General features: G+C 57.3%; 105 protein-coding genes, 4 pseudogenes and 2 other annotated features (2 of these 111 cut by a window edge). Of the genes and pseudogenes, 51 read left to right on the plus strand and 58 right to left on the minus strand.

The annotated features are described in order from the left end of the window. The 4 genes in view from J3A65_RS21860 to metC are tightly spaced (at most 38 nt apart) and all read right to left on the minus strand, a layout consistent with a single transcriptional unit that may run on beyond the window. On the minus strand, positions 1–638 hold the 5' portion of the coding sequence (locus J3A65_RS21860) for an amino acid ABC transporter permease (protein ID WP_209903776.1). Its footprint begins 460 nt before the window's first position; only the first 638 of its 1,098 coding nucleotides appear in the window; the start codon lies at positions 636–638; the stop codon falls past the left edge of the window. Further along, positions 635–1,786, minus strand: a complete 1,152-nt coding sequence (locus J3A65_RS21865; RefSeq protein WP_209903778.1) for an ABC transporter permease subunit — start codon at positions 1,784–1,786, stop codon at positions 635–637. The genes J3A65_RS21860 and J3A65_RS21865 overlap by 4 nt, the downstream gene beginning before the upstream one ends. A gap of 15 nt (positions 1,787–1,801) precedes the next feature. Beyond that, positions 1,802–2,818: an amino acid ABC transporter substrate-binding protein gene (locus tag J3A65_RS21870; protein ID WP_209903780.1), complete on the minus strand. Its 1,017-nt coding sequence runs from the start codon at positions 2,816–2,818 to the stop codon at positions 1,802–1,804. Between the two features lie 38 nt (positions 2,819–2,856). Then, on the minus strand, positions 2,857–4,038 hold the full coding sequence (metC, locus tag J3A65_RS21875) for a cystathionine beta-lyase (RefSeq protein WP_209903782.1): 1,182 nt from the start codon (positions 4,036–4,038) through the stop codon (positions 2,857–2,859). A 103-nt stretch (positions 4,039–4,141) separates the two neighbouring features. On the opposite strand from metC, the gene J3A65_RS21880 reads away from it, so the two are divergent. From J3A65_RS21880 to J3A65_RS23525, 5 genes are all read left to right on the plus strand, one after another. After that, positions 4,142–5,026 (plus strand): LysR substrate-binding domain-containing protein, encoded by an 885-nt coding sequence (locus J3A65_RS21880; protein ID WP_209903784.1) that lies wholly within the window; start codon positions 4,142–4,144, stop codon positions 5,024–5,026. Between the two features lie 289 nt (positions 5,027–5,315). Continuing rightward, positions 5,316–6,119 (plus strand): zinc ABC transporter ATP-binding protein AztA, encoded by an 804-nt coding sequence (gene aztA / locus J3A65_RS21885; RefSeq protein WP_209903786.1) that lies wholly within the window; start codon positions 5,316–5,318, stop codon positions 6,117–6,119. A 5-nt stretch (positions 6,120–6,124) separates the two neighbouring features. Continuing rightward, entirely contained in the window at positions 6,125–6,994 is an 870-nt protein-coding gene (gene aztB / locus J3A65_RS21890) for a zinc ABC transporter permease AztB (protein WP_209903789.1), read from the plus strand. A 24-nt stretch (positions 6,995–7,018) separates the two neighbouring features. Beyond that, positions 7,019–7,957, plus strand: a complete 939-nt coding sequence (gene aztC / locus J3A65_RS21895) for a zinc ABC transporter substrate-binding protein AztC (protein ID WP_209903791.1) — start codon at positions 7,019–7,021, stop codon at positions 7,955–7,957. Between the two features lie 1,258 nt (positions 7,958–9,215). After that, positions 9,216–9,845 (plus strand): metal-binding protein ZinT, encoded by a 630-nt coding sequence (locus J3A65_RS23525; protein ID WP_348635257.1) that lies wholly within the window; start codon positions 9,216–9,218, stop codon positions 9,843–9,845. 350 nt (positions 9,846–10,195) lie between these two features. Here J3A65_RS23525 and J3A65_RS21905 read toward each other — a convergent pair whose 3' ends face one another. Then, positions 10,196–10,621 carry a VOC family protein gene (locus J3A65_RS21905; RefSeq protein WP_209903795.1) on the minus strand — a complete coding sequence of 142 codons (426 nt, stop codon included), beginning with the start codon at positions 10,619–10,621 and terminating at the stop codon, positions 10,196–10,198. Between the two features lie 414 nt (positions 10,622–11,035). Here J3A65_RS21905 and J3A65_RS21910 point away from each other — a divergent pair, with 414 nt between their 5' ends. Continuing rightward, positions 11,036–11,989 (plus strand): TadE/TadG family type IV pilus assembly protein, encoded by a 954-nt coding sequence (locus J3A65_RS21910; protein WP_209903797.1) that lies wholly within the window; start codon positions 11,036–11,038, stop codon positions 11,987–11,989. A gap of 281 nt (positions 11,990–12,270) precedes the next feature. Here J3A65_RS21910 and J3A65_RS21915 read toward each other — a convergent pair whose 3' ends face one another. Further along, positions 12,271–12,663, minus strand: coding sequence for a hypothetical protein (locus J3A65_RS21915; RefSeq protein WP_348635251.1), 393 nt, complete (start codon positions 12,661–12,663; stop codon positions 12,271–12,273). Positions 12,664–12,811: 148 nt separating this feature from the next. Between J3A65_RS21915 and J3A65_RS21920 the strand changes: the two genes are divergently transcribed. Next, the gene (locus tag J3A65_RS21920) at positions 12,812–13,291 is read left to right on the plus strand and encodes a MucR family transcriptional regulator (protein ID WP_209903799.1); all 480 of its coding nucleotides are present in this window, start codon (positions 12,812–12,814) and stop codon (positions 13,289–13,291) included. Between the two features lie 68 nt (positions 13,292–13,359). Here the strand turns inward: J3A65_RS21920 and J3A65_RS21925 are convergent, their stop codons facing one another. The 3 genes from J3A65_RS21925 to J3A65_RS21935 form a co-directional block, all read right to left on the minus strand. Beyond that, entirely contained in the window at positions 13,360–14,514 is a 1,155-nt protein-coding gene (locus tag J3A65_RS21925) for an acyltransferase family protein (protein WP_209903801.1), read from the minus strand. Positions 14,515–14,595: 81 nt separating this feature from the next. After that, positions 14,596–15,423: a DUF4886 domain-containing protein gene (locus tag J3A65_RS21930; RefSeq protein ID WP_209903803.1), complete on the minus strand. Its 828-nt coding sequence runs from the start codon at positions 15,421–15,423 to the stop codon at positions 14,596–14,598. Positions 15,424–16,022: 599 nt separating this feature from the next. Continuing rightward, on the minus strand, positions 16,023–16,538 hold the full coding sequence (locus J3A65_RS21935) for an EAL domain-containing protein (protein ID WP_348635252.1): 516 nt from the start codon (positions 16,536–16,538) through the stop codon (positions 16,023–16,025). Positions 16,539–16,657: 119 nt separating this feature from the next. Further along, positions 16,658–16,775, plus strand: a sequence feature (AL1L pseudoknot). Here J3A65_RS21935 and J3A65_RS21940 point away from each other — a divergent pair. Together J3A65_RS21940 and J3A65_RS21945 are read left to right on the plus strand one after the other, a co-directional pair. Continuing rightward, positions 16,677–16,922 (plus strand): annotated as a pseudogene (locus J3A65_RS21940) (IS3 family transposase); the annotation flags it as partial. Its footprint overlaps the feature before it by 99 nt. A 768-nt stretch (positions 16,923–17,690) precedes the next feature. Then, positions 17,691–18,140, plus strand: a complete 450-nt coding sequence (locus tag J3A65_RS21945; protein ID WP_245341735.1) for a hypothetical protein — start codon at positions 17,691–17,693, stop codon at positions 18,138–18,140. 253 nt (positions 18,141–18,393) lie between these two features. On the opposite strand, the gene J3A65_RS21950 is transcribed toward J3A65_RS21945, so the two are convergent. Continuing rightward, a complete protein-coding gene (locus J3A65_RS21950; protein ID WP_348635253.1) occupies positions 18,394–19,023 on the minus strand; it encodes a GGDEF domain-containing protein in 630 nt (209 codons plus the stop codon). 944 nt (positions 19,024–19,967) lie between these two features. Then, entirely contained in the window at positions 19,968–20,696 is a 729-nt protein-coding gene (locus J3A65_RS21955; protein WP_209903805.1) for an SDR family oxidoreductase, read from the minus strand. Between the two features lie 425 nt (positions 20,697–21,121). On the opposite strand from J3A65_RS21955, the gene J3A65_RS21960 reads away from it, so the two are divergent. The 3 genes from J3A65_RS21960 (at position 21,122) to J3A65_RS21970 (ending at position 23,510) form a co-directional block, all read left to right on the plus strand. Further along, positions 21,122–21,514, plus strand: coding sequence for a helix-turn-helix domain-containing protein (locus J3A65_RS21960; protein ID WP_209903808.1), 393 nt, complete (start codon positions 21,122–21,124; stop codon positions 21,512–21,514). Between the two features lie 345 nt (positions 21,515–21,859). Then, positions 21,860–22,639: an alpha/beta hydrolase gene (locus tag J3A65_RS21965; RefSeq protein WP_209903810.1), complete on the plus strand. Its 780-nt coding sequence runs from the start codon at positions 21,860–21,862 to the stop codon at positions 22,637–22,639. A gap of 187 nt (positions 22,640–22,826) precedes the next feature. After that, the gene (locus J3A65_RS21970) at positions 22,827–23,510 is read left to right on the plus strand and encodes an EthD family reductase (protein ID WP_209903812.1); all 684 of its coding nucleotides are present in this window, start codon (positions 22,827–22,829) and stop codon (positions 23,508–23,510) included. A gap of 557 nt (positions 23,511–24,067) precedes the next feature. Here J3A65_RS21970 and J3A65_RS21975 read toward each other — a convergent pair. Continuing rightward, entirely contained in the window at positions 24,068–24,640 is a 573-nt protein-coding gene (locus tag J3A65_RS21975) for a TetR/AcrR family transcriptional regulator (protein WP_209903815.1), read from the minus strand. A 139-nt stretch (positions 24,641–24,779) separates the two neighbouring features. Between J3A65_RS21975 and J3A65_RS21980 the strand changes: the two genes are divergently transcribed. Both J3A65_RS21980 and J3A65_RS21985 read left to right on the plus strand, forming a co-directional pair. Next, positions 24,780–25,130: a DoxX family protein gene (locus tag J3A65_RS21980; RefSeq protein WP_209903818.1), complete on the plus strand. Its 351-nt coding sequence runs from the start codon at positions 24,780–24,782 to the stop codon at positions 25,128–25,130. A gap of 115 nt (positions 25,131–25,245) precedes the next feature. Next, a complete protein-coding gene (locus J3A65_RS21985; RefSeq protein WP_209903820.1) occupies positions 25,246–25,830 on the plus strand; it encodes a flavodoxin family protein in 585 nt (194 codons plus the stop codon). Positions 25,831–26,381: 551 nt separating this feature from the next. Here the strand turns inward: J3A65_RS21985 and J3A65_RS21990 are convergent. Genes J3A65_RS21990 through J3A65_RS22000 form a run of 3 tightly spaced genes read right to left on the minus strand, consistent with a single transcriptional unit; the run spans position 26,382 to position 30,661 of the window. Next, positions 26,382–27,215: a Crp/Fnr family transcriptional regulator gene (locus J3A65_RS21990; RefSeq protein ID WP_245341736.1), complete on the minus strand. Its 834-nt coding sequence runs from the start codon at positions 27,213–27,215 to the stop codon at positions 26,382–26,384. Then, on the minus strand, positions 27,208–29,778 hold the full coding sequence (locus J3A65_RS21995) for an HWE histidine kinase domain-containing protein (RefSeq protein WP_209903822.1): 2,571 nt from the start codon (positions 29,776–29,778) through the stop codon (positions 27,208–27,210). The genes J3A65_RS21990 and J3A65_RS21995 overlap by 8 nt, the downstream gene beginning before the upstream one ends. 22 nt (positions 29,779–29,800) lie before the next feature. After that, a complete protein-coding gene (locus J3A65_RS22000; protein ID WP_245341737.1) occupies positions 29,801–30,661 on the minus strand; it encodes an AraC family transcriptional regulator in 861 nt (286 codons plus the stop codon). Between the two features lie 1,513 nt (positions 30,662–32,174). Between J3A65_RS22000 and paoA the strand changes: the two genes are divergently transcribed. The 4 genes from paoA to J3A65_RS22025 all read left to right on the plus strand — a co-directional run bounded on the left by paoA (position 32,175) and on the right by J3A65_RS22025 (position 36,496). After that, positions 32,175–32,810 (plus strand): aldehyde dehydrogenase iron-sulfur subunit PaoA, encoded by a 636-nt coding sequence (gene paoA / locus J3A65_RS22010; RefSeq protein WP_209903824.1) that lies wholly within the window; start codon positions 32,175–32,177, stop codon positions 32,808–32,810. Next, positions 32,807–33,757: a xanthine dehydrogenase family protein subunit M gene (locus J3A65_RS22015; protein WP_209903826.1), complete on the plus strand. Its 951-nt coding sequence runs from the start codon at positions 32,807–32,809 to the stop codon at positions 33,755–33,757. Before paoA ends, J3A65_RS22015 begins: the two co-directional genes overlap by 4 nt. Positions 33,758–33,760: 3 nt before the next feature. Then, positions 33,761–35,965, plus strand: coding sequence for an aldehyde oxidoreductase molybdenum-binding subunit PaoC (gene paoC, locus J3A65_RS22020; RefSeq protein WP_209903828.1), 2,205 nt, complete (start codon positions 33,761–33,763; stop codon positions 35,963–35,965). Positions 35,966–36,100: 135 nt separating this feature from the next. After that, a complete protein-coding gene (locus J3A65_RS22025) occupies positions 36,101–36,496 on the plus strand; it encodes a cupin domain-containing protein (protein WP_192078814.1) in 396 nt (131 codons plus the stop codon). Between the two features lie 100 nt (positions 36,497–36,596). Here J3A65_RS22025 and J3A65_RS22030 read toward each other — a convergent pair whose 3' ends face one another. Then, positions 36,597–37,037 carry a cupin domain-containing protein gene (locus J3A65_RS22030; protein ID WP_209904164.1) on the minus strand — a complete coding sequence of 147 codons (441 nt, stop codon included), beginning with the start codon at positions 37,035–37,037 and terminating at the stop codon, positions 36,597–36,599. Between the two features lie 228 nt (positions 37,038–37,265). On the opposite strand from J3A65_RS22030, the gene J3A65_RS22035 reads away from it, so the two are divergent. Beyond that, positions 37,266–38,159 (plus strand): LysR family transcriptional regulator, encoded by an 894-nt coding sequence (locus tag J3A65_RS22035; RefSeq protein WP_209903831.1) that lies wholly within the window; start codon positions 37,266–37,268, stop codon positions 38,157–38,159. Between the two features lie 28 nt (positions 38,160–38,187). On the opposite strand, the gene J3A65_RS22040 is transcribed toward J3A65_RS22035, so the two are convergent. From J3A65_RS22040 to J3A65_RS22065, 6 genes are all read right to left on the minus strand, one after another. Further along, the gene (locus J3A65_RS22040) at positions 38,188–38,973 is read right to left on the minus strand and encodes a carboxymuconolactone decarboxylase family protein (protein ID WP_209903833.1); all 786 of its coding nucleotides are present in this window, start codon (positions 38,971–38,973) and stop codon (positions 38,188–38,190) included. Between the two features lie 363 nt (positions 38,974–39,336). After that, entirely contained in the window at positions 39,337–39,690 is a 354-nt protein-coding gene (locus J3A65_RS22045; protein ID WP_209903835.1) for a cyclophilin-like fold protein, read from the minus strand. 62 nt (positions 39,691–39,752) lie between these two features. Then, complete coding sequence (locus tag J3A65_RS22050; RefSeq protein ID WP_209903837.1) at positions 39,753–40,451, minus strand: hypothetical protein; 699 nt, start codon at positions 40,449–40,451, stop codon at positions 39,753–39,755. Positions 40,452–40,469: 18 nt separating this feature from the next. Next, complete coding sequence (locus tag J3A65_RS22055; RefSeq protein WP_209903839.1) at positions 40,470–40,943, minus strand: hypothetical protein; 474 nt, start codon at positions 40,941–40,943, stop codon at positions 40,470–40,472. Positions 40,944–41,070: 127 nt separating this feature from the next. After that, a complete protein-coding gene (locus J3A65_RS22060; protein WP_209903841.1) occupies positions 41,071–42,177 on the minus strand; it encodes an alpha/beta hydrolase in 1,107 nt (368 codons plus the stop codon). 61 nt (positions 42,178–42,238) lie between these two features. Continuing rightward, on the minus strand, positions 42,239–43,471 hold the full coding sequence (locus J3A65_RS22065) for an MFS transporter (RefSeq protein ID WP_245341738.1): 1,233 nt from the start codon (positions 43,469–43,471) through the stop codon (positions 42,239–42,241). 100 nt (positions 43,472–43,571) lie between these two features. On the opposite strand from J3A65_RS22065, the gene J3A65_RS22070 reads away from it, so the two are divergent. From J3A65_RS22070 to J3A65_RS22105, 8 genes are all read left to right on the plus strand, one after another. Beyond that, positions 43,572–44,459, plus strand: coding sequence for a LysR family transcriptional regulator (locus J3A65_RS22070; RefSeq protein WP_209903843.1), 888 nt, complete (start codon positions 43,572–43,574; stop codon positions 44,457–44,459). A 295-nt stretch (positions 44,460–44,754) separates the two neighbouring features. Further along, positions 44,755–45,261, plus strand: a complete 507-nt coding sequence (locus J3A65_RS22075) for a DUF427 domain-containing protein (protein ID WP_209903846.1) — start codon at positions 44,755–44,757, stop codon at positions 45,259–45,261. 686 nt (positions 45,262–45,947) lie between these two features. Continuing rightward, positions 45,948–47,861, plus strand: coding sequence for a TonB-dependent siderophore receptor (locus J3A65_RS22080; RefSeq protein WP_209903848.1), 1,914 nt, complete (start codon positions 45,948–45,950; stop codon positions 47,859–47,861). A gap of 154 nt (positions 47,862–48,015) precedes the next feature. Beyond that, entirely contained in the window at positions 48,016–48,882 is an 867-nt protein-coding gene (locus J3A65_RS22085) for an alpha/beta hydrolase-fold protein (RefSeq protein ID WP_209903850.1), read from the plus strand. Positions 48,883–48,899: 17 nt separating this feature from the next. After that, positions 48,900–49,712, plus strand: a complete 813-nt coding sequence (locus J3A65_RS22090) for an ATP-binding cassette domain-containing protein (RefSeq protein WP_209903852.1) — start codon at positions 48,900–48,902, stop codon at positions 49,710–49,712. Positions 49,713–49,725: 13 nt separating this feature from the next. Continuing rightward, a complete protein-coding gene (locus tag J3A65_RS22095) occupies positions 49,726–50,616 on the plus strand; it encodes an ABC transporter substrate-binding protein (RefSeq protein ID WP_209903855.1) in 891 nt (296 codons plus the stop codon). Further along, a complete protein-coding gene (gene fhuB, locus J3A65_RS22100) occupies positions 50,613–52,583 on the plus strand; it encodes a Fe(3+)-hydroxamate ABC transporter permease FhuB (protein WP_209903857.1) in 1,971 nt (656 codons plus the stop codon). Before J3A65_RS22095 ends, fhuB begins: the two co-directional genes overlap by 4 nt. Before the next feature lie 256 nt (positions 52,584–52,839). Next, positions 52,840–54,933: a methyl-accepting chemotaxis protein gene (locus J3A65_RS22105; RefSeq protein WP_209903859.1), complete on the plus strand. Its 2,094-nt coding sequence runs from the start codon at positions 52,840–52,842 to the stop codon at positions 54,931–54,933. A gap of 211 nt (positions 54,934–55,144) precedes the next feature. Here J3A65_RS22105 and J3A65_RS22110 read toward each other — a convergent pair whose 3' ends face one another. Next, entirely contained in the window at positions 55,145–56,188 is a 1,044-nt protein-coding gene (locus J3A65_RS22110; protein WP_209903861.1) for a class I SAM-dependent methyltransferase, read from the minus strand. A 261-nt stretch (positions 56,189–56,449) separates the two neighbouring features. On the opposite strand from J3A65_RS22110, the gene J3A65_RS22115 reads away from it, so the two are divergent. Beyond that, positions 56,450–58,432 carry a bifunctional diguanylate cyclase/phosphodiesterase gene (locus J3A65_RS22115; protein ID WP_209903863.1) on the plus strand — a complete coding sequence of 661 codons (1,983 nt, stop codon included), beginning with the start codon at positions 56,450–56,452 and terminating at the stop codon, positions 58,430–58,432. 262 nt (positions 58,433–58,694) lie between these two features. Here the strand turns inward: J3A65_RS22115 and J3A65_RS22120 are convergent, their stop codons facing one another. Further along, entirely contained in the window at positions 58,695–59,300 is a 606-nt protein-coding gene (locus tag J3A65_RS22120; RefSeq protein ID WP_209903865.1) for an NAD(P)H-binding protein, read from the minus strand. 91 nt (positions 59,301–59,391) lie between these two features. Between J3A65_RS22120 and J3A65_RS22125 the strand changes: the two genes are divergently transcribed. Further along, positions 59,392–59,799, plus strand: a complete 408-nt coding sequence (locus tag J3A65_RS22125) for a helix-turn-helix domain-containing protein (RefSeq protein ID WP_209903867.1) — start codon at positions 59,392–59,394, stop codon at positions 59,797–59,799. An 84-nt stretch (positions 59,800–59,883) separates the two neighbouring features. Here the strand turns inward: J3A65_RS22125 and J3A65_RS22130 are convergent, their stop codons facing one another. Beyond that, entirely contained in the window at positions 59,884–60,921 is a 1,038-nt protein-coding gene (locus tag J3A65_RS22130) for an aldo/keto reductase (protein WP_209903869.1), read from the minus strand. Positions 60,922–61,090: 169 nt separating this feature from the next. On the opposite strand from J3A65_RS22130, the gene J3A65_RS22135 reads away from it, so the two are divergent. Together J3A65_RS22135 and J3A65_RS23570 are read left to right on the plus strand one after the other, a co-directional pair. Beyond that, complete coding sequence (locus tag J3A65_RS22135) at positions 61,091–61,999, plus strand: LysR family transcriptional regulator (protein ID WP_174197984.1); 909 nt, start codon at positions 61,091–61,093, stop codon at positions 61,997–61,999. Positions 62,000–62,062: 63 nt separating this feature from the next. Continuing rightward, positions 62,063–62,524, plus strand: a pseudogene (locus J3A65_RS23570) (aminopeptidase P family protein); the annotation flags it as partial. Positions 62,525–62,535: 11 nt separating this feature from the next. Here the strand turns inward: J3A65_RS23570 and J3A65_RS22145 are convergent. Beyond that, positions 62,536–63,261 carry an SDR family oxidoreductase gene (locus J3A65_RS22145; protein WP_209903873.1) on the minus strand — a complete coding sequence of 242 codons (726 nt, stop codon included), beginning with the start codon at positions 63,259–63,261 and terminating at the stop codon, positions 62,536–62,538. 98 nt (positions 63,262–63,359) lie between these two features. Between J3A65_RS22145 and J3A65_RS22150 the strand changes: the two genes are divergently transcribed. Then, a complete protein-coding gene (locus J3A65_RS22150; RefSeq protein WP_209904169.1) occupies positions 63,360–64,274 on the plus strand; it encodes a LysR family transcriptional regulator in 915 nt (304 codons plus the stop codon). Positions 64,275–66,049: 1,775 nt separating this feature from the next. Here the strand turns inward: J3A65_RS22150 and J3A65_RS22155 are convergent. The 3 genes from J3A65_RS22155 to J3A65_RS22165 form a co-directional block, all read right to left on the minus strand. Beyond that, a complete protein-coding gene (locus tag J3A65_RS22155; protein ID WP_113111966.1) occupies positions 66,050–66,271 on the minus strand; it encodes a 4-oxalocrotonate tautomerase family protein in 222 nt (73 codons plus the stop codon). A gap of 326 nt (positions 66,272–66,597) precedes the next feature. Then, positions 66,598–67,203, minus strand: coding sequence for a hypothetical protein (locus J3A65_RS22160; RefSeq protein ID WP_113111950.1), 606 nt, complete (start codon positions 67,201–67,203; stop codon positions 66,598–66,600). Further along, on the minus strand, positions 67,200–67,553 hold the full coding sequence (locus tag J3A65_RS22165) for an AraC family ligand binding domain-containing protein (RefSeq protein ID WP_113111949.1): 354 nt from the start codon (positions 67,551–67,553) through the stop codon (positions 67,200–67,202). Before J3A65_RS22165 ends, J3A65_RS22160 begins: the two co-directional genes overlap by 4 nt. 74 nt (positions 67,554–67,627) lie before the next feature. On the opposite strand from J3A65_RS22165, the gene J3A65_RS22170 reads away from it, so the two are divergent. Next, complete coding sequence (locus J3A65_RS22170; RefSeq protein WP_245341742.1) at positions 67,628–68,071, plus strand: hypothetical protein; 444 nt, start codon at positions 67,628–67,630, stop codon at positions 68,069–68,071. Positions 68,072–68,559: 488 nt separating this feature from the next. Here J3A65_RS22170 and J3A65_RS22175 read toward each other — a convergent pair whose 3' ends face one another. The 3 genes from J3A65_RS22175 to J3A65_RS22185 form a co-directional block, all read right to left on the minus strand. Next, positions 68,560–68,844, minus strand: a complete 285-nt coding sequence (locus J3A65_RS22175) for a hypothetical protein (RefSeq protein ID WP_113111948.1) — start codon at positions 68,842–68,844, stop codon at positions 68,560–68,562. A gap of 186 nt (positions 68,845–69,030) precedes the next feature. Continuing rightward, complete coding sequence (locus tag J3A65_RS22180; RefSeq protein ID WP_209903875.1) at positions 69,031–70,842, minus strand: EAL domain-containing protein; 1,812 nt, start codon at positions 70,840–70,842, stop codon at positions 69,031–69,033. A 753-nt stretch (positions 70,843–71,595) separates the two neighbouring features. Beyond that, a complete protein-coding gene (locus tag J3A65_RS22185; protein WP_209904171.1) occupies positions 71,596–73,548 on the minus strand; it encodes an EAL domain-containing protein in 1,953 nt (650 codons plus the stop codon). A gap of 508 nt (positions 73,549–74,056) precedes the next feature. Here J3A65_RS22185 and J3A65_RS22190 point away from each other — a divergent pair. The 3 genes from J3A65_RS22190 to J3A65_RS22200 all read left to right on the plus strand — a co-directional run bounded on the left by J3A65_RS22190 (position 74,057) and on the right by J3A65_RS22200 (position 75,222). Further along, the gene (locus J3A65_RS22190; RefSeq protein WP_209903877.1) at positions 74,057–74,425 is read left to right on the plus strand and encodes a response regulator; all 369 of its coding nucleotides are present in this window, start codon (positions 74,057–74,059) and stop codon (positions 74,423–74,425) included. A 153-nt stretch (positions 74,426–74,578) separates the two neighbouring features. Continuing rightward, positions 74,579–74,935, plus strand: coding sequence for a metalloregulator ArsR/SmtB family transcription factor (locus tag J3A65_RS22195; RefSeq protein WP_175487311.1), 357 nt, complete (start codon positions 74,579–74,581; stop codon positions 74,933–74,935). A 23-nt stretch (positions 74,936–74,958) separates the two neighbouring features. Beyond that, a complete protein-coding gene (locus J3A65_RS22200; RefSeq protein WP_092665514.1) occupies positions 74,959–75,222 on the plus strand; it encodes a DUF982 domain-containing protein in 264 nt (87 codons plus the stop codon). 385 nt (positions 75,223–75,607) lie between these two features. On the opposite strand, the gene J3A65_RS22205 is transcribed toward J3A65_RS22200, so the two are convergent. After that, positions 75,608–76,555: a YiiG family protein gene (locus J3A65_RS22205; RefSeq protein ID WP_209903879.1), complete on the minus strand. Its 948-nt coding sequence runs from the start codon at positions 76,553–76,555 to the stop codon at positions 75,608–75,610. A gap of 188 nt (positions 76,556–76,743) precedes the next feature. Between J3A65_RS22205 and J3A65_RS22210 the strand changes: the two genes are divergently transcribed. Next, positions 76,744–77,448 carry an SOS response-associated peptidase gene (locus tag J3A65_RS22210; RefSeq protein WP_209903881.1) on the plus strand — a complete coding sequence of 235 codons (705 nt, stop codon included), beginning with the start codon at positions 76,744–76,746 and terminating at the stop codon, positions 77,446–77,448. 722 nt (positions 77,449–78,170) lie between these two features. Here J3A65_RS22210 and J3A65_RS22215 read toward each other — a convergent pair. Beyond that, positions 78,171–78,530: a hypothetical protein gene (locus J3A65_RS22215; protein ID WP_162728419.1), complete on the minus strand. Its 360-nt coding sequence runs from the start codon at positions 78,528–78,530 to the stop codon at positions 78,171–78,173. A 47-nt stretch (positions 78,531–78,577) separates the two neighbouring features. On the opposite strand from J3A65_RS22215, the gene J3A65_RS22220 reads away from it, so the two are divergent. From J3A65_RS22220 to J3A65_RS22230, 3 genes are read left to right on the plus strand one after another with little or no spacing between them, the layout of a single operon-like run. Continuing rightward, positions 78,578–79,483: a Ku protein gene (locus J3A65_RS22220; protein WP_209903883.1), complete on the plus strand. Its 906-nt coding sequence runs from the start codon at positions 78,578–78,580 to the stop codon at positions 79,481–79,483. Between the two features lie 10 nt (positions 79,484–79,493). After that, the gene (locus J3A65_RS22225; protein WP_209903885.1) at positions 79,494–80,306 is read left to right on the plus strand and encodes a Ku protein; all 813 of its coding nucleotides are present in this window, start codon (positions 79,494–79,496) and stop codon (positions 80,304–80,306) included. A gap of 1 nt (position 80,307) precedes the next feature. Then, positions 80,308–80,625 carry a hypothetical protein gene (locus J3A65_RS22230; protein WP_113112096.1) on the plus strand — a complete coding sequence of 106 codons (318 nt, stop codon included), beginning with the start codon at positions 80,308–80,310 and terminating at the stop codon, positions 80,623–80,625. Between the two features lie 195 nt (positions 80,626–80,820). Here J3A65_RS22230 and J3A65_RS22235 read toward each other — a convergent pair whose 3' ends face one another. Both J3A65_RS22235 and J3A65_RS22240 read right to left on the minus strand, forming a co-directional pair. Continuing rightward, positions 80,821–81,027: a hypothetical protein gene (locus tag J3A65_RS22235; RefSeq protein ID WP_092665011.1), complete on the minus strand. Its 207-nt coding sequence runs from the start codon at positions 81,025–81,027 to the stop codon at positions 80,821–80,823. Between the two features lie 18 nt (positions 81,028–81,045). After that, positions 81,046–81,267, minus strand: a complete 222-nt coding sequence (locus J3A65_RS22240) for a hypothetical protein (RefSeq protein ID WP_209903888.1) — start codon at positions 81,265–81,267, stop codon at positions 81,046–81,048. A gap of 1,071 nt (positions 81,268–82,338) precedes the next feature. Between J3A65_RS22240 and J3A65_RS22245 the strand changes: the two genes are divergently transcribed. Together J3A65_RS22245 and J3A65_RS22250 are read left to right on the plus strand one after the other, a co-directional pair. Beyond that, the gene (locus J3A65_RS22245; RefSeq protein ID WP_012653071.1) at positions 82,339–82,578 is read left to right on the plus strand and encodes a type II toxin-antitoxin system VapB family antitoxin; all 240 of its coding nucleotides are present in this window, start codon (positions 82,339–82,341) and stop codon (positions 82,576–82,578) included. Further along, a complete protein-coding gene (locus J3A65_RS22250) occupies positions 82,578–83,012 on the plus strand; it encodes a type II toxin-antitoxin system VapC family toxin (protein WP_113112094.1) in 435 nt (144 codons plus the stop codon). The genes J3A65_RS22245 and J3A65_RS22250 overlap by 1 nt, the downstream gene beginning before the upstream one ends. Positions 83,013–83,357: 345 nt before the next feature. Here J3A65_RS22250 and J3A65_RS22255 read toward each other — a convergent pair whose 3' ends face one another. Both J3A65_RS22255 and J3A65_RS23415 read right to left on the minus strand, forming a co-directional pair. Beyond that, complete coding sequence (locus J3A65_RS22255; protein WP_162728440.1) at positions 83,358–83,525, minus strand: hypothetical protein; 168 nt, start codon at positions 83,523–83,525, stop codon at positions 83,358–83,360. A gap of 83 nt (positions 83,526–83,608) precedes the next feature. After that, positions 83,609–83,719: pseudogene (locus tag J3A65_RS23415) on the minus strand (ethanolamine utilization protein); the annotation flags it as partial. A 236-nt stretch (positions 83,720–83,955) separates the two neighbouring features. Here J3A65_RS23415 and rpsU point away from each other — a divergent pair. Continuing rightward, the gene (gene rpsU / locus J3A65_RS22260) at positions 83,956–84,195 is read left to right on the plus strand and encodes a 30S ribosomal protein S21 (protein WP_113112093.1); all 240 of its coding nucleotides are present in this window, start codon (positions 83,956–83,958) and stop codon (positions 84,193–84,195) included. 93 nt (positions 84,196–84,288) lie between these two features. Here rpsU and J3A65_RS22265 read toward each other — a convergent pair whose 3' ends face one another. Continuing rightward, positions 84,289–84,522 (minus strand): hypothetical protein, encoded by a 234-nt coding sequence (locus tag J3A65_RS22265; protein WP_092664994.1) that lies wholly within the window; start codon positions 84,520–84,522, stop codon positions 84,289–84,291. Between the two features lie 474 nt (positions 84,523–84,996). Here J3A65_RS22265 and J3A65_RS22270 point away from each other — a divergent pair, with 474 nt between their 5' ends. Then, entirely contained in the window at positions 84,997–85,491 is a 495-nt protein-coding gene (locus J3A65_RS22270) for a ferritin-like domain-containing protein (RefSeq protein ID WP_092664991.1), read from the plus strand. 275 nt (positions 85,492–85,766) lie between these two features. Here the strand turns inward: J3A65_RS22270 and J3A65_RS22275 are convergent, their stop codons facing one another. Beyond that, a complete protein-coding gene (locus J3A65_RS22275; protein WP_092664988.1) occupies positions 85,767–86,207 on the minus strand; it encodes a response regulator in 441 nt (146 codons plus the stop codon). Positions 86,208–86,555: 348 nt separating this feature from the next. On the opposite strand from J3A65_RS22275, the gene J3A65_RS22280 reads away from it, so the two are divergent. Further along, positions 86,556–86,906 (plus strand): metalloregulator ArsR/SmtB family transcription factor, encoded by a 351-nt coding sequence (locus J3A65_RS22280; RefSeq protein ID WP_162728439.1) that lies wholly within the window; start codon positions 86,556–86,558, stop codon positions 86,904–86,906. 341 nt (positions 86,907–87,247) lie between these two features. Here the strand turns inward: J3A65_RS22280 and J3A65_RS22285 are convergent, their stop codons facing one another. Further along, positions 87,248–87,421, minus strand: coding sequence for a DUF3606 domain-containing protein (locus J3A65_RS22285; protein WP_092664982.1), 174 nt, complete (start codon positions 87,419–87,421; stop codon positions 87,248–87,250). Positions 87,422–87,658: 237 nt separating this feature from the next. On the opposite strand from J3A65_RS22285, the gene ligD reads away from it, so the two are divergent. Next, positions 87,659–88,591, plus strand: a complete 933-nt coding sequence (gene ligD, locus J3A65_RS22290) for a non-homologous end-joining DNA ligase (protein ID WP_348635245.1) — start codon at positions 87,659–87,661, stop codon at positions 88,589–88,591. 167 nt (positions 88,592–88,758) lie between these two features. Here the strand turns inward: ligD and J3A65_RS22295 are convergent, their stop codons facing one another. The 14 genes from J3A65_RS22295 to J3A65_RS22360 all read right to left on the minus strand — a co-directional run bounded on the left by J3A65_RS22295 (position 88,759) and on the right by J3A65_RS22360 (position 103,981). Beyond that, positions 88,759–88,935 (minus strand): hypothetical protein, encoded by a 177-nt coding sequence (locus J3A65_RS22295; protein WP_162728438.1) that lies wholly within the window; start codon positions 88,933–88,935, stop codon positions 88,759–88,761. Between the two features lie 621 nt (positions 88,936–89,556). Next, entirely contained in the window at positions 89,557–89,790 is a 234-nt protein-coding gene (locus tag J3A65_RS22300) for a hypothetical protein (RefSeq protein ID WP_113112088.1), read from the minus strand. Between the two features lie 228 nt (positions 89,791–90,018). Next, positions 90,019–91,247 (minus strand): IS3 family transposase gene (locus J3A65_RS22305; protein ID WP_209901184.1). Its coding sequence is split into 2 segments (ribosomal slippage): positions 90,019–90,953 and positions 90,953–91,247, totalling 1,230 coding nucleotides; the frame shifts between segments, so codons are not numbered across the junction. Further along, positions 90,850–90,966: a sequence feature (AL1L pseudoknot), on the minus strand. Its footprint overlaps the gene before it by 117 nt. Before the next feature lie 1,385 nt (positions 91,248–92,632). Next, the gene (locus tag J3A65_RS22310; protein WP_092664966.1) at positions 92,633–92,899 is read right to left on the minus strand and encodes a WGR domain-containing protein; all 267 of its coding nucleotides are present in this window, start codon (positions 92,897–92,899) and stop codon (positions 92,633–92,635) included. 274 nt (positions 92,900–93,173) lie between these two features. Next, positions 93,174–94,382 (minus strand): GGDEF domain-containing protein, encoded by a 1,209-nt coding sequence (locus tag J3A65_RS22315; protein WP_092664963.1) that lies wholly within the window; start codon positions 94,380–94,382, stop codon positions 93,174–93,176. A 289-nt stretch (positions 94,383–94,671) separates the two neighbouring features. Then, positions 94,672–95,025: a hypothetical protein gene (locus J3A65_RS22320; protein WP_209903893.1), complete on the minus strand. Its 354-nt coding sequence runs from the start codon at positions 95,023–95,025 to the stop codon at positions 94,672–94,674. Between the two features lie 659 nt (positions 95,026–95,684). After that, a complete protein-coding gene (locus J3A65_RS22325; RefSeq protein WP_209903895.1) occupies positions 95,685–96,419 on the minus strand; it encodes a hypothetical protein in 735 nt (244 codons plus the stop codon). 1 nt (position 96,420) lies between these two features. Continuing rightward, positions 96,421–98,475, minus strand: coding sequence for an ATP-binding protein (locus J3A65_RS22330; RefSeq protein ID WP_209903897.1), 2,055 nt, complete (start codon positions 98,473–98,475; stop codon positions 96,421–96,423). Beyond that, complete coding sequence (locus J3A65_RS22335; protein WP_209903899.1) at positions 98,475–98,846, minus strand: hypothetical protein; 372 nt, start codon at positions 98,844–98,846, stop codon at positions 98,475–98,477. Before J3A65_RS22335 ends, J3A65_RS22330 begins: the two co-directional genes overlap by 1 nt. A gap of 88 nt (positions 98,847–98,934) precedes the next feature. Further along, entirely contained in the window at positions 98,935–99,897 is a 963-nt protein-coding gene (locus tag J3A65_RS22340; protein WP_209903901.1) for a hypothetical protein, read from the minus strand. Positions 99,898–100,565: 668 nt separating this feature from the next. Further along, entirely contained in the window at positions 100,566–101,624 is a 1,059-nt protein-coding gene (locus J3A65_RS22345; RefSeq protein WP_209903921.1) for a hypothetical protein, read from the minus strand. A gap of 193 nt (positions 101,625–101,817) precedes the next feature. Continuing rightward, a complete protein-coding gene (locus tag J3A65_RS22350) occupies positions 101,818–102,915 on the minus strand; it encodes a hypothetical protein (protein WP_209903924.1) in 1,098 nt (365 codons plus the stop codon). A gap of 175 nt (positions 102,916–103,090) precedes the next feature. Then, positions 103,091–103,417: a hypothetical protein gene (locus tag J3A65_RS22355; RefSeq protein WP_209903926.1), complete on the minus strand. Its 327-nt coding sequence runs from the start codon at positions 103,415–103,417 to the stop codon at positions 103,091–103,093. 159 nt (positions 103,418–103,576) lie between these two features. After that, the gene (locus J3A65_RS22360) at positions 103,577–103,981 is read right to left on the minus strand and encodes a hypothetical protein (RefSeq protein ID WP_209903929.1); all 405 of its coding nucleotides are present in this window, start codon (positions 103,979–103,981) and stop codon (positions 103,577–103,579) included. A gap of 317 nt (positions 103,982–104,298) precedes the next feature. Between J3A65_RS22360 and J3A65_RS22365 the strand changes: the two genes are divergently transcribed. The 4 genes from J3A65_RS22365 (at position 104,299) to repC (ending at position 109,989) form a co-directional block, all read left to right on the plus strand. Beyond that, positions 104,299–105,354: a hypothetical protein gene (locus J3A65_RS22365; RefSeq protein WP_209903931.1), complete on the plus strand. Its 1,056-nt coding sequence runs from the start codon at positions 104,299–104,301 to the stop codon at positions 105,352–105,354. Positions 105,355–106,395: 1,041 nt separating this feature from the next. Beyond that, complete coding sequence (gene repA / locus J3A65_RS22370; protein ID WP_209904173.1) at positions 106,396–107,604, plus strand: plasmid partitioning protein RepA; 1,209 nt, start codon at positions 106,396–106,398, stop codon at positions 107,602–107,604. Next, positions 107,601–108,617 carry a plasmid partitioning protein RepB gene (repB, locus tag J3A65_RS22375; RefSeq protein WP_209903933.1) on the plus strand — a complete coding sequence of 339 codons (1,017 nt, stop codon included), beginning with the start codon at positions 107,601–107,603 and terminating at the stop codon, positions 108,615–108,617. Before repA ends, repB begins: the two co-directional genes overlap by 4 nt. Positions 108,618–108,774: 157 nt before the next feature. Continuing rightward, positions 108,775–109,989, plus strand: a complete 1,215-nt coding sequence (gene repC / locus J3A65_RS22380; protein ID WP_209903935.1) for a plasmid replication protein RepC — start codon at positions 108,775–108,777, stop codon at positions 109,987–109,989. A 1,488-nt stretch (positions 109,990–111,477) separates the two neighbouring features. Here repC and J3A65_RS22385 read toward each other — a convergent pair. From J3A65_RS22385 to J3A65_RS22395, 3 genes and pseudogenes are all read right to left on the minus strand, one after another. Then, on the minus strand, positions 111,478–112,725 hold the full coding sequence (locus tag J3A65_RS22385; protein ID WP_209903937.1) for a HipA domain-containing protein: 1,248 nt from the start codon (positions 112,723–112,725) through the stop codon (positions 111,478–111,480). Further along, positions 112,718–113,053 (minus strand): helix-turn-helix transcriptional regulator, encoded by a 336-nt coding sequence (locus J3A65_RS22390; protein ID WP_209903940.1) that lies wholly within the window; start codon positions 113,051–113,053, stop codon positions 112,718–112,720. Before J3A65_RS22390 ends, J3A65_RS22385 begins: the two co-directional genes overlap by 8 nt. Positions 113,054–113,273: 220 nt before the next feature. Continuing rightward, positions 113,274–114,084 (minus strand): annotated as a pseudogene (locus tag J3A65_RS22395) (tyrosine-type recombinase/integrase). 349 nt (positions 114,085–114,433) lie between these two features. Between J3A65_RS22395 and J3A65_RS22400 the strand changes: the two are divergent. Beyond that, a protein-coding gene (locus J3A65_RS22400) for a flagellar hook-basal body complex protein (protein ID WP_245341743.1) crosses the window boundary here: on the plus strand, positions 114,434–115,343 show its 5' end (the start). It continues 1,160 nt past the right edge of the window; the window shows 910 of its 2,070 coding nt (coding positions 1–910); the start codon lies at positions 114,434–114,436; its stop codon lies off the right edge, out of view.

The raw sequence follows: 115,343 nt of genomic DNA on the forward strand, positions 1-115,343 counted from the left end.
GCTACAAACAGCAGCCCTACCAGCGGCAAGCCGCGGACCAGCTCGATCGTCATCAGGGACAGCATGCGGGGGATCGGTAGCGATGATCGTCTTCCGAGCGCCAGGAAGACTGCGAAGGGAAAGCCGAGGCCGAGCGACAGCAAGGCAAGCAGCAGTGTCACCGGCAGCCCGCCCCAGCTCGATGTCGGTACCGGCGTCATGCCGAGGAAGCCGCCCCACATCAGACTGAGCATGACGGCCACGGACGCGACCCAGACAGCGATCAGTCTCTGGCCCCAGAGCCGGGGAGAGAGCGAGGCAAGGATCATCGCAAGGATCAATCCCATGACCAGAAGCGGTCGCCATTGTTCGTCCGGCGGATAGACACCAAACATGATGAAGCGGAATTTCGCCGCGATGAAGGCCCAGCAGGCACCGGCTTCGCGGCAGGCGGAGGGATCGTCGGTGGCCCACACCGCGTCCAGCACCGCCCAGTTCAGTGCCGGGATCATCAGGATCAGTAGCAAGCCGGTGGAGACGGTCAGCACCGATGCCACCAGATCGCCGAAGAAAAGCTGCAGGAGGGGCCTTCGCGGTGGCCTTGGCGGAGCGGATGGCTCGATATGGACAGCTGTTGAGGCGACATCAACTACGGTCATCGTGCCTCCACCAACGCGACATGCGCATTGTACCAGTTCATGAACAGCGACACGGCAATGCTGATGGTCAGGAAGATACCGAGCAGCAAGCCGATGCTCTCGATCGCCTGGCCGGTCTGGTTGATCACCGTGCCGACCACGAGGCCGAGCTCCGGGTAACCGACAGCCAGCGCAAGCGTGGTGTTTTTGACAGTCGACAAATACTGCGATGTCATCGGGGGAATGATGATGCGCAGTGCCTGCGGGATGATGATCTTGGTGAGCGTATGCCGTTCCGACAGCCCGATCGCGCGTCCGGCCTCCCACTGCCCGATCGACACGGCGTCGATGCCGCCGCGGATGATCTCTCCGATAAAAGCGGAGGTATAGATCACCAGGCCGAGCATGAGGGCGGCAAATTCCGGCGACAGACGCAGCCCGCCCGTGAAGTTGAACCCCCGCATTTCGGGAAGGCTGATCACGGCACTTGGCTGGAGAAGCAGCGCCGCGCCGAGGGCAACGACGGCCGTAAGCCCAAAAAGCGCCAGAACAGGATGGCGGTCATGCCACCGGCCTGTTCCCATCATGAGGTGACGCAAGCGCCAAGCGCCCAAGGTCACGAGGATGACGAGGCCGATCATCAGCCAGGCCATGGCGTCCAGTTCCAGTGCGGGAATGTAGAAGCCCCTCAGCGACAGGAAGACGCCGGGCAGCGGATTATAGGCCTCGCGCGGCGCCGGCAGCGCTGTGGTTGCAAGCGCGTACCAGAACAGCAGGTGGACGATCAGCGGCATGTTGCGCATGGTCGTCACGAAGACGCCGGCGACGCCTGACGTCAGCGGATGCTTCGACCGCCGCGCCAGTCCGACAAGCAAGCCAAGCGCCGTCGACAGAAAGATTGCAAGGACCGATATCGCCAGCGTGTTGCCGACGCCCGTGACGTAAGCCCAGAAGAAACTGTCGGAGGGGTCGTAGGGCAGGACGCTTTCCGAGATCGGGAAATTGGCGCGACGCCAGAGGAAGTCGAAGCCGACCCTGATCCCGCGGGCATCGAGGTTGGTGACGGTGTTGTTTACAAGCCAGAGGAGGAGGGCGGCAAAGCCGCCCAGCAGAAGGATCTGCCCGCCCCAGCTTCTGAACCGTCTGTTATCGAGAACAGCGGAAATCATGATCGACACCAATCGCTATTGAAAGGCCATCGGGAACATCAGCCCGCCATCGGAAAACAGCCTGTTGGGACCGCGTTCGATCTTGAGAGGACTGCCGGCACCAAGGTTGCGGTCGAACATTTCGCCGTAGTTGCCAAGCTGCTTGACGATATTGTAGGCGAACTTATCATCGAGTCCGAGCGCCTTGCCGTTACCGGGCTCGACTCCGAGGAAGCGCTTTACCCGCGGGTCGTCCGAGCCCATCATTTCGTCGATGTTGGCCTGGGTGATGCCGTAGAGCTCCGCATTGAGGAGTGCCTGGATCGACCAGTTGACGATATCCGTCCAGTTGTCGTCGCCGTGGCGCACGGCCGGTGTCAGGGCATCCATGTACTTGGTCGCCGGGAAGATGACGTAGTCGTCGGGCTTGTCGGATTGCGTGGCGCGAACGGAAGCAAGCGCGGCCGCATCTGTGATGAGAGCATCGCAGCGGCCGGAGAAGAAAGCCTGGCGGGTGGCGGCAACGTTGTCGAACACGACCGGGTTGAGCTGCAGATTCAGCTTGGTGGACACATCGTTGACGACGACCTCGGTGGTCGAGCCCGTCTGTACGCAGACTGATGCCCCCGTCATCTCTTCCACTTTGGTCACGCCGGATGCCTTTGCGACCATGAAGCCTGTGAACTCGTAGTAGGTCGGCGTGGTGAAGTTGATGCCGTTCGCATCTCGCTGCAGTGTCCATGTCAGGGTGCGGGGCAGGATGTCGATTTCGCCGGTCTGGAGCGCCGGAATGCGCTGCTGACCGCTCAAGGGGACGAACTCCACCTTGTCCTTGTCGCCGAAGATGGCGACTGCCACAGCGCGGCAGGTTTCGACGTCGAGGCCGCTCCAGTGGCCTTTGTCATCAGGGGATCCAAACCCAATGGTGCCTTGACTTGCGCCGCAGACGATGCGGCCCCTCTCCTTCACCTTGTCGAGCGTTGGTCCTGCGTGTGCCGTCGTAGCCATCAGTGTGCCGACGACTGCCAAAATGCCGATTGTCCAGTTTCTCATGTTGTCGTTCCCTTTGTTATTTTTGGTTCGTGATTTGCTCAGACAGCCTTCTTCACGGCGGGCGCTGTCGCGATCGCTTCGACGATCGGCTCGAGGTCTGCCCAGAGATCGTCTTCATCTTCCAGGCCAACGTTGATCCTCAAGATCGTGCCGGCATGGGCATGAGCGTCATTCGCGCGGGTGATGGTCATCGGTGCAAGAAGGCTGTGGGTGCCGCCCCAGGAGGCGCCGATCGAGAAGGTCTGCGCCGCCGTCAAGAGGTCGGGGAGGGCAGCCTCTGCGTGCGGGGGAATGACAAGGCTGAACACGCCGCTCGCGCCGGCAAAGTCCCGCTGGAAGAATTCATGCCCGGCGGCCCCGGGAAGGGCTGGATGAAGCACCAGTTCCGGCTCTACGCGCTCTGCAATCTTCCTGGCGAAGTCCAGGGCAACCCGCCCGGAATGTGCAAGGCGGACGCCCATGGTTTCCATGCCGCGAAGCGCCAGCGCGCAATCATCAGGCGAAACCCCCATCCCGATCATCCGCATGGTGTCCTTCAGCCTCTTGTGGAGCGCGATGTCCTTGACCGCGATCGAGCCCATGAGAAGGTCGGAATGGCCGCCGACATATTTCGTCAGCGCCATCGACGAGAAGTCCATGTCATGGGCGAGCGGCTTGAAGTAGAGCGGAGTCGCCCAGGTGTTGTCGCAGCCGGTCAGAACGCCGCGGGATTTTGCGGCCGCGACGATGGCGGGAATATCCTGGATCTCCATCGTCGTAGACCCGGGCGATTCCGTCCAGATCAGCTTGACGGTGTCGTCGATAAGGGTTGCGATGCCGGAGCCGATCATGGGGTCATAGATGCGGTAGGAGATGCCGCGCGGCTTCAGGTAGTTCTCGCAGAAGCCCGCCACCGGCGGATAGGCGCTGTCGGGAATGAGAACCGTGTCGCCGGGCATCAGTGCAGAGAGGAAAACCACAGTGATGGCGGCTTGTCCCGAGGGAACGAGAACTGTCCGAAGCCCCTGCTCCAGAGCCGTGATCGATGCCTCGAGAGTGCGGGAGGTCGGTGTCCCGTGGAGGCCGTAGGTGTAGCCGTCGGGGCCTCGCTTGGAGCGGTTGGCATAGGCTTCTGCGCTGTCGAAGACGATTGTCGATGCCCGGTAGGTTGGTGTTGCAAGGCTCGCAAAACCTTGGTGGGAAACTTCGGGCCGCTTTACGCAGAGCGTCTTGTCACGCATGAACTGTCCTCATTGGATATTTTCCAACAGTCTAAGCAGGAGCGAGGTAGACAAACAATTGACCAGAGGATCTAAGTCTATGCGTAAACCGTATAGGTGAGGGATGAACTTCCGTCAGATTGAGGCCTTTCGCGCCGTCATCATCAGTGGCACCGTCTCGCGCGCAGCCGAACTCATGGGCGTGACGCAACCGAATGTCAGCCGCCTGATTGGCGAACTGGAAGACTCTGTTGGATTTGCGTTGTTTGACCGAGTTAAGGGGCGGTTGATTCCGACTCCGGAAGGACAGGCATTCTACCGCGATGTCGATGCCAGCTTCAAAGGGCTTGATCTGCTGCGCTCATCCGCGGCTCGGATCCGGGATTTCGGTTCGGGGCAGATCCGCGTGGCAAGTCTGGCCGCTGCTGGATCAACGATCGTGCCGCGTGCAGTGAAACTGTTTCGGGAAAGCTACCCCGCAGCGATCGTGACGCTCAGCATCATGTCATCTGCTGCTGTACGCAACCATATTGTCGATGGTGATTTCGATCTCGGTCTCGCGGCCGATGAAGTCGACTTGTCAGGCGTCGAACATCAGGTCTTCGGGAGCTTCCCGGCGCTATGCGCCATCCCGCCGGGCCATCCTTTGGTAAAACGAGACGTTGTCCGGCCGGAGGACTTTCATGAAGTGGATTACATAGCGTTGTCGGCAGAGGATCGAGCTCGGCTCCAATTCGAGCGTCTCTGCGCCGAAGCAGGATCCAGACCTAATCTTGTAATTGAGACCCCTTTTGCCATCACGGCCTGCGCACTTGCGCTTGAGGGAGTAGGCCTGGCAATCGTCAACCCACTTTCTATCGATGGTTTTGCTCAGCGCGGCCTGATTTTTCGACCCTTCGAGCCCTCGGTCTACTTCAAGAGCTACTTATTGTTTCGGCCGGATATTCAAAAGGCGAGCCTTGTGCGAGCCTTTGTCACGGCACTGATGGCAGTTCGTAACGCAAGATAGAAACTACTACTGGTTCTCGCCGCCGCGAATAAAGGGTGTTTCGCGGACTGACTGCGGATAAGTGCCCTCTTTCCCACGCGGGTCCCGGCGGAAGACAAAATACACTTCATCGAAGCGGTTCGTGAAACATCGCCATCGCGACCCCTGGCCGTTTGCCCTGTTTTCTAAAAATCGTCGAACTTCGTTTTGTCCCAGGGTTGCGTCCTCTCTCCCAAGTCTATAAATGTAATAACATTACGTAACGGAGGGCGCGTTGCTCGCCATGCGCCGCGGGAGATAGACAGTAGTCGTGACTGAAGCATGCCTTACCTTTGACAATCTGACCTTGGGCTACAATCGCCATCCTGCTGTGCATCACATGACCGGTGTCGTACGCAAAGGAAGCCTCGTGGCCGTTGTTGGCGGGAACGGATCGGGTAAATCGACCCTGATGAAGGGTATCGTTGGTCTATTGCGACCTATGAGTGGTACGTGCTCGATAGCACCGGGCACCCGCTTCGCTTATCTGCCACAGCTTTCCGAGCTGGATCGCTCTTTTCCAGCTCGTGTGCTTGACCTTGTGTCGCTCGGGCTTTGGCCCAAAAGGGGCTTGCTGGGTCGTCATAGCGCAGAAGACCGGCAAGCCGTAACGCAAGCGTTGCTGTCCGTCGGCCTGGAAGGGTTCGACAAGCGTTCCATCGACACACTTTCGGGAGGCCAGATGCAGCGAGCGTTGTTCGCGCGTGTCCTTGTGCAAGATGCTGATCTCATTCTGCTTGACGAACCATTCAACGCTGTCGACTCCAGGACGCTTGCCGACCTGATAGCGCTCATCAAGCACTGGCAGGATCAAAGGCGGACTGTCATGGTCGTCGTGCATGACCTTGATCTGGTGCGCGAGCATTTTCCCGAGGCGCTTCTTCTGGAGCGGCGGCCGATTGCGTGGGGTGAGGCGCGTCAGATACTGTCTGCGGAAAATCTTCTTCGCGCACGTCAGTTCGGCGAGGCATGGGACGAGAACGCCCGATGGTGTGGTCAACAAGCTCACCACCTGCATGAGACAATGATTGGTCATGACGGCATCGCGGCGTCACCGGCACGTGGCGGGATGTAATCCATATGCTCTATGAGACGTTTATCATACCGTTCGTCGAGTTTGGATTCATGCAAAGGGCGCTGTTTGGCGCATTCATGTTGTCGCTCAGCGCTTGCCCGGTCGGCGTCTTCCTCATGTTGCGCCGCATGAGCCTGACCGGCGACGCAATGGCGCATGCGATCTTGCCTGGTGCAGCTGCCGGCTTTCTGTTTTACGGCCTTGAGATCGTTCCTATGACCATCGGTGGTTTGATTGCTGGCGTGGTCGTAGCACTGGGGGCCGGCGCCGTCGCCCGGTTCACGATCCAGAAAGAAGACGCCTCTATGGCCGCCTTTTATCTGATTTCACTCTCGCTTGGCGTGCTCATGGTTTCTTTGCGGGGCTCAAGTGTCGATCTTATGCACGTCCTGTTCGGATCGGTGTTGGCGCTGAACGATGATGCCTTGATCCTAATCGCCATGGTGTCGGTGATAACGCTTTGTGCTCTTGGAGTTTTTGGACGGGCGCTGGTGGCTGAATGTATGGACCCCTTGTTTTTCCGCTCCGTGTCGCGCCTGGGCTCGCCGGTCCATTTCCTCTTCCTTGGTCTCGTCGTCACGAATCTTGTCGCTGGCTTCCAGGCGCTTGGCACCTTGCTCGCGGTCGGATTGATGATCCTGCCTGCGGCTGGCGCACGCTTCTGGACGCAAAGCGTTGCAACGATGTGCTTGTTGTCGGTTGCGATCGGGGTGTGTTCCTCAGCCGTCGGCCTCCTTTTGTCTTACCATGCATCCTTGCCATCAGGACCAGCGGTCATGTTATCGGCAGGTTCTGTCTACTTTTTCTCGGTCATCGCTAGCCCTCGTGGCCTGCTTTTGTCGCACCTGCGGCGCAGCGCTCACCGCAGCGCCTGAACCGCCCCGGCACTGGAAAATATAATGAAGAACCTGAGTAAGCTCATCGCCAGGATGACAGTTGTGATATTCGCCTCATTGGCTGTTCCCGCTCTTGCCCATGCGGAAAAGCTGTCGGTTGTCGCCAGTTTCTCGATCATCGGCGATTTCGCCAAAGCGATCGGCGGCGAGCGTATTGCTTTGCGAACACTGGTTGGTGCCAACAGCGATGCTCACGTTTACGAACCAAAGCCAGCTGATGCATTGGCGTTGGCCAAGGCGGACGTCATTCTGGTAAACGGGTTGCTGTTCGAGGGCTTTATGGACCGTTTGATCCAGGCAAGCGAAGCGACAGCAAAAGTGACCGTTTTGACCGAGGGCGCGGACATCTTGAATGATCCGGCGGGTGGCCATTACCACTATGTCGACGGAAAGGCGGTCTTTCATGCAACGCCGAACGATCCCCATGCGTGGCAGTCGGTTGGCAATGCCAAGATCTACATCCAGAACATTGCCAAGGCGTTCTGTGCCGCAGATGCACAGGGCTGCTCGGCATATGACGCAAATGCGACCGCGTACGCAGAACAGTTGGCGGGTCTTGCCAAGGAGATCGAGGCAGCTGTGAGCGCGATCCCGCAAGAGCGGCGTGTGGCGGTTGTCGCGCACAATGCCTTTCGCTACTTCGAGCGAGATTACGGCGTGACCTTCTTAGCGCCCCAGGGCGTTTCAACCGAATCTGAGGCATCCGCCGCAGACGTCGCCTCGCTTATTCGCGAGATCCGCGAGAAGCGTGCTGCTGCCGTATTTGCAGAAAACATTTCGGACGCACGCCTTGTTGAGCAGATCGCCTCAGAAGCCGGACTAACGCTCGGCGGCACCTTGTATTCGGACGCCCTGTCGCCAGCCGGTGGACCTGCGTCGACCTACATCGACATGATGCGTCACAACGTCCAAACCCTCACATCTGCGATCAACCGCGGCTGAGTCACCGTCCAACTGCCGGAAAAGCCGCCTTTTGAATGTTATGTAATATCATAAATAGGAGAGATGAATGAGACATTTAATCCGAGGCGTATCTGCGTTGGCGCTATCAACGGCCTTGCTGGGATCGGCGGCGCTCGCTCAGGATGATGAGGACAGTGTAACACTTTACCGCGTGTTCGTCGGCGACCATAAGGATCCGAAGGTCACGGCGTTTGACCTGAGCAAGCCCGAGAAGCGCTGGACGTTCGACACAGTCGGCCAAAATAAGCTTTACAGCGTCAATGAAGGCGCCAGCGTTGTCGCGGTTCAGTCTGACAATGATGCCGTCAATTTTATCAATAGCGGCATTTCCCTTCACTCGCATGGTGACCATTCCGACATCACGATTACCGATCCGTCGGCCGTGGAAAAAGCCTTGACCGGCCCGCGCCCATTTCACGTCATCGACCATGACGGCAAGATCGTCATCAACTTCGACAAGGGTGGCTACAACGAGATCGTCGACGCTCATGAGCTGACCGATGGCCAGATTGGATCGATACGCCTGAAGCAGGCCCGAGCTCATCATGGGTTTGCGGCGCCTGTCGGAAACGGCTGGGTAACGACGGTCGCTTCCGATGCTCCGGTCGAAGGCGATTCTGCTCCGACGCGCGTCGGTTTGCGTGCGGTGAAGGAAGACGGCACGCCCACAGGTGATGTCGCATCCTGCACAGGTATTCACGGCGAAGCCTTTTCCGGCGCTTACCTCGCAGCGGGATGCAAGGAAGGCATTCTGACGGTGATGGCGAGCGCCGATGGCCCAGTGACCAAGATGCTGAACTATCCTGCCGACATGCCGAGCGGCGAGACGACCGGCACGTTGCTGGGTGCCAAGAGCATGCAGGTGTTTCTCGGTAACTATGGCGCCAAGGGACTTGTCGTTGTTGACCCCGCGGACGAGCCGAACTTTCGCTACATCGAGCTTCCTTTCCGCCGTATCGACTTTGCGCTTGATCCTGCCAATGCCCGCTTTGGTTACGCATTGACGGAAGATGGCACTCTCCATCAGATCGACGTCCTTGATGGGAAGCTTGCTAAAAGCGCTAAGGTGACAGATCCCTACTCGATGGATGGGCATTGGAACGATCCGCGTCCGCGTATCGCCATGGCGGGCGATGACATTGTCATGACCGATCCCAATGCCGGATTGGTGCGTCGCATCTCCAAGACTGAACTTAAGGAAGTCGGCACGATCAAAGTTGAAGGCAAACCTTATAACATTGCGGTTGCCGGTGGCAGCGGCAAGGTCCACGAGCACGCTGACGGTGATGCTCATGACCATAGCGGGCACGAGCACGCTCACAGCCACGGCGATCCCAAGATCTACGCCGGTTATTTTGAGGGCAGTCAGGTCAAGGATCGCCCGCTGGGTGATTACGCTGGCGATTGGCAGTCGGTCTATCCTTACCTTAAGGACGGCACCCTTGATCCAGTATGGAAGCATAAGGCTGAAAAGGGCACTTCAAGTGTAGAAGAGATCCGCGCCGAGTACGAAGTCGGTTACAAGACGGATGTAGACCGCATTACCATCGACGGTGACGTTGTCACATTCTTCAAGGGCGACCAGGGGTCCAAGGGCACCTATGCCTATGACAGCAAGGAAATCCTGACCTATAAGAAGGGCAATCGCGGCGTCCGGTTTATCTACAAGAAGACAAAAGGCGATGTTAGCGCTCCTCAGTTCATCCAGTTCAGCGATCACGGAATTGCTCCGAACAAGGCTGACCACTACCACCTGTATTGGGGCAACGACCGCGCCGCGCTACTGAAGGAAGTCACCAACTGGCCGACTTATTACCCGTCTTCATTGAAGGCAGACGAGATCGTCAGTGAAATGAAAGCTCACTAATCGATCGAGCCTTTCCAGACATCCGGTCATGACTGATCGGATGTCTGGATTATGCAGCGCATGGGTATCCGAGGGCGGGCCGGGGAGAGGCAGACAGGCCACATCGTCCGGGCCCGAGCTCACGAGCATTAAATCCTGCTGCTCGACAAGCCCACCAACCATCTCGATATCTACCATCAGATTGCTATCCTCCGCGTGTTGACGGTTCTAGCCCGAATGTAGCTTATGGCTCTGCCGCGGAACCTTAGTGCCGCATTGCCAAAGCTGATGATGCGGTCCCGTTAATTAAGATTACGAACATCCGGTTGATCGGTACCGCTGTCTCAGACAGTGGAATAATATTCGAAGTTCTAGTCAGCGGGAGCAAGCAGGTGAGGGTTCCAAACGACATCCCATAGATGTCCGTCCAAATCACGGAAATAGCCAGCGTAGCCGCCGTAAAAAGTTGTCGCCGGGGCTTTTACGATCTCGGCTCCCGCTCGCCCTGCGGCGTCTATAACCGCATCGACCTCTTCTTTGGTCGAGACATTGTGCCCGATGGTGAAAGACGTCGAGCTAGGAGGATCTAGCGGCAAGCCTGTGTCATGAGCGACGTCTACCTGCGACCAAAGCGCGAGCTTCAAGCCACCAGCAAGATCGAAAAAAGCTACTGCGCCATGTTCGAACTCACGTCCAATGATGCCTTCCGTTGGCAGGCCAAGGCCGTCGCGGTAGAAGGAAACAGATTTCTCAAGGTCCTTAACGCCAAGCGTCAACACTGTTACTCTAGCTTCCATGCCCAAACTCCCACATTGTCGCGCGCACCATGCACGCGCATTGTAGTCTTGGGCCGCAAGAGAACAGCGGAAGGACCCATATTGATGGGGGCTGGGCCAACCTTCCCGAGCCTAACCTGTTTTAGACGGCAGGATGCTAACTTGCGGCCATTCCGTCGTCAAGACGACTGCCGTTGCGCGGAGCCGGAGAAGACCTCTCCCTAGCAGTTATGGATCAGGTGAGACGTCGGGGAGGGCGATCTTCGCTAAGTTGCGGATCGGCCGAGACTACGAGGGCGGTCTATTAGTTAGTAAACGCTAATAAAGCAATTCCGCAATAAGCAACGCCAAGTGTTGACGTCTAATATACCGTGTTCCTTACGTTCGTTTTTACCTCCCACTTCTAAAAACAACGAACACGCTGGGGGGACGACTTTGACTATACGAAATATCTTACAGGATCGCGGTGGCAACTTTGGTATGATTACGGCTCTTGTGGCGACGCCGCTGATCATAGCTGCCGGTGGAGCGATCGACTACACCTTGGCAACCCGCGAGAAAGTTAGCGCACAGGGTGTTGCCGATAGCGCGGCGCTCGCTGGCGCACGCGTCTTTAACGGAACGAATGCAGGTGCCGCCAAGGTTGCAGCTGAACGTTTTCTAGCGGGTTACGCAAAGAGCTTGCCGGCCGGTATGACATATAACGTTTCCATGACCGGGCAGACAGTGCTGGTGACCGTTAGCGGTAGTTCGCAAAATGCTTTCTTGGGGATGGTCGGCCTGAAGACCATTCCTATTGGTGTCGCTGCCTCGGCCATAGCGCCGATGAAACCAAAGTCAGTCACTTTCACACCCACGCAAGCCCAGGGCTTTTGGTACAAGAAAGTATCGATCCTTGTTACACGGGCTGGCAGCTCCGCAGAGCAAGCCATCGGAACTGTTATCTATCAACCAAAGACACAGCAAAATTCCGGTCAAGGGGATATGACGATATCTCCCGGAGAGGAGTTCGAGCTAGGAAAGTACTCCAAGCTCGTGCTGCAGATGGAAGTTAAGCAAGACGGATGTCCGCTTGAGTACAAGGCGAAAGTGCACCCGAACAAGGACGTTTTCTGCGAAAAGTTAGGCAAGGGTCAAGCTGGATACACCGCCTCACTGAAGTACGACACCGTATTGCGCACTGACGATCCCAATACTAGCCACTACCTGTTCGTGGACAAAGTGCAGATGCCCAAGAATGCGGCTAGCCCACTGGATAAGATCCTGGAATGCGATCAGAAGGTCAACCACGCGTGGGAGGACGGCGGCGGGTTTGAGCGTCAAGACTTCTTCTACACTGCCGCATCCGTTTGCGCGCCGGATGGTGAATTCGTTCGGTTGACCAAATGACATCAAGCTGACGAAGGAACAACTGGATTCGATTGAGCGGAGTACTTAAGGCTTCCGCCAGCGCTGATTCGTAAGTTGCGGAATCGTCCGTGGCCTGCCACCTGCATGAGCTCGGCGCTGGGGAAGCGAAAAGGTGCCCCTGACCGCGTGGTTATTGGCGCACAATCGTTTGCTGTCAGATCAGCTTGTTGGACAGACGCTGCTTTAGGAAGGCCAGCACCAGCACCTCCTCGGGTCGTAATCCCGCTACATGATCGCGCAGCTCACGCTCTCTCTCATGTTCAATCTGCAGTATCAGCGTCTCTGACATGTAGCTCTCGATGACTTCGGGGCACGTAGCAACGCCGACAAACCGCGGGGGTGTTACCAAGCGTAGCCGCCACCTTCTCGAGTGCGGTACGGACATTCTTCTTAGCGGCCGCCTCACTGTCAAACTTTTCAAACTCGATCAGCGCCAGCGCCGCAAGAACAGTACCCGTCCAGGTGCGAAAATCTTTCGCTGTGATGTCGCTTCCGCTGATTTCGCGCAGGTAAGTGTTGACGTCGCCTGAACTGACCTCACGCTGTTCTCCCTCATCATCCACGTAATGAAACAGGTGTTGGCCAGGAAGGTCTCGGATTTTTTTAACAATCTTGGCAACACGACGGTCGGCGAGCGTCAGGTTCCACTGCACTCGCCAAGCGCTTAAAAAACAGACATTGCTGAAGCCTGCTTACAATAACATTGCCGGTTTCCTCTGGTTTGGACCTCGTAAAAACCTTTCAAAGCAGCGGCGCACCCGCTATTGAAAAATCGAATTGCATGGTTGTTTGAATAAAATAATGCTCGAAAATACCTTTGATGAGAACCCCGTCGCATCTGAACCCGATCCAGTTGTTGCACTCACGGCCTGTATCGTAGCAGCCTATGTCGTAAAGCACACGGTACCGACTGCACAGGTCCGAGATCTGATCGGGCAGACCTTCCGCGCCCTTAAGGGCCTTGAGCAACAAACTGACGCCCCCGCCGTATCAGAAACTAAAGAACCAGCCGTCTCGATCCGACAATCTATCAAAGAGGATTATCTGATAAGCCTTGAGGACGGACAGAAATTCAAATCGCTGAAACGGCACCTGATGGTCCAATACGGTATGACCCCGGAAGAATACCGGTCAAAGCGGGGCTTGCCCAGCGACTATCCGATGGTTGCTCCAGACTATTCGGCCAAGCGCTCGAAGTTGGCAAAAGAAACAGGGCTGGGAACCGGGCGCAGGCGCGTAGCTGCCACGAAGACGTTACCTAAAAGGCAGGCCGACACGTGAAGACGCAGCTATAGGCTGCGTCGCGCTCATAATTTCGATCAACTATACCGCTGAAATCCCAGCAGGACCTAGACTGCCTCTGATGGGGGCTTTCGAAGTCCACTCCTTCCTCGAGCGATACCGCGAACTATCCGCGTAAGATAGGAAGCAGCCAATGACTTCACCTCTGCAACAAGCACGCAGATAAATGCTGTGATGAGGATGATTGGGATAAATGAATAAATGTCGAGTAGGCCTGCCTGTGCGAAGTGATAGGCAGCGAGGACGATCACCGTCTGATGCACGATATAATAGGTCATGATCGACCCGTTCAAATGCTTGATGATCCTGTTCGGGCAGCTGGCAAGTCGGCCTGCAAAGGCGAGGAGCGTGAGGATAGCGCTCCACTGGAAGGTTGACCGGATAATTCGAGCTACACCGATGAGAGCTTCTGACATCTCCTCACGAGGTATCAACACGAAGAGAGCCGCCAGCGCGGAAAGCGACATTGCAGCGGTGCAAAGGCTGATCCATCGTTGATCGTCAACCTCACGCCAAAAGCTGCGCTCGTTGATAAGCAGTGAGCCTACCATGAACATAGAGCAATACACCGCATGAGAATAGAAATCAGTGGTGATGACAAGCGTCTCGTGGAAGGTCGGATAGAGGCTCACTCTCAGGACTGAAAGAAATGCGATAGGAGCTAGGAACAGTCCCTTTCCTCGAAGGTGCGCGGCCAGCGTCGCCGACAGGCCGGGCCAGCGCCGCATAATCACGGGATGGGCGATAGACCAGACGAAAATATAGAACCAGAGATAGGCTAGGAACCACATATGCTCCAGCCGGAGGTTTGATATGAAGTAGGATGTCCAAAATTCCCAGTAGGAGAGATCAGGCTTGGGATTGTACGGCGACACATAGATTTGTGGCGGGACAACCAGGAGAACGCCTAGCACAAAGGGTAAAAGCAGCTGTGTCGTGCGGACGCGACGGATCTCGGCAACAGATCTCTTTTTGAGAAGAGATGCCGTCACAAGACCGGAGATGAAAAATAACAGGCTCATTCGCCACGGATGAGACCCTAGCGCAATCAGATCGATCAGAGTGCTGGTATCCGAGGAGTGTATCCACCAGCTCTTCGCTCCGTAAACGAGGCTCGAATGGTAGATGATGAGCGTCCCGAAGCAAAAGACGCGCAGGGCATCAAGGTCGTGACGTCTTTCGTCCGTGTGAACAGTTGTCATATATTCGCTCCCCCAGCACAATATACAACTTATGGAACGTTAAATATTCGTTGACGCAACCTATCCAACTGCAAGGACCGGTCAGTCCTCCGTACCCTTTGCCAGATACCTGGACACCGTCTTTCTCAAAGCTTCGGCCTCCTCAGAAGAAATTCCCTCAGGCCTGAACGTCACGTTTGCTATCTCGTCTCCGGAAAAATAGCCGTAGAACATCAGTGCGGCGAGGTAGCTGCCGTAGATCGAAGGATGGTTGCAGTCGTGGTAGAGATTGACATGCTCCGGCTGGCTTTGCAGCTCTTCCCAGAGCCTGCCAACGTTGACTAGGTCCACTCCTGTCAGCTTTGCGAGACGTGCATGTTGCTGCTGGATATTGAAATGCATTTCAACAAAGCCCAAGGGCGAAAGATCGCTGGCTGATGTTGGCATGCCGGCATTATCGTTGCACTGGTCAGTGTAGCGCCATGTCACGAACATCACGGGCAGAGATCCCTTCGCCTGGACCTCCCTGATCAGGTTCTGTGCGTCAACCCAGGCTGAGGCGGATCGTTTCGAACTGTATTGATCGCTGCTCAGCACCTGAAGAACCACATGATCCCAGTGCTGCGACAGTAGCCGCTGGGTTTGCTCGCTTTTTATGTGGAAGCCAAGGCTGACGCCGGGTTCGGCATCCATCTCAATGTGCAGTTTCTTTGAATAGCCTGCGGAATCAGCAATTTTCCGGACCATGTGAGGCATATCATTATAGAATGTACGGCTGTTACCGATAAACAGCACAGTCTGCTTGGGCCTCGTGTCGAAATGGTCAAAGACTGATTGGACGCCTTGGCTCAGGTACCCATTAAACGGCGGTAGGAAGATCAGGCAACCAGCCAGGACTGCCAGCAGTGCGCTATTTCTCAAGAGCTGCAATATGTTGCGATCCCATTCATGCGGCCGATAATCTACGATTAGCGGTAAAGGCGTAAAGGATGAGTTGCGCGAACGTGATAAAGCCGGGCGTATCTCAATGCCTCTCAGACGTAAGAGGACGTCCCTCGCCGTTGGGAGCGGCGGGCAGCATTGCGAACTGTCGTCTCTTGACAATAAGAACCGTCAAAGAGGACGCCGGACAACAACGACGCTAGCACTACGCTCCTTCGAACCCACCGAAGCTGGTCGAGATGCCTCCATCCGTCATCACGACCTCGTCGGACCGATGAGCGTTACAAACTCCGGTAAGAGGGCCGGGCGGTTTGGCTGCTGCGAGCAGGACCGCAGCCGTCAGCAAAACGAACAGAAGAAAAAGGCACATGCTCTCTGTGTTTCGGCGATGACATGATTGTACGCATGCACGTGTCGTAGCAAATGCTCGAGCGACGTCTCGAGCATCTTCGTTGAAATCGCGCGGCACCTTGCGTATTCTCGAAAACCACCAGACGCTGCTGCGTGATGGTCATGACATCAAGGCCGTGACCGTCGAGGTATTAATGCACCCGGAAACCAGTGCGCTTTTCGTTGTCGCCCGACCGTTAGGCCGCAGCAGCAAGCATCGCCTTCGCGGAAGCCGGTATGGCGAGGTGTTCGAAGCTTGGCTTGGCCAGCAGGTAGCGCTGGATGAGGGACACGCCCAGGTCCCGAAGTGCCGACATTTCGCCGACGGTTTCGACGCCTTCGCAGAGCGGCACGATGTTGAGTTCTTCGAGCATCCGCAACGTGTGCTTGACGATGGTGCGCCGGACCGGATCGGTGTCGATCCCTCTGATCATGTCCATATCCAGCTTGACAATATCGGGCTGGAAATGACTGAGGAGGCCGAGGCCGGAGTGGCCTGAACCGAAGTCGTCGATCGCAGTTTTAAAGCCCATATCCCGGTATGTCCGTAGGATGTGAAGGACGTGCTTGGTATCCAACTCCTCGTTCTCAGTGAACTCGAAGATGATGCGATCAAGCGGAAAACCCGTCTTCATGGCCGTGGCAAGCGTCAGGCGGATACACGCCCGCGGTTCGTAGACGGCGTTCGGCATGAAGTTGATCGACAGTTTCACGTCGTCAGTGGGTCATCGCTCGCGACACCATGCATCAAAACCAGTGGTTGGCAGCGTTGGAAGAGTTAGGCGGCGCAGCCGAGGTTTGACGGACGATCCGGAAATGAAAGACATGTTGTCGTTCCTCCTGTCGGGTGAGGAACTCGACCGCCCCTTCAATTGATGATCTCGTTTATTGCCGAACACCGTGGTGTGTTCGGGGTAGAAGCGTTCTGCAGACTGCCGCCGATCGCCCCTTCAACCTACTACGAGAATGTCACCAAACGCCTGGACGTGGATCGCCTGTCGAACCTCGCCCGCAGCGATCGGATCGAGATACGTCGTGTCTTCGAACAGAACTTTCGCGTCTATGGCGTTCGTAAGGTCTGGCGGCATTTAAACCGTGCAGAGACGGGTTCATGTCGAGTTTCTATGGAATGCCGCGTTTTGAATCAGCGGCTGTGGATTTTTACCAAGCGTTAAGGCTAGCAGCGCTCGTTCTTGGAACGAGGCGCCGTACAGTGCTTTGATCGATGGACAGGAGAATCAGATGCGGAACCTGTCCACGCTTTTCGCGATCGCCGCAGCCTTCGCTGCAGTGCTTTATGTCGCTGCGGTCTTCATGAGTTACTGGTGAGGAAAAAGCCGATTGGCTTTGCCGGCGCTTCGGCTATCCTACGCTCGCCATCGGATTTCATTCGGGCTGGCGGCCGGAGGTCTAGCGTAGCGGACTGCACTCTCGGGTGCGCGCTAGACCTCTGTGCCGGGGCTAGATCTAGCCTATGGCATAGTAAGCCGGCGCCCGGTACGGTTCTCTCACCGTGGCGTTCCCCTCAATGCATCCACGGTAGAGGCTCGGCGTCGGTAGTCGCTTCCCTTCCACAGGCTCCGGGCCTCACTTTTCATCATTGAATATCGATAATTGCTCACGTTGCACCCAAATGCTTACTAAGCATAACTGCCTTCCGAGGGACGGGGGTAGTTCCGGAGAGCCGGTCGCGCCGCCGCAACATCGGCTCTCCTACAGCATTCATTCGCATCTGTTCGCATCCTACCGGCAAAGGTCCGGGACGATACTCATTAGTGTCAGCCTTAAGCTATTGGTCTCCTACCTCTCCACCCCATGCCGAGCTGACGCCAAATGCTTGGTACACGAGCGGGCCGGTCGACGCCGTGCAGCTTTGCCGCCAGATGCTCGACGGCATCGACACCCTCATCCGTCGCTGGATGTTCGACCCGAAGAAGAACCATCCACTGATGGATCTGCCCAACCAGATCATTGTCACCCAGATGACTGCAAGCGAGCATCCGTCCTCGATGGCCGGCCGCGCCGAGATCATCATCGACGCGCAGTATCTGCCGAGTGAGAAGGACGAGTTTGCCCTCGGTGGCCTTGTGAAGCGCGAGATCGAAGAACACGTCCGCAACGTCTGCCAGGCCGATCCTTATCTGCGCCAGCATCCCGCCCGCGTCGAATGGATCCTCGATGCAGATTGTACTGAGATCCCTGCCGACAGCCCGTTCGTGTCGATCTTCCAGCAGGCGGTGGAGACGGCCAACCTATTGCTCGCACTGCTCGTCCTCAAAAGGAAAGAGCAATCAAGAACTCCCAAGCGTGCTTGATGTAGTTCGCTGTTGCTATCTTTTACAGTTTCAAGCGGAACCTGAAATGCGCGTTGGCCGGGGTTGCCAGGGGCGGCGCATCGGAGATTTTTAGCCATGACAGTCGCGCAGATGGTCGGCGCTCTACCGTTGTCGCGAGCCGCGGGCAATTCCGCCATCCTTCGCCACGATCAACTGCTCGTGCAAATCGCCTGACAGTGCTGATGCGATGGTGCTCTCGTTCGAAAGCGCGACACCGAACTAGAACGCGCCTTCACCGCGACCCGCGACTCAAAGTGCGAGGGAGCGGCTCGGACCTCAGCGGAAATTCGTTTGGGCAGGCGGTCTCAACGCGATTCCGTCCAAGGGCTTTTGCTCGGTACAGAGCACCATCGGCGCTCGCGAGCATTTCCGCGAGGTCATGGCAGTCCGGTGCCGCAAGACCAATACTGACGGTCGCCTGGGTCTTCAGGCCCTCTGCTCGCGCGGCTGTGATGGCGAACCGGCGTGCGATCACCGAGCCACGACTGAGAGCTTGATGATGGTTGCACCGTGGCAGGAGTGCGGCGAATTCCTCACCACCCAGCCGGACAAGAAGCGCGTCGGGTCCCGCTTCTTCGCGGGCGGTCTCTGCGAACAACTTGAGAATCTGATCTCCGACTGGATGGCCGTGACGGTCGTTGATCGCCTTGAAGTGGTCGAGGTCGAAGGCAAGCAGGGAGACGGGGTGGCCTTGCCGCTCCCTGATGATCCGAGCTGCCTGCTCAAAAAAGGCGTGGCGGTTCGCAAGCCCGGTCAACTGATCGGTTTGCGACAGGCGGAGCAGGTGCTGCTTCTCCTCCTCTCGAACGATCATCAGAAAGGACATCGGCATCGCTACAGAATACAAGACGGCCTCGTACATCGTCGCCTTTCCGATGGTGGAGAGAATATCTGGCCCGTACTGCTGGAGGAGGATAGGGGCGATGAACGCGCGGCCGAGGTCCCGTGTGGCAAGACCCAACTCTGTTGCACACCGCAGTAAAGTCTGTGTCGTGTTTCTGTGAACAGTGGCAGCCTAGTCAGTCTGGCGAGAACGAGCCAACGACGAAGTGGTAGCGCTCATCATACTTCCACGAACACTTGCCAACCGACCAACCTCACAATAGCTTACGTTATGCGCGGTAGAATTCCCTCTGATGTTTTTCTCCGGCCTGAAGACCTGGCTCTGCTCGAAAGAGTATTTGCGCAGGCAGTGCCGATACACGACACGCATCCCGACGAGCTCGCGATGCTGCTTTTCCGCTTGTTCCAAGAAGGAATGCGAGACGAGAAGAAACTGCTGGCAGCTGCCGAAGCGTGGTTCCTGTAAGCCAACCAAGCGCCCTTCGACCCGATCGAGAGCGAGGAGGTCGCAGATGCGTCTCTGTTACCTTCGCAAGCGGAAAGATCGAACAGTACAATCCGGTCGTCATTGCGGAGGGCGTAGGTTCATCGTCCCGCGAACTTGTATTCCCTCGACAGGCTGACACAGCGTTCCTCCACCAATAAGCTGATGAATTGTCTAAGGAATCCTAGTGATTTGACCTCTAATGACCGGGTCGTAGGTTCTGGTCCCATCAAGGCGAAGATACTGATACGCCAGCACTTCATCTACATTCTGATCCGATCGCCAACCTATTTCAAATTACACGACACGACATTTTGCCTGAGCATAAGAGGTATCTGCGGAAGGCATCTTTCGCTGGCCTCTCATCCGTCGAGTTTACGATGCCTGCTGGTTGCCTGCGGCGGATACGCTGGGTCCGACCGTCGGCCACGCGCAGACGCAAAGCTGCGAAGCGCGCGGCCAGCCGCCTTTTGTGCGCGTCAGACCTGAGCCATGCCACCATCGACGGCCAGTTCCGCGCCGGTCGTAAAACTACTCTCGTCGCTGGCAAGGAAAAGGACTGCAGCGGCAACCTCGTCTGGCCGGCCCATGCGCCCCAGCGGGATCATGCCGGAAAGCGCATCCCGGATCTCTTGCGAGGCTCCGGCCATCATCGCCGTATCGGTCGGCCCGGGGCTGACGACGTTGACACGGATGCCTTTGGGAGCAAGTTCGTTGGCCCAGGTGCGGGTGAAGGAGCGGACAGCGGCCTTTGTGGCACCGTAGACGCCATATCCCTTGGTGCCGATCTCGCCCGCGATGGAGCCGATCAACACGATCGTCCCGCCGGGCTGCATGAGCTGAATACCACCTTGTGCCGCGAAAACGAGCGAGCGGACGTTAAGCCCGAATGCACGATCGAAATGGTCTTCGGATATGTCTTCCAAGGGTGCGTATTCGGAAAGACCTGCGTTGACGACAAGGATGTCGATGCGCCCCTGTTCCGACTTTACCTGCTCGAAGACACGAGTCAGGTCGGCGGTGTTGCTCGCATCCGCCTGGATGCTGCGCATGCTGCCTGTGCCTGCTTCTTCTGACACGCCATCCGTGCCCTTGCGGCTGGTCGCATAAACCTGTGCGCCCTCGTCGGCAAACCGCTGCGAAACGGCTCCACCGATGCCGCCTTGTCCCCCGATAACGAGGGCAATTTTGTTGTCTAGTCTGGTCATGTTGGCTCCATTAAAAGTGACAGGCGATAGATATATATTTCATATCTAGGGTCAATTACGCACTTTATATAGAGTAGATATCGATGAGTATACCTGTGTAAGCCGAGGTTGAAGACTTGCCAGGAACGCTGGTGGACCGATCGAATTTCAACAGTGTCCGCCTATGTAGCTGCGCTCGAAAACAGTTATACCGACCGCGCGATTTCCGATGCTTTTGCCGGCCTTTTCAGGATCTCCACTTCTGCGACTGGTGATGAAGACATGTGCACCCTCGGCACAAAGTCACTCCGCAACAGGCAGGCCAATACCTTGGCGACCAGCCACCTCGTTACTCGTTCGAGCCATCGTAAAGCCTTCCCCGAGCGGTCTCACAGTGATATACGCAGGATACCTGATATCATTTAACCACACGGATTAGCCCAAGCATGGACCAGTATAGCGACCTTGAAGCCCTTTCTCAGCGTGCCTGTGGCGACATGGCGCAGGTGCGCCCGGTACTCGACAAGATCGCTGACAAATGGACGATCATGATATTAACGGTGATCTGTCCCAAACCGTCGCGCTTCAACGAAATAAAGCGGCGTCTCGACGGGATCACCCACAAGGCTCTGTCAGACGCATTGAAGAGGCTTGAGCGGAACGGTCTTGTGACCAGAACCGTACTCCCAACGCAACCGATTGGCGTAGAATATGCCATCACTCCACTAGGCCATTCTCTGCGGCAGCCGTTTGAGGCACTGTGCGACTGGGCAGAGGCCAATGGCGACCAGGTCGAGGCGGCCACGCGGCGCTATGACGACAGTGTCGATCGCCGCTGACAAGGTTGCCGCGTTCGCCGGGGGCTCGATCTGGAAGATGCACGTCGCCTCCTCACGGCATCCCGACCGGATCAAAGGACACAGGATGGGATTCCAAGGGCATAGCTGATTTTGGCAGGATATCGGACTAAGGGGGCGAGTTTTCCGGCTCGGGAGGCGGACTGCGCGTGATCCAGCGCGTGATGAGAGGGCTTCCGGGCCCGGTATACTCGTCCATATCTAGGCTAATCTAGGTGCGTAATTGATATCAGATATCCATCGTGTATCTATGCCTCATCATCATGAGATGATGTCGGGAACAAACGAGCGTCCCGACGCGCATCGAAAATAGTTGAAGGAAATAGGATGACGATGAAAAGACTTCTGGCTGGTGCCCTGCTGGCTCTAGCAATTTCGGGACCTGCCAAAGCCGATGGAACTGCCAAAGTTGCTGGATCTGTCAATGCCGGTGCGACCAACGTTGTCCTGGTGCATGGTGGGACCACGGACGGCTCGGGATGGAAGGATGTCTTCCAAATTCTACGGGCGAAAGGGTTGGCAGTCACTGTTGTCGAGTTGCCGCATACAAGCCTCGAAGATGATATTGCCGCAACGAATCTGGCTGTCGCTACCCAAAGCGGCCCCACGGTTCTGGTTGGCCACAGCTACGGTGGGGCCGTTATCACCGAGGCCGGAATAGCACCCAACGTCAAGGCACTGGTCTACGTTGCAGCCCTTCAGCCCGACAAGGGCGAAACTCTGCTTGAGATCAGCAGCCGCTTTCCCATGGGCATCGACATGAAGAAGCTCGATGACGACAAGAGGTTCGTTCCAAATCCAGCGACCTATCATGAGATGATCGGTGCGGACCTTCCACGCGATGTGACCGATTTCATGTCTGCGATGTCCAAGCCGATGAGGCTGGATACATTCCAGATCCCGTTCCAGCATGCTGCATGGCATGACAAGCCGTCATTCGGCATCGTGACGACCGAAGACAAGGTGCTCTCATCCGACTTTCTGCAGTGGATGTATAAGCGCTCAGGCACGAAGATGACGGAAGTGAAGTCGAGTCACATGGTCTACATGTCTCACCCACAGGAGACGGCTGATGTCATTCTTGAGGCAGCCAGCTCGGTAAAATAGGGCAACGGCTCCCATCCGGCCGTATAGAGGCCCCTATGCGCTGTCTCGAAGGCCGATAACCGAGCTTGACTGAGAAGCCGCGCCCCAAGGGTCCTTCCCAAGGAGGAGGACGCTCGCACCCGTGACAAATCAATCAAACTAATTAATTCAAAGAATTCAACTAATTCAACCAAATCAGGAGTTTCCCGTGATCCGCTTCTTTGCCCTCCTCCCCCGCCGCCCCGACATCGATCGCCAGCGTTTCCATGACCATTGGCGCCACCCGCACGGCACCATGGGCCGCCAGATCCCGGGCATGCTCACCTACGTCCAGGGGCACCAGTTCGACACCGACCGCCTCGGCCTGGGTCAGGACAAATACGACGGCGTCGCCATGCCCTCGTTCGACTCCTCGAAAGACGCCGCCGCACTGGTCGACGAGCCCTTGTTCGTCGACAATATCCGCCCCGACGAGCCGTTGTTTCAGGATCTGCCGAATGTCATCTTCTTCATCACCGAGGAGGATGTAATCGTCTCGCGGCCCCCAATCGGAGCCGTATCCGCCGTCGATCGGCAATGGGACGTGCTGGAGCGGCCGACCAGCATCCATCTCCTGCAGTTCGTGCACCTTGATGGCAATCCCGGCTGGGCGGGCGCTGATGACGCCGAGCTCGGTCTGCGGATCGGTGCGCTGCGTCACGCGGTGAACCGGCCGAGCGCGGAGGTGCACAGCGACGGCGCACCGTTCCTGGGCGCCCGTCAGTTGTGGTGGCCCACACTGACGGCGTTCCAGGACGGCGTGGATGCCGATCGGGCCGCCTTCGATGAACTCCTCGCCCAGGCCGGTCACGCCGTCACCATGCTGGCGGTCTCGGAGCGGTTCGTGCGCTGAGCTGGGGCGTCCTTTCTGCGGAAGGGCCTGGGCGCAGCTGAAACCCCTCCGCGCGAAGGACGGGCGGCCCATGTGGCCGACGCGCAGCCAAGACGACGAGAGGCCCCAACCGTGCACGACCAGGGCGACCGTCCGGCGCCGGGGTCTCTCGTGCCGCGACGATGAGCTGAGTGCAATGCGTTCGACCTGGTCGCCGTCGGCCGCGCTCTGATTAGCGATCCGGATTGGGTCGAGAAGATCCGGTCGGGTGCCCTCGCAGGGCTCAAGGGCCTCGACGCTGATGCGCTACTGAAGTTCTATAAGTGCTGCTCGTTTTTCATGGTGGCGGCTCATTCATGCTTCCCTCACATCAATGGTCCTGACCGTAAGACAACACGGTCGAGTTCTGGGGATCGCATAGAGGACGCGCTGGGATTGGCGGAGCATACAAAGATTGAAGTTGTGCGGCCTCGCTCCTAGCGGGGCCGTGCCTCTGCACACAGCAGCTAGGCGCTTAGTTAGCGGCGTAACGTCGCTGATTCATCACATGCGAACATTGCTTTGATCGTGCTTCTAGGTCAACTCCTACGCGAAAGCATATCGATGAAATGAGTCACTCGGTCTTTGCGGAACGCCGCCCTGATCCGACCGTGGCGCTCAAGTTCCGCTAGACCATGAAGGGTCGCCCAGAATGCCTCGGTTGCGACTTCAGCGTCTGCGCAAAACGGCTCAACGACCGCCATCATGGCCCCGAACGTATCGCGCAGGGATTGAGGTGTATCGGACTTTGCAAACCGCAGACCGCTCGGAAGGACGAACATCGCTTCGTACAAAGCTGGCCGCTCAAATGCGAATTCCAGGTAGGCCATAGCAACGTCTTCCATTGCTTCCGCCGAACTTGCGCCGCGACGGACCGCTGCCCGCAGCACCGGCCCTAGCTCCCCAAATCCTTCCAGTGCGACCGCCCCGACAATCGCGTCGCGGTTTTGGAAATGGGCGTAGAGGACGGGCTGGCTGTATTCGATCTCCTGAGCAAGCCGACGAACTGTCACCGAGGCCCAGCCGTCTTTTTCGGCAATCATTCTGGCCGCGCCGATGATGCGCTGCTCTCGCTCCGCTTTCTCCCGCTCTTTGCGTTCGTTTATGCCCATAACTTCACCTTCGCCCGTTACGAATACTCATAGCGGCACTAATAATGCATTGCAACGGTTGACAATATAGCATCGCTAGATTTAATTATGGTGCTAGTGATATTGCCATGCTGGCGGGTGTCACCGTTAGGATCGTTTAATGTTCAACTTCATATCGCTGTCAGTCGGCAATGCTGCGACGCTCCTGGCTGCCGCCGCATTTCTTCTCGGTGCTGTCATCAATGCGTCCGGCAGCAAGGCCGTTCGAGAAGAATTCGTTCGTTACGGATTTCCATCGTGGTGGTGTTGGATCACAGGAATCCTGGAATTCCTGACGGCAGTCTTGCTAATCTTGCGGCCAACTTTCGCAATTGGCGTGGCGCTCGGAGCCTGCATCATGGTCGCCGCAATCCTCGCTGTCATCAGGGTCCGCGATTTCCGCCATATCCCGCCGCCATCGGTATTCCTGCTGCTGCTCATCATCGCAGCTTTCGTCCAGTTCTCATCATAACAGCAGCCCAATAGCCGCGGCCGCAAATCGCGCGCCTCCATCATCACAACCAACACAATCCAGACCGCGCTGACTCCATCGGCGACGCGTAGAATCACGGCATAAGGAACAAGCCATGACGACCTCGAATTCCTTCGCAAAAACTGTCATCGTCTACCATTCCGGCTACGGCCATACGCAACGCATGGCAGAGGCCGTCGCGGAAGGCGCTGGTGCAGCGCTCCTTGCCATTGACGCTGAGGGTAATCTTTCCGACGACGGATGGGCGGCGCTGGATTCCGCAGACGCCATCATATTCGGCTCCCCGACTTACATGGGCGGACCGAGCTGGCAGTTCAAGAAATTTGCCGATGCATCCTCAAAGCCGTGGTTTACCGCGAAGTGGCAGGACAAGGTCTTTGGCGGCTTCACCAACAGCGCCAGCCTCAACGGCGACAAGCTGAACACGCTGCAATATTTTGTCCTTCTTTCCGGGCAGCATGGTGGCCTGTGGGTGAGCCTGGGCATCAAGCCATCCAACGTGAAAGCGTCCAAGCGCGACGACTTGAACCGCATGGGATCCTATATCGGGCCGATGGCGCAGTCGGACGCCGACGCGGCTCCCGAAGAAATGTCTTCGGGCGATCTCGAAACAGCGCGTCTCTATGGCGCGCGGGTTATGAGCGTCGCTCGGCAGTACAAATCGACGCCGGGTGAATGACAAGGATCGACTACGGACCCTTGACATGGGGGCAATGAGTTAACTCGAACAATTACCTCCCGCGCATAGAACGTGGGAACTCAATACGTAACGAGATGTCCGCTTCGGTCGGATGGCGGATATGCGCCCTCATTTCAGACGTCCAGGTCATCGCCTCGGGTTCCCCAAAGCGGACATGCCTCCACAGCGGCCTCGTGTCACCTGTGCACCTTCGAAGCGAATCGCAGGGCAGAACCAGCGCAAAATGGACGGCGAGGCAACCTGACTTCTGAAGCGGTCGAAGAATGCCGATCTCGACATCGCGGAAGTCTCGGCCAGTTCCTTGACGGACACGCCTCCGCTCGGGTCATGATGAATGCGTCGCAGCGCTGGAGTCAGGCGGATGTCGGAAAAGCCCACGCAACAGTCCGGGAGATGTCTCAGCATCTCTAGTACTCCGCAGAGCGTCGATGAAGAGAACTTCAAGCAACCGGCTGAGGATCATGTTCCGCGCTTTTGCGCCTATCGGTCGTAGAGGTCGTCAGTGGCTTTGCCTGGGAGCTGGCCATAGACTACGCGGTTATGCCTCCTGATCTCCAAGAGTGGCTTACCTGCTCCATCGTATCGCCAGATGACAGATTTCCGAAGAGGTGGCGGTATTCCTCTTCCGGCTCGCCGTATGCATCGAAGGCAAATACTTCTAGCGAACGCCGGTTTCTGATCGTGACAAGTTTCCGATTCGACCTGATGAACCCTTTACCTTCCAGAATATGAAGCGCTGTCGTAACGCTGGGTCGGCGGATGGCCAGCATCAGTGCGATATATTCTTGGGTGATGCCGATGTGGTCTCCGCTAAGTCGATCGTGGCACATCAGAAGCCAGCGGGCGAGGCGGACCTCCACCCTGTGAATCCGATTGGAAAGGGCCGTGTAGGAGGCTTGGGTAGCAAGATTATACGCAAAAAGTACCAGCAGAACCATCAATGCAGGGGACTGCGCCAACTGTTCCCGAAACGGCTCCAGCAGAATGCGAAAGCCGTTTCCCGGCGATTGAATCAGGATTTCCTGACGACTGAAGCCGACGCCTACGGCGGCCGCCGTCGGGCCGAAACCTTCCCTGCCGAACATCCCGGACTCCACCTTGCGCCCGGCTGGCGAGACGGCAATGATTGAACAAATTCCGCTCTCCGGGAAGTAGACATATCTGAACTCGTCGCGGACGGGAACGATGCAGTAGCCCAGCGGCAGCTCGATGGGCTCCAGGTGAGGCAACAGGCCCATTAGCTCTGCAGCCGGAAGACGCTCAAGAATGCGGTTTTTCATTATCGGAAGAGAGGGCGTGGCATTCTCTTGCTTTTGGTCTGCGGTGCAGGCCGAGTAGTACGGGTATCTGGTTGTCTCAGACAACGGCCTTGGTCAGCACCTGCTGCACGGCGCGAGCGAGGTGATCGCGCTCGTAAGGTTTCTGGATAATGACCTCGCTCCCCTTACGCCCTGCGATCGCCAACTCATCGCCATAGCCCGTCGCGAAAATGAAAGGCGTGCCGGCTTCCCCAAGCTTTGTCGCGAGATCGAAACTCGTTCCGCGACCGACGTTGATGTCAAGCATCGCGAACTGAAAACTATGTTTTGCGAGTAACTGCTCAGCTTCGGTAATCGTCGAGGCGAGGGCCACGTGAACGGCACCCAATTCGTGCAGCATGTCCTCTGCCTCCAAGGCTATGAGCATATTGTCCTCGACCAGCAGGACATGCGTTCCTTGAAGCAGTCGGGCAGCAGGAACGTCGGTCTTCTTGGTGGCGTCGGTGTTGAATATGGTCGGAGCGGGTGCCTGGTCCTCGTCCCCGATGAAGACATAATGATGCGGGATGAAGAAATCCGCTTCCAGTCCTGCCAACAGGAAGCGAAGCTCCGCCGTGCCCTGTAGATCGAACGGGATCGTTCGCTCGACAATGACAGATCCGAAGCCGCGACGTGTCGGGGCAGCCACGGCCGGGCCGCCGATTTCCTTCCACTTGATATAGACGCCTTCGCCATCGACTGCTTCGACGGTCACCTCTACGCGACCCGCGGCGGAAAGCGCTCCATGCTTGCAACTGTTGGTGACGAGCTCGTGGACAACCAGCGCTATGGTGGAGGTCGCCTGTGCTTGGAGCAGAACACTGGGGCCCTTCAAGGAGAGGCGGCCCCTCGCATTGTCATGTGCAGCAATTTCATCCTCGAACAGGCCGGCCAGCGGAGCAGGGCCCCAGCTCTGACGCGTAATCCTGTCGTGCGCTCTCGCCAGCGCCTGAACCCGTCCGCCAAGCGAGTCCACATAGCTGGTGACATCGACGGCGGCTTGGCTCGTCTTTGTCACGAGGCTGCGGATCAGGGCGAGGATGTTGCGAACGCGGTGATTGAGCTCTGCAATAAGCACTTCCTGACGTTCCGATGCACGCCTTCGCTCGTCGCTGGCACCGTCCGAATAGCGCAGGATGACTTCGATCAGTGCCTGCCGGATAGCTTCACCGATGCGCTGGTCGCGGTCGGAAAAGGGGGTAGCCCTGCCACGGATCAGTTGGGCGAATGCCGCAAAGCTCTTGCGGGGAGACATACGCTCACCATCGGCGCTGGCTTCCACGAGCTTCGCGGGATCTCCACCCCATCTGATCTCGCTGAGGCGCTCTCGGCGAAACAGCAAGATATAGTCGCGTGGGACACGCGAGATCGGGATCGACATCATGCCGGCGGCGCGATCCGCCGTTGCGCTGCACGGAGCATGCACAGAAGCCAGGTGGTCGGTCGTGAAGACCCGGCTCGGCGATGCTGCGTTTAGATGATGCGCGAGCGCGATGACATTCTCTTCAGAAGGCGTGGCGCCGTGAAGATGAGCTTTGCCACTACGGTAAATTGCGACACCATCGCAATCCACCATGTCGCGCGTCATGTCCTGCAGCCATTGCGCGTTTTCCATCAACGTCTCGTCGCCGGCGATCATGGTGATGACGCGATCAGCCAACCTTCGCGCTCGCTGCTCGTGCTCTTCACTACCGCGCCGCAGGCGGCTCTCGAGCATCATGGAATACATCGCGCCGAACAGCTCGGATGCGGTCCGCATGATAAAGCTCGGCAGGCGTGGCCCATTCGCATGGCATGCGATAAGACCCCAGAGCTTTTCCTCGACAACGATCGAGATCGAGAGCGAGGCACCCACCCCCATGTTGCGCAGATATTCGATGTGCACCGGCGACACTGCGCGGCTGATCGACATCGATAGGTCGAGCGGTGGCGTTACAGCATCAGCGGGAGGTAGGAGCGACACCGTCGGCGCGGCGACGTCTGCTATGATGCGGAACGGGTTGCGCAGGTAAAGTTCGCGAGCCTGACGCGGGATGTCAGATGCGGGATAGTGGAGACCGAGAAAGCTTTCCATTCCAGCGCGTGCCGATTCCGCAATGACTTCGCCGTGGCCCTCGGTGTCGAACTGATAGATCATGACGCGATCAAAGCCTGTGATCGCCAGCACCTGCCGAGCCGTATCATGGTGAAATTTAGCGATCGTTGGCGATTTAAGCAGACGCGCTGCCATCGCACGAACCATCGCGGCCGCCTCCACCCGTTCGGCCTTCTGTGTCCGCTCACCTTCGATGATCAGCAGGTCACCCTGGAAATGGATCGAGAGATCGACGTTGGGCAATCCCTGTACCAGCTTCAAGTCGAAAATCCGCTCACCTGTCGTTGACGCCAGGATCGCCATCCGGTTGCGAATGTCGTGGAGTGCAGCGTCGCTGATCCATCGGTCGAAGCGGGTACCCAGAAGCTTTTCCGGCTTAACCTTGATGAACTTCTCGCAGTTTTCGGATGCGCGAACGATCGTCCAGTCGTTCGACATCGCGATGAGGAACGCGAAGTTCTGGATCTCATCGAGTCGCGTGATCGGTTCCCGGTCGCAGACAGTCAGGTTCGCATCGGTGTAGTCATTGTCCATTGGTTGGCCCCCGCCATCTAGTTCAACGTCGCAGACGATATTTCAGCGGAGAGGTCCCCATCACCTCATGAAACGCCCTTCGAAACTGTGGCGTGCCCTTGTACCCGACTGCCCCCGCAATCGCGTCGATAGGGAATTCAACCTGCTCCAGCAGTTTAACAGCTCGCGAGATGCGCCGCCTTTGGACGAACGCATGTGGATTTTCCCCGGTTGTCGCCTTGAAGGCGCGGGAAAAGTGAAAACGGCTAAGTCCGGCCACCGCGGCAAGCTCAGCCAATCCTATGGTTTCGTGAAGATGCCCCTCCACGAAATCCGTCACCGAGGCGATCTGTCGGTCGGACAGGCGCCCCTGTCTGTCGGCCATGACCCCAAAGACTTCGAGCGACGCCACCAGGCAGACGCTCTCGGCATGAAGTTCGTCGACTTGAGGCGCCGTGACGAGCGCTGCCAGTTTTTTGAGTGTCGCGCGTAACTGCGGATCGCGCGAATAGGCGAACGGCGGTAGATCGCCTCTGGCATATCGGCTCCCGAGATCTTGGTGGATCACCTCAGGATCGAAATACATCGCCAGAAAACTGTTTACCCGTGGTTCAGGCTCACTCCAGCCTTCAATGCCGCAGCCTTTAGGCACGAACGTGATCGTGTCGCGTAGATCCCGGACCTGAAGCCTCGGCAGGCTGTCTACGCGAAGCTCGCCATCTTTAAGGGCGATGTCGTGCAGTGCCAGATAATGGCTATCACCGCGGCTTCTGAATTCGTACGGTTCCGCGCTGCTCAACTCCACATACTCGACTGAAAATCCATGGGAATGGTGCGCCCGTCGTGTGACGGGTGCGAGCGTCGGTTCCGCAAAATCTATCTCGAGAGCGCGTGAAGAGGTCATGCCGCTGTCTAGCACGAAATTTGCTGACGAAAAACAAAATTTGCTCTGGAGGATCTATCTATCCTATGCCGTATCGGTTTGACCAAACACATACGTCGGTGGCGCAGATCAACCGCTGAACGTGTGTTCAGGTGACCTGAGTGGCGGGCCCGATATCGTTCTCCTCGCCCATCTTACATATTTCCTCGAAGAACCAGACACGTCCGGCGACGTCCTCGTCGAGGCGATGTTTCCTACTTCCCACCTCGGCCGTGGTCCTCGGGAGTTAGGCTTCGCTGATGGCTGCTTTCAGCGGGAGAAGTTCTTATAGCTGACAGTCTCGTCTCGGCCCCAAAGCGGAAATAATTTCCGCTTCGTGCCTCCATTCCAGCCGTCGCACCTGCACTGGAAGCAGAAATCGCTCGCTGCGACGTCATCGACCCTGTGTCAGAGGCGGAATGTGACTCGTGAGCGTCGATTTGCCATGTTGCCGTAGCATAAAGTGGGCCTCGACTTTGTCGCCATTGATCACGTTCGGAGCCGCACGTCGAAATCGTGGAAGTCAAAGAATTCCGTGCCAACGAAAGCTCGTCAAGCATATATATGGGTGATTGGTCCAAATAGCGCATAACCGTATGCGGACTGGATGACCTAATCCTTTTGGCGGATCCGATGTAAAACGACCAACGACCTACTCGTTGTGAAGGAGATCACCGTGAAATTTTCAGGTTTCCAATCGTGCGCATTCTGCCTGCTTGCCCTTGTTTCCGGCTTAGGATGGGTAGTGCACATCCAGAATTGCGCCGCCTAAAAAGTAATTCGGTAATACGTACTGATCAACAATGCGGGCATCATCCCGGTTTCTGCCCTTGAAGCGCTTAATGTCGATGAATGGGACCGAAAGATTGACGTTAGCATCAAGGCCGTACTCTATCGTATCCCCGCTGCGCTGCATTATGAAGGCGTGCAGGAGTCGGGCCATATTATCACTACGGCCTCAGTAGCAGGTCACCTGTTGTTTCCGGCCTAGACTGTCGTCGCGGGTGCACCAAGTTTGCCGTCAGGGCGTTCTGCGAAGGTCTCCGCCAAGAGGTGGAAGGACTATAACATCCACACCACTATTTTAAGTCCCGGTGGGGTTAAGACCGAGTTGCTTGACCAGATATCTGACGAGGCGATGAAGTCGGCGAAAAGCGACTACGTGAACCAGGTCGGAATTTTCCTATGATAGCTACTCGCCTACAGCGGCTTTTGTCATCGGTCAGCCGAATGAGGTCGATGTGAACGCGGTCATCTCTCGCACGACTGCCCATCAGCTTTGGTCAAACTTGCGGCGACTCCGTTCGCCGTGTTGCCTACTATCTTGCAAGGCATCCTCCGCCGCTCAAGGACCAATCGCCAATTGATTGATGTTCAGGTTCGATATGTCCAAGCGATGAATGCCACCTAATCATTTTGTATCCCCGCCACTATCCTTCACCGTGGTGCGGTCTACCCGCGCTCGACAACACCGAAGAACGAAGTGGAGCCGGATATGCAAAACCCAATCCAACTGGAAATATCCCGAAGGAATTTACTTGTCTCGTCAGCCGCGACAGTGGCGGTGACGGGGGTCGCGGGTAAAGCGGCGGCACAGCCCGCGGGACGAGCCATGAACCTTACGACGAAACTATCCTTCACTGTCAACGGCGAGATACGTGAGCTCGACGTCGACAACCGCACTACGCTGCTTGATGCCCTGCGGGAGCATCTTCACCTGACAGGCACGAAAAAGGGCTGCGACCACGGCCAGTGCGGTGCCTGTACCGTCATGGTGGACGGCCGTCGCGTCAACTCCTGCCTGTCGCTTGCGGTCATGCATGATGGCGACCAGGTGACCACGATCGAGGGTCTCGGCGAACCCGGCAATCTGCACCCGATGCAGGCCGCCTTCGTCAAGCACGACGGCTTCCAGTGCGGCTACTGCACGCCCGGGCAGATCTGTTCCTCTATCGCCGTGATCGAAGAGATCAAGGCGAACATCCCCAGCCACGTGACGGGCGACCTGACCGCCCAGGCACAGATGACGGCCCACGAAGTGCGCGAACGTATGAGCGGCAACATCTGTCGCTGCGGTGCCTACTCCAATATTCTCGACGCCATATCCGAAGTTGCGGGGATCAAAGCATGAGAGCCTTTACCTATGAGCGTGCTTCCTCCGTCGAGGCGGCAGTGCAGACGGCTGCCGGCAACCGGGAAGCCAAGTTTATTGCCGGCGGGACCAATCTCCTCGACCTGATGAAGCTCGAGATCGAGACGCCCACCCACCTGATCGATGTGAACGGTCTTGGGCTGGATGCGATCGAGACCACGGCCGACGGCGGCCTGCGGATCGGGGCCATGGTGCGCAACACCGATCTCGCCTCGCATGAGATCGTGCGACGCGACTACGGCCTTTTGTCGCGTGCGCTTTTAGCTGGTGCTTCCGGGCAACTGCGGAACAAGGCGACAACAGCCGGAAATCTGCTGCAGCGGACGCGCTGTCCCTACTTCTATGACACCAACCAGCCCTGCAACAAGCGTCAGCCTGGGAGCGGATGTTCCGCCATAGGCGGCTTCAGTCGCCTACACGCCGTTGTCGGCGCGAGCGACGCCTGCATCGCAACTCATCCAAGCGACATGGCGATTGCCATGCGGGCACTGGATGCCGTGGTCGAAACCGTCAAAGCCGATGGCAGCCGCAACGCTGTCCCAATCGCGACATTCCATCGCCTGCCAGGCCAAACGCCGCAGATCGAAACGGTCCTTGATCAGGGCGAATTTATCACGGCTGTCGTGCTGCCGCAGCCGCTCGGTGGAAAGCATATCTACCGCAAGGTTCGCGATCGAGCGTCCTATGCTTTCGCGCTAATTTCCGTCGCCGCCGTCATCCAGCCGGATGGCAAGGGTCGCGTCGCAGTGGGTGGCGTTGCCCACAAACCCTGGCGCGTCGAAGCGGCAGAGGCCGAATTGCCCAAGGGCGCACGCGCCACGGCAACCATTCTTCTCGCGGACGCCCGTCCGACCGAGCAGAACCGATTCAAGGTCGATCTGGTCGAGCGTACGCTCGGTGCCGTGATCGCCGAAGCGAGGGGCTGAGCCATGAAGTTCGACACACCAGCAACCACCAATCCAATCGATCAGCTCAAGGTCGTGGGCCAGCCGATCCAGCGCATCGATGGTCAGCTGAAGGCCACCGGGCGAGCAATGTATGCCTATGAATGGCACGATCCGACGACACCCTGTGCCTATGGCTATCCGGTCGGTGCTGCCATCGCGAAAGGGCAAATCAACAAAATAGACGTCGCAGTCGCCAAGAAGTCGCCGGGCGTTATCGCCGTTGTCACGACATTGGACGTCGGTGAACGCGCAAAGGGCAAGTTCAATACTGCCAACCTCTTCGGCGGCAGCAAGATCCAGCACTATCATCAAGCGATCGCGGTGGTGGTAGCCGAAACCTTTGAGCAGGCGCGTGCTGCCGCTGCTCTCGTAAAGGTCGATTATACGGCCGAGGAGGGCGTGTTCAATCTTTCGGCGGCCGTCAAGGATGCGGTCAAGCCGAAGGATGCCGGCGGCGCGCCAACTGATAGCGCCGTTGGCGATTTCGATGCCGCCTTCAGGGAGGCTGCCGTAACCCTGGAAGAAACCTACAAAACACCAGACCAATCCCATTCGATGATGGAGCCACATGCTTCGATCGCTGCGTGGGACGGTGACGAACTGACGCTGTGGACATCTAGCCAGATGATCGACTGGTGGCGGTCCGACCTTGCAACGACGCTTGGCGTCGACAAGGAGAAGATCCATTTGATGTCGCCCTTCATCGGCGGCGGGTTTGGCGGCAAGCTCTTCCTGCGCGTTGATGCCGTTCTGGCCGCTTTCGGTGCGAAGGCTGCCAAGCGCCCTGTGAAAGTCGCGTTGCCACGACCTTTTATGGCCAACAACACCACACACCGTCCGGCGACTTCGCAACGCATCCGGATCGGCGCCGAAAAGAACGGCAAGATCACCGCAATCGGTCACGAAAGCTGGTCGGGTGACCAGCCCGGTGGTCAGTTGGAAGCGGCTACGCTGCAGACGCGTTTGCTCTATGCGGGCGAAAACCGGATGACGGCGATGCGGCTGGCAGCGCTCGATCTTCCGGAAGGTAACGCCATGCGGGCCCCGGGGGAGGCGCCGGGTTTGATGGCACTCGAAATTGCAATGGACGAGATGGCGGAGAAGCTTGGGCTCGACCCGGTCGACTTCCGGATCATCAACGACACGCAGGTCGATCCGGAAAAGCCTGAACGCCCCTTCTCGCACCGTGACCTCAACGGTTGCCTCAAGCTGGGTGCCGAGACATTCGGCTGGAACGGCCGCGGCAAACCCGGCACACGGCGCGAAGGCAACTGGCTGATCGGCACAGGGGTCGCCGCCGCGTTTCGAAACAACATGGTCCTGCCGTCGGGCGCAAGGGTGCGCCTGGACAACGAGGGGATTATCACTGTCGAAACCGACATGACCGATATCGGAACGGGCAGCTACACGATCATCGCCCAGACGGCTGCCGAAATGATGGGTGTCACGATCGACAAGGTCGCGGTCCAACTGGGCGACTCGCGGTTTCCCGTATCGGCCGGTTCCGGCGGGCAGTTCGGTGCCAATTCGTCAACGTCAGGTGTATACGCCGCCTGCGTCAAGCTACGGGAGGCGATTGTTCAGAAGCTCGGTTTCAATTCCGCCGATGCAGTCTTCGAGGACGGCCAGGTGCGCTCCGGCAACAGCTCGGTTCCTCTTGCCGGGTCCGCCGGACCTGAAGGCTTGGTGGGAGAGGACACGATGCAGTGGGGGAACCTCACCGAGACGCACCAGCAGTCTACCTTCGGGGCGCATTTCGTGGAAGTCGGCGTGGACGTGGCGACCGGAGAGACCCGCATCCGACGCATGCTTGCAGTTTGCGCAGCCGGCCGCATCCTCAACCCGATCACCGCACGCAGCCAGGTCATCGGCGCGATGACCATGGGTGTCGGCGGTGCGCTTACCGAGGAACTGGCGGTCGACACCCGCCGGGGCTTCTTCGTCAACCACGATCTGGCCGGCTACGAAGTTCCGGTGCATGCGGATATTCCGCACCAGGAAGTAATCTTCATGGACGAAACCGACCCGATGTCATCGCCCATGAAGGCAAAGGGCATCGGCGAACTTGGCCTCTGCGGCGTTTCCACCGCCATCGCCAACGCCATCTACAATGCGACAGGTTTGCGTGTTCGGCACTATCCGGTCACGCTCGACAAGCTGATTGGTGGGCTCCCCGAGGTTGCTTGACGTGGTCAGACGGCGGCTCCACATGAGCCGCCGTCTGAGAACATTCGGAAAACCGAGGTTTTTCAATATCGCATCGATCACTCCGCCCTGCGGGTAGGATGACGTCGCGTGCCAAAAATAATTAAGGAGCACCAGATGAAAATCCAGAGAATTGGATCGCAGCCGTCTGCGAAAGGACCAGCGGACTGGTTCACCGGTACGGTCAGGATCGATCCGCTTTATGCGGCAAACGATGCACGTCGTGGCGCTGCCGGCGCCGTCACTTTCGAGCCAGGCGCGCGAACTGCCTGGCACACGCATCCGTTAGGCCAGACGCTTATTGTCACCGCAGGCTTTGGTCGTGTACAGCGCGAAGGTGGTGAAATCGAAGACATTCGGCCGGGAGACGTCGTCTGGTTCGAACCCGGTGAAAAACATTGGCACGGCGCGTCGCCCACGACGGCCATGACCCATATTGCCATCCAGGAACACCTGGATGGCAAGGTTGTCGATTGGCTCGAGCACGTTTCCGACGAAGACTACGACAAGTAATATCGCGACACCGAGCTCACTCAAACGTCAACGTGAGCGTCGAAGACGTAGGGATCGACGATGGATGCCGGGCGCTCCGTTGGGTGCCCGGCATTCTCTTTTAGTCGAGGTATTGGTTGTCCGTGACTTTTTCCATCCAGTCGACCGGCTTACCATCCTTGACGTTCGATACTGCGATATGACTGACGCTGGTTTTGTCTGTAGCTCCGTGCCAATGCTTTACGCCAGGCGGCGTCCAGACCACGTCGCCGGGCTTGATGGAGCGCTTTTCGCCACCTTCCTCCTGAACCCATCCGGATCCTGACGTAACGATCAGAACCTGTCCGGCAGGATGTGTATGCCACGCCGAACGAGCGCCCGGTTCGAAAGTCACTAAGGCCCCGGTATTACCTGTGTGCTCGTTGTTCGAGTAGAGCCTGTCAACCATGACAGAGCCAGTGAAGGTGGCTTCCGGCCCCTTGGAGGTCGGCCTCGATCCTGCCTGAAAGACCTCCGTGGATTCTGCGGAAGCCTGTGTTGTTGCGAAAAGTGTAAAGAGCATGGCAGTTGTGGCGAACAGTTTCATCTTATCGTCCTTCTGTCGTGTCGTTTAAAGTTGGCCTGAACGCTTCACCTTGTTACGAGGAACGTCATGGCTACGACATAAGTGGGATGCCGTTGCTTTGGCATTAGAGGTCAAAACCCGCAAAGATATATGGGCCTCACTCATAAGTGTCTGGCGCAGGTAGCAAGTCTCGCTACACTAACCCAGACAGTAATGAGGTGACGCATGCTGAGGGAAAACGTGACCGACCTGATGGCGTTCATGGTGGTTGCTCGCGAGCGCAGCTTCACGAAGGCTGCAGCACAGCTTGGCATTTCCCAGTCCGGATTGAGTCACTCGATCCGAGGACTTGAGGAAAGGCTGGGCTTGCGTCTTCTAACAAGAACCACCCGTAGCGTGGCTCCGACACCAGTAGGTGAGCGAATTCTGGAGACTATAACGCCGAGATTGCTCGAGGTAGAACAAGCGCTTATCTCACTGACCGATACGCGGGAGAAGCCGGCGGGCACGATCCGCATTACTGCCGTCGATTTTGCCATAGATCATGTCCTGTGGCCGAAGCTAAGACGGGTTCTCCAGCAATATCCCGAGATCAAAATAGAACTCATCGTGGACTATGGCCTGACAGATATCGTTGCTGATCGTTTTGACGCCGGTGTGCGGCTGGGCGAAAATGTTTCACCGGGAATGATTGCGGCGCGTATCAGCGGCGATCAAAGAATGGTCGCTGTTGGGTCGCCCAGATACTTTGAAAAGCGAAGAGAACCCGTCTCACCACTTGATCTTACCGGGCATGATTGCATCAATCTACGACTTCCCACCAAGGGCGGGCTTTATGCCTGGGAATTTGAAAAGGACGGCAGGAACCTCAACGTCCGTGTCGATGGCCAGATGACGTCCAACGGCATCTACCAGATCCAGCAGATGGCTCTCGACGGCTACGGGATTGCATTTGTGCCAGAGGGCCTTGTCCTCGCTGACCTGAAAGACGGCCGACTCAAACAGGTGCTGGGGGACTATTGTCCCTGCTATCCGGGATATCACCTTTACTATCCGTCGAGAAGGCAGCCCTCGGCAGCCTTCTCAATCGTCCTTGAAGCTCTTCGGGAACGTACCTAGTAGATCTACAAGCCGCTGGGCGCAACGCTCACGAGGAGCGTTTGTTGATCACGTCTTTCACTATCGGCACGGCGGAGAACACGTTTGGCCAACCCGCATAGAAGGCGAGCTGCGTCAGCATTTCGGATGCTTCCTCTGCCTTCAGACCATTATCCATTGCGCGATTAAGGTGATAGGTAACCTGAGCAATCTGCCCGTTTGTGATCAAGGATGTGACAGTGATCAAGCTTCTGTCACGCGGGCTCAATCCGGGCCGCAACCATACGTCTTTGAACAAAAGGCGGTTGGTGAATTCGGCAACACCGGGGGATGTCGGCGCTACTGTTTGTTCGACGGTAGCCTGTCGTGGTGCATCTTTCTGACCGTCCAGAGGTAGCAATGTCGGAGTGGCTTCAGGAAGCTGATCCTGCCCGATACCCCTCGCGGCAAAAACGTCTTTTGCTACCGCGACGGCGCTCGTTGCGTTCGCCCAGCCGGAGTAGAAGGCTAAGTGGGTAATGATCTCCGATAACTCCGCCGGCGTGACCCCATTGTCGAGTGCCAGATTGAGATGAAAGGGCAGTTCAACAGGTTGGTTTCGGGCGATCAGAGCAGCAACAGTGACCACACTACGATCTCGCGGAGAAAGACCCGGACGTTTCCACAACCCACCGATGACGGATGCCTCCGTATACTTTGCAAGTGCCGGCGATACCGCCCTCATATCCTCGAGTGTGACAGGCAAGGTTGCGAGCGGGTATGTCTTATCCTCAGCAAGAACCGGCGCTGCTGCAAGCGAGAGGGAGAAAGCCGTAGCGGCAAGATGCTGCTTCATAATTCGGAGTCCTTTCGAATTTGTGCGCCCACTGAAACAGCGGCTGCCTGATAGATATAAAGATGCTCCCGCTCGAAATTAGAGGCCGATCTTTCATAGAACTTATGAGCCCGTCCCATGAATGCAGTCTTCTCGATGAATGCTCCGCTTGTAAGATCTGGGAGCAACCTCAAAGTCTCGGCAGCTCGATGCGGTGGCCGGGAAATCTGAAGCATGACCGTAACGGTCGACACCGCAGCCGTTACCGACAAGTGGTCGTCAGTCGGCGTGCACAATTGATCCGGGGCATTCGCCTGAATGCGTTCGTCATCGCATTTTCCCCTTGTGGCTCTGAAGGACCGTCGTTTCGCTCTGTAGCGTCGTTCACTTACTTCGTTCGATTTTGACGCTGACTTTGCCGGGGCGATCAAAGATCAAAACGTCTCCTTGCACACGACCGAGAATGACGATGCCAGGCGGCGGCACGCGTCCCTCACGGTAGTAGATGACGAAGTCGCCCGAACTCCAAAGGCCAAGCGTTCCCGCTGAAAATTCGCGCTGTCGTGAAGCCGTTGGCAAGGCAGCCGGCAGGTCGCCTGTCTTTTCCTGGCGCAGATGATCGTCCATCTCGATTGTCAAAGGCAGCATTTCGGCCAGGGCACGAGCAGCCGCGTTGTCCGCCAGCTCGGCCGTGACCGTGCCCCAGTCGGACGAAATCGAGATAAGATCTTGGGCCATGGCGGATCCTCCAACTGGCATTGTAAGCGAGGCGATGACGAACGCGGTTCCTGCGAGATATCTCATGTTTCACCATTGTTTGAATGAGAAATGGGCTTTCCAGCGGACCTCAGAGCAGCCATCGAGTAATATGAAAGCACGGCGACACCAGCAATGACCGCTGTCCAATGCGCAAAAAATGGCGTCACCGACGCGGTAAAATCCCAGAAATTCAGGCTGTAGCCAAACATCAGCTTTGTCGAAACGCCGAGGACAGCGAAACTCCAAGCTCCAGATGCCAGCAAGAGTGCGGAACAAAACCTGAGCGAGTTGGTCCTGATCCGCGAGGGAGAGAGCCTGAGTACTGTAGCGGTTGTCGCCATCACACGAGTCCAATGACTTCCGAGATGGGCGGCTATGATCAACACCACCCAGTATGCCGAGAACCAGTGAAGTTCGATGATGCTGACATTGTCTGTGAACTGGATGAAGCTCAGCACCGAGCGGGAGATCAGCACGCTGGTCACGAACAGCACCGCCATATCAAGCGCCAGCCAGGTATGAATGATCGCGACCGCCCAGCGGCGCGCGTCGTAGCGGCCGATGCGAAGCGTTACGAACCAGCGCCTGTTGGTGTAAACATGCCATACCAGGAGACCGAACATCGCCGTCCCAAAAATCTCGTGTGGGCCGTTGTCGAGCCACCAGTAGGCAAGCGACAGCATCAAGAACGCGCCCATAACTGCGGGAAGAAGGAGGCGATTGGCTGCTAATCGGAGCATCGCGACACCCCGCTTACATTAGAGGAGATCATCATCTGAGATGGCTCCATCGAACGTGAACATGAACTGTTCGGACTGACGTGATCGATGGCAGGAATAGCAACGAGCGACGTTTTCGTCTGCCTTGACGCTCCCATCGGGCCAGAACCACTGGTATTCCCACTCATTGTCACCATCGCCGATCTTTTGCCCGACGAGATAACGCGTCAGGACATCGCTCTGATAATCGACAAGAACCATGTGCGTGCCCGTTGGAACAGGCTGCCCGGCCTTTAGAGCGATGAGGGCCTCAGAGCTTGTCAGCATGTGTTCCCGTGTAATCCCCCGTCTAACCGTCGTGTAATGCTTGAGCTGGTCGAGAGGCGGAAATGTCACGGAATTGGCGGCCGCAAGTGCTGGTGTCGGAGAAAGCTCGATTTCGACCAGGAAATAGCCCGTCAGAACGACCACGAAGGGTAGGGCCATCAAGCCAGCCCAGCGAAAGATCTTCATATTTGTCATTCCTCATGCTGGTTCGTAAGCGGCGCTCGAAGCCTCGCAACCGCAGGCCTGTTCCAGAGCTTACCAGGATGTCTCGGTCGCCCCACGCCGACCGACACAGATGGACGTTCCGCTTCGGTCAGGCGAGATATTGACCGAAGAAGGTCTTCAGCCGGTCGAACGGGATGAGATCAACACGGTCGTAGAGATCGACATGACCGGCGCCCTTTACCCAGACCAGTTCCTTGGGTTCCGACGCCCGGTTATAGGCATCCCGGCTGAACTCCTTCGAATGCGCTTGGTCGCCCGAGATGAACAGCATCGGGCGCGGCGAGATCGTCTCGATGTCGTTGAAGGGATAGAAATTCATGAATTTGACGCTGCTGCTGAGGGTCGGCTTCGTCGTCGTCTCTCGGGTGACGCCAGCAGGCGTGAACTCACCGCGAGGCGTGCGATAGAAGTCATAGAACTCGCGTTGTATTGGATCCGTATCGGCCGTCAGTTCCAGTGTGGTGCCACCGATGTACTGGGCCTCTGCACCGTCGGCCTCTGCCCAGCGCTGTTCGGCAGCCGTTGCGATGAACTGCTTGCGCTGCTCGATCGTCTGAGACTTGTTCAGTGCGTCGCGAAAGGCAGCGCCCATGTCGTACATACTGACGGTGGCGACCGCCTTGATGCGCGGATCGATCTTGGCGGCGCTGATGACGAAGCTGCCGCTGCCGCAGACGCCGATTGCACCTATGTTGGCGCGATCGACGAACGCATTCGAACCCAGGAAATCGACGGCTGCGCTGAAGGCCTCTGCATACATCTCTGGGGACACCAGATTGCGTGCCTGCCCTTCGCTCTCTCCCCAGAACGGCAGATCGAGGGACATGGCGATAAAGCCCTGTTCAGCCATCTTGGTTGCGTAGAGATTGGCGCTCTGCTCCTTTACCGCACCCATAGGATGCCCGACGATGATCGCGGCTGTCTTGCTGGTTCGATCGAGGCCATTGGGGAGGAAGAGGTTTCCGACCACAGATGTCTGGTACTGGCTTTTGAAGGTGACCTTGTGCGAGGTCACCTTGTCGCTGGTGTAGAAATTGGCGGCGCCCCTGGACATGTCTTGAGCCCCGGCAGGCGTCGTGTCGAAAACCGACATTGCCCCGAGAGTTGCGATGCCCGCACCCGTAATCTTGAGCAGGTTGCGGCGTTCGATACCGGTCTTCAAGGCCTGTGTGTCGTCTTGGTTCTGGGTGGTCATATTGATGTCTCCTTGAGCGATGAAGCGATGGAAATCGGTTGTGGTGCGCCGAGCGACAAATTTATCGGCGTATTGAACGCCAGGCGGCGATGGCGAGAAGAAACGCGCCGAAAAGCAGCCCTGCGGCCAAAAGAAAGGTCGTCCACCAGCCATAGCCGTCGAACAGGACGCCGCCGACGGACGCGCCGAGGGTAATTGCAAGCTGAATGGTCGCCACCTGCAACCCGCCGCCGGCCTCCGCGTCGTCGGGCATTGTCCGGCTGAGCCAAGTTCCCCAGCCGACCGGAGCGGCCGTGCTGAACAGACCCCAGCCGACCAGAAGCATGGCGGTGATTGTCGAGGATGATCCGAATGCGATCAGGCCCAGGGCAATGACGGCCATGATCAGCGGGATTGCTGCGAGGATCACAAACAGCCGTTTGTGAAGAAGGCGACTGACGATCGTGGTGCCTGCGACTCCTGCCAGCCCCATCAGCAGAAGCAGGAGAGACAGTGTCGATATCGAAACCGCCGTCACTGTTTCAAGAAAGGGCCGAAGGTATGTGAACAGAGCGAACTGGCCCATGAACAGGAGCATGATCGAAGCCATCCCGATCGCCACCGGCGGGCGCAAAAGCAGCCGGAAGACATTCGACGAGCCCTCACTGGAACGCGGAGGGAGGGATGGAAGGCTGATCCACTGCCAGACAAGCGCCAGAAGTGCGAGGGGAACAACGGCAAAGAAGGCACCTCGCCAGCCGATGTAGCTGCCGAGTAAGCTTCCCAGCGGTGCCGCGATCGTCGCCGCGATTGCGTTGCCGGCGTTCAGCATCGCAAGACCCCTGGGGACGGAAGCGGGCGGAACCAGCCGCATGACGATTGAGGTCGACATCGACCAGAAACCGCCGATGGCAATCCCCAGCAAGGCGCGCCCTACCATCAACACGAGATAGTTCGGGGCGAATGTGACGATCGTTCCAGAGATCACCAGGGTTGCCGAGAACGATGCGAGCACCAGCCGCCTGTCCACGCGACGCGTCAGCCCTGCCACGGAAATGCTGGTCGCGACGGCAAAGATCCCAGAGATCGAGATCGCCTGTCCGGCACGACCCTCCGTCACACCCAGCTCGGCGGCGATGGGGGAGAGAAGGCTGACCGGCATGAACTCCGACGCGATCAGGACGGCAACGCACAAGGCCATCGAGATGACTGCGCCCCAGGCCGCAACTGGTACAGTCGAATTGGCGGTAGTCGTGACCGCGGCTGCGTCGTCGTCGTTTTTGAAGTTGGGCTGTATGAGAGCTTGTTGTGTCATGGCGGCAATATACGCAACGGCCAGTTCGAAGATTAGTCATTGCAATTCGCTTGGACCTATCGCCCTATGACATCAATCACCGATGCTTTGGAGACGGACCATGAAGCGGGAAGATCTCAATGACATGCTTTGGTTTCTGGCAGTGGCAGAGGAGCGGAGCTTCACAAAAGCGGCCGCGAGACTCGGTACGTCGCAATCGACCATCAGCCATACCATCAAGAAGCTAGAAGCTCGGATGGGGCTGCGCCTTCTGACCCGCACAACCCGCAGCGTTGCTCCTACGGAAGCGGGCGAGAGATTGATCCGCTCTCTGGCGCCGCGCATCGAGGAGCTTGAGACCGAGATCGACGCGCTGATGGAGTTCAGGGACAAACCGTCAGGCTCTGTACGCATAACCCTTTCCGATCACGCATTGGAAAGCGTCGTCTGGCCGAAGCTGCGCTCAGTCCTGCGAGACTACCCCGACATCAAGGTCGAGCTTAACAGCGACAATGGCTTCCGGAATATAGTGGAAGAGAAATTTGACGCCGGCGTGCGGCTTGGCGAAAGCGTCGACAAGGACATGATTGCCGTGCGCATCGGGCCGGACTGGCGACTGATCGTTGTCGGCTCTCCGGAATATTTTGTTGGGAGGCCTGCTCCTGAAACGCCACAGCAGCTTGTCGCTCATGACTGCATCAACCATCGGCAGTCGCGCCTCGGAGGGCTATACAGTTGGGAATTCGAGAAGGGAGGAAGGGAGCTTCGGGTTCGTGTAGAGGGCCAACTGACCTTCAACACGTCCTATGCGATGATCGATGCTGCCGTGAAGGCCTACGGAATTGCTTACGTACCCGAAAATCTCGTTCAACGGCAGCTTGCGTCCGGTGAGTTGGTGCAGATTCTTGATGACTGGACGCCGCTATTTCCGGGCTACTACCTCTATTATCCAAGCAGAAGACAGAACTCTCCAGCGTTCAAAATCGTTGTAGAGGCGTTACGCGTTTAATTCGAATGGAGCAGATCGAGTAGTTGGTGCCAAGGAAAGTTGGCGATGGGGCTCTGGACGATTTGGACGACTTGATCAGCCTTGGGAAGGTCCTGTTGTTCATAAGGTAGAAACGCTGAAGGTAACTGATACCGCCACTGGCTGTGCAATTCGCGGGGTCTAAGGTTCGATTCCTTTCAAAGCGTCTTGTTGCGACGGCCAGGTACGAGAACGAGCCATATAGCCATTCTGCGAAGCAGGTCCAGCCTTGCAATTCACCGCTGCTGCTGCAAGTTGGCTCGGACTGGAGGACATTATGGTAACGCTTACTCATCCCGTTCCAGACCCATGCCTGCCCGGGCAGGAGAGCGTTTGGTCCTTCCCAAGGCCGAGCATCGCCCAGCCGGTGCGCAATCATTTGAAGATCATCTACAACGGCCACGTTCTCGCGGAGACCACGGCCGCAGTGCGCACGATCGAAACAAGCCACCCGCCGACCTATTATTTTCCGCCCGCCGACGTAGATCTCTCTATGCTCCGTGAGGGCAGCAGCAGGTCGATCTGCGAGTGGAAAGGACAGGCGCGCTATTTCGATATCCAATCGGATGACAAAACGAGCCGGAACGCGGCCTGGGCCTATCCGCATCCCACGACATCTTTTGCCCTGATTAAGGATTTCATTGCCTTCTATCCGCAGGCCATGGACTTGTGCCTCGTAGACGGCGAGGCCGTAGTGCCCCAGGCCGGGACGTTCTACGGCGGATGGATTACCTCAGGCGTTGCTGGCCCGTTCAAAGGTCCGCCTGGGACTGAGCGTTGGTGAATGGGCCATACCAGGTCCAGTAGGCTCGGAATAGATGAACGATACTGCGGAGCGATATACGGCAGAGTTAACTTAGAGACCCTCAACCAGCTTGAAGCGCTTCGGCTCATACCGCTTGCTCGAAAGCTAAGTGGCATTGTTCGCCGTCATCTCCTAGTGCCAGAGATATTGGTTTGGTAGTTCAAATCTTTTCGAGATCTGCAAGCTGACCGGCTATTTTCGATTACTACGACACTGGCTGAAAGTCCGTTGTCAGTGAGCGGATCTCAGACGCAATACGATCTGCGGAGGCCTGTTGCAATTTTGACAACGATCTCACAATACATGACAAAATTCCTCCACATTTATTGATTGCGCGAGATCTGGCTTTTATAGGTGGCCCCCGTGGCAGCGTAATGCTGTCTTCGCGACACCTTCGAATCCACAACCTCTTGGGTCGCCACGATATTTTTTGTTCTTAGACAAAGGGTCAGGCAATGACGTTCTTGTTCACTCGGCATCCTTTTTGCCGCATGCTCCAACACTCTACTGCCTTTGTCGGTTTGGTGGTTGTTTGCGCGGCGAGTGCGGCAATTGCGCAAGAGGCTCCTGTCAATACGACCCTCGCCCCAATTGTCATTACAGGCGCTGGGCAAACCATCGGCGAAGACAACGATACGATCGTACCGACGCGTGCGATCACTGCCTTGAAGACAGATACGCCGCTCGTCGAAACACCCCGCTCGATTTCGGTGGTGACCCGCGAGGAAATCGAACAGCGCGGCGCAACCGATCTGATCCAGGCAACGCGCTACAGTTCCGGCGTAAACACGGGTGGCTTCGGTTTCGACCCGCGGTTTGATCAGGTCACTATCCGTGGCATCGAGACGACCACGAGCGGCGATTTCCGCGACGGCCTGCGCCAGCCGGTGATGACCTACGGCACGTTCACAACCGAAATTTATACGCTCGATCGCGTCGAAGTGCTTAAAGGTCCGGTATCTGTCATGTATGGGGCCGCGAGCGCGGCGGGTATCGTCAACAAGATTTCCAAATTGCCGCTTGAGGAAGCCCATCACGAGGTCGAGGTGCAATACGGGACGGTTGGTCGCAAGCAAGCCGCGTTCGATTTTGGCGGTCCGGTTGGCGAAAGTGGCGATCTGTTTTACCGCGTCGTCGGACTGGCCCGCGAGGGAGAAACCAATAATGAAATCGCGGACGACCGCTACCTGCTACAACCGTCCTTCACCTGGGCGCCAACCGACAGCACGAAGCTGACGGTTTACGGGCTGGCGCAGAAAAGCGAGGGCGCGGCCAGTGCCTGGACTTTCAAAAACGATGGCAGGATCTTCCTCGTCAGCGATCCGGACTACGATTATCAAAAGGTTCGCCAATACCAGCTCGGTTACCAGTTCGAACACGCGTTCGAAAACGGTCTGACCTTCCGGCAGAACGCACGTGTCAGCGACCTCGACCTCGATGCTCGTTATGTCGACCGTACGACAATGTTCAGCGCGCCAGCCGCGCCGTGGGGAACCGCTGCGGTGACTGACGAAATGCGGGCCTACCAGATAGACAACCAGCTGCAGGCTAAATTCGATACCGGTGCTGTGTCCCATACCGTTCTTGCCGGACTGGATTACACAGGCGTCACTTCAGACTTTGCCGATGGATATGGATCAACGCTGCCGGGGGAGATAAGCAACGCACCGTCCCCGGCGCTGACCGGCTTTACCGGCAACGACCTTCGCCAGACGGGGGTCTACGCGCAGGAACAGGCCGAGATCGGAAACTGGCGCTTCGTGGGAGGTCTGCGTTACGACTGGCTGCATCAGGAGACCACGGACAAAGTGGCAGGTACCGGTGCCGAGAAAAATGACGGTGCTCTGTCGGGCCAGGTCGGGCTGCTTTATCTCTTCGACAATGGTCTTGCCCCTTACGTGAGCTACGGAACTTCCTTCGTGCCATCGACCGAGCGCTCCGCCGGGGGTGGCGTGCTTGATCCGACGGAAGGCCGCCAGATCGAAGCCGGTATCAAATACCAGCCGGAAGGCGGGAATTTCTCGCTCAGCAGCGCAGTCTATCATCTGGTTGAAACCGGCAAGCCCCAGTATGCCGGCGTCTCCGGTCCGCTCTATATCTACGAGAATTCGGGCGAGAATACCTATACCGGGTTCGAGGTCGAGGGCCGTAAGGAGTTCGACAACGGTATCAGCGTGATTGCCGCCTACACCTATACCCACGGGGAAATCACCGACAATCTCGATGGTTCGCTGGTCGGCAACACGCCAACGACAACTCCGCGGCATACGGCCTCGCTTTGGGTCAACTTTGCTGTGCCGGAGGATTCCGTCATCGGCGGCCTCAGCATCGGCGGAGGCGTTCGTGCAGTGAGCACATCCTACACCGACGACTACAACACGGCGAAGAACGCGGGCGTCGGCTATCTGGATGCTTCCCTTTCCTATGACTTCGGTGCCAAGTCGCCGGAGCTGAAGGGGCTCTCGCTTATGGTCAGCGCAACGAACCTTGCCAACCGCGAGGAGCAGGTGTGCAATGGCGGCTATTGCTACTTCGGTCAGGGACGAACGGTGGTCGGTTCGTTGAAGTACAAGTGGTGATCGGCGTCAGATACCACCGACCAAACCGCTCGGGGTCTCCTCGTTGCTCTGAGGAGAGACGGGCAGCCTGCGCGGGTCCGTCCGTGGACTATCCCGCAGAGCCGGGACAATGCGTTCCCCGGCCTGCAAGCGCCATACAATTTGCGAGATTAGCATGACTGAACAGGCCTATTGCCTGCCCGGCACCACCTATTTCGACCTGGCGCCAGAGACCGGCGGCGAGCCCTATCGCATCTTCCTGTTCAGGCCGGCTGACGAGGCGCCCGTCGGGGGATGGCCGCTTCTGGTCATGACGGACGGCAACGCAAACTTTCCCTTCGCTTTCGCAAGCCTGGTGACGCAGGCGCCTTATCCAACGGGCACCGGGGTCGACTGGGGCGTTATCGCGGCGATCGGTTATCCGACCGACGACCCCTATGATGCCATGCGACGGGCGTGGGATCTTGGCCCCCCGCCGGTCAAATCCTATCCGCCCTATGTCGAGGGGGGGCCTCCGGTGCTCATCGGCGGATCCGGTGAGTTGCTTGATTTCATCGACAAGCAATTGCTGCCGCGGCTGGCCGAACTGGTTCTGCTCGATCCGGCACGGCGATCGCTCTTCGGGCATTCTTTCGGCGGCCTCTTCACGCTCTACGCCTTGTTTGAAAGGCCGGAGCTGTTTGCCAACTGGATTGCAGCGAGCCCAACCATTTACTGGGAAGGCAGCGAGATCCTCAACAACGAGGCGCGTCGCCAAACAGTCGCTGGCAACGAGGTGATGCTGCATCTTTCCGCCGGAGAATACGAGGGGGAGGAACTCGCGCCGTTCCAATATTTGAACGAGGATGCCGCCGTCCGCCTGGATCGGAGGAAAGCCGAAAGGACGGTTGCGCTGGCGCAGGAAATGGCTGATCGGCTGGATGGCACGGCGGACGGCATCCGGACGCAGTTTGAGCTTTTCGCCGGCGAGACCCATATGTCCGTGGTCGGACCCGCGGTCAACCGCGCCATTGGCATCGCCTTCCGGCGTCCGAATTCGTGACAAGAGGAACAGGCGAGATGGTCATGATAGAAAGCGCGCAGGACGCGCCTGATACGCAGAAAGCCTTCGCAGTCGACGGGGTCACTCTTGTAATCGACGGCAATGCCATCCTCTCGGATGTAAGCCTCGATTTCCCGGAAGGCGAAGTGGTGGCCCTTGTCGGCCACAATGGTTCAGGCAAATCCAGTCTCCTCAAAATACTTGCGCGGCAGCTGACGCCAACTACCGGATCTGTCGCCTATGCCAGCCGCGACGTTTGGCGCTATCACGGTCATGAATTTCCGCGTTGCGTCGCTTACCTGCCGCAGGATCTGGGCACCGGGTCGGATATGACTATCCGCGAACTGGTCGCATGCGGACGGTACCCGTGGCACGGCGCGCTCGGTCGCTTTTCTGCCGTCGACCGGGAGAAGGTGGAGGGAGCGATCGCTGCCACGCATATCGACAAATTTGCCGATCGCATGGTGGGAACGCTTTCCGGCGGAGAACGGCAGCGGGCCTGGATCGCCATGCTGATCGCTCAGGACGCACGCTGCCTGCTACTCGACGAGCCGACCGCGGCACTCGATATCGCGCATCAGATCGAGGTGTTGTCGCTGGTGCGACGTCTCGCGCGTGAGAACGGTCGCAGCGTCGTCATCGTTTTGCACGACATCAACATGGCCACACGCTTTTGCGACCGCATCCATGCCCTGAAAGGTGGACGGTTGGTCGCAAGCGGAACCCCCGCCCAAATCCTGGTACCCGAACTGCTCTATACCATTTACGGGATTAAGATGGAGGTAATTTCCGCTCCTCACCTGTCGCATCCGCTTGCCTATGCCTGCTGAGGTTCGCAACGGGATGCAGATCTCAAGGCGCTCATTGCTGAATGGTGCAGCGGCGGCGGCCGCAGCGGTCTCCATGCCGGCACAGCTGCTGGCGGATGCCGGCGGCCAGAGGATCATAAGCCTCGACTATGGGCTGGCGTCCACATTGCTGTCGCTCGGGGTGCAGCCAGTCGGCATTTCCGATCTCGCCGACTGGAACAAATGGGTCGTCGAGCCCGAAATGCCGAGCTCGGTCGTGGATATCGGAAGCTCGCACGAGGTCGATCTCGAAATCCTCATCCAGCTGAAGCCGGACATCATCTTAACGACGCCCTATCTTGACCAACTTCTGCCAAGGCTCCAGCCGATCGCGAAAATCCTACGGCTGGAGATCTTCACGCCCGACGGCGGTCCCGTCTTGCCGGCGGCGATCTCGGCGACGCGCAAGCTAGGCTCAGGGCTCGGCCGCGAAATGGAGGCGGAGCGATTCTTGACGCGGTCTGATGCATTTTTCGAGAGCTGCCGCGCACGGTTGGCGGGGAGAACCCTTCCACCGGTTGCACTGGCGTCGTTCATGGATGCCCGGCACGCCCGTATCTATTCCGCTCCCGGCCTGTTCCACAACGCGCTGGAGCGCATCGGGATACGCAACGCCTGGACCCGTCAATCGAACTACTGGGGCTTCGAGACGATAGGCATCGAGGAGCTTTCGACCATTACAGACAGGGACGCCCGCCTGATCATCTTTGAGCCTGTGCCGCCCGATGTGTTGCCAAAACTTGCGCAAAGCCCGCTGTGGCAGACGCTGCCGTTTTCCCGGCCCGGACACGTGTCGGTCGTTCCGCCGGCGCTGATGTTCGGCATGGTCAACGAGGCTATGCGGTTTGCCGGTCTGGTGACCGACGTACTGGACAATGAACCATGACCGCCCTCCGTCGCGATAATCTCGGGCCTGGCCTCGTCGTTTTCCTGCTGATTTGCGGCGGATGCGTTGCATCCTGGTTTCTCGTTCAGCCGGCGCTCTCGGGAACGGTAGCGCCGGGCTACGACATCGAGCGGATGGTGCTCTACTATTCTACCTTGCCGCGGCTGGCCACGGCACTGCTTGCGGGCGCGGCGCTGGCTTTGTCGGGCGCACTTTTCCAGCAGGTGCTGCGAAACCCGCTGGCCGACCCGACGACGCTCGGCGTCTCGGCCGGCGCCAATCTTGCGCTGGTCGTGGCCTCGCTTTTCATGCCGGTACTGTTGGGCGCCGGCCGCGATATCGTTGCCTGGCTGGGAAGTGCGGCGGCTGCCGCCATCGTCATCGGCTTAGGTGCTCGCCGAGGTTTCTCGCCGTATTCCCTGGTGCTTTCGGGCCTCGTGCTCAGCCTCTGGTGCGGCGGACTGTCGGCCATCCTCATCTATTTGAACCAGCGCTACCTCGCGAGCTTGTTTATCTGGGGCGCAGGATCGCTGGCGCAGCAGAGCTGGGTCATTCCGATCTCGCTCATCTGGAAAATTGTCCCCGTCGCAATCGTCTGCGTCCTGGTCATCCGGCCGCTATCGCTGCTCGATCTCGGGGAAAGCAGTTCGTCCTCGCTTGGGGTCAAACTCGTGCGCCTTCGTATCGTCGCCGTTGCCTGCGCGGTGTCGCTTGCGGCCTTTGTCACCAGCGCCGTGGGCGTCATCGGCTTTATCGGGCTGGTCGCGCCGACGCTGGCGCGGCTTTCGGGCGCGCGCAGGCCGGTGCAGTTGATACTGTGGTCTCCGCTGATCGGGGCATCACTTCTCTTCCTCGCCGACTCCGTGCTGCAACTCGTGACGGGCGGTCTCGGAGACTTTCTTCCGACCGGCGCAGTCACCGCAATATTCGGATCGCCCCTGCTCCTGGCGCTGCTACCTTGGCTGAAGGTGCGTCACCGGGTCCAGCACGCGGTGACGGTGCGCGAGCGGCAGCGCCGATGGGGCGTAGGCAAACCAGCAACGGTCGCCCTTGCGAGCGTCCTCGTTATTGTTGCGCTTGGCCTTTTTGTCGGGCGCGGACCTGGCGGCGTCTGGTCTATGCTTTCCGGCGAGTTTTTCAACGACATCCTCGCTATCCGCGCACCCAAGGTGTTTGCAGCGCTCGCATCCGGCGCGATGCTGGGTGTTGCGGGAACCATCCTGCAAAGGTTGACCGGCAACGAAATGGCAAGCCCAGAGGTTTTAGGGATTAGCGCCGGTGCCACCTTTGGCGTCGCCATCGCATTATTCGCCGTTGCGCCTGGCTTTGTCGGGCAGTTCGCTTTTGCAGCCGTCGGCGCGATCACGGTACTCGCTGTCATTCTCCTGAGTTCGAGGCGGTCGAACTTCGCGCCGGAGCGGGTCCTTCTTGCAGGCATCGCGCTCAGTGCAATGGTGGATGCTGTGGTCGGCGTGCTGAGCTCCACCGGCGATCCGCGCGCGATCCTGCTGATGCGCTGGATAAGCGGATCTACCTATATGGTGGACGGCCGGACAGCCACCATGGAACTGGCAATCGGAGCAGTGCTGATTGCAATTGCGCTGTCAGCACGGCGTTGGCTCGATATTCTGCCGCTTGGGCCGGCCCCGGCATCGGCCGTCGGCATCCCGCTGGCGCGTTCGAGATTGGCGCTTTTCGGCCTCGCGGGCCTGATGACTGCGGCTGCGACCCTCACAGTTGGTCCGCTGTCCTTCGTCGGCCTTATGGGACCGCACCTGGCGCGGGAGGCCGGGTTGAAGCGCGCTCTGCCGCAGATGATGGGCGCCGCCTTTATTGGCGGGGGACTGATGGTTTTAGCAGATCTGATTGGTCGCACGGCTGTAGCACCTTACCAAATCCCGGCTGGGCTCGTCACAGCTCTCATAGGCGCTCCGTGCTTGATGTTTTTGTTGGGTAAAAGGAGGTAGATTTTCTCGTGGCAGGATGCAGGTCGAAGGTTCGAACCCACTCAAGGCGAAGACGCTCTACGTTCAGAGCGCTTCTTCGCAGGATCGACTGACGGTTCCAGGAAACGTAGTCGTTTAAATTTAATCTTCTTAATTTAGTGAGTTGTTCGAAGCTCACATCTTCCGGCACGCATGATGCGCGTTGCCTCGCCTCAAGGCATGTCCCCGTCCAATCTAAGCTAGGTGTCGCACCGGCAGCATCCGAAGGATTTTTGGTTTGTCTAGGAAATCAAACCTGATGACGCGTATTCTCATAGCAGCGTCTCTCGTCGTGGCTACCGCCTTCGTCGGTTTCTCGACCTATATCGACAGCCTGCAACGCAGCGTGGCAACCAAGGCTGTTGCCGAAAAGATCAGCGCCTCCGGAAAGCAGGCATCCCAAAGCATTGCAAACTGGCTGAACGGTCGCATCATGCTGACCGATGTATCTGCCAAGGGAATGGAAAAAGCCAAGGATGCTGCGGCCAAACTCGCGTTCCTGCAGAACGACGTTTTAACAGGTCAGTTCATGTCCACATACTTCGGCGATGGTGCCGACGGGGCGTTCATCACTTGGCCACAGCAGGAACTGCCCGCCGGTTACGATCCGAGAAAGCGACCCTGGTATCTTGATGCCGTCAAGGCTGGCAAGGCGGTCCTGACGGAGCCGTACACGGATGCTTCGACAGGCGGACTTATCATTACTGCTGCCGTACCGGTAAATGTCGATGGAAAGGTGAGCGGTGTGACTGGTAGCGATTTTTCTCTTGACTCGCTTGTGTCCATGATCCAGTCGGTTGATGTCGGCACTGGCGGGTACGCATTCCTGGTAAACACCAGCGGTAAGATCCTCATTCATCCAGACAAATCCTTTGTCAACAAGACCGTGATCGATCTGTTTCCATCTGGCGCACCTGCGATTGCAGCTGACATCGCGGAGACCGAAATCTCCGGGAGTCGCAAACTGACGAGCTTCGTCCCCGTCAGTGGTCTGCCGTCCGTTGAGTGGTATCTCGGTTTTGTCGTCGATGCGGATGCCGCCTATGCATCTGTTTTCCAGTTCAGGATCGCGGCTATCATCGCAACAGTGCTGGCCGTCGCAGGAATGATCGGTCTTGTCGCCATTCTTCTGAGTAAGCTCGTCATTAAGCCGGTGACACAGATGACGTCTGTGATGGAAGAGCTGGCTGCAGGTCAACTGCAGGTGGCCATCCCCGGGCAGAACCGTACAGACCAGATTGGCTCAATGGCTTCCGCTCTCACTGTGTTCCGGACGAATGCGATAGAGCGCCAACGTCTCGAGGGTGACGCCAAACAGACACGCGCGTCTTCTGAACGTGAACGCGTCGACCGGGAACAAAAGTCTGCAAAGGATGCCGCAGACATTCAGTTGGTAGTCGATGCCCTTGCAAAGGGATTAGCGCATCTCTCCGACGGCGACCTGAATTATCGCATCGCAACGCCATTTGTGTCGCACCTTGATCGTCTGCGCGAGGATTTCAACAACTCGATAGGCAAACTCAACGAGGTACTGACGACAGTCGGACAAAATGCGAGAGCTATCGATGCAGGTGCGAGCGAGATACGTCAGTCCGCTGATGATCTCGCGCAGCGGACGGAGCAGCAGGCAGCGTCCGTCGAAGAAACGGCCGCGGCGCTCGAACAGGTAACAACCACAGTCAAGGACTCTGCTCGACGCGCTGAGGAAGTTGGTCGACTGGTAAACCGTACACGCGGCAACGCCGAGCAGTCCGGTATCGTGGTTGGCGATGCTGTCAATGCCATGCACGGCATCGAGCAGTCTTCGGCAGAAATCTCGAAGATCATCGGCGTCATCGACCAGATCGCCTTCCAGACGAACCTCTTGGCGCTGAATGCCGGCGTTGAAGCGGCTCGAGCAGGCGAAGCGGGCAAGGGCTTTGCTGTTGTTGCGCAGGAGGTGCGGGATCTCGCGCAGCGCTCGGCCAACGCTGCAAAGGAAATTAAAGCGTTGATCAATACATCTGCGTCGCAGGTTGAGACGGGAGTGGCACTCGTCGGCAATGCAGGTCTGGCACTGGCGACGATTGTTGCTGAGGTTCAGGAGATCAACGGACATATCGACGCGATCGTTGTCGCTTCACGCGAGCAATCGACCGGGCTCCAAGAGATCAACACCGCGATCAACACGATCGATCAGGGTACGCAGCAAAACGCTGCCATGGTCGAGGAACAAACAGCGGCAAGCCACGGCCTTGCGGCGGAAGCCGACGAGCTCAAGAGGCTCTTGGCGCAGTTCGCATTAACTGAGCAACCGCGGGAACAACAGGCTCGCTATGGCCGAGCTGCTTAAGGTAAGCATAAGAGGTGTGTGAGCCACCTAGTCAAAGTAAGGACGGGCTAGGGGATCCGCAGACCCGTCCTTAAACCAGCTTGGATACTTCTAAGACCGTTCGAACGCAATCATCGAGACTAAGTCATGTCCAAGGCGACGTCACGTCGCCCCGGATACGATGTCATGGACTTGGGGCAATAAAATTTCCAAGAGGCCCTATCGCCGCAGCCTACTTCAGACTTCTAATTGTGCTGTAAATGATATTGCGGTTGGTCCCGAACCAGACGCGGACATCCACTGTCTCTGCATCAACACTGGCACCGACGATACGCCACATGTCTGACTCTGAACGCTGCAAGAGCTCCCAGTTCATATAAGATTCCATATAGCCGTCGTCAGACATCTCATCGGAAAAATTAGCGAACAAGAATACTCCGCCCGGCTTCAGCATCGCGACGCAAATCTGCGTAAGTTTGATTGCGACCTTATCGCTAAGGTAATCGTAGAGACCCGCGGCATAAATCAAATCAAATGTCCCGAGTTGATGCTTTCCCGTGAGGAGCCCACGCACCGATCCATCGATTGGATCGACGGACGTCCCTTCGAATTGTCTCATGATTGATCCGATGCTTTCGGGATCCTGATCAAGGGCGACCCAGCGCTTGATTTCGCCTTTTGTAAGGGCCGTCGATGCCTCCGCTTCCCGGAGGTGTCCGGCGGCAATCGCCAGGATTTCAGTATCTGAGGCGGTCCTTGCCGCGGTCTCATCAACATAGCGGGTTAGAATGTCTCGCCTTTCCCTAACCGCAACCGGCCCTGGTGCGTTAATTGTGTACTCAAAGATCTGAATTCCGACAGGAGTCGCCTTGGCGACTTCTTCAGCTACCGCTTCATGTCGATAGATGAAGTCTATCAGTCCGGCATCTCCCGAATACCCACGCGGCTTCTCGAACGACCATCGGGTAAAGGGGCACTGCTGTAATACCCGCGCTGAAGGATGCGCCTGTATGATGGGGACGAGCATCTGCCAGACTTCGGGCCCTGCTTTTTGCCTGATATCATGCAGTTGACCGATCAACCATCTGGTCATCTCGGGTAGATCCTTCCCAGCATCCAACCGCTGCATGGCCAGGTTTATGACAATGGCAAACTGAGCTTTTGCTCCAGCTAGAAGTTCTGCCGGGTTGGTCGGTTTTTGAGAGATAAGACTGTCGCTGACGGATCGGGGCATGATCAAGCTTTTGCCGTCAGGGGAGAAAAGGGGCTGAGCCAAAAAAATAACCTCATGATTAATGAAATGTTAATACAAGGTTAAATTCTTCACCGATTTGTCATTCGTCAAGGATTATTAGTCTGTCCCGCATTGGGCCAATCAAGCGTCACCAACTTTAGAAATTATTAAATAAGCTGGGCGGTTCGTATCGAGTGCGCGCGCGATAAGCTCGTTATCGTTTGTCGCGGATGTCACATGGCGCTACTTAACGTACAGCGGCGATCTACGACGCGTAGCTACAACCGAATTGGTTCTTAGGCCATGCTGCACATGTTTGCCGAGGCAGGTTACGTCGCAGCAGGTACGACGCCCTCGCCGGAAGACTTGCGTGATTTGTACGTGCGTGAGAGCGAGCGGGGCAGGAGACGCGTCACGCGCAAAGGCCTATGGATAGCCGTCGTCGCGTATCTGGCGTATTCTCTTACCGACTACCTCTTTATTCCCGACGTCGCTTACTACACCGTCGCGGGCCGTCTCGTCGTTGGGGTTTGTGCCTTAGCGATCTTAGAGGTCTTGATCTACGTCGGAGCAAGATCCGGCCTGATCGACACTGTCGCGGCTACAGCCGTATCCGTAGCCTATCTTGTTTGGATTCTCACTGCACAGATGTCCAGTGCTGTGGAGGCGCTCTCCTACTACATGGTTTTCGGCGCCATCTTCATGATGAGCGTGAACCTGTTTTTCAGCTTTCGCTTTCCCGTTGCACTCACAGCCTCTGCAGCGAATATGCTCATCTTTCTGGGCACGCTCTATCTATATTCACCCATGTTGCCGCTTTATAAGCTGATCCTCGGAGCCTTCTGCATCTCGTGCTTCATATTTACTTCGTACGTGAACCTGAAACTCAACCGAGAGCGTTACAACGTGTTCCTCAACGCTCTCGAGGCCCGTGTCCAGCACAACGCGGCAGAGGAGAGGGGTAAAGCTCTCCTCCTTTTGTCCAACACTGACCCGCTCACTGGGCTGGAAAACCGCCGGGCTGTCGATGAGCGACTGCGTGATTACTGGCGACGTTGGCTCGACCATAGGTCGATGTTCTACGTGCTGCTGCTCGATGTCGATTACTTCAAACGATACAACGACCGCTATGGTCATCAAGAGGGTGACCGGTGCCTTGTCGCTGTGTCCCATCTTCTTCAAGAGGTTGTCAATTCCCACGGAGCTAGGATTGCACGTTACGGCGGCGAGGAATTCATCATCATCGCGCAGCAGCAAAGCGTTGAGGACGCCATCGCTTTTGCAGAGGCGATCAAGTCTGCCATACGTGCGCTGGCTTTACCTCATGAGAACCGACGAGATGGAACCTCGATCGTTACGGTCAGCATCGGATTGTCGTTCGCTAGGAACCAGACCAAGCACCTCGACCGAGTTGTCCACGAAGCGGATCTTGCCCTCTACGCCGCGAAGAAAGGCGGTCGGAACACGGTGGTGGTGTTCGATCCTGGTGACGCGAGGACACAGGATGACGAGGAGGACATAGCAGCGATCCTGAAGGTCGCGGTCGCCCAGCGGCTTGTATCCCTCGTCTATCAGCCGATCCGAAATGTTCAAACGGGCAGAGTGGCGGCTGCAGAGGCTCTGATGCGCTTGCGTCGGCCGGATGGCACATCGATCGCGCCGGTTGATTTCATCCCAGTCGCGGAACGATCAGGGTCAATAATCGAGCTGGGGCGTTGGGCGATACGCACCGTCTGCAGCGACATTCTGGCAGGAAATAAGGTTGAGGTAGCCAGTGTCAATGTTTCGCCGATTGAGCTCAAAATGCCGGATTTCTCAAGTTTCGTCGCTTCAACTCTCTCTGATTTCGGTTTAGCAGGAGCGAGGCTCGCTCTCGAAATTACAGAAGGGATGGAGCTGGAAATAGACCAAGACGTAGTGCGCTGCATCAACGATTTGCGAAAGTTGGGCGTCCAGGTCTGGCTGGACGACTTCGGTACGGGTTTCGCGGGATTGTCGTGGCTGCGTCTCATAGAATTCGATACCGTCAAAATTGATCGGTCCTTCCTCCATGACTGCAACACGGAGAAAGGACGACGAATGATGTTGGACATCATCGGCCTGCTTCGTAATCGTGGAACCCGCATTCTTGTCGAAGGGGTAGAAACTATCGAGCATCAGCGTCTGATGCAGCAGTACGGCATTCATCAGCTACAAGGGTACTATCTTGGCCGACCGGCAGCTGCAGACCAACTTCAATCCATCAACGTGTTACCGTTCGATATGATGAAGAGCCGCGTAGGCTAGGTTCCAAGCATTGAGAGTAGTTTTGAGCCTGTTGGCACTGATGCGACTAACGCAGCCTGTGTTCGACAACCTCGCCTGGCCCTGAGTTCAATTCCTCTCAATGCGATACAACTGAGTACGGATTTTTCATCTTGTCGCGAGACGGAGCGCTAGCACTTCGATGCAATGAGCCGTCCTTCTTACGCGACCCGCTACGACAAGCAGTGCGCTGAGCTCTTAGTCATCACGTGGCAGGTTTGCCCTCGGCTCACTCCCTACGTCATCATGCCAGAGCATAGGCCTGCCGAGCCGCCACGCAGGCGATGGACAGGCTGTCGCGTGGATTTGCTACGAATTTTGGAAGGTCGCTCGCATTGGTCCCGAGAAAACCCGCCACTGCAGCCGACGAGATCGACAAGAGCATGGCGGGTTGAAACGGCAAGAGTGATAAGCCAGAGAACCGTTCGCGCTCCGTTTCCAGGCTCGTCGGCTCATAGGAAACTTCCAGCTGCCTGGCCAGATCGACAACTGAGAACGGCGTTGTCCCCGACAGCTCGTATGTGACGCCAGCATGGGCTTCGGGCTTCGCCAGCACTGCGATGGCGGCGTCGGCAAGATCAGCCCGTGCCACGGATGAAATGGGACCTGTGCCGAAGGGGGTGGTGATCCGGCCTTCGCGAGGTGCGGAAAGGGCGCCGATCAGTTCGGCATAGAGGCCGTTTCGCAGGATGGTCCATGCCATGCCGCTGTTCATGACAGCCCGTTCGGTCCATCGATGGGCGAGCGCGAAGCCGAGATGATCACTCGCTTTGGAAAGGCTCGTATAAACGACGTGCTTGACCCCCTGCCGACCGGCTGCCTCCAGCACCGCGCCATGTCGACGGATCACGACATCGTCCTCCGCATATCCGGCGGAGACGAGAAACAGGGTTTTAACTTCCGAGAAATCCAAGGTCGCGCACGCATAAGGAGGCACAATCTTGTCCGATACGCACATCGATGTTCGTCCCGCCGCAGTGCTGATCCCTTGTGGAGCGCCCGGCGACGAAGACTGCGGCCTGCGGCTCATCCTCGATCGATTGGGGGAGCAGTGGACGGTCATGGCGTTGGCGGAGCTTACTCCCGGTCCACGTCGTTACCGTCAATTGGAACGGGCCTTGTCGGGAATCTCACAGCGGATGATGACCTTGACACTGCGCCGCCTTGAAAGGGACGGACATGTTGTGCGCCATGTCGAAGCGAGCGTTCCACCAAGCGTAAGCTATGAGCTCACGCAACTTGGCCAATCCTTCGCTTCTCAGGTCGCGGCACTTGTTGAATGGAGCCGAGACAGCAAACATCAGATCGAGCTTGCGCAGGAGAATTTTGACGCACGACGAGGCGCCTGAGCCGTGCGTCTACGATCGTGGGCAGCAGGAGGTCAGCATCATCGCTGACTAGAAACGCCCGACCCACCGAGCAAGCCTGAACCGTTATCTCGCAATCGGCGGATTGATCCGTGCGAACCCTTCCTGCCGGTAATATGGGAAATGCGGATAGGGCGCCGTCACCTCGCTAGCATCGTTGAGCTTGGCGACATGTTCGGCAGACAGGGTCCAGCCGACAGCGCCGAGATTTTGGCGAAGCTGAGCCTCGTTGCGCGCGCCGATGATGACGGAGGAGACGGTTGGCCTCTCGACCAGCCAATTGAGTGCCACCTGCGGTACTGTCTTGCCGACCTCTGCGGCAACCGCTTCCAGCGCATCTACGACACGGAACAGAAGTTCATCGTCAACGGGTGGGCCGAAGCTCGCCGTATCGTGGAGGCGGCTTCCGTCCGGAATGGGATCGCCGCGCCTGACCTTTCCGGTCAGCCGTCCCCAGCCGAGTGGGCTCCACACCAGAGCGCCAAGCCCCTGGTCTGCTCCAAGCGGCATGAGGTCCCATTCATAGTCGCGGCCAACCAGCGAATAGTAGACCTGGTTGGCAATGTAGCGCGGCCAGCCGTAGCGATCGGCCGCGGCGAGCGCCTTCATGATCTGCCAGCCGGAAAAATTGGAGACGCCGATATAGCGAACCTTTCCGGCGCGAACGAGCGTGTCGAGCGTGGACAGGACCTCTTCGACCGGCGTTGCGGCGTCGAAGGCATGAAGTTGCAGAATGTCGATGTAATCGGTCCCGAGCCGCTTCAGCGCATCCTCGATCGATCGGATCAGCCTGAAACGCGAAGACCCTGCATCGTTGGGACCATCGCCCATCGGCAGGCTGACCTTGGTCGAGATCAGAACCTTGTCGCGACGTCCCTTGATGGCGGCACCGAGCACGTGTTCGGATGCGCCGTTCGAATAGACATCCGCGGTGTCGAACAGGTTGACACCCGCATCCAGGCAGATGTCGATCATCCGTCGCGCTTCCTCGACATCTGTGTTGCCCCATGCGCCGAACAGCGGCCCTGAACCACCGAATGTGCCGGCGCCGAAGCTGAGCACCGAGACCTTGAGGCCGGAGCGGCCGAGATAGCGATAATCCATTGTTTGTCCTTTGCAACGAGCGAGGGTTCAGCGGTCGCTCAAAGGGACAGGTCGAAGGCGTTAGCCACGATCTGTCCAGCAACCCCTGGTGACCAGGCCACAAGGTAGACGCTTGCCAATTTCCGATATAGTCTGCCCAGAAGAACATCATCTGTGAATTGAAAGACCAATGGCGCGCTCTGATATCAACCGATCCGGTGAAATGGAGGTCTTTGTCTGCGTGGTGGAACGCGGCGGATTTTCGGCCGCAGCGCGCGTTTGCCATATGACGCCGTCCGCAGTCAGCAAGCTTGTCGCCCGGCTAGAGGCACGGCTTGGGGCGCGGTTGGTCAATCGATCAACCCGGGCTTTCCAGCTCACAGCCGAGGGGTGCTCGTTCTACGAAAGGGCGACCCGTATTCTTGCCGACATCGGCGATGCCGAGCGTAGCGCTGGTGCAGGCGAGCAGCCGGTGGGACGCATCCGTCTCAACACCAGCGCATCCTACGCCACGCACATTCTCGCTCCGATCCTGCCGGAGTTCCTGGAGCGCTATCCCGGCGTCACCCTTGATCTCGTCCAGACCGACGCGGTTGTGGACCTCCTGGCGGAGCGGACGGATGTGGCAGTTCGCGCAGGAGCGCTGAAGAGTTCAAGCCTGGTGGCGCGCAAGCTTGGGGATACAGCCATGATTGTCGCAGGCAGCCCCGCATACATAGCGCGCTTCGGTGAGCCGCAGACCGTTGAAGACCTCGATCACCACAACTGTCTTGGCTTCTCCTATGTCCGTAACGTCGATGGATGGCCGATGAAGACGCCTGCCGGAACCGTCGTCATTCCGGCCGTAGGGCGGGTTCAGGCGGGCGACGGCGAAGCGCTGCGCCGTCTGGCACTTTGCGGTGTCGGGCTTGTACGCCTTGCCCGGTTCACGGTCCAAGACGACATCGATGCCGGGCGTCTCGTACCCGTTCTGGAGCAGTTCAACCCCGGTGATCGCGAGGCCTTCCATGCGATCCACACGGGTCAGGGTGGACTGCTCCCTTCGCGGGTGCGTGCGCTCCTGGATTTTCTTGCCGAGCGTGGGAAAGTGCGGGGTTAACGGTGAAGCCCCGCTCGCCATCGCGCTGCTAAGGGGCGACGGCCCCATCAATTCCGACGGCGATTGCCGACCGACAGCGACAAGCCGCTGACACTGATGTCCTTCTGTACAGAACGGGTGCTGCTGGCGCCGGGCGGAGAACCAATTCCCGTCGAGGACATGGGCAGATCGGACCGATCGTTCGCGAATATGTCGACCGTCCCGGCGAAAGCGTCATCAAGACGGCGGAGAAATGCGCCAAACTTCTCATGCGTGTGGGCGCACGAGAGCGCAGATCGGCCGCTTCGGGGATCGCACCTCGCTGACCTTCTGGGCAGGACTCGATGAGCTGATGCCCAAAGCCAAATTCATGGCCGACAACGCCATTCTCGCCACGTGAGATCGAAATGTTCCGCGCCGCAGCCAGCACGTCAGAATTGCCACGCAGGCGGCTTACCACGTAGCGAGACCCGGCGTGACGACCACGAGATCTATGAACCTTTCATGCGATTACAGCTCTTCTTCGGCGGCGAGACGGGTGACGGATCGGGATAAGCTTACCAGGGCACCACCACCCCGTCGAAGTAGAAGCCGCCTGTCGGACCTTTTTCACCCAGCGTCGCAAGCCACACGATGCCGCTTGCAGCCTGCTGGACCGTGCGATAGCCGGAATGACCGTTGAAGTCGGTTGCTGTGTAGCCTGGATCAGCCGCGTTCACCTTGATGCCCGAGGCTGCAAGTTCCTTGGCAAGAGCCACCGTTATGGCGTTGAGTGCCGTTTTGGAGCTGTTGTAGCCGAGAAAGTTGACACCGTAGAACTGATTGCCCGGGTCCGAGAGCCAACCAAGGGAACCGAGGCCGCTGCTGACCATGACGATGTTTGCGTTCCCAACCTTCTTGAGAGCGGGAAGAAAGGTTTGGGTCACCAAAACAGGTGCGAAGACGTTGGTCTCGTAGATGGTGCGGATGTCATTGATCGACTGCTGAGAGGGCGGCACCATCTGACCTGGAATACCTGCATTGTTGATGAGAACGTCGAGCTTGCCATCCTCTGTCTGGACGCGATCAGCCGCCTGCCTCACCGACGCCTCGTCCGTTACGTCGATGTAAATCGGCCTCGCCTCAACGCCTTCAGCAGATAGCAACTGCACAGCCTCTTCGCCGCGCGCAGCATCGCGGCTTCCAATCCACACGCTGTAGCCATTGCGACCCATTTGACGCGCCGTTTCGAACCCGATGCTTTTGTTCGCACCTGTGATCAACACTGTTTTCTTGTGCATCATGTTTTCCTTTGAGATTGGCCATTGCGGTGGACTGCTCATGGAGATAGATGCAGATTTAGCGCCCGATAATCCCCCTAATCCTATATACCGTGATCGTCATGGCGAACAATGAAGACATTTCTGGCTTCAACGACCTAGCGGTGTTTCTCGACATTTGCGAGACCGGCGGCTTTCGGAAGACTGCGCAGCGACTTGGGCTGTCCCCGTCGTCGGTCAGCGAACGTGTGAAGCGTTTGGAGCAGCAGATCGGCGTTCCTTTGCTGACAAGGACGACACGCAGCGTCTCGCCGACGGATGCGGGCCGCTCATTGGCGGAACGCCTCTTGCCTCTTTATGCGGAAGCGCGCGCGGCCCTTCAGGATGCCGCAAGCTCCCAAGCCGAAACCCGTGGCTTGCTGAAGCTGAATGTAACCGGCGCAGTCATGGTCGATATCCTTCCGCCACTTGTCGAAGGCTTCCTTGAGAAGCATCCTGGCGTGCGCATCGAGTTCGTGGTCGAGGATAGGCTTGTGGATGCTGTGGCAGCCGGATGTGATGCCGGCATTCGCTATGGCGAGCATCTCGCTCAAGACGTTATAGCCGTACCGTTGGGTCCAGCAAGACAGCGAGCCGCGCTCGCGGCCAGTCCGTCATACCTCGCAAGTGGAAGAAGGCTTCGGCATCCGAGCGATGTGCTCGATCACGAATGCATCCGCCTGAGGTTCTCCAGCGGGGCTTACGTGATGTGGGAGTTTGAAAGGGAAGGCGAGGCACTTGCGGTCGACCCTCAGGGACGGCTGGTCGTCGGTGTGGATGCTGCCGCCGCGGCGATCGACTTTGCCCGGCACGGATGTGGCCTGATCTACACGTTCGAGAATTGGCTTCAACCGCACTTTGATTCCGGAGATCTCGAACCCGTGCTACCGGAATGGTGGACAAGTTTTGACGGTCCACGACTGTATTTCTCCCGCAGGTTTATGCCTGCGCCATTGAGAGCGTTCATCGATTTTGTTGCCTCGGAAAGAAGTAAGTAACTTGCGCCATTGTGGTTCGCTTGGCAGGTAGGCGCACTTTTGCTTCGCGCCTTCACAGTGGTTGCCAATGCATACCTCCGGAAGCTGATATGGCTCCTTTGGGGGCTCATGTCTCTTGCTCGTTCGAACCGGCATGCTGCGATGACCGGCCGCGTGCGCACAGCAATAGAAGATGCGGCGGTCCAGTTCGCGGCGACCCTTCCCCTGGAACAGGGCACGCAACTTGCCATTTCCGAACGCAACCTTCATGGAGGCCTGCGAAACAGATAGCGCAGATAATGCAGCTAGTGCTCGACGATATCGTCGGATTTCTGTCCGGACGGTGACTGGAGTGGGTTGAGCACCAAGGCCATCGTGAGCGGAACCTTGCTTCAATCTCGCGGTTTGCGGCAGGCTAGGTTGGAGAATTAGGTTGCAAGACGGACCCGCGAAACCGGGTCTCTCCTATGCTCCGCAACCGGGATGAAGAGGTCAGGCCGAACCGAGGCTGACCTCCCGTTGCTTTCTCTCCTTTCCGATTACACTACCGCGACTGGTTTGTCATGATAGGGAGTAGGAAGAGTTTCCGGGGTATCAAGTTGCAAAGACCGTGGTGACCTTGGGGGCGTAGCTCGGTAGCTCGGTAGCTCGTTTACAAACGCTCAAGCATCTAACTTACGATAGGCTGCAAACCGTTCGCCTTGGGACCACTTGCTGTGCTGCATTAAATAGCTCCTAGATTTGTTGACGCCCTCGCGCAGCAATGCGCAAATAACAGCCGATGAGGGTATCCCGCGCGTAATTTGGGTGACGCGCGCGTCCAAGAGCGGCAGGGTTGAGGATGAGGCAGTCGCGGCGGACAGCCTGTGGAGATGCGTTTGGTGCGGGCGCTCTTATTAGCTTTGCGCCCGGGCGGGAGGGTGGCTGTGAGACTAAACAAATATACGTCTTCTCCATTAGCGGGCTTACGAAAGCGCGTAAGATATGTTATGGAACTATCGTAATCTTCAGTCCCGGATCGTGCTTTTAAAAAGCGGCTCCCAGATCCCGAGTTAAGGAAAAGTAACTGCAAAACGCACCCTCAATTTTGCAAATGGTGAGGCTTACAAATCGACGGTTGGCACTCATGGATTTCCTTAGGCGCTATCGGTGTACCGTAAGAGTCATTATCGGTAGTGCCACGCGGCCTGCGATGTAAACGTACATTAGACGTACTCCCGTTGCCCGGAACAATCGCACGTCCGCGATGTTCGGCGATTGAGGGAGAAAACGGACATGGCACATGAGCAGGACGGATCGGACGGCAGCCCCACAGAGTACGAGACGACGCATAGCAACTCCCGCCGAACCGGACGGGGACGTTCCAGGTGGGCCATGGTGGCGCTCGCCGTATTCCTGGTATCAGTCGTGGGCTGGGCTCTTCTGGATTCAGGGGAAGGCAGCGGCTCGGCTCCCTCTTCTCCAGTCGGTAACGAGAATATCAATCCCGTCCCCTTAGCGAAGCCCTGATCAGATACGACGCACTTCCGTTCGGCACAGCAGTTGCGTGGCCCTCGCGGTTAACGATAGATGTTCCCGTAACAATGCTGACGGCCTTTAGCTCTTTTGCAAAAGATATTCGACAGCCGACATCCGGCTTGGCGACCCCAGTATCGGCCGGTGGAATGTTAGTCTCGATGGATGGCGCGAACGCATCTTCAGCTCGGTCGACTTGGACGGGATAGCACGTTAAAAGGCCAACGGACCTTGAGACGTACGGTGTTTGCTGGAGAAAGACCCCAAACCGGAGGCGCTATTTAGGGTGACTCAGGTTCTGGTTTATCCTGCTGCCAGAGATCAGTAAGGGTTACGCCCTTCCTCCCCCAATTGTCGGTGTCTATCTCATCTATCACGACGAAGACGAATTCCGGATTGCGACCCAGCTCTTCGACCAGCACTTCGGTCATCCTTCTGATAACCGTTCGTTTTTGATCTACGGAGGCAACTCCCTTGGCGATCTCAACCTTGACGTAGGGCACCAAACCACCTCCTTTTCCTCATTATGTTCTCTCATCCAGCAGTGGCGCATGAAAACGACCACCTTCGACGAACCAGCAATAATAGCGACATGGACCAGATCCGCAGTCACTCGCGATAACTCACGACGATCCGTCAAGTTCCCCCCGGGGGTCGCTTCCGATGACCGCAAGAGGAGACGGCTTTCAGAAGAGTCGGCGATTCGGCTTTGCCTTTCCTGGACCAAACCTCTTTGGTGCGACCTCCGTCTTTACCAGGTTCGGCGGCGAGTTCGTAATCAGCGAGAGCGCCGCCCTCAATGTCGGCGTAGCGCTTCCCGCCACCTGTATCACTCTTGCCGCACCGGATCGGCTGGCATGGTCATCGATCCGTCAACCGTCTCGTAGGCAAGAGTCGCTTCGAGGGCTTGCGCCAGTTCCTCGCCCACTTCTTCAACTGCGTTGTCACGTGTGGCAACGGCCGGCCAGATCGCAATATCGATGATGTCCGGATCGACCGGGACGCTTTCATCCCTGCCGCCCTGGAATTCCATCCAGTTGATCTGGATCACGCAGTCGGCGTTACCCACGAGGAAGATCGGACCGTACGGCAACGGATCGGGCAACGAGGGGCTGGATATCGCAAACGACCTCGAAGGGAACGAGGCTTGCGTCTGCTCTATTCGCGTCCACAGATTGCCGCTCATGGGCTCGGTGACCGGATGCTCCGGTTCGCTGTCGTAGATAGCGATCCTTATATGCTGCTGAAGGCTGGAGTGGGTATAGATCACCAGCCCCCTGGGCGTCACGCACAGGCTGCGTGCCTCCATTTCCGCCGTTATCTCCACGGGAGCCTCGAAAGCTTCGTCCTCCCTGTCCACAAGGTAGAACTGACCGTAGTCGGACTGCCAGGCGAACGTCGCCCAGCCTTTCGGTGATGGTGCGACTCCCGTCATCCTTCATGCGCCTCCGCCCAGTGAGGATAGGTCACGTAGGCCGTCAACGCGCCTTCGCCTCCCGTGGTGATCGTCACGGACTCGCCCTTGGGCATGTAGACGATGTCGCCAGGTCCTGCCGTCACGGTTCCGTCCCCAGTGGAAACCGAGAGCCTGCCTTCTATGACTATCATGGTGTCGTGAACGGCCATGGCCTCTGTAAGCGACTGGTCAGGAGCGTAGCGGCCGTATCCGATGGTAACGGGGCCACCATCCTTCTCGTCGATTAGATTTCCGACAAAGATATCGGCATCCTGTCCCGGAGATTTGACCAGTTCAGCGTCCGACAGGCTGAATTTTTGAACCTTCATTGCTACCTCCCTATTCCCGACTGGAGGTAGTGCGGTTGTCGAGATCGCCAAGGACGACAGGAAAGGAGACATGGATGACCAGGATCTGCACCCTACCGACACCCGAACAGCGCCAGTACATGGAAATCAGAGAAGCAGCCGAGCGCGCGATGCTCGACAAGGTCTACAAAGCGATTGAGGACGCGGCCGCCCAAGTGGCGGACAAATTCCGGGAGGACGGACTGGAATTCGAGCCAACCAGCAAGGACTATTTCACGTTCGCCACCCAGCAAGTCCTTTTCGTGCGCCTCAGCGGCGGCGATCCCGACACTCTGAAAGGCGGCGATCCGGAAATTGGAGAACGCGTCGTTCGGAACTGCAGGCACATTATCGACCACTATTGGAAGGGCGAGGCCCACCCTCTCGATGACCGGTCAACGGGCCAAACAAGTCGGTCTTTGATCATTCGAGACGTTTCCGCAGGAATTCGGCAGCTTGCATCGCCTCGTCGGCGGAATCGAGTGTCCGACCTCCTGTAGGCCAGTGGATTGCACGTTAAACGAACTGAAAGTGCCATGTGTCAGAGGTCGGCGTTGCCCGACGTACGGTGGCTAGGGCCACGCACTGCGAGTGCGTGACGGATGTGAGCGACGCAATTGGCAGTTGGTACTATAAGCGTTCTATCTCGTTCCCATTGTCTCCGCGTTCTTCCTTTCCTGGATGCAAAGAAGGGCGGCATGCTGACTCGCGTCTAGCAGAACCGATCCATCACCAGTGTGAACGATGACGCTGAAACCGTAGTGCGTTAGGTCGTCACGAAGAATCGTCCGCAGGACAACCGGGAGCCAGCTGTTGAGATAAGTGACGGGCTTCGTAAGTGCGGTGAAGTCGGTCTCGCTATGGTCGTTCTCGTCGTAGAACTGCTCGGCATCCCAGTGCGACATAGGCCGTCCTCGCTTCTTTCATCGACAGTGCGCGCAGTTCTATCGGAGCGCAAGGCCGCGACCGATCAGCGACGGACGGCGCGTCAGAACTCGGGCTGGAAGGCATAGTCGCCAAGAAGCCGGACGTACCGTCCGGGACGGGCGGTGACTGGCGGATGATAAAACGTGTCGCCAGCGACACGTTCGTCGTTGGCGGCTACGAGCCGTCCTCGGCCGGTACGGGAAACCTCGGCAGTCTGCTTCTGGCTGCGCGAAAGTGCGACGATCTCGTCTACGTTGGAAGCGTCGGAACCGTGTTGAGCGCACGGACGGCAAGGGAACTGGAAGGCACGTTTCGATGTCATCAGAGACAGGAAGGCCGTGGTCATGATCAGGTCGCGCTCGGCCGTCTACGTCGAGCCGACACTGGCGGCAGAGATCGAATACAGGGCCTGGTCGGCCAGCTTAGGCACGGCTAGTTCAAGGATATTCGAGACCCGTCGGACGACGTGTCGATATACGAGCTACCGGGCTGATCTACAGCAGGGTGTGCGCCGCAAAGCGCTACCCCGATGTTACGCTCTGAGCGGGTGATGGCCGTTGTCTAAATTCTGACCATGGCTGGCCATCAGAACAGTCGCAGCATCTCTATCGACAGCTTTGGAGAACAGATATCCCTGCCCGAGCTTGCATCCGAACGACACGAGTTGCTCGAGCTGGGTCTCGGTTTCGATCCCTTCCGCCACAACTCTGAGACCCAAATTGTTTGCGATGCTGACCAACCCCTCCACGATCACGACTGCGCCGTCGTCCGGAACCAGTCTTTCGACGAAGGATTTGTCGATCTTGATGATGTCGACCGGGACAGTGAGGAGATGGGTGAGCGATGCGAAGCCCGTTCCGAAGTCGTCAAGCGTGACCCGCATTCCACAGCTACGCAGTAGCTTGATTTCGTCGGCAACCACATGGTCGCGTTGGCCAAGATAGACGGACTCGGTGACTTCGAGAATGACATGATCCAACGGAACACCGGCATCCGCGAAGACTGCACAGATCCGCTCCTGTAGCCGGCCCGCGTGAAAGTCCGCGGCGGAAAGGTTGATGCCAACGTGCTGAAGAGGAAGGCCCAGGTCGAGCCAGCTGCGCATATCACGCGCTACTTGTTGAAGCATGCACTGGGTTAGTTCGGCAGCGACATGGGCGTCTTTGGTTGCTTCGTGGAAGTTGGCAGCGGCGATGATGTCCCCTGACGCTGTCGACATCCGACACAACGCTTCGAAACCGACGACTTGCCCGGTATCAAGTCGCACAATCGGTTGGTAGTAGGGGTGTATGCGCTTCTCGACGAGGGCAAGACTGACCTGTCTGATCGCTCGAAAGCGTCGCGTTATTGCGGTGCCAAACCCGGGCCTGTGTTCGACGAACTGGCCGCGATTGCGCTCTTTAGCGTGGTACAACGCGACATCCGCACACTGGCGAACATGATCGGGTGTTTCCCCCGGTCCTGCGACACAACCGCCTAGCGTCGCGCTTGGAACGATGGCGTGACCGTTGCAATGCGCTTGTTCCTTGATCGTCGCAAGTATCCCTGCTGCAACTGTCGAGATTGATGATCCAACGCTACTTTCGACCACCACTGCAAATTCGTCACCGCCGATCCTGAACGCACGACCCTTGCCGACCGCAGCGGCTATCCTTGTTGCAACGATCTGGATGAGTTCGTCTCCGGCACCATGTCCGAACGTATCGTTGACGACCTTTAGGTTATCCAGGTCTGCCAGGATTACGCCCCAACCGCCCTCTAGGCGTTCGGTGTAATTCAGCAGAACCTGACTGAACTTTGCCCGATTGGGCAGTCCTGTCAGCACGTCGGTGTAAGTCAGGCGCTGACGCTCCTGGACCCGCTCCTCTCGCTCGATCGCGATCGCACAGAGATAAATGCAGGCGTCTACGATGCGCTGCTCTAGCTCGTTTGGTCCCCTGCACTCCCGGAAATAGAAAGCGAACGTCGCGACGACGCGGTCGGCACTGAAAATCGGCGTCGACCAACATGCCCTGAAGCCGAGCGGCAGAACCACATCCCTAAAATCCACCCAGCGAGGGTCATGTTCAATGTCTGTGACGGTTACCGCCTCCCCTTGGAAGGCCGCACTGCCACAGGAACCCACGGATGCCCCGATAGACACACCATCCAGCACGGCCGAATATGAGGAAGGCAGCGAGGGTCCAGCTAAAGGATGAAGGCGTTCGTCGCGAATTGACAACACCGAGCACACCGTCCCCGGAACCAAGGCTTCAGCTGCAAGGCATAGTCGCTCGATCGTCGCCTGCAAAGCTTCGCCGCGGGCGATCATCTCGAGAATGACGTTCTGCAATTTCAAGATCATAGGAACCCAGTCTCTCAACGGATACGTCACTCTGACATCCTAGCATTCATTTCGGGTTTCTGATGCACGTAAAAGTTTATCGAGATGAGCCTTTCTACAACGTCGCCTGCCCGCCGACAGATTGACGGTGGTGCCGCGCTACATGGCGGTCGGAGGCCCCGGATGACTTCGCGCACCGGCGAAAGACCTTTTCGGATAGCATGGGACGGAGTGGACGTCTGAACGTGGTGCGAAGTGGCAGATTGACGTCGTTAGTCGCCGAGCAATGCTTCCGAGCTTCGGTCAATAGCCCGCTTTTGAGGGGTTGCAATGACATGTACTAGGTGTTCAGAATTCCATGAAAACGCGCAGCGATTAGACCAGATCTAACCCCTCAGAGAAGCGAGCGGCCCGTGGGCATGCTTTCATCCCAGATTCCGGAATTTGTACGCGACGTTGTGGCCACGGGCTGCAACATTTGCGCCGTAGGTCAAGAACACTACCTGTTTGGCGACGGCGACCTGAAAGACGAGGACTTCGAAAGAGTATCGGGACTTCTAGGCAACATAGACGCCAGGTACGGCGAGCGTGATCACCTGCGGGCGGACATAGTCGCTTACCTGCGAAGTATTGGACGCTACATCGATACAGACGACGTCCACGCGTTCCACAGCAACCAATAGGTCGCACGCTGAAATCGCCGCGCATTTTGAACTCGTCGTGGGAGAATGGGGTGGAGATGTCTATCTCGTGGTCCGTAGAGAGGGACACCTGTCAGACCGCGACTCGATGGTCGAAGCGGCTGGGTCGAGCCGCGAACTTCGCGGCTTCGTTCTCCGGCATCGGCGGCGAAAACAGGTATCCTTGAACACTTGTCCCTCCCAACGCCGTGAGGGCAGCAAGCTCCGCCTTCGTCTCGACGCCTTCGATGACGCAATCCAGTCCCATGTCAGCACTGAGTGCCAGCAAGGATTTGACGATCTTGTAGCTGGACGGTCGCGTATCCAGGTCCTTGACGAAGCTGCGATCAATCTTGAACTTCGTCAGCGGTAACGCATGAAGGCGCGTCAGGCTCGAGTATCCTGTTCCGAAATCATCAAGCGAAATTCCACACCCCAGCCTTCGAAGGGTTTCGACGGACCGTGTGACCTGCGCAAAATCGTGAGTGAAAGCCGTCTCCGTGATCTCGAGATCGAGCCGTTTCGGATCAAAGCCGCTACCTCGAATTATCCCGATCAGCGTCAAGACGCCGTCGTCGGAATTCAAGTCGTGGGCTGACAGGTTGAACGACAACCGCAGAGACGGCCTCCAGTTCGAAGCAGCAGCCAACGCTTTCTTGAGAAGGGGCCTCGTGAGCGATCCGACGATCCCCGCTCTTTCAGCAATAGGTATGAAACAACCTGGAGAAATTTTGCCCAGCTGTGGGCTATCCCACCGCGCCAAAGCCTCAAACCCTAATGTCTCCTGGTCGCGGATGTCGACTATCGGCTGGAAAACGACCGAAAGCTCTACATTGAGGTCAGCCTGCTTGAGCGCGCTTTCTATCCTGGCCTCGGCGTTGATTTGGTCTTGATGATCGGAGTCGAATAGAACCGCGCCCCCGCGCCGCCTCCTTTTAGCGTGATAAAGCGCGTAGTCAGCTCGCTCGAACAGTTGCTCGCAACTGAGAGCCAGATCGGGAAATACCGCAATCCCCATTGACGCCGAAATGTTCACCGTACCTTCCGGCAAACGATAGGGCTCCTTCAGCTTCGCCGAAATTGCATTGGCGTTCGTCACCAGCACTGTATTCTCCGGAGGAAGAGGAGCGATTATCGCGAACTCGTCACCGCCTAACCTGAAAGCCGTGCTCGCCTTCAAAGTGGTCGACAGGCGGGTTGCGACCTCGACCAGGAGACGATCACCGACCGAATGACCGTAGAGGTCGTTGACGGGCTTGAAACCGTCTAGATCCATGACTCCAAGAGCTAGCCGCTCTCCCCGCGCTCGAGCCTTCGCCAGCTCGGCTTCCAGTTCCGCGAAGAAGGCTCGGCGATTGCCGAGTCCGGTGAGGCTATCGAGATTGGCGAGCTTGAAATTCTCTCGGCTCAGGGCCTCGCTCTGCTGTTTCGAAAACACCATGCTTTCGAAATTCCGGTAGTTGGTCAGAAGGACCGACATCATGCTGGCGCAGACCAGCAACACGTTGATCGAGATAGCGACAAAGGTCGGCTGCGCCGTGGATACGAAGAACACGACGAAGGCACCATTGACCACGAGTGTCACGATGAAAGCCGCCGAACGCACGTACATCATGCAGAATATGCAAGAGATGACGGTAATCGCCATGTAGAAGGCGACGTGCGAGCGGGTGTAGGCGTCGCCGTACGGAAACAATGCAAAGGACCAGGCGGTAAAGGCGATAGCAAGGCCTCCCGCAAGCCGATTGGTACGCAGGAGAGCGGCATGCGCGAGTTCCGGAGAGAGATCCGCGTTTCTGGTTCTCAGCCAGAAGATCACCCTGATCACGCAGCCGACCGTGAGCAATGCCGGCACACCCAGTGTCAACCAACCCGGCGCAACCCTCATGTGGGTCGTGGCGAGCGCCCACGTGCTGGAAAGCAGGATGAAGTACATCATCGGCATCTGTCGCGTGAAAGCCCGATATTGAGCTTTGAGAAGCTCGGGGTTTTCGCTTTGCACGGACAGGAATTCTCCGATACCGCGCCGTGCACTGTGCAGATTCATAATTTCGCCCGTCCGTTGATGAACGGTTCCTAACATGCCCATGTTACGATCTCGGAAATCAGCACGGTTAATCAAAGCCCGAGAGGCACCACGTTACCGACAAAAGCGTCGTTCTTTTTGATCTATACCAATCGAGTAGCGTCGAAATAGCAAATCCAGGAGTGTCGCTTTCAAATACTCCTATGCACCGAAGCCGTCCCTATCCGGGACTTGCGTGACTTCGACGACGACCCCCAAGTCAGGGAGATGATGGCGGTCGGGAGACACAGCGACGGTGCACGCCCCGTCTAATGTCTTGTTGACCTGAGCGGCACCTAAGCCGCGCGTCTGGAAGCGTGTCGGAGTTTCGACGAGCGATCGCCTTGACGATTAAGACATCCACCCATCCTTCAGTCCTGCCGCGAAAGCGTCATTCAATGCGCGGTTGAACTTAAATTCTGAAAACAACTTCCATTTAGGGACGATATCCGCACGGTTCTGTTGTCCCGCCACATGCAAGGGGTGGGTGATGCGTAAGGTACTGGTAGTCGACGATGAAGTTCTGATCCGTCTGACCGTGACGGACGCTCTTGAGGATGCGAGCTTTGAGGTCATCGAAGCGAGTACGGCAGACGAGGCCATGGACAAGATGGACGATTCTGCCATCCACTTCCTGTTTACCGACATCCAGATGCCCGGTCGTCTTACAGGTGTTGACCTCGCCAACGAAGTGGCGGCGCGGTTCCCAGAGGCTGGGATAGTAGTCGCATCGGGCCGTATCAAGCCATGCGACGTCGACTTGCCCCCGTCGGCTCAGTTCTACTCGAAGCCATACGACCTCAACCTCATAGTCGCGAGGTTTGAGGCAATGTCCCGCGCGCAGATCATCGATAGCTGACCGTTTCAGGTCCGAGAAGACATCTCGCCTTTCCAGTCCGTGACCATTGAGTCGAATGGCCACTGGCCGGAACCGTCCTGGCCCACCATTGCGCAGACCTGCCTTCCCCATACCAGGGAAGGACGTCGTGCGCCCGGAGATACCACGATGGGTATGACCATGCCCTCGGCGTCGGAAATTGCCCAGGCCTCCAGCTTCCTGACTTTAATCGGGAACGGGAAGCGTATGCTCATCCTAGATATCGTCAGCAGAAACGAAACCTCGGTTGGTAAGTTGGCCCTCATGGTGGGTCTGAGGCAGTCGGCTCTTTCGCAGCATCTGACCATACTGAAGAACGCCCACTTGGTGCAGACGCGACGCGATGCCCAGACGATTTATTACAGAAGCGAGTCTGCATCGGTCGCTTTGATACTGGCGGTCATCCACGAGATTTTCAACATCGACGTTCCCGCGTCCCAAGACGTCGATGGTGTCGACGAATCCGTGGTCGTGGAACTGCTCAGGCAGTAAGCGCGACAGCAGGAGATGTCGGCATGAACATCATCGTAGTCGACTTCCACGCGCGCTGGCGGGCGCCCGTCGTCATCATCGGAGACGAGCCGTCATCGACCGTCACCATCCTTGGTCCGGCTGACGCGTTGCGGTATCTGAGGACGTGCGCGGCCAGGTCGGACAGGGGTTACATCCGTGCAGTCGATCTCTGCCAACACGCCCTTCTGAACGGCGTTGACCCGGAATTGTCGCGTCCGCATTTTCTCGCCGCGTGCGCCAACTTGGGTTTAGAGGAGCCAGGCTAAGGCTGGAAGTAGCGATCAGGAGGCCAGGCGGCGCGCATCCAATGTCAGCGCGACAAGGCCGCCGACCGCGGCCCAGTGATAGGAGAACGTTCCGCCAAGATGGGCTGACACGGTCCGCTAAATCAGAATGCTGCGGTAGCTACCCGCACCTTGCGGTGTAATTACTTCGGAAGCGCCTGTTCGGTTCAGGCAAAAAACACGTCGTCGCCGTCGACCGACCCCGAGACGTCTTTCGGCCCAATCGCTGCCAAAGAAGACCCGACCCGTCACATATGCCTCTGCTACCCAATCCTCGGCACCTCTCCTGAAACGGCCGGAGAACGCCGTCTCGTCGTAGGGAGCGAGCGCCTGAGTAACGGAGGTCAGCGCATGGCGTAATTGGATCTTAGTCCTTGGCAAACACCGTAGCGGACTCTGAGGTGGAGACCATCGTGTTGTAGTCAGAGACAAGCCATTCGAGATCGCCGCCTGCCCCTTTGCGGGCGTCGCCTTTGGCCATCTCGAGTTTTTCGTCGAAATTGCGAAGCTTCGACAGGAGCGACGCCGGGCTGGACTCAAACACGTGGAATGAGTTGGGATGCTGGAGAGCGTAGTCATCGAACTCCCGGACAGCCTGAGCGTAGTCGGCAAGCACTGATCTGAATGCAGGCATGGCGACCACGGGCTTTTCGTTTGTCGGCATCACGTCCATCACGGCCTCTGCCCGGAACATGACGATTCGCACATGCCAGCGCGATTTATTGCCCTCGGCCTTTTCGAGCGCGAGTAGCGATGCACGGTCGAGCTTGACCTTTTCGGTCCTCAATGCGGCGTCCACTGTCTTCCGGCGTTCTTCATAGACGGGCGATAGGGCAGCGATGTCCTTATGGAACGCCTTACCGTCTGCCATCTTGTCCGACTTATAGTCCTGGCGCTCGTAATACTTGTTCGCCCGCTCGATGACGGGAGCCAGTTGCTGGTAGGTCTCGACATAGGCTGTCATGGCAGCGTCAAGCTCCGGCAGCTTTGGCTCTTCCTGAGCGGAAGCCAAGGCTTTGCCCGCCAACTCTCTCACGTCGTATAGAGAGTACATGCCATAGATGATGCGCTCCTTGCCGGTCGGGCCCCTCTTCATGTCGACCCAACTGTCGTAACGCTGTAGCGACTCGGACGCGCGCAGGGTTTGGTTGAGAAACTCGACGTATGTGTTCATCTTGCCCATCGCCGCGTCAGATACGGTGGCATCGGGTGGCGACTGGGCCTGTACGGGGGATGTCCCCAAAAGATATGGGACCGAACCCTGAAGGATCAGGACCAGAACCGAGGCGGTAACCGCCTTTGCGAGCGTCTTCATCGGATGCGTTCCCCCATCGATCAGCCTGCTATCTGTCGCGCAAGATCCCTAGATCAAGGCCTCGTCTTACTCGGAAGCGCCCGGACGCCGCCTTCATGTTAATGACGCTCCGCCGTCATCTAGCCATTGAAAGCGCTGTTGATACTCCAGCGTGGCCGCATATCTAAGCACGACACGGAGAGACGGGCATGTGCAACCTCTACAATGTCACGACCAACCAGCAGGCGATCAGGGACTTCATCAGCATCTCGCGGTTTCGGGAAGGAAACCTGGCGCCGTCAATTAATGTCCACCCGGATCGCGACGGACCGATCATCCGCATGGACACCGAAGGCGAGCGCGAGCTGACCATGTCGACATGGGGCATGCCGACGCCTGAGGTGCATCTCGACGGCAAGCCCGACAGGGGTGTTACGAACGTCCGCAAGACATTCATTCCCCACTGGCAGCAGTGGCTCCGCGTCAAGAACCGCTGCCTTGTTCCCGCGACGGCATTCAGTGAGTATGAACAGACGGCCGACCCGACTACGGGGAAAAAGCCGCTACGATGGTTCGTCGTCGGCGAGGATCAGCCGCTATTCATGCTCGCAGGCATTCATACGAAGTGGATTGGCGCACGAGGCCCGATCAAGGCACCCCGAGAGGGTGAACATGACCTCTATGCCTTCCTTACGACCGATGCCAACGAGATCGTAAAACCTATCCATCTGAAAGCTATGCCCGTGCTTCTGACGACGAAGGAAGAATGCGAGATTTGGATGACCGCGCCATGGAGCGAGGCAAAGTCCCTTCAACGTCCCCTGCCCGCAGACCGAATGATGGTGTTGCCGCGTTACACGGAGGTAGGTGGCCTTGGGGGCCTTCCGACATTGACGAAAGACCTGTTCGGCTGAAGGGTCGTCGAACGGCCGTAGTGAAACAGACATCGCTAAGCGTATAGTCGCGTATCTGTCATGGCTGAGCAGATGAAGGCGAGCCGACCTTGGTGGCGGCGATCCGCTCTTCAAGAGTACCCGCCGTACCGAGGGCAGTATGTCGCTTCGAGCCCCTGGACCGACCGCGCAACCGCTCGTATTAATTTACGAGAAGCGAGGCTCGCCGCCCGCTTGGAGCGTGGTCCGTCCGCAGCGAGCCTCGGCTGCAGGCTAGGACCTCGGGCGGGCAACCGCAGCACGCCATTGTGGACCGATCGCCATACGTGAGCAACGGCCATATCTGACCCTCTGAACGCTAGGCGACCCGGCGGGATCGAAGGTCAACCGTTCCTGTGCTTGCCTCGAGGCAGAGAATGCCTCTGTCCGTCAGACGGTGAGGCTCGACAGAAGCGCACAGACCGAAGGACGCAAGTTCTTCTATACAGAGGACATGCTTCGACCCAAGTCGTCGCGGAAGCTGACCAGCGAGCATGCGCAGCGTTTCAATCTCGTCCGGTATCAATTCGGGCATAGGTCCCTCCAACGCCCGAATAGGACGTCGGTGGTAGACAGGTCAACGACACGATCACGTGTCGACGCATCGGCAATGGCCGCCGTGATTCCCACAGCCGGGTTGGCCGTCAGGTATAACGGACTGCGATGCTGGCTTGTAGGTTGACGCCGTTCTGCATCCGTTCCAATTATTCGTCATGGTCGGGAATCTCAGAACACTTGCCGAAGCCGTCAGGCACAACATGGTCGTCGTTGCGGCATGCCGCCCATGCGGTCGCGAAGGCAGGTTTCTGGCGCGTGACCTTGCCCAGTACAAAGGTTGGAACGCCAACCCTTGGAAACTGAAGTTCAGGTGCAGCGCCTGCGACGGGACCGAGATGAAAGTCACTTGCGAGTTGTTCGATCCCGATCCCAGAAGCGTCCAGGTGATCTGGAAACCGATTGAGATCAAACGGTAAGCCTGCATGACGAAACCACGCTGAATCAAACTCGCAAGATATCCGCTCAAGCCATTGAAAAATGATTCGTTTTGACTCGGAACGAATCACTTCGAATCCGATTGGAGTCGCCAACCAGGTGATTCGGAGTAAAGCGTATGGCAGGTCATCGAGCGCAGTGGAAAGGCTTCCTCAAGTTCGGAGAGGTCACAGCGGGTGTAGCGCTTTATACGGCAGCCTCCACCTCCGACCGCATCACTTTCAACACGATCAATTCGGCGACAGGCAACCGCGTCAATCGCGTCTTCATCGACAGCGAGACCGAAAAGCTGGTGCCTAAGGAAGCCCAGACCAAGGGCTTCGAAATCGAAAACGGACAATATCTCGTCATCGATCCAGACGAGGTGGCCGCCACGATCCCGGAGAGCGACAAGACGCTCGAAATCGAGGCGTTCATCCCCTGCTCCGACGTCGACGACGTCTACTTCGACAAGCCCTACTACCTCACTCCAGATCGCATGGGCTCCGACGCGTTTGCTGCACTGCGCGACGGCATGAGGAGGTCGAAGGTCGCAGCCATCGCGAGGACTGTCCTCTTCCGGAGAATGCGCACGGTTCTCATCCGTCCCCACGGCAAGGGCCTGATCGCCACGACGCTCAACTACGACTACGAAGTCCGGTCCAGCGAGAAGGCGTTCGAGGATATGCCGAAGCTGGAGATCGAAGGCGAGATGCTCGATCTCGCCAAGCACATCATCAGCACGAAGAAGGGGACATTCGATCCCGCAATCTTCGACGACCGATATGAGGCGGCGCTCGCCGAACTGGTAAAGGCCAAGGTCGAGGGCAAGGCGCTTCCCAAGCGCAAGAAGATAGAGGTCTCGCAGCCGAGCGACCTGTTAGCCGCCCTTCGCGAGAGCGCTGGCTTGCTGAAGGCTGCCGAAACCAAACCGGAACGCACTGCCGCCAATGCCAACGCTGGCACGGGTCGGAAACGTCCGGCGCGTGGGGCGGTCGGGAAGTCCGCCGCTTCGAAGGCCGCCCCACAACGCAAGGCAAGCTAGGAGTTTGACGATGGCGATCCGTCCTTACTGGAAAGGCTACCTCAAGCTTTCTCTCGTCACCTGCCCGGTCTCCATGACCCCGGCGACAAGCGAGAGCGAGAAGGTGCGGTTTCATACGCTGAACCGCGAGACGGGCAACCGTGTCGTCTCGCAGTACATCGACTCTGTTACCGGGAAACCCGTGAAGGACCAGAACGAAGCGAAGGGGTATGCCCGTGGTGAGAACGACTACGTTATCCTGAGCGACGATGACCTCGACGCCGTCCAGCTCGACACGGTGAAGACAATCGACATCCAGAAGTTCGTACCGTCGCAAAGCATAGAGTGGATCTACCTCGAAAAACCGCACTACTTGATGCCTGACGATGCCGTCGGCCACGAGGCTTTCGCCGTCATCCGTGATGCGATGAAGGCCGACAATGTCGTCGGTGTATCCAAGCTGGTTATCGGCCGTCGCGAACGGGCGGTCGTGCTGGAGCCACGCGACAACGGCATTGTCCTCTGGTCTCTTCGCTTTGAGGACGAGGTACGGCCGGAAGAGGTGTATTTCGAAGACATAGACGACGAAGCAGAACCCGGCCTGATCCCTCTCGTGCAAAAACTGATCAAACAGAAGTCTGCGAGATGGTCGCCTGAGATGGTGAGCGATCCTATCCAGGAGAGCCTGCTGAAGCTGATCGAGGAGAAGAAGAGAACCCTGAAGCCCACACGGAAGGCCTCGAAGACAAAGGAAGCGCCTGCTCCCGCATCGAACGTGGTCAATATCATGGACGCGTTGCGCAAATCTGTCGCGCACGACCTTAAAAGCAGGAAGGCAATCTGATATGGTCGACCATCCCGAAATCACTCTGTGCGAACCAGCACCGTTTCTCTACCACGAAAACGGACAGATCGCGGTGACCGACGGCTCGCAGGTCTGGTCGGTGATCGTGACATGCGAAGCGATCAGAGCGATTGCCAACCCGCCAGAGATGTCGTTGCGTCGTCTGACGCTTAACGCCAACTTTCTCACTGGTCTGGCTGCTGCCGCGATATCTCGCGGGGAAGATATCGGCGGTAAGGTGTTCGTCAGCGAGAGCGATGTACTTTTTGCGCGGATATTGCCAGTTTCATCGGAGGCGCTCACGCCTCTTCACAGGTGACGATCTGTGCGCGATGCAGAGCTGGCATAGAGGCAGTGGTACAGCTTCTAAGCCTACGGTGACTTTGCCTCGCGGATCGACATGCCCGAACTTCCAAGCTTCCTAGACCTGAAGCGCAACCGGGCAGCAGAACCGTAGTGGGGTAGGTGATAGGACTGAACCCGAAACACAATGGCAACGACATCGATACATGCGTCACTCCAATGCACCGAGTTCGCGAAAGGCCCGGCGTTGATCTTCTAGAGTATCTCCATCGAAGAACACACGAAATGCCTTGCCTTGCGATTTTAAATCCCGAGCAGTCTGTAATGCGTCGGTAAATAGCAGCTTCGGCTCATTTTGAGTATCAATGCCATCAGGGTCGGTCGAACTGAGGGGAATTATCTGGAATGTTGCTGCCATGGTCTCTCCTTGAAGACGTTAGCCTTCATTGCCGTCCGAAACAAAGTTCTCCGAGCCGCTGCTTCGGGGAGCTTCTAAGGCTCTCGCCTGAGGCAGCCATTTGGTCTCTAGGATAGACCCGATGGCCAGGACGACCTCATCAACGCTCCAATTGGCGTCTGCTAGTTCATGAATAAGCGCAACTAGCTTATGATCAATGATCTCCAGCAGTTCGCTATCCTGCGATCGTTCTGGCACCATCCCCAAATCCTCCAACTGCTGAAGTCGAATCGCTGAGGATAGACATACCGCGTGAAACGAAGTCAGTTCTCGATACGCTATCCCACACGGAAACGCTCATGGCACCTACCGCTTCGGAGTAGACGTGTTGGACGCCTCGTCACCATCGTTCTCTTTGGGGCATTGCTGTTTGTCGTCCTGTCGTTTCAGATCACGCTCGATTGTCTCACGTGAGCCCTCAGCGAGATCTTGCTCCGGGTGTTTCTCAGCTTCACTCACATCATTTCTCCCGTTTTTCGGACGCGTTAATTGGCGTAGAAACAGCAACAAATTTATTGCTTGATAGTTCCGCGGGATAGCCACTTCGCGGCCTGGGCTGCTAGACGGTTCACGTGACTACCGAGTCACTGCATTCGCCCGTCGCGCGTCTCACCTACCGTTGAAATCCGATTGGTGAGAACCACAAGCGATGGCTTCAACGTCGTCGACCTCTCTCCTGCTGTCTGAAAGCTAGAAGCCGCGGAACATATGTGAAGCCGCTGGGTTTCTGCCCTGATCACGAGACGACGACCATTGCTGACCGGGACCAAGATGAATTCGAAATCCGGTCGTCAGAGGGCATGTCCGTCGGCTCGGCGGCGTGAGCGCGTCCTGCTGGCATGTGTGCCAACTCGGCTACCGGAATTTCCCGACGGCTTTTCTTTGACTTACAGAGACTAGAACAGACCACGGTGCGCTCCAGCATCCCGCTGCCTTGGCCGCCCGCGCCCTGCGATGTGACAACGTCCGGACCGCCCTGCTCTGCCCATGCATGGATCAAGTCGTCTCTTCGATCGAGACGGAGATGTCCAGCGTCCCCCTCACAGCTGAAAAAGACCCGTACTTCAGCGAGTGGTCGCAAGTTCGTGGATGACCAGGGCAAGACCCGTCTGCTCCCTGACCCACGCCCATCCGTGGTACCACCACCCGCACGGCTTGAACGCCGCCGCTTCGTCTGAGGCAAAAGGGCGATCATTCCTTCGCAAAGATCTGGAGACCATTGCGAGCATATGCTATTCGGGATATTATAATATCCACGAAAGGATATGTATCATGCCGCTCTACATCAAAGATCCTGAAGTAGATACGCTTACCGAAGAGCTGATCCGCTTGACCAAGACATCCAAGGTTGATGCCGTGAAGACGGCGCTTAGGCGCGAGATCGCCAGCCGCAAGGGCAGCTTGCCCATGCGTGAGCGCCTGGCTAAGTCTCTCGCGATGGCGAGGGACGCCGGTCCCTTTGCGCCGGGGGATCACAAACGAGAAACTGACGAAATGTGGGGCGAAGACTGATGCTATTCGTTGACGCTTCCGTGGCCGTCGCAATCCTAGCCGGCGAAGACGACGCCGGCGAGCTGATGCACAGGCTTGAACAGCATGACGGCCCCTTTTACGTGTCGCCGGTGGTTCGCATGGAAGCCTCGCTTTCGCTGACGCGGCGTATGGCCGAGGCGACAGGCCGCGACCGTCCCGCTACGCCTGACATGCTCGCTAAGGCGCGAAGGATGGTCGATCAATTCTTCGCGGACCTTGAAGCCAAGGAGGCCATGATCTCGGGAGATGTGGGGACCAAGGCGCTGGACGCCGCACAGCAGTTCGGGAAGATCGTCAATCACCCGGCGAAACTCAATATGGGTGATTGTTTCACCTATGCCTGCGCCAGAGCCTACCGCACGAAGATCGCTTACAAGGGCAACGACTTTACTGAGACCGATCTCGGCTGGTGACCGTCAAACGCGCGAGGTAGTCATGTCTGGAGATGTATCGCAGATTTTTCTACACATATTCTCCATGCCAATGGGACTAAGGCGAAAGACGCTGGAAAGATGACGACGCGGGCTTTGATATCTTCGACACATATGAAGCTGCGAAGGAGGACGCCCTACAGCTACGGGAAGACAGCGTGCGTCATGGCGAAACTGAGTAGACACCCGTCCACATCGAGAAGCTTGTCCTCGCCCATGAACCGGGAAAATCTGCTGCTTCTATTCAATTCGGGCTTTGGAGGCCGCTGTCACGAGCACGAAGTGTTGGACTCGATCGACTAAAGTCAGCCACGACGAGCGGGATTTTCACATCCGGCGTGGAGCTCCGAGGAGCAAATCCATTTCCTTGGACGTCAAAACATTGCCGGTTTTCAGAATGTAAGCTGCGATATAGGTAAGCTTCTCATTGACCTTGCTCTCACCCTGCGGCTTGTAATGGAGGATTGCGTGTCGGCTTTCCGCTTCTTGCCTCATCAGAGCGTCGTCAGACTGAGCGGCGTCTGCCATCGCGTGGAGCGTGGCGATGTGCTAATCGATCAACTCCTCAAGGCATGTCTAACGGGGCCACCATCCTTCTCGTCGATTAGGTTTCCGACAAAGATATCGGCATCCTGTCCAGGTGATCGCTCCAGTTTGGCGTCGGACAGACTGAATTTCTGAACCTTCATTTCTACCTCCCTATTCCCGACTGGAGGTAGTGTGGTGGCCGAGATCAGCAAGGCTGACAGTAGAGGAGACGAAGATCACCAAGAGCTCCACCTTACCGACACTCGAACAGCCATTACACGGAGATCAGAGGAGCGGCGGCGCGCACGATGCTGGACAAGGATCACGTCAAGATTGAATCCCCTTCAGGTATGTTGCTATAGAGATCGGTCGACAGAGCAGCGCTTCGGGAGCAACCATGCTGATACAGGTCAGAGACAACAACGTGGATCAGGCGCTGCGCGTTCTGAAGAAGAAGCTACAGCAGGAAGTCGTGCTGCGGGAGATGCGACGTCGCGAGCACTACGAGAAGCCATGCGAAAAACGTGCGCGAGAGAAGGCCGAAGGTATTCGTCGTGCCCGAAAGCTCGCGCAGAAGAAGCTGAACCGGGAGCTCGGCATAGTCCCTGCGAAGTCGAAGCCGGCCCGAGGGCAGTAAGCGCTCCCGCGCCAATGCACCCCTATTGTACTCGTCGAGTTAGCTGCCGCATATGACTGTCTGCGCGAAGAAGCTTCCATGGCGGACCAGCACTTATTTCGCCAACAGACGTCTCGATGCGAACACTGCATCCATCGCTTCCACGACCGCCTGCTCTACCGACTTCTCGAAGATTACTTCCGGTCTGGTCGCCAGAGCCAGAAATGTCGCTTCGATAAGGGCTTCTTTCTCCGGTCCCGCCAGATGGTATCTAAGCGCGAATCGCCCAAGCAGGGATTGAAGCACGAGCTTGTCGTTGTCCGAAAGACTACGCACGGACCTATTCATTCGAACCTCCCAGGCTACGTCCTCCCGACATCGCCCTTCCACTCAAGACCTGCAATCTACAATAAACGTCGATCGCCACAAGCCCGATGCGGGACGACCGGCAATCGACGACTTAGCCTTTCGACCGCCGCACGGGCTCCAGTTGCTGTGCGGACTGGCACACCGTCTAATGCCTCCTAGCAGCGATTGAGTACGATTTTCCATGCCGGCGAGCGAGCGATTGCTCCAACGCTCTCTAGTCGCTCCCGCCGTGAACGACTTGGCTAGCAGACGCGGAACATATCGAATTCCGATGGGTTTCTCCTGCGGCCACGAGGCGGCAACCATGACAGACCTAGACGAAATCATAATTATGATCGCCGGGGAATGTCAGTCGTCTCGTTCGGCATTCCCGCCACCAAGTGACGGGTGAGCCAAAGCGGCCGCCGGAATTCCCGGCGGCTTTCTTTCCCCTATCGAGAACGGAACAGAACCATGGCCGACACCAAAAATCTCGCAGACCTTTTTCATGACACGCTCAAAGACGTGTACTTCGCCGAAAAGAAGATCGTCGATACCCTACCGTTGATGAACGAAGCTGCCAAGAATGGAAGCCTCAAAGATGCTTTCACCCAGCACCTCGCCGAAACTAAGGTTCACATCGAGCGGCTGGAACAGGTATTCAAGATCATTGGCAAGGATCCTGAGCCGAAGACATGCGCCGCTATCCTCGGCATCACCGACGAAGGCGACGAGATCATGAAGGAATATGCGGGTTCCCCCGCGCTGGACGCAGGGCTCCTGGCCGCGGCGCAGGCTGTAGAGCATTACGAAATGTCGCGCTATGGGACATTGCGGACTTGGGCGCTGGAGCTCGGCTTAAGTGATGCGGCCAGCCTTCTTCAGGCAACGCTGGACGAAGAGCAGGCGACCGACTTGACTCTGACTTCGATCGCGACATCTGTCGTCAATCAGAACGCCGAAGGCTGATACGAACTCTACGAGGAAGAGGGGCAGCAGCACAGTGCAGCCCCGCTTCCTCACGGACCAGTAAAGACGCACCAAGCCGCGAGACCACTCATGCCGGACTTCGGGAAAGCCATAATAAGGTACCGAGGTTCCGGGGGAAGACTGCCTCTTGGCTCGCCGGGATGAATGACGGCGAGCCAGTTTCGCCCACACTCTCGCAACGTCCAGCGAACTCCCACGAAGGTTCCTGCAGATTTGTCCATCCCGACGCGTCGGCGGGTGGTTTTCGCGGCACTTCAACGTACAGGTTCCACCTGGCGATCGGACGCCTCCTGGTACGCACGGGGACCCCGATCATCTACACGTCTGCGATCGGCGCCGAACAACTGGACGACCCGCTCGAGATCGTAAAGTTTCGGAATGAACTCGACATGGTCGGCAAGGTCCGCTGCTTCCGGTCGTACTCTCGCAGGCGTCACGACCGTGCGAATTTTTGGCCATCGGCTGCACACCAGACGGGACAGCGCCAACGCATCGAGCCTGCCGGGCATGTTGACGTCGGTGAACACGATGTCGATATCGCTTTGGGACGAGAGAAGCGACAGCGCATCGTCCCATGTGAGGGCCTCTATCGGCTCGAACCCGCATTCTCCGAAATAGTCGGCGAAGGTCATTAGTATCAAGGGTTCGTCGTCGACGACAAGGACAACGGTCTTACCGGTCACGGTCTCGGTCATCTAACATTCAGTCTGGCGCCGCGGGGACCGCTGTTCCCGACATCTTCGATCCGCGGGCCGCGGTTTCTAGCAACACGGTTCTCGAAGCATGAGCTGCAGCTTCGCGGAACTTCAATGCCAGTCTGCTTGGATTTTTTTCGTTGCCGAGTTTCGTTGCGGAACGAAATCCGCTCGGTTCTGTTCTCCCGCCACATGAGAGCGGGGGATGGCGTCGCGAGTTTCACGACGTCGTATCGCAACTCCTAACGTTCCATATGGCGGACGTCGAAAACGACGACCTAATCAGCCACATCAACGGCAGACCGACACCCCAACCGGAAAGATTGTCGTGCGCCAGGAGAGACCAGATTGCATACCACGAAGCTTTCGGACGCGGAGATCGCCATGGCCGCGTGCCTCCTGACCGCCATGGGCAACAGGAAGCGTATGCTCATACTCGATATCGTCAGCAAAAACGAGACGTCGGTCGGCAAGCTGGCGGTCATGTTGGGCATGGGACAATCGGCGCTGTCACAGCAGCTGACGATACTGAAAAACGCGGAGCTGGTGCAGACCCGACGCGATGGGCACACCATCTACTACAGAACCGATTCCAAACAGGTCAGGATGATCCTTGCGACGCTCTACGAGCTTTTCGATATCGCAGTCCCCTCGCCTCGCGACGGAGAGATAGCGAACGAGATCCTCGTCACGGGATAAGCGGGGAAGGACGATAACCGGGAATATCGGCATGAACATCATCGGGGACGACTTTTACCCCCTCTAACGGTTGCCCGTCGTGAGAACCATAGACGGCTGGCACTAATGCCTCCGACGGCCAGCGAGCACGGCGACATGGACCAGGACAGCTGTCGAAAGCAGGATCGAAGAAACCAGCGCCGCGACCGATAGCAGTCCCCGATTTGTGATCTCTACCTCCGCCCTTAGGCCGCTATGCCTGGTTACCATTAACGAGACTTCGGCTCTCTGGACATCATGGATCGGCGAGACACACGGGGCCTGATGCTTCTTCTGATCAACGAAATTTGGCCCGCCATCTCTCATTTCTTCAGCTTGTCCTCGACCTTGGCACGGCTGTTGCCGGCTTCCTTTACTGTCTCCTTGACCTTCGCCTTGGACACGCCTTCCTTCTTCGCCTCGTATGCGACCTCGTGGTCCTGCCCTGCGGCGACCCGTGTGCTGTCTTGATTGCGCCCGCGTGTTGTCGTTGCCATCTGAGCCTCCCTGGTTTGAGTGGTCACCGATAACTGTGAAGGATTCGCGAAGTTCCCTGACAGGTGAAGTACGAGCCGGCCGTTCTTTAACCTTTCCGTGGTCTCCTTGCGATCATGGCAAGGAAACCCTCGGATCGCCCAAGACCTCAGAGCCTGAAAATCGAGCCCGACGCGCCGTTACGCGGGGGCCGACGGAAGCCACGCGATCCAAGCCAGCCACAGCTACCACTCGACCCCATGCCCGCCCGCGTCGAGCCTTGTCTCGCGCTTTTGACAAGCAAGCCGCCGGAGGGCCCGGCGTGGGGCTACGAGGTGAAGTGGGACGGTTACCGTGTCGCCGTGCATGTTGAACTCGGCGGCAAGGTCCGCATTCTGACGCGCGGCGGACACGACTGGACCGACCGATTTCCAACCATCGCAAAGGCTGTCAGGGAGCTCGGTCCGGGGACGATGATACTGGACGGTGAGGCTGTCATCCTAGACGAACAGGGGCGAAGCGACTTCAACCTGCTCGTGGCGTCTCTCGGCGGTCGAGGGGGCACGAAGGTGTCGTCGGACACAGTGCTGTATGCATTCGATCTTCTTTATCTCGACGGTCACGACATATCGATGCTGTCTCTTGAGGAGCGTCGCATGCTCCTAGATCCGCTGTTGAGCAACGCCTCGGGCGCGATCCGGCTTTCCGAGATGTTCGAAACCGACGGAGCCTCCCTGTTCTCGAGTGCGGCGGAGCTCGGCCTCGAAGGAATCGTTGCGAAGAGGCTCGACGCGCCCTACAGGCCGGGCCGTGGTGGCGACTGGCGCAAGATCAAATGCGTTCAGGCCGACACCTTCGTCGTCATCGGTTACGAGCCTTCCACTTCGTCCACGGGCGCCATCGGCAGCCTGATGCTCGCGGCACGCAAGGGCGACGATCTGCTCTACGTCGGAAACGTCGGGACAGGTTTTTCGGATGCGGTCGCGCGTCGGCTTAGGAAAGAGCTCGACGCGATCGCTACGAAGCGACCGATAACCCGCGTGAAGGCAAAGTCGGCCGTTTACGTCGAGCCGATCATCGCCGCCGAAATCGAATACCGCGCGTGGACAGGCGATGGAAAACTCCGACATGCATCGTTTAAGGGCGTAAGGGAAGCTTCGGACGAAATCACGATCTACGAAGTCAAAGACTGATCGCTGAATGCGGCAGGCCACTTATCGGCTGGCGCCTTCTCGACAGCAACAGCCAGCTGGTGTTCCTCCTCCAGCGTCGACAGACGCATTCGCGGCATCGATTTCGAATAGCCAACGCACCGTCTACCGTCAGCGCCTTCAAGTGTCCGAACCGGCAGTCGCTGTCCTCAGTCGCAAGTTGACAATTCGTTTTCCAGCTCGAGAAGCCTTGTTCTGTGGCACGAAAGGAAAAATGAATTCTGAGGATCACCCTCGCCGGCAAACCCATGAGCGGCCTCGTATTGCTGGATGATCTCCCGCAGTTCTTGGTGGTCTTTTTCCGGCTTTGCCCTGACGATATCCATGCGACGCTCCTTATCGCAGCTGAGAATTTGCAGCGAGCGAAATACTTCTCGACGTCCCGTGTCCCAGCGTTCGCCGTCCTGATCAGCCTGGATCCAAATCCGCGCCGGATCGGCTCGGAGACGTGAGGTCCGCCGCTCTCGGGAATTTATCCCGTCGACACCGACCCCATGCGGAGACCGAATTTGGTCATCATCAGACTTCCTGGAGACAGTGCTTGACGAAGTACGCTAATCGCCTCTCTTTCTCGCGGCCTACCAAGAGCTCCTGGTAGTGATTTCGAAGACCTTCTGCTGTGATCGAACCCACAATCCACTTTTCGAGAGCGTCTAGGTACGTGGGATCGTCCTCGAATTGCAATCCAAGTGCGTGGGCTCTGTTTCGGACCGCTTCGACTATCTCGCGGCGTCTCTCAGTCGTCATATGAACCTCAATGTTTCGCTGACGATAGCAACACTCGTCGAAAATGACAGTAACTCACGATTGTACGGGATCGTACCATGGGCTCTGAAGGGGAACGTCTCTGGCTAGAGATGCTTAAGTCTCAGCGGTCGTAAGGTCCGCCGCCTAAAGCGACCGCAGAGCAGGCGACATTCTCAATCGGAGTGTCGCCTGTTTGCTCCTCATGACAGGAAGCCAGGCGCGTACTGAACTGAGAAGGTGAACCCTAGTACCGCTATAAGTCCCCGCGAGGCGTCAGACACCGTTATGGTGATGCTCTCTGCAGGTGGAAACTTACGAGCCACAAAAATGGCTAACGCGTTATAACCATCGTTCACTGCCGTGTGGGCATTCGCGACGTCAATCTCGACCTCTGCCTCGACACCGTCCTGAATATGCAGAATGAACTTTGGCATGCCATCTCCAGAAATTTAAGATTTCAAGGATGGTCATGAAAACTATCGCTACGCCACAGAATTCCGTACTTTCGCGCCTCAAAACCGTTGGCGGCCGGTTTTCGTGCAAAGATGACGGGGAGTGAATTAATCAGTGTCATTGTCGGGCATGCTCCAGACTAGATGAAGCCCTACGAGCATCTGACATTCTGAACCGCACCGGGTTTGCCGGAGGCCATTTCGTTTAAGTTATGCAGCCATAGCTGGTTCGTCCAGCATGGCGTAATACCGCTCTTCAGCTTCGGCTGGCGGTATGTTCCCGATGGGCTCCAAAAGCCGTCGATGGTTGAACCAGTCGACCCATTCCAAGGTGGCGAATTCTACCGTCTCGAAGCTCCTCCATGGTCCACGCCGATGGATGACCTCGGCCTTGTAGAGACCGTTGATCGTTTCTGCGAGGGCGTTATCGTAGCTGTCACCGACACTCCCGACGGACGGCTCGATGCCTGCCTCTGCCAGGCGTTCGGAATACCTGATCGAAACGTATTGAACACCGCGATCCGAATGATGCACAAGGCCGCCGCCATGCGCAGGACGCCGATCATGAAGTGCCTGCTCCAGCGCATCGAGGACGAAGCTTGCATGTGCTGTCCGGCTCGCCCGCCAGCCGACGATGCGACGAGCAAAGACGTCGATGACAAAGGCCACGTAGACGAAACCCTGCCAAGTAGCGACATAGGTGAAATCCGAAACCCACAGCCTGTTTGGCGCAGGGGCTTTAAACTGGCGGTTCACCCGGTCAAGCGGGCTTGGAGCCGTCTTGTCCGAGAACGTCGTGCGGATCGGCTTTCCCCGAATAACACCTTGCAGGCTCATCGACCTCATAAGCCGAGCAACGGTGCAGCGGGCGGCGTCGAAGCCTTCACGCTTCAACTGCCGCCAGACTTTACGAACGCCATAGACCCGAAAGTTCTGCTCGAAGACGCGACGGATCTCGATCTTCAGGCTGATATCGCTGCGGGCGCGGACCGACAGGCGATCCACGTCCAGTCGTTTGGCGACATTCTCATGGTAGGTTGATGGGGCAATCGGCAGCAGCTTGCAGATCGGCTCGACCCCGAACACGCTACGGTGTTCGTCGATGAACGAGATCATCGCTTGAAGGGGCGGTCGAGCTCCGCCATGGCGAAATATGCAGAAGCTTTGCGCAAAATCTCGTTGGCCTGACGAAGCTCCCGGTTCTCCCGCTCAAGAGCCTTCATCTTCTCGGCCACATCGCTCGGCAGGCCTGCTCGTTTACCGCTGTCGACCTCGGACTTCTTCACCCATTCATGCAGCGTGGCTGGCGAGCAGCCGATCTTGGCCGCAATAGATGAAACGGCAGCCCAGCGGGATGGATGCTCGGCTTCGTGATCCAGCACCATACGAATGGCACGTTGACGGACTTCAGGTGAAAACTTGTTCGTTGTCTTGCTCATGATGACTCCACTTTCTCAGAAGTTGGAGCCTCCGGCAAACCCGGTGCGGTTCATTCAGCCCATGGGCGGCGTACCGGCTCAACGGTACTGGCTGGTCCTTCTGGTTCACGCGTAAGGACGTCGTTAATATCTTCCATTTGGACCATCACCTGCGTTGAACGCTCACTCTCGGGTAAATTTCGGCCGTCATCCCCTCGCCGCTCCATAGCTGAGAACGACGATGCCGTCCTTAGTTGCTCGTGCAGAAAGGACGCATCAGCCATAACTTCACGTAAGGCTGCTACGGCATGGCCGTGGTACGCAGCGAGGATAACTTCTACCAGATCGGTCTCAATCTCATCAGGCGTTTTGGCTTGGGTAGTGTGTATCATCTTCAAACCTGACGTGAGTTGGTTTTGTTCGTGCTATGTTCTCACGCCTCTGATGAACGGAGTCCCCACTATCGACGAGGGAAGTCACAACAGAGGCGGAGCTGAATTGCTCTCGTCACGCCATCAGACTGTAGGGGAATCTATCGTGCTACTTCAAGGCTCGGTACGCCAATGCGAGTGCGACCTGTCTCACCAAAATGATCAAGCCGTTAGGGGTCCTTGCACTGGTTCGCTTAGCCAGATTCTCGCTGCATGTGGGCTGCCTTGGTATCCGGCTCCAACAACATGCGGCAGGCTGCGATTTGTCGGAGTGTCCAAAGCATGGAACCAGCCATCGACATCCGAGTTCATCGCATTGGACGGCTGCGCTACCGGCGACATCGAGCGCTAGGCCAAAGCCTTCCGGCTCATAGCGCGGCGTACTCCATACTCTATTGGAAGTATCAGTGGCAGCCGATCCGCACTTTCACGAGAACTCGCTTACGCAGCGAGGCTTGGCGGTGTACCAGAAGCAGCTTTCTTCAAAAGCTCGCACAACACAGCGAACCGTCGGTCAGCTTTCGCTAACACGCTTGCGTCCGCAATCGGTAGTTCGATTACGCAGTGGAGCGAACGAGCGAGACTTCGAGCCGCCTTCCGAATCTCCGGAGAAGCCAAAGTTCCGGCCTCCCCGATCTCCATAGCGATTGCATACATTTGCCTATGGCTTTTTGCTTCGAAAGCCGCTGCGAGCCATAATCTCAAATGATCGTTGGTCATAAGCGACTGTACGCCCCAATCCGAGATTGGTTGCAAGATATGTGGTACGTAGTCAACCTAACGTTAACCCATGCGTCGAACGCTCATCGGCGAGACGCGACTGCTATCATGGCAGTCAAGCCAATCATAAGCGCTGCCCGGGTCTGAAAAACCGAATGCGTGAATGTCATCATTCAGCCGAACTGCAGCTCGCCGAGACACAAGCTTTGATCGTTCGAAACAATTTCGGTTTGGCTGCTTTCGGGCAATAGTGGATCAGTGGATTCGTGCATCTCGCAAAGGCGACGGTTGATATCCTCGGCCGCGCTTTTGCCTCACCATGTCCAGGAAGTGCTGTAACGCCTGAGACTGTTCAGCGAACAGGTCGATCCTGAGGCGACCACGGCCCCCTACCCTCCCCCAGCCACGTTCTACCGCGTAGTCTCCGAACAAGGTGGGCTCGATCGACACTCTGTAGAAGCGGCACATGTTGCGACTGTTATCGATGCGGACGAGGTGAACCTGAAACTGTTGGGTGCTCATAGCAGTCAGACTGAGAGATAACCCAATCCAGGTCCAACGACAGTTTTGAATCGGTAAGACGTGATCGATTCACAACGTGAATGTCGGGATCTGGAACCCGCCAGCGCACAAGCCTCCGGCGCTCATGTCGGAATCGAAGCTGGCGAGAATGGAAGGTCCGGGACCCCTGCAAATTTTCCCTGGGATTTCGAAATTCCTGGGCGAGCTTTCCAAGCTTTCTTTCTTACTCAAACTTTACTCTAATACATCATCGAACCCTATTCCCGGAAGAGCCTTACTGCCCCGCGACAAGGCGGGTTGGCGGACGACGCTGCTGTGGGGTACTTGGCTGCGTCGTCGTCGGGGTTCGAAACTGTTGGCTGGAGACAACTTTATTCCGCCCGGATGACTTTGCAGCATAGAGGGCATGATCAGCCAGACCGAAGGCGCGGTGGAGACCCTGAGGTTCTTCGAGAACGGCTGCAAGGCCACAGCTTACGGTAAATGCGCGATCGATTCCGAGACTTGCCCAGTCACCATGCTCGAACGATACTCTGACGAGATTGCCGATGGTCATGGCAGCTTTTAGGGATGCATTGGGCAGGTAGGCGATAAACTCTTCTCCACCTGCCCTCGCGCTATATCCCGACGTCCCGACGGTTTGCCGCAAAACATCGGCCAGCATGACGATCGCCCGGTCGCCGGTTGCATGTCCATACGTGTCATTGACCTGCTTGAAGTGATCGATGTCGAAGATCAGCGCGACTCCGTACGGCGTGTTGCTCCCGAACTTTCTTTCTATGGCCTTCTCAAAGCCGCGACGGTTGGGGAGGGTGGTCAGATGATCTTTCTCTGCATCGCTGCGGTGGCTGTCGATGGCAGCCGAGGCGATTGCACCAAGTGCGGTGAAGGGGAAGATCATGCAGACGGTGATCGTGGAAACGTGGACGGCTAGATTATAGGCCGAATTGGCGAAATCCCCGAGATCGTTGCTCGATTCCGTGAAGAAGGTAAAGAACACGGTTCTGAGAACGGAATCGAACACGACGATCATGCTTGCCGCCACCAGTCCGATATCGATGTAGCGAGAGGCGCGCAACGCAACGGTAACAACGGCGATCCCAAGCAGGAGTGCAAAGGCTGCATCGGTGAGAAACAATTGCCAGACGAGGCTTTGTTCGACAAACACGAGATAGGCCAGCACCGGCGTATAGACCGCTATCAGACTGCGTCTGGCAAGACGGCAATTCGGCACATCGAAATGCGATAGCAGACCGCTGCCATAGCAATAGGCGGCACCGATGAACACCATGCCGGAACTGAACGCGTCAAACATCGGATGGGTGGAAAAGGTCGACAGCACGAAGCCAAGGGCGGTCTGCGCAAACCCGGCTGCCCAATGCCAGGAGGAGATTACCCGGGCTCGCCAAAGGCACAGGAAGGTCAGCGCGACGATATTGAACAATATCGGCGGCACATAGACCATCAGATTGCTTGCCCCCATCGTGTCCACACGCCCCCGTATGCTGCCCGCAACTGATCGACACGGAGGTTGTAGTGTCGAGAGGTTAAGCTTTTCCTTGCTTGCGGGATATCGGCCGGGCCGTGAACTCGCCGGCGGGTCTGACAAATGACCTGGAAATCTGACGCGGTCAGTCTTGATGACGGGTCTGCGAAATGACAGTCAGGGCTTCAAAATAATCGATTCCGGCGCAAACGCCGTTATAGGGAGTAATGGGGGGAATACGCCAATAAATACTGAACGTCGTTTGCATAGAGAGCGCTATAGGCACTCAGGATGGATCGTCGCCGGGTTCGCCAGGTTCCTTGCGTTCGAGGTGGCGCTTGGGCCGAAACGGAAACAGGCCATCGGCATATTTGCGGATCAGGCCGTCGATGACGTCATAGCATTCGCGATCATCAAAACCTTGGGCCTCCAGACCAGTGACGATATCCCTTGAGATCTCTTCGAGGAAGGCGGGGCCTGCCACATCTCCGCTCTTGTGCGCATCAGAGATCGTTTTCCACAAAAGCATCCGGGCAACATCGTCACGTGTCGGTCGACGCAGGTCCTTGGCCTTGTCGCGCACGCTCTGCTGTCGCGTCCGCTGCTCGGCCGTCTTCGTCCGTTTCGATTTGGCGGCCATGCTTGAGGTCTCCGGCGGCTGGTTGAGGATCACACCATACCGCTCCGCCAATGTTGACAAAACGGAACGGCACGCTCCCCGCTATAGCGAGACCTCCTTTAAAATCTCTCAAGCAAGGCATACCCAACGTGGTGGTTACCGAAGGTGGTGATTGCCACATGCGGCGAACGCGCGCACCCATGGCGCGACACCACCCGCCGCTGGAATCGACATTCTCGAGCGGCGAATCGCAAATTCCGTGTCTGGAATCGCGACAGGGTAAATTGAGATGATGTCTGTCGATTTGCCCGCAACTTGTCTCGAAGTGGTGGTAGTTTGCCGGGGACTGGACACAACCTGCCTTGGGTTCCGCGTAACGCGGATGTCATTGCGGTTCATTGCGGGATGATGCGGTATTTCCTGCCAGCCATGCCAACCATCTTGATGCTTCTGTCAAACGCTCGATCCCTAACATGGCTTTGCGGATGCCGTCGGAATCGCAAATGCTGAGATCGGAATCGATGATTGCGTGCTCGGAATCGAAACCGCAGACTTCTGAATCAATGACGATGAGGCGGGAATCGAGGATCCGGACTTTCGAAACGAAAACGCCGGATTTTGAATCGACGTCCCGTTATATGGAATCGAGGTTTCGCAGCCTTTGGACCGCAATTCGCTCACTATGGTTCCGGCATTCCTGGCTCTGCCAGTCCAAGCACCTGCCGGATCTCGCGCCCCTCCATGACACCTCTTTCCTGTAACCGACTGGCAATCTCCAGCAAATCGTTGCAGTGGCTCGTCAACAACTCCAAGGCCAGTGTCTCGGCTGAGATCAGACGCTCGTTGACGCGTGCCGCCAGCTCCCGATCGAGGCTGAGAAGATCGAGACTGCCGGAGGGATTGCGATAGAGAAGCGGATTGACCCTGGAAAATCCGAGCCTCGTCTCGGCCGCCAGAGCATAGTCCGTCGCCTGGGCCAGGTCGCTTGTGTCATCGCCACCGGCTCCGGCAACCACATCGCCAAGCACCATCCGTTCGCTGACCCTCCCCCCAAGCAGGCAGGCCATCGTTTGCCTCAGCCAGGTCTCGGTCTGGGCCATATCGTTTCGGCGGCGCGTCAGCACCTGCCCCAGATTTTCCACGCCGACGGTGACGGACAACACCTCACCGACGCCCAGCAAAGACCAGGCGATGGCATGTCCCGCTTCATGCAGGCAAACGCGCCAGAGGACATCGTCAGGCATCCGCTTGTGTCTACCCTGGAGCGCGTTTTCGATATCGTCCCACGTCAGTGGTCGCCTCTGTCGTCTCGCAGACTGACGGGCCTCGCGCACCAGCCGTTCGATATCGGCTCCGGTCTGTCCCAGGGCCCGAACCGCAAGCGGCCGCAGTCCGTTATATGTCGACTTGGTCATGTCAGTCACTGAAAGGTCTCCGGTTCTGGTCGATGCAAATCCCGCTGTCCGGGTCTGAGGTATCCGCCGACGGTGACCGACGCTGTTTGAGAGGGATAGCGTTTCTCGGCGCGGCTGGACGCAACCCGGTTTTCGGGAGTGCTGCGGGTACGGTGGCCAAAACATGGTCCAGATCAGCGTCGAGATGATGTGCCAGAATGCCGGTCAACGCATCGACATCCGGCATCGGGATAACGATGTGCTTTTCCAGTCGCCCGGAGCGCAACAGCGCCGGATCGATCCGCTCGGGGAAGTTCGTCGCCGCAACGACGATCACGCCTTCGGATTTTAAGGCACCGTCGAGCAGCTCCAGCAGGCGGTTGACCAGCGAGGTCCAGTAATCGTCATAGGCGCGATTGCGATCGCCTCCCCCTACCCGGCTGCCAATGCCATCCAGCTCATCGACCAGCAGGATACACGGGGCGTTGGCTCGCGCGGTCTTGAATGCCGCCGACATGCGCTGCAGGACATCGCCGAGATATCCGGGCTCAAGCCATGACGTCACCGAACTGATCACCAGCGGCACGCGCAGCGAATTGCACAATGCCCGTGCAAACGTCGTCTTTCCGGTCCCGGGCGGGCCGGACAACAAAATTTTGGTGCTCATGTCGCTCCAGTCGATCTCTCCTGCCCGCCATTCAACGAGATCTGTCTTCAGATCCAACGCCCAGGATGTCGCATCTCCATAACCGGCCAGCGTTTCGACACGGAGTGCCGGAGCAGGTCGTTTGCGAACAAATCCCGCAGACGAACCGGTCGAACCAAGGCTCGTGGCTGGTTCTTGCTCCTCAGTGATCACGTCGGGCTGGATCATATCGACAGAGACCTGTGTGTCCGTGGCCGTCCTCTTGCCCCCTGCACTCTTGCGGTGTTGTGTTTCACTGTCGCCATTTGCTTCGTCCTCACTGGCGATCGGGCGGGCCAGGATTTCGAGCGCAGTGAGGATGGTGTCGACAGAGCGTCCTTGCCGGACTGCCAATGTCAGATCGTCGAGATGCAGACGCGACAGATCGAACGGTGTCTGGCGGAACTGCCGGAGCGTTTCTTCAACCGGGATGCCGCAGCAGATCGACAACAGCGAAGCGAGGAAGTCTTCATCGAGCGGTCCGCATTCCAGAACAAGATCGGCTGTCTCGACAATACCGGACATCAGCGCAGTGCCGGTTTCGTCCGCGATCATCACCGGCAGATGCGTTTCGCACAAAATGTTGCTGATCTGCCGACGCACCATCGCTTCCTTCGATTTGGCGATCGCCTTGCCCGACGCGACCGCGACCTTTCGGCGTTTCTTGGCCCTTCGCTTTTCGTCATAGCAGTTGGAAAGCGAGATCAGGTGAAACAGGTCCGCGAGCTTTGCCCAGAAAGGCACGATAATGCCCTCCTCCAATGCCTGGCCAAACCGATGCTCGAACCCGCCGACCGGCGCCTTGATCAGGATGAAGGGGTCCGGTCGCGACAGAGCGTCCCGAAGGTCGGCCATTCCCGCAAGACTTGATCCGACGGCGCGGGCAACGAGCAAGGCGACCGTAACCCTGGTGACGTCAGGCGGTGGAAGAAATGAACGCACCAGTGACAAGAGTGGTCGACTGTCGGACGCGCCACCACTCACCGGACGCACGGGCTCATGGTGGAAAGCACGAGCAGCGGCGACGATTGCACGTCGTGCCGGCCTCTCGTCGGCCGGATCCGGCTCGTAGGGGATGCCGACGATCTGATCTGCCGGGTCAGTCCCACCATCATATGCCTGCGTACCCGTTTGTGAGGATTTCAACAAGCGGGCCACAACCTGGCGGTCCCGCTCAGGATCGCCGGTCAGAAGATTGCGTGGGTCTGCGGCGGCCCAAAGGTTGGTCTTCGCTCCACCGAACTCGCCGATCGTGTGCATATCCAGTAGCTCGACGTTCGCGGCGCTGGCATAAAGATCGAGAATGGCCAGGCGGCGGATGCGGCGCAGGAAAAAGCGCAGCAGTCGTTGTTCAAGGGTTTCTGCCGCGCGAGGCGTGATGTTGCCAACCATCAAGCGCCCTCCCCGTTCAGCTCCGGCAGATCTACAAACCTGGCATTTCCGGTCAGCCATTCGCGCACCATGATCGCGGAGGCATCGCCACGGTCGCATTCCTGCACCAGCCAATGCCGTAGTTGCGTGGGCAGACTGGCCATGCTGATGCCGCGGCGGCGGGCAAAGCGGATCGAAGCGCCGACCACGGCGGCCACATGCAGCGCCCGGTCTTCGTCGGTCTCGACCAGAGCCCCGACCGCGAACTCGATCGCAGCAGTATTGGAGGTCAGACCCGCGATGTATTCAGCTCCAAATGTGTTTGCGGTCTCGGTCTGGGGCTGGCGAAGGCGCTGGCCCGGAAACTCGATGATGTTGGTCGGTGTCGTCATGTTGACGTCTCCCATTGGCCGGACGCTGTCTGCATCCCGGCTGAAGCCTGACGGAAAAGGTATGGATCGGTGCGGTCTCAGCCGTCGGTCACCGCAGCCCTGAGCTCGGAACTTTCGCAAAGCCGATACGCGGCATCGTCGCGTGTCCGGCAGTTTTTGCCGGATCGTCATCGTTGGCGGGGCCAAGCACGGCCGATGATGTTCGCTCATTGGTTTCGTCTGCTGTGGCAGCCCCCTGCCCGCCCCCGTCCGAACGGAGATCCGGCCCGCTGTGAAGCTGTCGTGCACCTGTCCAGTTCGCGGTGATCTTGTCGCGGAACAGTTCGCGCAGTCGCGTCATCGCTGCACCGGCGCCGTTGATCTCGAGCAGATGATCGAGGTGTCCCAGCGGCCAGATGCCGCCATCGATATCCGTCCTCTGGCTTTCGGCATTGACGATCACCACGCGGACGTCTTCCGCCACCAGTCGCCGGTGTTCCTTGTACAAGAGGTCTGGAACAACAAGAGCTGCTGCCAGCATCCGGCTCTTGAGCGCTGCAATCCGCGACACCTCGTAGGACGAAAGGCTGCGCTTAACATCGATCACATGCGCAATCCTGGTCGGACGATTGAGGATCAAAAGATCCGGCGTGTAGGATTTGCGCCCGCCGCTATCGGCATCGAGCGTCAGGCTGCGATAGAGATGCACGGCATTCTTCTCGACGAGCTGCATGGCGGCCGGTGTCACGGGAAGACGCAGATTGTCGGTCAGAACGACCAGATCGGGATTGATCAATGCAATCAGGCTGATGCCGCGCTCGAGCAGCTTTCCCTCAAGGATCGGAATGGCGCGCAGGATCGCCGACATGCTGTCGATCCCTGCATCGAGGGCGCCGGCCAGCGCATCGGTCGACAGTGCCGATGTAACCTCGCTGACCAGCTGTTCGAACACGCTCGCCATCGCATCGGGATCGACACTGTGTCGATAGAGGCAGGCCGGTGATGGGGCGAGCATGGTGTTTGGAAGCTGTGGGGCGGATGACGGTGTCGCAGATGATGGTATCGTGGTCATGGAAATCTCCTTGTGGTGAGGCGATCCGGAACCGGGCACAGGTCTGCCGATGCGGAAATAATTTCCGCATCGATCGATCACGACGATCAATCAGACAGACAGACAGATGGATAAACTGGCCGGTTGGATGGCTGCGATCAGCGCTCAAGCGTGGGCGTGGGCGCCACAGCCGCAGACGATGCTGACCGGTGCGATCCGGCATGCGAGCTCGGCTGGCAGCCGGCTGGCATCGGTTTCAACAGGAGAAATCTTCAGAAATGCTTCCGGAACGGAAGCGAAGCAGTTATGGGTCGACATAGCCCAAGTCCTTCACAGCAAGGTTGCGGGTCAGGCCCTCATCAGTGTTGGTAGCACTGGCGGGGGCCGCTAAGTGTCTGCAGGTGCACGGTTTTCCGCAGACACTGTCGACTTAGCCTGGACAACCCGTCCCGGCAAGCCGGTAGAACGCACCCGGAACAAAAAGAGCCCTGGTATGGTTAACGGCGGACGCGGTGGTTGTGCGGACACCCATCGCCAAGAGGAATACCAACTTTCACATTGATCCCTCGAGCATATCAGCGAACTCCTATCACCTTTGTGGCCTGACATTGAACGCGAGGAAGTAGAGCTCTTCCCTCATTCGCTCGATCCGCACAGTCCAGAGTTCAGTTGACGAGTTCGCGACACCATCACTTAGACCGCGAAAGTTCCAGGTGAACAGGCTCGTTATCGAGGCAGGCCCGCATAAAATTACGCTGCTCGGCCGGAATTTTTGTACCTTGCCAAAACTGGTCCTTATCTGCCAAGTCGAGCAGGTAGGCGACAATATCGACCAGGTCCTGCGGCTGTTTTTTCTCGCGATATAATTCGAGGACAAGGCATAGTCGGTCGATTTGCTGCAAACGCTCCATCCCAAAACTCAAGAGACCGTGGAGCATTGCGGAACCAGATGATGGCAAACGACCAAAAAAATCATCTCGGATGTAAACAGCAAACAGCGCGGCATTCTCGATGAGAAAAGATTCGGTAAGAAGCCCAGAACGATGAATTTTAACGAAATGAGGATTGATCGGGCCAAGATGAGCGTTGTCCTTGCGTCTCAATCGTTTTGACCTGGACATCGCAGCGCCAAGTCCGTCGAGACCGTAAAACCCGATGACCTCGCGTCTTTGAAAACATCTCAGCAAATCGTCTCTAGTTCGTAGCATAAGGAGGCTGAAAGACGACCTGAAAGCATAGCCATTCAGAGCCAACATTGGCTCCTTTACCTGCATGAACAGGCCTGTTGAGGTCATCATCACGGTTGAAATACTGGTTTCGAAAGCCGTCAACTGATCTTTAATAAGCTCCAAATCCAGATCCTGCAGCCTTGCAATCTCTAGGTTCGCACGCTCGTTTACACTTCCTACCAAATCCACAACGCGGTTATCGCCATGCGTTTTTACCAACGTTTTGTAGGTGTCGTCATATTTCAGATGGTCTGTGAAGCGAAAAAACGTCGTTGGGCACGAATCGATCTTCCAGGTTTCATGGACTTGCAGCGGCTCAGAAATCTGGCCATAGCACTGCCCTTCGAAAACCCTGACCGCGCCACCCCTAAAGGTCGCCGTAAGTGGCGCGTCATCGTCGCTGACGTCGTCAATCTCGATATGGCGCGATATCTGCCCACACAAGATCTGCGTAGTTTTTACCCGTGGCAGGCGACCGGTGCTGACAACCGGAATTTCGACATTAAGGTAGAAGGACATTGGCGCAATTTCCCGACTGTTGTGGCTGGCTAGTAGGCCGACGCAATTGGACGTGGTTGAGTGTTCAGCGACGTATGCAAACCTGGAGTCACGGTCAGCTTGACTTGAAGCGAAGAGTTTTGCCCGACTGACTGGTCTGGCAGGACCCCCTCCCGCCGGCGACACTGCACCGGCGGTCTTGGTCCTCCTCCCATCAGACATTCGCGACGCCTGCTGTCTGAACCTCAGGCTCAGGCGTGGACATCTCGACAGGTGCGATGGATGGCACATTGGCGACACGCGTTCTTGCCGGTGCCTCCTCTGCACGGCCCCCTGCCCCACCACCGATCTCTTCGTTCAGAGGCTCGTCGGTGACGGCGGTGATCGCCTGATCAGCGTCATGCTCCGCGGCATCATGTTCGCCGTCATCCGCGATCGCCACTGCAGCCTGACCGATTGCGCCGGCAGCGCCGGGGAAAGCTTCGCCGAGAACCACGAAACGCAGCGCCGGCAGCGCCGCATCGACGACCCAGTCGTGGAACTCTTCCCGGCCGGGGTAACGCGGAGAATCCCCAAGACGGGCAATGATCCGCCGTGCCTTTTCCCACTCGATCGGAAGCGGAGCATCCGAACCACGCGGCGAGATCACCGCGCTCAGCAGAATGCCCGCCTTCTGGCAGTCGGCTTCTACCGCTGTTGCAAGCCTGGTTTTCGGGACGTGCTTGCCCTTGCGGATGTCGGCGACGATCAGTTCGACAGCCTTGAGCGAGCGCTTGACGAGCTTGTTGATCACCTCCAGATCTACCTTCACCCTGGCGTCGACGGCACGGCGAAGGCCGTTAGCGCCGCCACCTTCTGTTGCAGCCTTCGCCGGCGTGTCTCCCTTGATCCGCTGCTTGACCTTGCTGACAGTGAACTGCTCGCCCGAAAGGATCCGGCCGAGCAGTTCCGTGATCACTGGCGCATCCGCCGTCGCGATGATCGTCATCACGGTCGGCTTCACAGCGGCAGCGATCAGCAGCTCCTGCTGCTCCACGGTGAACTTCTCGACGCGGATAGTGTGGTTCCACGCATTGCGGACTGTCATTCCGCACTCCAGCTTCAGCCACTTGCCGAAGGACTTTTCCGGCAGCACCGACTTGACGCGAATGAGCTGCCGACCGAGCTCGAGCGCTTCTGCCGCGTCCCGCCGGCCGAGAGAAGCGATGAAGCCGCTCACCTCCGACAGAAGCGGCCGGTGCTCCTCCGGTGCTACGAACGTTTCTGCCGTCTTGCTTGCCTTGGCCTTGGCGGCCTTCAGTGTTTTCTGCATCTTGAACTCCTTTGATGCGATTGCTCGGGTAGCCGAAGCATTTGGCAATGCTCCTCCCGGACGCCTCCGGTGGCCGGTGGCGTCAAAATGAAGCATTCATGTTGGAGGGAGGGAGGGACTTGGCCTGAGGGAAGAAACGCGGCATCGTTTCCTCCCTAAGGCCAAGTCCCTCCGGTTATGACGGTCCGCGCTCGCGGGGCAGACGCAGGTCAGGACGATCAAGGGGATACTGCTCGGCCTGGCCGAATACTTCACTGGCGATGGAAGGGCAGGACATGCCGGCATTTCCCGAAACGCGACCTGCGGAGATATCGATTAAGTGTTCGGCTGCGACGCGAACGGCCACAACACCGAGTGCGGCAGCAAGATTTGCGGGCGTGATCGGCCGTCCGTCCTTGGACAAGTCGAGACGGATCGCGCCGGCGACCGGCTCGCCTGCATTCGTGTGGGTGTCGATCATTCCGCCATGAAAATCGACCGAAACCAGGATGCAAGGCGCCATTCGGTTGAGCAAATTACGCCATCGGTATACGACTGCACTCGCAGACTCCGCCGGGTTTGAGACTTTGATGGTCAAGGCATGTCCTTTCTGCGTGGAAAAATCAGCACTTTGAAAGACCGCCCCCTGCTAGGAACGGCAAACTTCCGGCTCGGTTATGCGTTAATGAACGGTTTTCGGTAGGTTGCTGCGCTGATCGCGCCAATACGCGTCCTCTGCGATGTCAAGGAGCGCTTTGAAACGCCGGGTTAGTTTCTGCAGGACCTTGGCTTGTCGCAATGGCGTGTCACCCCCCTGAAGGATCTTGACAATCTGAAGGAGGCAGTCATGGCCACCGGTCTCCAACACAGCCCACACGATCGCCGCCGGCATCAGAAACGAGAGCTTGAAACGCACAAAATCCGCACCTCCAAACAATACCGCCTCGTTAGAGACCATATCGACGCGATCAGCGAAGACTGCGAAGCCAATGCCGGTCATCATGCGTTGAGGTTTGACGTAGGCAGAAAGGAATTCGGATTTGAAAGTTTCGAGGATGTGATGGGGGGGATGTTGGTTGACGGGCATGACGTTTATCCTCTGCGTTTTGGCCGAATGGGCTTCGTTGCCCGGTCGCCTTATGGCTTTGAATATACGGTCACGATGGGACTGTGTCCGAGATCGAGTCTATGGCTGCAGACAACTGGAATCGAGGGAAAACAATAACTTAGAATAGTCGTTCCGACAGAATAGCCTTTGCCCCATGGAGATCAGGTTTCGCGCTACAAACTTCGACCATGTGTTTCCGTTCTGGTAACCCTTTTGTTTTGGGCTCCCTTAGCAAAGCTTGTTTAGACAGTCGGGAAGTCTCGATCGTCGTTGCTATTGCTCATAAGGATTTCCCTTTGCCGTTTGATTTCCAGCAGATGAACAGACTGACGTCGCAACGCCATCTTTTGCCGAATGGCGACATTGTTGGCCTTGTCGTCCCAGTCGAAAATACGAAGGAGTATCATCTGGGGATCGCTGCGCAGCATCGCGAACTGCTAATTGAACGCGTTAACTCCAACGAGTTAACGCCAGACGAGGCGGAAGCCGAGGCGAAGGATATGCGGAGTGGCCCGCTTGCGAGCCTTATATTGGGCTGTGACGAACTCAACGCAGACATGACCTTCTGGACGTTGGAAATGACTGCGGCCTGGATCAAGGCAAAAAGGCCCGAAGCCGTTCACCGCCATTACAGGCCGTCGTTTCTGGATAAGTGGGTTTGGGAAAAACTCGCTACGTATCACGACGGGAGCCGGATCTATCTGCCTTGGGAAAAACCCATGCCGGCGAACGTCAGGCCTTGTTACGCTCTCCGCCGGCTCAAGAAGACCCGGATCGACGAAAGCTACGTCGATTTCGATGGCAAGACGAAGGTTTTCAAAAAAATGGCTGAGTTCATGCCGAAATTGAAGGCCCATTTAGAAAGCGGTGAGATTTTGTCTGTCGGGCAGCCTATTGGGCCAGACTACCAGTCTTCGCAGATAGAACCCGGGCTATGGGTAATCGCCCACTTCGGCATTTCCGATGCCGATGGGCTGTTTCTATCTCTGAATGATAAGACCATTTATCGCGATATTCGCTTCAAATCCACGCATGTTCTAAAAATGTATCCCGATGCAAGAGTTCGCACGCGGCCAACTGCCCACCTTCCCTGGAGAAAAGGGATAGAACTTGACGAAAAGAAAGCTAAGATTGTCAACACTCTTATGGAGTGTTACCCGGATGGCTTGCCAGATTGGCGCCCAAAGAAAGTTCGCGACTTCGAGCTGCGATCGGTCCTTCCTGCGCCACTTTTGGCCCAATGGTATCCCGATGGTGTAATTGAAGTTGATGATAATGCGCTTGAAAAACCGCACAACGCCTTCCAAAAGGCTATGGATCGCATTTTCTCAAGCGCGCTTTTGTCAAACTAGGCGGCGACAGTAGCTAAGCGGAAACCGGGCATGGTGCGCTAGTACTCCAACATGATCGAAGCGACCTTCTTCGGTAAGGTGGCGGTCGTGCGGGGTTGGGGCGAGCTGGCAGGGCCGGCGGCGAGAAGATTTCTGCCTTGCAACCGAAAGGGAAGCTGCATTGCGATTTCTCGAGGTTGACCGGCGCAAACCATAGAGGATATGTGTCCGTCGCCTTTAGCAAAACGTCATGACGTGTCGGTTCAAATCGGCTAATAAGAATAAGCCGGGTGGACAGTAGGCATCCACCCAGCCTGAAACCGCTCTTGCGTCTTTCTCAGCTGCGCATTTTGGTGTCGCAGGTTCTCCGTGAGCTGCTGGCGCAATGTCCTGATCTCGTCTTGGAGAACCTCGATCTCCGACAACGGTGACGACACATCTGCCCGAAGCGATTGGCCGGCCGTTGACGTGACTATCGTGCTGGGCGCGGTTCTGCTACTCCCTGCTTTTTGGGCGACGCCTGCCCTTCCCTCTCGTCTAGGTCGCATTGGTTGTGTGTCAGGCCAATCCGAGACGCTCGCGCAGGTTCGCGTTTTCGGCGCGTACTTTCCGCAAGCGGTTGACGAAGGCGCTCGTTTTCCGCCTCGAGTTTCGAGACATCTGCCCGCCGACGGAGCGTTTAGCAGCCAGCTCCCATGCGCCCGAGCGGCCCGACTAGAGGCCGAAAATTGAGGCAGGAGCTTTAGCAGTATGCGACTCACTCCAGAGTCTGCCGCGCAAGTTTTTACCGGCAGCGCGGGAAAGCAAGCGAATCTGCAGGGCTTGAGAGTTCTCGACTCTTTTTTCGTGTTACCCTTACGCGTCGCACCATTCCCTTTAACCGCTTGTTCTACATGGGTTTTATGAGGGTAGATGGCGAAAAGCACATCAGAGCTAATTGCTTGTTAAGTCTTCGTTAACCTCAAATAGCTTGCCGCTATGTCAAAATCGATGCTTATAAATAGTAGCGGAAAGCACCAGACTTTTCGCGGCTTAGCGCTAATTCGAGATTGACGGTTGAACATGGCGAAAATTGCGACCAAAATCGCTCCTGTTGATGAAGACCTGATGGGCATTATCACACGACATTCGCTTGCCCTCTCGGAGCAGCTGCAAGACCATCACCTTGCCACCTTCCCACCTGATGCCACGAAAACGATCCGAAACTTTCAACCGGCGGAAGCCGCTAAGCTTTTGGGAGTCAAAGAGGTCTATCTACGCCGTCTTTCGAACGAAGTGCAGGGACTGCAGGTGACAACCGGATCGGGCGGCCGGCGCACCTACAGCGTTGAAGACATATCGAGCATCCGCAAGCATCTCGACGACGTCGGGCGCGGGTCGCGGCGTTATTTGCCGCATCGGCGGGATGGCGAAAAGCTTCAAGTCCTTTCTGTTATGAATTTCAAAGGCGGCTCCGGGAAAACAACGTCAGCCGCGCATCTCGCTCAGTATCTTGCGCTTCGCGGGTATCGTGTCCTGGCAATCGATCTTGATCCCCAAGCCAGCCTCTCGACCCTATTCGGGGTTCAGCCGGAGACCCTTGAGGCCGGGGAAAGCCTTTACGGTGCCATCCGTTATGCGGATCCCAGGCCAATGGGTGAAATCATTTCGGGAACATATATCCCAGATCTCCATCTTATTCCGGGGAACCTTGAACTGATGGAGTTTGAGCATGAAACGCCCGCCGCACTCATGAAGCGCAAGCCCGGCGACACTATGTTTTTTGGTAGGATTGGCGAGGTCCTGGGACAAGTCGCTCACGCCTACGACGTCGTTGTGATCGATTGCCCCCCTCAGCTCGGCTATTTGACATTGTCAGCGCTCACGGCTGCAACCTCCGTTCTAATCACCGTTCATCCGCAAATGCTGGATGTGATGTCAATGAACCAGTTCCTTGGTATGATGGCAGAGCTTCTTCGGGAGGTGAAAGCAGCTGGTGCGGACTTCACCTATAACTGGATGCGCTATTTAGTAACCCGTTTCGAACCCAGCGACGGTCCACAGAACCAGATGGTCGGATACCTGCGCGCAATCTTCGGCGAAAATGTCCTGAACTTCCCGATGCTGAAGACGACCGCCGTTTCGGACGCAGGATTGACCAATCAAACGCTCTACGAAGTGGAAAGAGCGCAATTCACGCGAGGTACCTATGACCGGGCGCTCGAGTCGATGAACAGCGTGAACGACGAGATTGAGTCCCTGATCAAGAAAGCATGGGGTAGAGCCGCATGAGCCGCAAAGATATCCTCCGCGTCCCGCAGCCAAAAGCGTCTTCCGAGCCATCGTCTTTGCGGCCCACACGGGCCAAAGTCCTTCCAATGCTGAATGCAGAGGCGCCGCCGGCAGCGTCGCGATTGACCCATCAGGTCGGTACCGCTTTGGCCGAAGGAAAGGCACGCTTCGAGAGGGCGGAAGAGATCGAGCGTCGGCTGGCTGAAGGTCAGGCCGTCGTCGAACTGGATACCGACGAGATCGATCCTTCATTCGTACAAGACAGAATGGATGGCGATATAGCCGGATTGCTGTCCTCAATAAAAGAACAAGGACAACAGGTCCCAATACTAGTCCGTCCTCACCCCGAACGTACCGGCCATTATCAGATCGCGTTTGGCCATCGTCGTTTGCGGGCTCTGAAAAAGCTTGGCCTCAAGGCGAAAGCCATTGTCCGCGATTTGAGCGACGAACAATTGGTGATTGCGCAGGGACAGGAAAACCATGAGCGGCAGGATCTAACCTTTATCGAAAAGGCCAGGTTTGCGGCACGTTTGAAGGAAAAATTCTCTCGAGACGTAATCATCGCATCGCTATCGGTGGATAAGGGAGATCTGTCGAAGATGTTGGCAATCGTCGATGTCCTTCCGGCTGAGCTGGTCGAGGCCATCGGATCGGCACCAAGCGTCGGCCGTCCTCGATGGCTGGAGCTTTCCGATCTTGTAGAGAAGTCCCCTACCCCGCGGATTGCCGTGGAGTTTGCGATGTCTGACGAGGTAAAGCTTCTCAGTTCAGATGACCGCTTTAAGGCTATCATTGCCCACCTGAAGCCGCGCCGAACGATAAGGGGCGCACCAGGCGTTCTTACTACGACATCTGGTGTTCGATTGGCTGAAATGAAAAACAGCAAGTCAAAGCTTGAGATCACGATCGACAAGAAGCTGTCGCCGGCGTTCGCGGCTTTCATTCTTGAGAAATTGCCGATGCTCTATGAAGAACATCTGGCCGAGAACCAACGGAAAAACGGAGAGTAAGCCGGGAAAAGAAAAAGGCCCCAACAGTGCTGCCACCGTGGAACCCAATTCTATCGTCGTGAGAAACATAGAATCGCACTTCCACGAATCCTCGTCAAGAGTCTTTGGCACCATTTTGGTGAGCAGGTTTCTTTTGCCTTCTGAAAGGTGAGAGACGATGCAGACTGGAACTGTGACGACGCCCTTCGGGCGGCGGCCGATAACGCTTACCCTTGTCCGACGCCAGACAGCAATGGCAGAGATCAAGCAAGGAAAGACCGCAGACAAATGGAAAGTCTTCCGAGATGTGGCTACGGCCATGGATTCGCTTGGTCTCCATTCAAATAGTGTTGCCGTTCTCGATGCGCTGCTGACGTTCCATCCCAAAAATGAACTGTGCCAGAACAACAGTCTGGTGGTCTTTCCGTCGAATACGCAGCTCGCTTTGCGGGCACACGGTATGTCTGGAGCCGCCATGCGGCGCCATATTGCAATCCTTGTCGATGCGGGCCTCATCCTGCGAAAGGACAGTCCCAACGGCAAACGTTATGCCAGGAAGGATCACACCGGAGAGATCGAAAACGCGTTCGGTTTCGATCTGTCGCCACTGCTGGCTCGTTCCGAGGAGCTGGCCGCGATGGCGCAGCAGGTTGCTACGGCTAGGGCTATGTTCCGGAGCACTCGTGAAGCTCTAACTATTTGCCGACGCGACGTGCGGAAGCTCATCACGGCGGGCATAGAAGAAGGTGCGAAAGGCGACTGGCAGGCGATTGAGGGCAGGTATGTCGAAATCGTTGGCAGAATACCACGCGCCCCAACACTGGCGACCGTCAGCTCCATCCTCGACGAAATGCGGATGCTTTACGAAGAGATCATTAGTCGGCTGAATATTCAGGATAATTTCGAAAATAAGAGCACCAATGTCGCTCTTAACGAGCAGCACATACAGAATTCAAAACCAGAATACCTAAATGAATTTGAACCCGCTTCCGAAAAGGACCAGGAAGCGAAGCCGACCAAAGACAATCGACGGAGAGGTGAGCCGTTGAAGGTGTTTCCTTTGAGTGTGGTGATGAAGGCTTGCCCCATGATCGTCGATTACGGGGTTGGCGGTGGGGTTGGCAGCTGGCGCGACCTGATGGCTGCCGCGGTAGTGGTGCGATCCATGCTTGGCATCAGCCCTTCAGCCTATCAAGAAGCGTGTGAAGCCATGGGTCCTGAAAATGCTGCGGTCGCAGTCGCATGTATTCTCGAGAGGTCGACATTAATCAGTTCCCCCGGAGGCTATCTCCGGGACCTGAGCCGAAGGACGTCGCTTGGCGAGTTTTCTCTCGGGCCAATGATAATGGCTGCACTGAAGACGAATAGCGAATCGCGTACAAGGGTTGCTTAGATGTTGGCAGGTGCCAACCCTGTCAACATTTTGAATTCATTCCATTTTTCTCAAAGTGATTTTAGTGTGTGGAAATGCGCCTAGTTTGGCGATGTGGGATAACCGAATGTGGTGAGGAACCTATCAATGCCCCATGTCGCCCGTCAGAGGTTTGGCTCTTTAAACATGAATCTGATTCACGATCGTTTGACGTCACCGTGAACGTGCTGTCGTGGCCTTGGCAATTCATGGTGGATGTAGAGCCCAAGCCGAAGACCTTCCTTTTAAGTTTGGCGACTGCCTGCGGACAAAAGGGTCGAAAAATTTCGGATAATATCGCTTGGAATCGGGGTCTCGCTGTTCGCAATCGGCAATAGGAAAGCCGGCTGCCGACACTGCTGCATGAAGACGCACTGGTTGCGCCCGGTCTCCATGGGCCGAAGTTGCTTCGAAGCGAATTACCCGATCTTCGAGGCGTCGCATGTGACCGGTTGCACGATATTACAGGAGGTGAGAATCTCATGCCCTTCACCTGACGCCCGCAGTTACACGGCAACCTGATCGGGCACTGCCGCAAGGCCCTGATGTGAGTTTAGATTCAGGGCGATTCCACCGCCGAGGCGAGCGCGGGCATAATCGAGGACGTTGTTGACCAGGCCGCGTATTCGAAGCGAACTGCCCTGCATCAGGCCAATCACCTATTGCCAACGGTAACTAAAGCTCTCTGTCGAAAGCATGCGCGTCGCAACCGAAATCGATGCCAATGGGTTTAGCAGATCATGGCCGAAGGATAGCGATAAACTGTTCTCGAAATTTGCCCTCTGCTAGTTGCCATTGCAGATGTTTCTCGGCATTTTCGCGTGCGTTAACGATCTGGTGCTCGTACGACGACGTCAAATTGCTTGTACGAAGATGCGTGTAACTTCCGGAGCCCGGAATGGACTAAGACGGTCAAGGCGGAAATGATGACCGGAACTGCGTACAGTATTCGGCCGGCCATCCTGAAGATTTCTCATAGGCGTTTGCCATTGATCTCGCCGGCCTGGTAGCCTAGAGGCGCCGTTATACAGCTGTTAGCACATGATAGCGCCATCCGCGCTCACTACTAAGTAGGCGCACGATGCATCATCAAATCTTGCCCCTGACTTTCAGGCGACGGTCGGCATCGCCGGGAAAGATGAGGCGCTCATCATCGTCTACATCCAGCTACATCCTGCCCCGGTGAAAACTGTTGGGCGTCGACGCTTCGCGGCTCACACCTGCCATGCTGAGGGGGCGACACTCTTGCCCGATGCTTGCGCGACGCGCCAGTGACAGAGAGCAGGTCAGTATTTGTTGTGCAGTCCCCGGATCCGGACGGAATGAACGAGCTTGCGCGAGAACTGGGCTACACGCTCGGCTGCCCGCTGGAACTCATCCCATATTATCTGGACGTTTGATCGAATCTTTGCCGGCCGTGCTAATCCGGAGCGAGCGGTCGTTAGCATATCTTTGATCCGGGGTCTAACGTCACAACACCAGAGCCTTCTGCAGATCGTCATGTTCGAACGCACTTGCCATCCTGTTGATCTCGGCTGACGGGGCACCGACTGCCTTCGCGGTCTCGCGCCAGGTCGCCGTAACGGTCGCGACTTCCCTGATAATCGTGCGGGCCTGCGGGAGCGAAATACCGAAAAAAGCTGATGCTGCTTCCAGGAGGTCGAGCGAGCAGGTGCCTTCATCAAGATCGATATTGGTTGTCAGCACGCGCGCCTTGATGTCGGTAGGAACAGGATTGAGATCATAGGCAGGAGAAAGCGACCATCCGGACCTGCTGAGCCACAGGAAGCCGTGGTTGCGCAGATGATCGTCGACATTGGATATCATCACGTTGAAGACTACACGGCGGTAAAGAGCATGAGCATCGGTTTTGCCTTTGGCACCATGCTCGACGAGGGCATCGACAATTTCGGGATAGCTGCCTCGCTCACCGTCCCTTGCACCCATCATTGCCATGGCGGAGAGAAATGGAATTCGAAACGCTCCTTGCCGGTCGAAACGACGCGACAACATTACCTTCTTGCCTGCGATATCGACCAATTGGTGATCTGGTGTCGCAATGCCTGCCCTGCCGGCCAGCCTCAGCGCTACTTCTTCCCAAGTTTCCATGCTGTAGTCGTCAGTCTCCTTTGGAAACTTGGCAATCGACAGGTGACCGTGCTGGTCGATGACAGACGCTTTGGGGCGAGCCCCGCCAAGAGAGGACCCCGGCGCGAAAATCATCTGGAGATCCTCGTCGGTCTCTTCATCGCGCAGAATGCGCTCGGTGATCTGCAACAGGCGTCTGAGGTCAACGAGAGCTGGAACACCTGTTCCGATGGGAGCCTGAAAGTCTTCATCGCCGACCCAGCGGAACCGAAGTGCACCAAGTCGGGTCTCATCGGCAACGCCGAGAAGGTAGTCACTCTCGGTCAGGGTTCGCACCGAACGACGATCCCGTTCGGCGCTGCGTCGCTCGGTGCGCTGCATGAGGCGCCGGCCCCAGGTGTCCGGGGCTGAGTCCCCTATAGAACCAAACGTGGCGACGCCTGCCGGCGGAGCAAAAGCTCCCCGGGTCAAGGCCAGCGCCGGTTCCAGCGAAAAGCGATCCGGGTCTTGAAGCCAGTCGCGATCGTATTCGAAGAGGATCGTCTCGGTGCCACGTACGCGATTACTACGCGCTAACCCGATCGGTCTTGTCATGCCATGAAGGTCCAGATGGACTTCGAAATCAGTCATCCCGCTCCGTTCCCGGTGAGCGCCTAACATGCGCATGTTTCGGCAATTCGGCGCTTGAAAGGGCCTGCCCGACACTATCATTGCTGATGTCCGCAATTTTCCCTAGGCCGTCCAGCAGACCAAGCGCCTGGAGAACACTGGCATAGATGCCGATACTGACACTGGTATCGCCAGCCTCGATCTTCTGCAGCGTGGAGCGCGAGGTAAAGGCACGATCCGCAACTACCGCCATCGGCAAATGCCGGCGCCGCCTGGCGTCTTTAACGTCGGCACCGAGCTTGCGAAGAGCACGTCGGACAGCCGTAGGCGGGTTATGTGGTGTCGGCATTTGTCACCTTCTTACTACATATTGGATTAATGTGTAGCACCAAGCTCACAACAGCGCAAATTTCCTTTGGCGATTTGATTTGAACGGGAAGTTTGACCAGGCCGTTACGAAACAGATACGGGATGAAAGGCGCAGATGTCGATCAACAATACCCATCGGATTTGCGGCTGCCAGGACTAGCGATCAAACGGGGAAATTATTTCCGCTTAAAGCGGTGCTTTCAAGTCAGAAGTCGCGCCGCGCGGCCGCTGGGTCGCGTTGCGTTATTATAGTAGTCGGAAGCCTGCTGGACCGATCTATGTCGGGACTGCTCCATGGCCTCCGGCAAAGGAACGCCACGATTGGCGGCCTCCGTGAGATAACCCGACCGCAGCCCGTGCGCCGAAAATTCCCCGGCATCCAACCCCGCCATTTCAGCCCGCTGCTTGACGATCTGGTTGACTGCGCTCGGCTCAAGCGGCCGCACTGAGACATTGCCCCAGCGATCGACCTTCCGGAATATACTGCCCTTGTCGATCCTGGCTGCCGCAAGCCAAGCATTCAGGGCATTGACGGGTCGGCCGGTGAGATAAACGACCTCATCATGATCGGCGCCAGATGTCTTCGTGCGGCCAAGATGGATCGAAAGCGAGGGGAGGGGAGAGCCATCGGGAACGTCGATCGATGGCTCGACGGTCAACTGTTCGACGCGCATGGCGGCGATCTCGCTGCGGCGCCGACCGCCCGCACAGCGAGCCGTATCGCGGACTTGAGGGCAGGGCAGGCGAAGACGCCGTTTAGTCCGCGCCATTTCGTGAGCGTCGACCAAGTGGCGAGGCGCCGGCGCACGGTATCGGGTGCATGCGGGCCTGCCGACTTCAGAAAACCTTGGCTTCGGAGGTTCTGCTTCACCTCTGCCGGCATCCCGTGATCCGGATCGGTTTTGAGGGTTTCAACATCATGATCGGTGAGCAGTTTGCAAGCCCGTCGCGACAATCGATCGGCAGGACGCTTGCAATGGCGTCGAGCTCGTCAGCGGCGATCAACGTCAGATTTACAAAGAGAAGTCAGCGCCGTCAAAACACTCTGGACCGACTGTTTTGCCGGCGCTGACACCGTGCTTCGCGACGCCTTCCCCGTGTCAGTCGGCCTACTCGAATGGAACCCGTTTCTCTGAAACGATGAGGTTTTTACCGGTCCAGAATGCGTGTCATCTCGATGGGCAGCGTACGGGTGTTTCAGGGCAATAGGTGGAGGGATCTGGCAACTCATACGCCCTTTATACTCAACTGAGGTCGAACGACAGAATCGATTCTCACGCTAGCCTCGCGTAAGCGTGGCCGAATAACGACTTAGAGTAGATGAGGGGTAGAGGTTGCTTTTATGAGTCTTTTCGGAACTATGAAAACAAGCGTTTCTGGCATGAATGCTCAGGCCAACCGGCTTGGCACCGTATCAGACAACATCGCGAACTCCGGAACGACGGGTTATAAACGCGCCGAAACCACTTTCTCCACGTTGATGCTTTCGTCCGGTGGAGGGAACTATAATTCTGGTGCAGTTCAAACATCGACATCGCGTTCAATCTCCCAACAAGGCGCACTGAGTTACACGACATCAGAAACGGACCTGGCGATCAGCGGTGAAGGGTTCTTTGTCGTAAGCGATAAGAGCGGCAGTTTTCTGCTCTCGCGGGACGGGACATTTCAGGAGAACCAAGATGGAGAGCTCGTGAACTCGTCTGGTGCCAAGCTGCTAGGCTATCCCTATACAAATGGCGAGCCGACGACGGTAGTCAACAGTTTTGATGGGCTCGAGCCCGTTAAGACGCAAGGCGGAGGAATGACTGCTGCGCAATCTACCAAGGGAGTCTTTAGCGTAAACCTGTCTGCTAATGCGGAAACTGTTGGAAGCCATATCGCGAACGTTCCACCTTCAGCAAACAGTCCATTTAGCGCTTATTCGCATTTCATACAGCTCAACGACCAGTCACCCGATTTGGGCGGCGGGGTAACGAACATATACTACACGAAAACGGCCGATGACACTTGGGAGGTAACGGCTTTCGCAGACTGGGAAGGATCAGGCGCGACGTTCCCGTACGATTTGTCGAACGGCGACATCTCGATGCGAACGACGACATTGAAGTTTGATCCAATCACCGGTGATCTCTTAAGCGGAGATCCGATTCTGAGCTTTGAGCCTGAAGACCCTTCAGTGCTCGATTTTTCAGCTCTAACGGAATCGGCTAACGGCCTCGGCTCTACGCCTAAGTCATATCAAAGCTGGAACCTCCCGTCTGATGTCCCTG

The organism is Rhizobium sp. PvP014 (genome assembly GCF_017876855.1).
GTDB lineage: Bacteria > Pseudomonadota > Alphaproteobacteria > Rhizobiales > Rhizobiaceae > Neorhizobium > Neorhizobium soli.

Coding starts and splice junctions, on each gene's coding strand:
- J3A65_RS21865 (WP_209903778.1), bottom strand. CDS start 1,786: ATGATTTCCGCTGTTCTCGATAACAGACGGTTCAGAAGCTGGGGCGGG.
- J3A65_RS21870 (WP_209903780.1), bottom strand. CDS start 2,818: ATGAGAAACTGGACAATCGGCATTTTGGCAGTCGTCGGCACACTGATG.
- metC (WP_209903782.1), bottom strand. CDS start 4,038: ATGCGTGACAAGACGCTCTGCGTAAAGCGGCCCGAAGTTTCCCACCAA.
- J3A65_RS21880 (WP_209903784.1), top strand. CDS start 4,142: ATGAACTTCCGTCAGATTGAGGCCTTTCGCGCCGTCATCATCAGTGGC.
- aztB (WP_209903789.1), top strand. CDS start 6,125: ATGCTCTATGAGACGTTTATCATACCGTTCGTCGAGTTTGGATTCATG.
- aztC (WP_209903791.1), top strand. CDS start 7,019: ATGAAGAACCTGAGTAAGCTCATCGCCAGGATGACAGTTGTGATATTC.
- J3A65_RS21905 (WP_209903795.1), bottom strand. CDS start 10,621: ATGGAAGCTAGAGTAACAGTGTTGACGCTTGGCGTTAAGGACCTTGAG.
- J3A65_RS21920 (WP_209903799.1), top strand. CDS start 12,812: ATGCTCGAAAATACCTTTGATGAGAACCCCGTCGCATCTGAACCCGAT.
- J3A65_RS21925 (WP_209903801.1), bottom strand. CDS start 14,514: ATGACAACTGTTCACACGGACGAAAGACGTCACGACCTTGATGCCCTG.
- J3A65_RS21950 (WP_348635253.1), bottom strand. CDS start 19,023: ATGTACGAGGCCGTCTTGTATTCTGTAGCGATGCCGATGTCCTTTCTG.
- J3A65_RS21955 (WP_209903805.1), bottom strand. CDS start 20,696: ATGACCAGACTAGACAACAAAATTGCCCTCGTTATCGGGGGACAAGGC.
- J3A65_RS21960 (WP_209903808.1), top strand. CDS start 21,122: ATGGACCAGTATAGCGACCTTGAAGCCCTTTCTCAGCGTGCCTGTGGC.
- J3A65_RS21965 (WP_209903810.1), top strand. CDS start 21,860: ATGACGATGAAAAGACTTCTGGCTGGTGCCCTGCTGGCTCTAGCAATT.
- J3A65_RS21975 (WP_209903815.1), bottom strand. CDS start 24,640: ATGGGCATAAACGAACGCAAAGAGCGGGAGAAAGCGGAGCGAGAGCAG.
- J3A65_RS21980 (WP_209903818.1), top strand. CDS start 24,780: ATGTTCAACTTCATATCGCTGTCAGTCGGCAATGCTGCGACGCTCCTG.
- J3A65_RS21985 (WP_209903820.1), top strand. CDS start 25,246: ATGACGACCTCGAATTCCTTCGCAAAAACTGTCATCGTCTACCATTCC.
- J3A65_RS21995 (WP_209903822.1), bottom strand. CDS start 29,778: ATGGACAATGACTACACCGATGCGAACCTGACTGTCTGCGACCGGGAA.
- J3A65_RS22000 (WP_245341737.1), bottom strand. CDS start 30,661: ATGACCTCTTCACGCGCTCTCGAGATAGATTTTGCGGAACCGACGCTC.
- paoA (WP_209903824.1), top strand. CDS start 32,175: ATGCAAAACCCAATCCAACTGGAAATATCCCGAAGGAATTTACTTGTC.
- J3A65_RS22015 (WP_209903826.1), top strand. CDS start 32,807: ATGAGAGCCTTTACCTATGAGCGTGCTTCCTCCGTCGAGGCGGCAGTG.
- paoC (WP_209903828.1), top strand. CDS start 33,761: ATGAAGTTCGACACACCAGCAACCACCAATCCAATCGATCAGCTCAAG.
- J3A65_RS22025 (WP_192078814.1), top strand. CDS start 36,101: ATGAAAATCCAGAGAATTGGATCGCAGCCGTCTGCGAAAGGACCAGCG.
- J3A65_RS22030 (WP_209904164.1), bottom strand. CDS start 37,037: ATGCTCTTTACACTTTTCGCAACAACACAGGCTTCCGCAGAATCCACG.
- J3A65_RS22035 (WP_209903831.1), top strand. CDS start 37,266: ATGCTGAGGGAAAACGTGACCGACCTGATGGCGTTCATGGTGGTTGCT.
- J3A65_RS22040 (WP_209903833.1), bottom strand. CDS start 38,973: ATGAAGCAGCATCTTGCCGCTACGGCTTTCTCCCTCTCGCTTGCAGCA.
- J3A65_RS22045 (WP_209903835.1), bottom strand. CDS start 39,690: ATGGCCCAAGATCTTATCTCGATTTCGTCCGACTGGGGCACGGTCACG.
- J3A65_RS22050 (WP_209903837.1), bottom strand. CDS start 40,451: ATGCTCCGATTAGCAGCCAATCGCCTCCTTCTTCCCGCAGTTATGGGC.
- J3A65_RS22055 (WP_209903839.1), bottom strand. CDS start 40,943: ATGAAGATCTTTCGCTGGGCTGGCTTGATGGCCCTACCCTTCGTGGTC.
- J3A65_RS22060 (WP_209903841.1), bottom strand. CDS start 42,177: ATGACCACCCAGAACCAAGACGACACACAGGCCTTGAAGACCGGTATC.
- J3A65_RS22065 (WP_245341738.1), bottom strand. CDS start 43,471: ATGACACAACAAGCTCTCATACAGCCCAACTTCAAAAACGACGACGAC.
- J3A65_RS22070 (WP_209903843.1), top strand. CDS start 43,572: ATGAAGCGGGAAGATCTCAATGACATGCTTTGGTTTCTGGCAGTGGCA.
- J3A65_RS22075 (WP_209903846.1), top strand. CDS start 44,755: ATGGTAACGCTTACTCATCCCGTTCCAGACCCATGCCTGCCCGGGCAG.
- J3A65_RS22085 (WP_209903850.1), top strand. CDS start 48,016: ATGACTGAACAGGCCTATTGCCTGCCCGGCACCACCTATTTCGACCTG.
- J3A65_RS22090 (WP_209903852.1), top strand. CDS start 48,900: ATGGTCATGATAGAAAGCGCGCAGGACGCGCCTGATACGCAGAAAGCC.
- J3A65_RS22095 (WP_209903855.1), top strand. CDS start 49,726: ATGCAGATCTCAAGGCGCTCATTGCTGAATGGTGCAGCGGCGGCGGCC.
- fhuB (WP_209903857.1), top strand. CDS start 50,613: ATGACCGCCCTCCGTCGCGATAATCTCGGGCCTGGCCTCGTCGTTTTC.
- J3A65_RS22115 (WP_209903863.1), top strand. CDS start 56,450: ATGCTGCACATGTTTGCCGAGGCAGGTTACGTCGCAGCAGGTACGACG.
- J3A65_RS22130 (WP_209903869.1), bottom strand. CDS start 60,921: ATGGATTATCGCTATCTCGGCCGCTCCGGCCTCAAGGTCTCGGTGCTC.
- J3A65_RS22135 (WP_174197984.1), top strand. CDS start 61,091: ATGGCGCGCTCTGATATCAACCGATCCGGTGAAATGGAGGTCTTTGTC.
- J3A65_RS22145 (WP_209903873.1), bottom strand. CDS start 63,261: ATGATGCACAAGAAAACAGTGTTGATCACAGGTGCGAACAAAAGCATC.
- J3A65_RS22150 (WP_209904169.1), top strand. CDS start 63,360: ATGGCGAACAATGAAGACATTTCTGGCTTCAACGACCTAGCGGTGTTT.
- J3A65_RS22160 (WP_113111950.1), bottom strand. CDS start 67,203: ATGACGGGAGTCGCACCATCACCGAAAGGCTGGGCGACGTTCGCCTGG.
- J3A65_RS22165 (WP_113111949.1), bottom strand. CDS start 67,553: ATGAAGGTTCAAAAATTCAGCCTGTCGGACGCTGAACTGGTCAAATCT.
- J3A65_RS22170 (WP_245341742.1), top strand. CDS start 67,628: ATGACCAGGATCTGCACCCTACCGACACCCGAACAGCGCCAGTACATG.
- J3A65_RS22175 (WP_113111948.1), bottom strand. CDS start 68,844: ATGACCACGGCCTTCCTGTCTCTGATGACATCGAAACGTGCCTTCCAG.
- J3A65_RS22180 (WP_209903875.1), bottom strand. CDS start 70,842: ATGATCTTGAAATTGCAGAACGTCATTCTCGAGATGATCGCCCGCGGC.
- J3A65_RS22185 (WP_209904171.1), bottom strand. CDS start 73,548: ATGAATCTGCACAGTGCACGGCGCGGTATCGGAGAATTCCTGTCCGTG.
- J3A65_RS22190 (WP_209903877.1), top strand. CDS start 74,057: ATGCGTAAGGTACTGGTAGTCGACGATGAAGTTCTGATCCGTCTGACC.
- J3A65_RS22195 (WP_175487311.1), top strand. CDS start 74,579: ATGACCATGCCCTCGGCGTCGGAAATTGCCCAGGCCTCCAGCTTCCTG.
- J3A65_RS22200 (WP_092665514.1), top strand. CDS start 74,959: ATGAACATCATCGTAGTCGACTTCCACGCGCGCTGGCGGGCGCCCGTC.
- J3A65_RS22205 (WP_209903879.1), bottom strand. CDS start 76,555: ATGAAGACGCTCGCAAAGGCGGTTACCGCCTCGGTTCTGGTCCTGATC.
- J3A65_RS22210 (WP_209903881.1), top strand. CDS start 76,744: ATGTGCAACCTCTACAATGTCACGACCAACCAGCAGGCGATCAGGGAC.
- J3A65_RS22220 (WP_209903883.1), top strand. CDS start 78,578: ATGGCAGGTCATCGAGCGCAGTGGAAAGGCTTCCTCAAGTTCGGAGAG.
- J3A65_RS22225 (WP_209903885.1), top strand. CDS start 79,494: ATGGCGATCCGTCCTTACTGGAAAGGCTACCTCAAGCTTTCTCTCGTC.
- J3A65_RS22230 (WP_113112096.1), top strand. CDS start 80,308: ATGGTCGACCATCCCGAAATCACTCTGTGCGAACCAGCACCGTTTCTC.
- J3A65_RS22235 (WP_092665011.1), bottom strand. CDS start 81,027: ATGGCAGCAACATTCCAGATAATTCCCCTCAGTTCGACCGACCCTGAT.
- J3A65_RS22240 (WP_209903888.1), bottom strand. CDS start 81,267: ATGGTGCCAGAACGATCGCAGGATAGCGAACTGCTGGAGATCATTGAT.
- J3A65_RS22245 (WP_012653071.1), top strand. CDS start 82,339: ATGCCGCTCTACATCAAAGATCCTGAAGTAGATACGCTTACCGAAGAG.
- J3A65_RS22250 (WP_113112094.1), top strand. CDS start 82,578: ATGCTATTCGTTGACGCTTCCGTGGCCGTCGCAATCCTAGCCGGCGAA.
- J3A65_RS22255 (WP_162728440.1), bottom strand. CDS start 83,525: ATGAGGCAAGAAGCGGAAAGCCGACACGCAATCCTCCATTACAAGCCG.
- rpsU (WP_113112093.1), top strand. CDS start 83,956: ATGCTGATACAGGTCAGAGACAACAACGTGGATCAGGCGCTGCGCGTT.
- J3A65_RS22265 (WP_092664994.1), bottom strand. CDS start 84,522: ATGAATAGGTCCGTGCGTAGTCTTTCGGACAACGACAAGCTCGTGCTT.
- J3A65_RS22270 (WP_092664991.1), top strand. CDS start 84,997: ATGGCCGACACCAAAAATCTCGCAGACCTTTTTCATGACACGCTCAAA.
- J3A65_RS22275 (WP_092664988.1), bottom strand. CDS start 86,207: ATGACCGAGACCGTGACCGGTAAGACCGTTGTCCTTGTCGTCGACGAC.
- J3A65_RS22285 (WP_092664982.1), bottom strand. CDS start 87,421: ATGGCAACGACAACACGCGGGCGCAATCAAGACAGCACACGGGTCGCC.
- ligD (WP_348635245.1), top strand. CDS start 87,659: ATGCCCGCCCGCGTCGAGCCTTGTCTCGCGCTTTTGACAAGCAAGCCG.
- J3A65_RS22295 (WP_162728438.1), bottom strand. CDS start 88,935: ATGGATATCGTCAGGGCAAAGCCGGAAAAAGACCACCAAGAACTGCGG.
- J3A65_RS22300 (WP_113112088.1), bottom strand. CDS start 89,790: ATGCCAAAGTTCATTCTGCATATTCAGGACGGTGTCGAGGCAGAGGTC.
- J3A65_RS22310 (WP_092664966.1), bottom strand. CDS start 92,899: ATGAGCACCCAACAGTTTCAGGTTCACCTCGTCCGCATCGATAACAGT.
- J3A65_RS22315 (WP_092664963.1), bottom strand. CDS start 94,382: ATGGGGGCAAGCAATCTGATGGTCTATGTGCCGCCGATATTGTTCAAT.
- J3A65_RS22320 (WP_209903893.1), bottom strand. CDS start 95,025: ATGGCCGCCAAATCGAAACGGACGAAGACGGCCGAGCAGCGGACGCGA.
- J3A65_RS22325 (WP_209903895.1), bottom strand. CDS start 96,419: ATGACCAAGTCGACATATAACGGACTGCGGCCGCTTGCGGTTCGGGCC.
- J3A65_RS22330 (WP_209903897.1), bottom strand. CDS start 98,475: ATGGTTGGCAACATCACGCCTCGCGCGGCAGAAACCCTTGAACAACGA.
- J3A65_RS22335 (WP_209903899.1), bottom strand. CDS start 98,846: ATGACGACACCGACCAACATCATCGAGTTTCCGGGCCAGCGCCTTCGC.
- J3A65_RS22340 (WP_209903901.1), bottom strand. CDS start 99,897: ATGACCACGATACCATCATCTGCGACACCGTCATCCGCCCCACAGCTT.
- J3A65_RS22345 (WP_209903921.1), bottom strand. CDS start 101,624: ATGTCCTTCTACCTTAATGTCGAAATTCCGGTTGTCAGCACCGGTCGC.
- J3A65_RS22350 (WP_209903924.1), bottom strand. CDS start 102,915: ATGCAGAAAACACTGAAGGCCGCCAAGGCCAAGGCAAGCAAGACGGCA.
- J3A65_RS22355 (WP_209903926.1), bottom strand. CDS start 103,417: ATGGCGCCTTGCATCCTGGTTTCGGTCGATTTTCATGGCGGAATGATC.
- J3A65_RS22360 (WP_209903929.1), bottom strand. CDS start 103,981: ATGCCCGTCAACCAACATCCCCCCCATCACATCCTCGAAACTTTCAAA.
- repA (WP_209904173.1), top strand. CDS start 106,396: ATGGCGAAAATTGCGACCAAAATCGCTCCTGTTGATGAAGACCTGATG.
- repB (WP_209903933.1), top strand. CDS start 107,601: ATGAGCCGCAAAGATATCCTCCGCGTCCCGCAGCCAAAAGCGTCTTCC.
- repC (WP_209903935.1), top strand. CDS start 108,775: ATGCAGACTGGAACTGTGACGACGCCCTTCGGGCGGCGGCCGATAACG.
- J3A65_RS22385 (WP_209903937.1), bottom strand. CDS start 112,725: ATGACTGATTTCGAAGTCCATCTGGACCTTCATGGCATGACAAGACCG.
- J3A65_RS22390 (WP_209903940.1), bottom strand. CDS start 113,053: ATGCCGACACCACATAACCCGCCTACGGCTGTCCGACGTGCTCTTCGC.